General features: G+C 68.2%; 95 protein-coding genes (2 of these 95 only partly in view). 47 read left to right on the forward strand and 48 right to left on the reverse strand.

What is annotated here, in order from left to right:
• A protein-coding gene (locus ABNQ40_RS16830; RefSeq protein ID WP_391347332.1) for a tetratricopeptide repeat protein crosses the window boundary here: on the reverse strand, positions 1-1266 show its beginning. The gene continues 2286 nt to the left of window position 1, outside the view; only the first 1266 of its 3552 coding nucleotides appear in the window; the start codon lies at positions 1264-1266; its stop codon lies beyond the left edge, outside the window.
• Positions 1267-1386: 120 nt separating this feature from the next.
• On the opposite strand from ABNQ40_RS16830, the gene ABNQ40_RS16835 reads away from it, so the two are divergent.
• Complete coding sequence (locus tag ABNQ40_RS16835; protein WP_109050471.1) at positions 1387-2655, forward strand: tetratricopeptide repeat protein; 1269 nt, start codon at positions 1387-1389, stop codon at positions 2653-2655.
• Between the two features lie 35 nt (positions 2656-2690).
• On the opposite strand, the gene ABNQ40_RS16840 is transcribed toward ABNQ40_RS16835, so the two are convergent.
• Entirely contained in the window at positions 2691-3593 is a 903-nt protein-coding gene (locus tag ABNQ40_RS16840) for a tetratricopeptide repeat protein (RefSeq protein WP_109050470.1), read from the reverse strand.
• A gap of 211 nt (positions 3594-3804) precedes the next feature.
• Here ABNQ40_RS16840 and ABNQ40_RS16845 point away from each other — a divergent pair, with 211 nt between their 5' ends.
• Positions 3805-4389 (forward strand): hypothetical protein, encoded by a 585-nt coding sequence (locus ABNQ40_RS16845; RefSeq protein WP_158285597.1) that lies wholly within the window; start codon positions 3805-3807, stop codon positions 4387-4389.
• A gap of 45 nt (positions 4390-4434) precedes the next feature.
• Complete coding sequence (locus tag ABNQ40_RS16850; RefSeq protein WP_146255502.1) at positions 4435-4647, forward strand: hypothetical protein; 213 nt, start codon at positions 4435-4437, stop codon at positions 4645-4647.
• Positions 4648-4698: 51 nt separating this feature from the next.
• Here ABNQ40_RS16850 and ABNQ40_RS16855 read toward each other — a convergent pair whose 3' ends face one another.
• Positions 4699-5130: a flagellar basal body rod protein FlgC gene (locus ABNQ40_RS16855; protein ID WP_247879853.1), complete on the reverse strand. Its 432-nt coding sequence runs from the start codon at positions 5128-5130 to the stop codon at positions 4699-4701.
• 225 nt (positions 5131-5355) lie between these two features.
• Here ABNQ40_RS16855 and ABNQ40_RS16860 point away from each other — a divergent pair, with 225 nt between their 5' ends.
• Positions 5356-6171: a PP2C family serine/threonine-protein phosphatase gene (locus ABNQ40_RS16860; RefSeq protein WP_109050465.1), complete on the forward strand. Its 816-nt coding sequence runs from the start codon at positions 5356-5358 to the stop codon at positions 6169-6171.
• Between the two features lie 36 nt (positions 6172-6207).
• Here the strand turns inward: ABNQ40_RS16860 and ABNQ40_RS16865 are convergent, their stop codons facing one another.
• Positions 6208-7788: a DUF4384 domain-containing protein gene (locus ABNQ40_RS16865; RefSeq protein WP_109491012.1), complete on the reverse strand. Its 1581-nt coding sequence runs from the start codon at positions 7786-7788 to the stop codon at positions 6208-6210.
• Between the two features lie 275 nt (positions 7789-8063).
• On the opposite strand from ABNQ40_RS16865, the gene ABNQ40_RS16870 reads away from it, so the two are divergent.
• Together ABNQ40_RS16870 and ABNQ40_RS16875 are read left to right on the forward strand one after the other, a co-directional pair.
• Positions 8064-9725: an alpha-amylase family glycosyl hydrolase gene (locus tag ABNQ40_RS16870; RefSeq protein ID WP_109050464.1), complete on the forward strand. Its 1662-nt coding sequence runs from the start codon at positions 8064-8066 to the stop codon at positions 9723-9725.
• Between the two features lie 187 nt (positions 9726-9912).
• Entirely contained in the window at positions 9913-11013 is a 1101-nt protein-coding gene (locus ABNQ40_RS16875; protein WP_109050463.1) for a TRAP transporter substrate-binding protein, read from the forward strand.
• Positions 11014-11075: 62 nt separating this feature from the next.
• Here the strand turns inward: ABNQ40_RS16875 and ABNQ40_RS16880 are convergent, their stop codons facing one another.
• The 4 genes from ABNQ40_RS16880 to ABNQ40_RS16895 form a co-directional block, all read right to left on the reverse strand.
• The gene (locus tag ABNQ40_RS16880) at positions 11076-13124 is read right to left on the reverse strand and encodes a hypothetical protein (RefSeq protein WP_109050462.1); all 2049 of its coding nucleotides are present in this window, start codon (positions 13122-13124) and stop codon (positions 11076-11078) included.
• Positions 13121-14530 carry a flagellar hook-associated protein FlgK gene (gene flgK / locus ABNQ40_RS16885; protein WP_109050461.1) on the reverse strand — a complete coding sequence of 470 codons (1410 nt, stop codon included), beginning with the start codon at positions 14528-14530 and terminating at the stop codon, positions 13121-13123. Before flgK ends, ABNQ40_RS16880 begins: the two co-directional genes overlap by 4 nt.
• 144 nt (positions 14531-14674) lie before the next feature.
• The gene (locus ABNQ40_RS16890) at positions 14675-17287 is read right to left on the reverse strand and encodes a flagellar hook-basal body complex protein (RefSeq protein WP_109050460.1); all 2613 of its coding nucleotides are present in this window, start codon (positions 17285-17287) and stop codon (positions 14675-14677) included.
• Positions 17288-17497: 210 nt separating this feature from the next.
• The gene (locus ABNQ40_RS16895; RefSeq protein ID WP_109050459.1) at positions 17498-18979 is read right to left on the reverse strand and encodes a tetratricopeptide repeat protein; all 1482 of its coding nucleotides are present in this window, start codon (positions 18977-18979) and stop codon (positions 17498-17500) included.
• Between the two features lie 99 nt (positions 18980-19078).
• Here ABNQ40_RS16895 and ABNQ40_RS16900 point away from each other — a divergent pair, with 99 nt between their 5' ends.
• On the forward strand, positions 19079-19417 hold the full coding sequence (locus ABNQ40_RS16900) for a DUF1491 family protein (RefSeq protein ID WP_109050458.1): 339 nt from the start codon (positions 19079-19081) through the stop codon (positions 19415-19417).
• 21 nt (positions 19418-19438) lie between these two features.
• Here the strand turns inward: ABNQ40_RS16900 and ABNQ40_RS16905 are convergent, their stop codons facing one another.
• From ABNQ40_RS16905 to ABNQ40_RS16940, 8 genes are all read right to left on the reverse strand, one after another.
• Positions 19439-19687, reverse strand: coding sequence for a hypothetical protein (locus tag ABNQ40_RS16905; protein ID WP_199235354.1), 249 nt, complete (start codon positions 19685-19687; stop codon positions 19439-19441).
• Between the two features lie 184 nt (positions 19688-19871).
• On the reverse strand, positions 19872-21467 hold the full coding sequence (locus ABNQ40_RS16910) for a tyrosinase family protein (RefSeq protein ID WP_109050457.1): 1596 nt from the start codon (positions 21465-21467) through the stop codon (positions 19872-19874).
• A gap of 190 nt (positions 21468-21657) precedes the next feature.
• Positions 21658-24123: an ATP-binding protein gene (locus tag ABNQ40_RS16915; protein ID WP_109050456.1), complete on the reverse strand. Its 2466-nt coding sequence runs from the start codon at positions 24121-24123 to the stop codon at positions 21658-21660.
• Complete coding sequence (locus tag ABNQ40_RS16920) at positions 24123-25757, reverse strand: bifunctional UDP-sugar hydrolase/5'-nucleotidase (protein ID WP_109050455.1); 1635 nt, start codon at positions 25755-25757, stop codon at positions 24123-24125. The genes ABNQ40_RS16915 and ABNQ40_RS16920 overlap by 1 nt, the downstream gene beginning before the upstream one ends.
• Positions 25758-25838: 81 nt before the next feature.
• Entirely contained in the window at positions 25839-26696 is an 858-nt protein-coding gene (locus ABNQ40_RS16925; RefSeq protein WP_109050454.1) for a metallophosphoesterase, read from the reverse strand.
• Between the two features lie 13 nt (positions 26697-26709).
• Complete coding sequence (locus tag ABNQ40_RS16930; RefSeq protein WP_247879852.1) at positions 26710-27918, reverse strand: ATP-grasp domain-containing protein; 1209 nt, start codon at positions 27916-27918, stop codon at positions 26710-26712.
• Positions 27919-27946: 28 nt separating this feature from the next.
• Positions 27947-29173: a GNAT family N-acetyltransferase gene (locus ABNQ40_RS16935; protein ID WP_109050453.1), complete on the reverse strand. Its 1227-nt coding sequence runs from the start codon at positions 29171-29173 to the stop codon at positions 27947-27949.
• Between the two features lie 178 nt (positions 29174-29351).
• The gene (locus ABNQ40_RS16940) at positions 29352-30059 is read right to left on the reverse strand and encodes a glutathione binding-like protein (protein ID WP_109050452.1); all 708 of its coding nucleotides are present in this window, start codon (positions 30057-30059) and stop codon (positions 29352-29354) included.
• A gap of 272 nt (positions 30060-30331) precedes the next feature.
• Between ABNQ40_RS16940 and ABNQ40_RS16945 the strand changes: the two genes are divergently transcribed.
• From ABNQ40_RS16945 to ABNQ40_RS16985, 9 genes are all read left to right on the forward strand, one after another.
• On the forward strand, positions 30332-31483 hold the full coding sequence (locus tag ABNQ40_RS16945) for an acyl-CoA dehydrogenase family protein (RefSeq protein WP_109050451.1): 1152 nt from the start codon (positions 30332-30334) through the stop codon (positions 31481-31483).
• A complete protein-coding gene (locus ABNQ40_RS16950; RefSeq protein WP_109050450.1) occupies positions 31480-33048 on the forward strand; it encodes a class I adenylate-forming enzyme family protein in 1569 nt (522 codons plus the stop codon). The genes ABNQ40_RS16945 and ABNQ40_RS16950 overlap by 4 nt, the downstream gene beginning before the upstream one ends.
• Positions 33049-33113: 65 nt before the next feature.
• Entirely contained in the window at positions 33114-34292 is a 1179-nt protein-coding gene (locus ABNQ40_RS16955; RefSeq protein WP_109050449.1) for an ABC transporter substrate-binding protein, read from the forward strand.
• Between the two features lie 61 nt (positions 34293-34353).
• A complete protein-coding gene (locus ABNQ40_RS16960) occupies positions 34354-35232 on the forward strand; it encodes a branched-chain amino acid ABC transporter permease (RefSeq protein WP_109491009.1) in 879 nt (292 codons plus the stop codon).
• 11 nt (positions 35233-35243) lie between these two features.
• Complete coding sequence (locus ABNQ40_RS16965; RefSeq protein WP_109050448.1) at positions 35244-36200, forward strand: branched-chain amino acid ABC transporter permease; 957 nt, start codon at positions 35244-35246, stop codon at positions 36198-36200.
• Positions 36187-36912 (forward strand): ABC transporter ATP-binding protein, encoded by a 726-nt coding sequence (locus ABNQ40_RS16970; RefSeq protein WP_109050447.1) that lies wholly within the window; start codon positions 36187-36189, stop codon positions 36910-36912. The genes ABNQ40_RS16965 and ABNQ40_RS16970 overlap by 14 nt, the downstream gene beginning before the upstream one ends.
• Positions 36909-37631 carry an ABC transporter ATP-binding protein gene (locus ABNQ40_RS16975; RefSeq protein WP_109050446.1) on the forward strand — a complete coding sequence of 241 codons (723 nt, stop codon included), beginning with the start codon at positions 36909-36911 and terminating at the stop codon, positions 37629-37631. Before ABNQ40_RS16970 ends, ABNQ40_RS16975 begins: the two co-directional genes overlap by 4 nt.
• On the forward strand, positions 37631-38074 hold the full coding sequence (locus ABNQ40_RS16980) for a PaaI family thioesterase (protein WP_391347447.1): 444 nt from the start codon (positions 37631-37633) through the stop codon (positions 38072-38074). The genes ABNQ40_RS16975 and ABNQ40_RS16980 overlap by 1 nt, the downstream gene beginning before the upstream one ends.
• Complete coding sequence (locus ABNQ40_RS16985; protein ID WP_109050444.1) at positions 38071-38850, forward strand: oxepin-CoA hydrolase, alternative type; 780 nt, start codon at positions 38071-38073, stop codon at positions 38848-38850. The genes ABNQ40_RS16980 and ABNQ40_RS16985 overlap by 4 nt, the downstream gene beginning before the upstream one ends.
• A gap of 27 nt (positions 38851-38877) precedes the next feature.
• Here ABNQ40_RS16985 and ABNQ40_RS16990 read toward each other — a convergent pair whose 3' ends face one another.
• Entirely contained in the window at positions 38878-39096 is a 219-nt protein-coding gene (locus tag ABNQ40_RS16990) for a hypothetical protein (protein WP_109050443.1), read from the reverse strand.
• Positions 39097-39330: 234 nt separating this feature from the next.
• On the opposite strand from ABNQ40_RS16990, the gene ABNQ40_RS16995 reads away from it, so the two are divergent.
• Both ABNQ40_RS16995 and ABNQ40_RS17000 read left to right on the forward strand, forming a co-directional pair.
• Positions 39331-39771 carry a response regulator gene (locus ABNQ40_RS16995; RefSeq protein ID WP_244592578.1) on the forward strand — a complete coding sequence of 147 codons (441 nt, stop codon included), beginning with the start codon at positions 39331-39333 and terminating at the stop codon, positions 39769-39771.
• 191 nt (positions 39772-39962) lie between these two features.
• On the forward strand, positions 39963-40376 hold the full coding sequence (locus ABNQ40_RS17000) for a hypothetical protein (RefSeq protein ID WP_109050442.1): 414 nt from the start codon (positions 39963-39965) through the stop codon (positions 40374-40376).
• 69 nt (positions 40377-40445) lie between these two features.
• Here ABNQ40_RS17000 and treY read toward each other — a convergent pair whose 3' ends face one another.
• The 6 genes from treY to ABNQ40_RS17030 all read right to left on the reverse strand — a co-directional run bounded on the left by treY (position 40446) and on the right by ABNQ40_RS17030 (position 54510).
• Positions 40446-43226, reverse strand: a complete 2781-nt coding sequence (gene treY, locus ABNQ40_RS17005; RefSeq protein ID WP_109050441.1) for a malto-oligosyltrehalose synthase — start codon at positions 43224-43226, stop codon at positions 40446-40448.
• 52 nt (positions 43227-43278) lie between these two features.
• The gene (treZ, locus tag ABNQ40_RS17010; RefSeq protein WP_391347350.1) at positions 43279-48885 is read right to left on the reverse strand and encodes a malto-oligosyltrehalose trehalohydrolase; all 5607 of its coding nucleotides are present in this window, start codon (positions 48883-48885) and stop codon (positions 43279-43281) included.
• Between the two features lie 119 nt (positions 48886-49004).
• The gene (locus ABNQ40_RS17015) at positions 49005-49313 is read right to left on the reverse strand and encodes a hypothetical protein (RefSeq protein ID WP_098737678.1); all 309 of its coding nucleotides are present in this window, start codon (positions 49311-49313) and stop codon (positions 49005-49007) included.
• 241 nt (positions 49314-49554) lie between these two features.
• A complete protein-coding gene (locus ABNQ40_RS17020; RefSeq protein ID WP_109050439.1) occupies positions 49555-51240 on the reverse strand; it encodes a calcium-binding protein in 1686 nt (561 codons plus the stop codon).
• Positions 51241-51349: 109 nt separating this feature from the next.
• A complete protein-coding gene (locus tag ABNQ40_RS17025) occupies positions 51350-52720 on the reverse strand; it encodes a sigma-54 dependent transcriptional regulator (protein ID WP_109050438.1) in 1371 nt (456 codons plus the stop codon).
• Positions 52717-54510, reverse strand: coding sequence for an ATP-binding protein (locus ABNQ40_RS17030; RefSeq protein ID WP_247879850.1), 1794 nt, complete (start codon positions 54508-54510; stop codon positions 52717-52719). The genes ABNQ40_RS17025 and ABNQ40_RS17030 overlap by 4 nt, the downstream gene beginning before the upstream one ends.
• Positions 54511-54875: 365 nt before the next feature.
• Here ABNQ40_RS17030 and ABNQ40_RS17035 point away from each other — a divergent pair, with 365 nt between their 5' ends.
• From ABNQ40_RS17035 to pseG, 6 genes are all read left to right on the forward strand, one after another.
• A complete protein-coding gene (locus tag ABNQ40_RS17035; protein ID WP_391347450.1) occupies positions 54876-56156 on the forward strand; it encodes a dicarboxylate/amino acid:cation symporter in 1281 nt (426 codons plus the stop codon).
• 238 nt (positions 56157-56394) lie between these two features.
• A complete protein-coding gene (locus ABNQ40_RS17040; protein WP_109050436.1) occupies positions 56395-58707 on the forward strand; it encodes an NADP-dependent malic enzyme in 2313 nt (770 codons plus the stop codon).
• Between the two features lie 100 nt (positions 58708-58807).
• The gene (locus ABNQ40_RS17045; protein ID WP_109050435.1) at positions 58808-60823 is read left to right on the forward strand and encodes a tetratricopeptide repeat protein; all 2016 of its coding nucleotides are present in this window, start codon (positions 58808-58810) and stop codon (positions 60821-60823) included.
• Positions 60820-64839, forward strand: a complete 4020-nt coding sequence (locus ABNQ40_RS17050) for a tetratricopeptide repeat protein (RefSeq protein ID WP_109050434.1) — start codon at positions 60820-60822, stop codon at positions 64837-64839. The genes ABNQ40_RS17045 and ABNQ40_RS17050 overlap by 4 nt, the downstream gene beginning before the upstream one ends.
• A 172-nt stretch (positions 64840-65011) precedes the next feature.
• Positions 65012-65737 (forward strand): nucleotidyltransferase family protein, encoded by a 726-nt coding sequence (locus ABNQ40_RS17055; RefSeq protein ID WP_109050433.1) that lies wholly within the window; start codon positions 65012-65014, stop codon positions 65735-65737.
• 158 nt (positions 65738-65895) lie between these two features.
• On the forward strand, positions 65896-66978 hold the full coding sequence (gene pseG, locus ABNQ40_RS17060) for a UDP-2,4-diacetamido-2,4,6-trideoxy-beta-L-altropyranose hydrolase (RefSeq protein ID WP_109050432.1): 1083 nt from the start codon (positions 65896-65898) through the stop codon (positions 66976-66978).
• A gap of 23 nt (positions 66979-67001) precedes the next feature.
• On the opposite strand, the gene ABNQ40_RS17065 is transcribed toward pseG, so the two are convergent.
• On the reverse strand, positions 67002-67511 hold the full coding sequence (locus ABNQ40_RS17065) for an RT0821/Lpp0805 family surface protein (RefSeq protein WP_109050431.1): 510 nt from the start codon (positions 67509-67511) through the stop codon (positions 67002-67004).
• A 180-nt stretch (positions 67512-67691) separates the two neighbouring features.
• Here ABNQ40_RS17065 and ABNQ40_RS17070 point away from each other — a divergent pair, with 180 nt between their 5' ends.
• The 8 genes from ABNQ40_RS17070 to ABNQ40_RS17105 all read left to right on the forward strand — a co-directional run bounded on the left by ABNQ40_RS17070 (position 67692) and on the right by ABNQ40_RS17105 (position 74678).
• A complete protein-coding gene (locus ABNQ40_RS17070) occupies positions 67692-69308 on the forward strand; it encodes an acyl-CoA synthetase (protein WP_109050430.1) in 1617 nt (538 codons plus the stop codon).
• A 4-nt stretch (positions 69309-69312) separates the two neighbouring features.
• Complete coding sequence (locus tag ABNQ40_RS17075) at positions 69313-70050, forward strand: sulfite exporter TauE/SafE family protein (protein ID WP_109050429.1); 738 nt, start codon at positions 69313-69315, stop codon at positions 70048-70050.
• A 48-nt stretch (positions 70051-70098) separates the two neighbouring features.
• On the forward strand, positions 70099-70803 hold the full coding sequence (locus tag ABNQ40_RS17080) for an ABC transporter ATP-binding protein (RefSeq protein ID WP_109050428.1): 705 nt from the start codon (positions 70099-70101) through the stop codon (positions 70801-70803).
• Between the two features lie 111 nt (positions 70804-70914).
• On the forward strand, positions 70915-71922 hold the full coding sequence (locus tag ABNQ40_RS17085) for an ABC transporter substrate-binding protein (RefSeq protein ID WP_109050427.1): 1008 nt from the start codon (positions 70915-70917) through the stop codon (positions 71920-71922).
• Positions 71923-71952: 30 nt separating this feature from the next.
• A complete protein-coding gene (locus ABNQ40_RS17090) occupies positions 71953-72693 on the forward strand; it encodes an ABC transporter permease (protein ID WP_109491007.1) in 741 nt (246 codons plus the stop codon).
• 25 nt (positions 72694-72718) lie between these two features.
• A complete protein-coding gene (locus ABNQ40_RS17095; protein ID WP_199235558.1) occupies positions 72719-73405 on the forward strand; it encodes an ABC transporter ATP-binding protein in 687 nt (228 codons plus the stop codon).
• A gap of 182 nt (positions 73406-73587) precedes the next feature.
• Positions 73588-73962: a DUF2946 family protein gene (locus ABNQ40_RS17100; RefSeq protein ID WP_391347359.1), complete on the forward strand. Its 375-nt coding sequence runs from the start codon at positions 73588-73590 to the stop codon at positions 73960-73962.
• A 185-nt stretch (positions 73963-74147) separates the two neighbouring features.
• Positions 74148-74678: a copper chaperone PCu(A)C gene (locus ABNQ40_RS17105; RefSeq protein ID WP_109050425.1), complete on the forward strand. Its 531-nt coding sequence runs from the start codon at positions 74148-74150 to the stop codon at positions 74676-74678.
• 54 nt (positions 74679-74732) lie between these two features.
• Here the strand turns inward: ABNQ40_RS17105 and kdgT are convergent, their stop codons facing one another.
• The 5 genes from kdgT to ABNQ40_RS17130 all read right to left on the reverse strand — a co-directional run bounded on the left by kdgT (position 74733) and on the right by ABNQ40_RS17130 (position 80672).
• Positions 74733-75749, reverse strand: coding sequence for a 2-keto-3-deoxygluconate transporter (gene kdgT, locus ABNQ40_RS17110; protein WP_109491005.1), 1017 nt, complete (start codon positions 75747-75749; stop codon positions 74733-74735).
• 340 nt (positions 75750-76089) lie between these two features.
• The gene (locus tag ABNQ40_RS17115) at positions 76090-76458 is read right to left on the reverse strand and encodes a response regulator (protein WP_109050424.1); all 369 of its coding nucleotides are present in this window, start codon (positions 76456-76458) and stop codon (positions 76090-76092) included.
• Positions 76455-77975 carry a sensor histidine kinase gene (locus ABNQ40_RS17120; RefSeq protein WP_391347363.1) on the reverse strand — a complete coding sequence of 507 codons (1521 nt, stop codon included), beginning with the start codon at positions 77973-77975 and terminating at the stop codon, positions 76455-76457. The genes ABNQ40_RS17115 and ABNQ40_RS17120 overlap by 4 nt, the downstream gene beginning before the upstream one ends.
• The gene (locus tag ABNQ40_RS17125) at positions 77975-78448 is read right to left on the reverse strand and encodes a response regulator (protein WP_109048332.1); all 474 of its coding nucleotides are present in this window, start codon (positions 78446-78448) and stop codon (positions 77975-77977) included. Before ABNQ40_RS17125 ends, ABNQ40_RS17120 begins: the two co-directional genes overlap by 1 nt.
• 4 nt (positions 78449-78452) lie before the next feature.
• Positions 78453-80672 (reverse strand): ATP-binding protein, encoded by a 2220-nt coding sequence (locus tag ABNQ40_RS17130; RefSeq protein ID WP_391347453.1) that lies wholly within the window; start codon positions 80670-80672, stop codon positions 78453-78455.
• 412 nt (positions 80673-81084) lie between these two features.
• Here ABNQ40_RS17130 and ABNQ40_RS17135 point away from each other — a divergent pair, with 412 nt between their 5' ends.
• The 5 genes from ABNQ40_RS17135 to ABNQ40_RS17155 all read left to right on the forward strand — a co-directional run bounded on the left by ABNQ40_RS17135 (position 81085) and on the right by ABNQ40_RS17155 (position 86706).
• Complete coding sequence (locus ABNQ40_RS17135; RefSeq protein WP_109048330.1) at positions 81085-82059, forward strand: nitronate monooxygenase family protein; 975 nt, start codon at positions 81085-81087, stop codon at positions 82057-82059.
• Positions 82060-82516: 457 nt separating this feature from the next.
• Complete coding sequence (locus ABNQ40_RS17140) at positions 82517-83092, forward strand: sigma-70 family RNA polymerase sigma factor (protein ID WP_109048329.1); 576 nt, start codon at positions 82517-82519, stop codon at positions 83090-83092.
• The gene (locus ABNQ40_RS17145) at positions 83089-83517 is read left to right on the forward strand and encodes a hypothetical protein (protein WP_109048328.1); all 429 of its coding nucleotides are present in this window, start codon (positions 83089-83091) and stop codon (positions 83515-83517) included. The genes ABNQ40_RS17140 and ABNQ40_RS17145 overlap by 4 nt, the downstream gene beginning before the upstream one ends.
• On the forward strand, positions 83514-83957 hold the full coding sequence (locus ABNQ40_RS17150) for a periplasmic heavy metal sensor (protein WP_109048327.1): 444 nt from the start codon (positions 83514-83516) through the stop codon (positions 83955-83957). The genes ABNQ40_RS17145 and ABNQ40_RS17150 overlap by 4 nt, the downstream gene beginning before the upstream one ends.
• A gap of 397 nt (positions 83958-84354) precedes the next feature.
• Complete coding sequence (locus tag ABNQ40_RS17155) at positions 84355-86706, forward strand: Tex family protein (protein ID WP_109048326.1); 2352 nt, start codon at positions 84355-84357, stop codon at positions 86704-86706.
• Between the two features lie 2 nt (positions 86707-86708).
• On the opposite strand, the gene ABNQ40_RS17160 is transcribed toward ABNQ40_RS17155, so the two are convergent.
• From ABNQ40_RS17160 to ABNQ40_RS17185, 6 genes are all read right to left on the reverse strand, one after another.
• Positions 86709-87344 carry a LysE family translocator gene (locus tag ABNQ40_RS17160; RefSeq protein ID WP_109048325.1) on the reverse strand — a complete coding sequence of 212 codons (636 nt, stop codon included), beginning with the start codon at positions 87342-87344 and terminating at the stop codon, positions 86709-86711.
• 134 nt (positions 87345-87478) lie between these two features.
• Positions 87479-87739: a hypothetical protein gene (locus ABNQ40_RS17165; protein ID WP_109048324.1), complete on the reverse strand. Its 261-nt coding sequence runs from the start codon at positions 87737-87739 to the stop codon at positions 87479-87481.
• 33 nt (positions 87740-87772) lie between these two features.
• Positions 87773-88102, reverse strand: coding sequence for a hypothetical protein (locus tag ABNQ40_RS17170; RefSeq protein ID WP_109048323.1), 330 nt, complete (start codon positions 88100-88102; stop codon positions 87773-87775).
• Positions 88103-88113: 11 nt separating this feature from the next.
• Positions 88114-89001, reverse strand: a complete 888-nt coding sequence (locus ABNQ40_RS17175; protein WP_247879608.1) for a hypothetical protein — start codon at positions 88999-89001, stop codon at positions 88114-88116.
• On the reverse strand, positions 88989-89975 hold the full coding sequence (locus ABNQ40_RS17180; protein ID WP_109048322.1) for a YqaJ viral recombinase family protein: 987 nt from the start codon (positions 89973-89975) through the stop codon (positions 88989-88991). Before ABNQ40_RS17180 ends, ABNQ40_RS17175 begins: the two co-directional genes overlap by 13 nt.
• A gap of 318 nt (positions 89976-90293) precedes the next feature.
• The gene (locus ABNQ40_RS17185; protein ID WP_109048321.1) at positions 90294-90929 is read right to left on the reverse strand and encodes a hypothetical protein; all 636 of its coding nucleotides are present in this window, start codon (positions 90927-90929) and stop codon (positions 90294-90296) included.
• 163 nt (positions 90930-91092) lie between these two features.
• On the opposite strand from ABNQ40_RS17185, the gene ABNQ40_RS17190 reads away from it, so the two are divergent.
• Together ABNQ40_RS17190 and ABNQ40_RS17195 are read left to right on the forward strand one after the other, a co-directional pair.
• Positions 91093-91413 carry a heavy metal-binding domain-containing protein gene (locus ABNQ40_RS17190; RefSeq protein ID WP_109048320.1) on the forward strand — a complete coding sequence of 107 codons (321 nt, stop codon included), beginning with the start codon at positions 91093-91095 and terminating at the stop codon, positions 91411-91413.
• 99 nt (positions 91414-91512) lie between these two features.
• Positions 91513-92727, forward strand: coding sequence for a homoserine O-acetyltransferase (locus tag ABNQ40_RS17195; RefSeq protein WP_247879607.1), 1215 nt, complete (start codon positions 91513-91515; stop codon positions 92725-92727).
• Positions 92728-92757: 30 nt separating this feature from the next.
• On the opposite strand, the gene ABNQ40_RS17200 is transcribed toward ABNQ40_RS17195, so the two are convergent.
• The 3 genes from ABNQ40_RS17200 to ABNQ40_RS17210 all read right to left on the reverse strand — a co-directional run bounded on the left by ABNQ40_RS17200 (position 92758) and on the right by ABNQ40_RS17210 (position 96204).
• Positions 92758-93285, reverse strand: a complete 528-nt coding sequence (locus ABNQ40_RS17200; RefSeq protein WP_109048318.1) for a hypothetical protein — start codon at positions 93283-93285, stop codon at positions 92758-92760.
• A 93-nt stretch (positions 93286-93378) separates the two neighbouring features.
• On the reverse strand, positions 93379-94932 hold the full coding sequence (locus ABNQ40_RS17205; RefSeq protein WP_109048317.1) for a DHA2 family efflux MFS transporter permease subunit: 1554 nt from the start codon (positions 94930-94932) through the stop codon (positions 93379-93381).
• Positions 94933-95094: 162 nt separating this feature from the next.
• Positions 95095-96204 carry an HlyD family secretion protein gene (locus ABNQ40_RS17210; protein ID WP_109048316.1) on the reverse strand — a complete coding sequence of 370 codons (1110 nt, stop codon included), beginning with the start codon at positions 96202-96204 and terminating at the stop codon, positions 95095-95097.
• A gap of 237 nt (positions 96205-96441) precedes the next feature.
• Here ABNQ40_RS17210 and ABNQ40_RS17215 point away from each other — a divergent pair, with 237 nt between their 5' ends.
• From ABNQ40_RS17215 to ABNQ40_RS17230, 4 genes are all read left to right on the forward strand, one after another.
• Entirely contained in the window at positions 96442-97071 is a 630-nt protein-coding gene (locus ABNQ40_RS17215; RefSeq protein WP_247879606.1) for a TetR/AcrR family transcriptional regulator, read from the forward strand.
• A gap of 197 nt (positions 97072-97268) precedes the next feature.
• Positions 97269-98462, forward strand: coding sequence for a diguanylate cyclase (locus ABNQ40_RS17220; protein WP_109048314.1), 1194 nt, complete (start codon positions 97269-97271; stop codon positions 98460-98462).
• A gap of 200 nt (positions 98463-98662) precedes the next feature.
• Positions 98663-99829, forward strand: a complete 1167-nt coding sequence (rodA, locus tag ABNQ40_RS17225) for a rod shape-determining protein RodA (protein WP_109490756.1) — start codon at positions 98663-98665, stop codon at positions 99827-99829.
• Positions 99830-100013: 184 nt separating this feature from the next.
• The gene (locus tag ABNQ40_RS17230) at positions 100014-100817 is read left to right on the forward strand and encodes a family 16 glycosylhydrolase (protein WP_109048313.1); all 804 of its coding nucleotides are present in this window, start codon (positions 100014-100016) and stop codon (positions 100815-100817) included.
• Between the two features lie 11 nt (positions 100818-100828).
• Here ABNQ40_RS17230 and ABNQ40_RS17235 read toward each other — a convergent pair whose 3' ends face one another.
• From ABNQ40_RS17235 to ABNQ40_RS17250, 4 genes are all read right to left on the reverse strand, one after another.
• Complete coding sequence (locus ABNQ40_RS17235) at positions 100829-101557, reverse strand: ABC transporter ATP-binding protein (protein WP_109048312.1); 729 nt, start codon at positions 101555-101557, stop codon at positions 100829-100831.
• A gap of 1 nt (position 101558) precedes the next feature.
• A complete protein-coding gene (locus ABNQ40_RS17240) occupies positions 101559-102578 on the reverse strand; it encodes a branched-chain amino acid ABC transporter permease (protein WP_109048311.1) in 1020 nt (339 codons plus the stop codon).
• A complete protein-coding gene (locus ABNQ40_RS17245) occupies positions 102575-103444 on the reverse strand; it encodes a branched-chain amino acid ABC transporter permease (protein WP_109048310.1) in 870 nt (289 codons plus the stop codon). Before ABNQ40_RS17245 ends, ABNQ40_RS17240 begins: the two co-directional genes overlap by 4 nt.
• A 103-nt stretch (positions 103445-103547) precedes the next feature.
• A complete protein-coding gene (locus tag ABNQ40_RS17250; RefSeq protein WP_247879605.1) occupies positions 103548-104573 on the reverse strand; it encodes a L,D-transpeptidase in 1026 nt (341 codons plus the stop codon).
• A gap of 190 nt (positions 104574-104763) precedes the next feature.
• Here ABNQ40_RS17250 and ABNQ40_RS17255 point away from each other — a divergent pair, with 190 nt between their 5' ends.
• On the forward strand, positions 104764-106560 hold the full coding sequence (locus ABNQ40_RS17255) for a tetratricopeptide repeat protein (protein ID WP_391347377.1): 1797 nt from the start codon (positions 104764-104766) through the stop codon (positions 106558-106560).
• Between the two features lie 120 nt (positions 106561-106680).
• Here ABNQ40_RS17255 and ABNQ40_RS17260 read toward each other — a convergent pair whose 3' ends face one another.
• The 6 genes from ABNQ40_RS17260 to ABNQ40_RS17285 form a co-directional block, all read right to left on the reverse strand.
• Complete coding sequence (locus tag ABNQ40_RS17260) at positions 106681-107139, reverse strand: cache domain-containing protein (protein ID WP_391347380.1); 459 nt, start codon at positions 107137-107139, stop codon at positions 106681-106683.
• A 57-nt stretch (positions 107140-107196) separates the two neighbouring features.
• Complete coding sequence (gene pedF / locus ABNQ40_RS17265; protein ID WP_199235244.1) at positions 107197-107625, reverse strand: cytochrome c-550 PedF; 429 nt, start codon at positions 107623-107625, stop codon at positions 107197-107199.
• A gap of 206 nt (positions 107626-107831) precedes the next feature.
• Positions 107832-109589, reverse strand: a complete 1758-nt coding sequence (locus ABNQ40_RS17270; protein WP_109048306.1) for a methanol/ethanol family PQQ-dependent dehydrogenase — start codon at positions 109587-109589, stop codon at positions 107832-107834.
• Positions 109590-109827: 238 nt separating this feature from the next.
• Complete coding sequence (locus tag ABNQ40_RS17275) at positions 109828-110793, reverse strand: quinoprotein relay system zinc metallohydrolase 1 (protein WP_391347385.1); 966 nt, start codon at positions 110791-110793, stop codon at positions 109828-109830.
• A complete protein-coding gene (locus ABNQ40_RS17280) occupies positions 110790-111641 on the reverse strand; it encodes a quinoprotein dehydrogenase-associated SoxYZ-like carrier (RefSeq protein ID WP_391347387.1) in 852 nt (283 codons plus the stop codon). Before ABNQ40_RS17280 ends, ABNQ40_RS17275 begins: the two co-directional genes overlap by 4 nt.
• Before the next feature lie 45 nt (positions 111642-111686).
• Entirely contained in the window at positions 111687-112562 is an 876-nt protein-coding gene (locus tag ABNQ40_RS17285) for a transporter substrate-binding domain-containing protein (protein WP_109048303.1), read from the reverse strand.
• Positions 112563-112809: 247 nt separating this feature from the next.
• Here ABNQ40_RS17285 and ABNQ40_RS17290 point away from each other — a divergent pair, with 247 nt between their 5' ends.
• The 3 genes in view from ABNQ40_RS17290 to ABNQ40_RS17300 are tightly spaced (at most 35 nt apart) and all read left to right on the forward strand, a layout consistent with a single transcriptional unit that may run on beyond the window.
• Positions 112810-114030 carry an ABC transporter substrate-binding protein gene (locus ABNQ40_RS17290; protein WP_109048302.1) on the forward strand — a complete coding sequence of 407 codons (1221 nt, stop codon included), beginning with the start codon at positions 112810-112812 and terminating at the stop codon, positions 114028-114030.
• On the forward strand, positions 114027-115004 hold the full coding sequence (locus ABNQ40_RS17295; protein ID WP_391347390.1) for a YVTN family beta-propeller repeat protein: 978 nt from the start codon (positions 114027-114029) through the stop codon (positions 115002-115004). Before ABNQ40_RS17290 ends, ABNQ40_RS17295 begins: the two co-directional genes overlap by 4 nt.
• A 35-nt stretch (positions 115005-115039) precedes the next feature.
• Positions 115040-115343, forward strand: partial view of an ABC transporter ATP-binding protein gene (locus ABNQ40_RS17300; protein WP_391347393.1) — the beginning only. Its footprint extends 461 nt past the window's final position; 304 of the gene's 765 nt are visible here — the first part of the coding sequence; its start codon is at positions 115040-115042; its stop codon lies off the right edge, out of view.

Here is a 115343-nt window from a genome sequence, read left to right on the forward strand (position 1 = left end):
AGCGTCACCGGTGCAGCTTTCGGCCCGCACCGTGGCTTTCGGAAAGGAGCGGCGGAACAGCGGCACCAGACGCGGATCGCATTCGATGGTGACCGGTCCGCCCGCCCAGGCGATGACGTCCGGATAGCAGGAGGCGAACATCATCTCGTCGCCCACGCCCTGTTCGCGCCAGATCAGCAGCCGCTTGCCGCGCAGCACCTCTCCACCCCAGCGCGGAATGGGGAAGTGCCGGTTCGGCACCGCCTCCCCGGCGGCGAAGCGCCGCTCGTACCCGGCCCAGCCGCGTGCGATGTCGCCGTGAAGAAGCGCCAGCAGAGACAGGTTGTAGGTGGCGGTGGCAAGGTCGGGCTGCTGGGCCAGCGCCTCCTCGAAGCAGGCCGCCGCTTCCTCGTAGCGCCCCTGCGCCTGCAAGGCGTTGCCGAGATTATAGCGCGCCTCCACGAACTCCGGGTGCAGATCCAGCGCCTGCCGGTGGCAAAGCTCCGCCTGATCGGGACGGCCCAGCCGCTTCAGGACGCTGCCCAGATTGTTCAGCGCGGCGCTGTGGCGCGGGTTGCGCTTCAAAGCTTGGCGATAGGCGATCTCAGCACTCTCGAAAGCGCCCTTCTGTTGCAGGACGGCGCCAAGATTGTAAAAGGCGGTGGCATCGTCGGGGCGGTGCCGGGTCACCAGCCGGTGCTGTGCGATGGCCTCATCCAGCCGGCCGGCCATCGCCAGCGCGTCGCCAAGATTGTTGTGCGCCTCCACCATGCCCGGGGCCAGCCGCACCGCGCGGTCCAGCGCCGTCACCGCCCCGCCATAGCGGTGCAGCGCGGCATGGCCGTTGCCGAGATTGTACCAGGCCTTGGCATAATCCGGCTTCAGCGCCAGCGCCGCGGCGAAGGCCCGCTGCGCCTCGTCGTGACGGCCAAGGGCTGCCAGCGCATTGCCCAGATTGTGCCGCCGCTGCGCCCCTTGCGGGTCCAGGATGGTGGCGTTGCGGTGGGCCTGCACCGCCTCGTCCGGACGTCCGGCAGCGGACAGCGCGCTGCCCAGATTGTCCCAGTAATCGGCGACTCCCCTGGTCTGCGCCAGGGCCTTGCCGATCAGGGTCACCGCCTCTTCCGCATGGCCCGATTGCAGGGCCAGTACCCCCAGCAGATGCATCGCGTCGGCGTTGCGCGGGTCTTTGGTCAGCACGTCGCGATAGCCGCGCTCCGCCTCGGCGGCACGTCCGGCCTGATGGTGTGCCACTGCCTGCGCCAGCATGTTGGTGTGCTTCGCCACGTTCCGGCCCCGTCCCTGACTGCCCGCACCCTCAAAGGGAGTGCCATCATCGGTGGATCACGGTAAAGATGCCATTGATATCGGCGGGGAACCGACCTGCGGGAGAGGGGAGAACACGCGATGGCAGGGTCACGCTCGTCCTTGCGGGGCGGGTTGCGCAGGGGGCTGGCGGGAATCGCCGTTCCACCCGCGGTGAAGCTCAGCCGGCAGGCCGACGCGCTGGCCGCAGCCGGCGACGCGGCAGGGGCGGGGGCGCTCTATGCCCAGGCGCTGGCCGCCGACCCGACACTCGCGGGCACCCACAATAACCACGGCAACGCCCTGCGCGCTCTTGGCCGTCTGGACGAGGCCGCCGCCGCCTACCGGGCCGCCGTCTTCCATGGCCTGCATGAGGGGATGGCGCACTACAATCTCGGCTCCGTCCTGCGTCAGGCGGAGCGGCAGGATGAGGCGGAAGCCGCCTTCCGTCAGGCGCTCGCCCTTCGTCCCGACCATGCCGAGGCCTGGAACAACTGTGGCAACCTGCTGCGCGACCTCGGCCGCTTCGGCGGGGCGGCAGTCGATTACCGGCGGGCTTTGGCCCTTCGGCCGGACTGGGCCGATGCCCATGACAATCTCGGCGCCGTGCTCTATCTGCTGCACGAACAGGGCGGGGAGGAGGACGCGGCGGCGTTGGCCCGGCTGTGGCGGCGCGACCACCCGGACAACCCGCTGGCCCGCCACATCGGTGCCGCCATCGCCGGCGAGGAGGCCGACCCGCGCGCGCCCGACGACTATGTGCGCCAGACCTTCGACCTGTTCGCCGATGAGTTCGACCGCAAGCTGGCCGAGCTGGATTACCGTGCCCCGGCCCTTCTCGCCGGGCTGCTGTCCGATGATGTTGTCCCGGCCGGCGACCTCGACGTGCTGGATGCCGGCTGCGGCACCGGGCTGTGCGCCGAAGCGCTCAGGCCCTATGCCCGCCGGCTGGTCGGTGTCGATTTGTCGGACGGCATGCTGAACCGCGCCCGTGCCCGCGGCCTGTATGACGGGCTGCATGCGGCGGAGCTGGTCGGCTTCCTGGCCGCGCATCGGCTGGCCTTCGATCTGGTCATGGCGGCCGACGTGTTCTGCTATTTCGGCATCCTCGACGACGCTCTGGCCGCCGCTCGCGCCGCGCTGCGCCCCGGCGGCCGGCTGGCCTTCACGGTGGAGGTTCTGGACCCGGCCGACGGACGGCCCCACCGCGTCGCCACCCACGGCCGCTATGCCCATGCCGAAGCCTACGTCCGCACCACGGTGGCGAATGCCGGACTTGTGCTGCGGCGATGCGACCACGACCGGCTGCGCTTCGAAAGCGGCGAACCTGTGATGGGACTGGTGGTGCTGGCCGAGCGCCCTGCTGTTTAGAGCGGCGGTTTAGGCCGGCGGTTTACGAACGCCGCTCAGGACCGACGGCGCGGCCGGCGGAACGGAGCGGGCTTGGGGGCCGGCTTGACCGGCTGCTGGGGCGGCGCGGGCCGGACCAGTGCGTCGGCCTCCTCGGCATGGCCGAGCGAACGCAGCGCAAGAGCCAGCGTGTCGCGGGGCGCCGGATGGGCTGGGTCGATGCGGACGGCATGGCGGAGCGGGGCCAGCGCCGCGGCGGCATGGTTGGTCGCTGCCAGCGCGATGCCGAGATTGAGCGCCGCCGACAGGAAATCCGGCACCAGGGCCAGGGCGTTGCGGAAGGCGATCACCGAATCCGCGCGCAGCCCGGCGGCGAACAGGGCATTGCCCAGAAGGAAGGCGATGTCGGCATCGCGCTGGTCGAGTGCCGCGGCCCGGATCAGGTCGGCCAGCGCCGGCGTCACCTGCCCGGATTCCAGCCGCAGCCGGCCGCGCGCATGCAGCAGATCGACCAGCCTTTCCCGCGCGGGCTCCAGGGCCGGTTCGATCCGCAGGGCGCGCTCCAGCATCGTGGCGGTGGCGTCGATGGCGGCCGGATCGCCGCGGCTATGGCGGGCGAAGGCGCGGTCGGTCCAGGCCTCCGCAAAATCGGGGCGCAGGGCCAGCGCGCGGCGGTAGGAGTCCTCGGCCTCGTTTAGCTGGTCGAGCCCGCGCAGCAGATTGGCGCGGTTGGCGTGAATGTCGGCCGCCTCCGGCCGCAGGGCCAGCGCCTTGCCGATCAGCGTCAGGCCGAACTCTCCCCGGTCGATCTGTCCGGCAAGCACGCCCAGGTAATGCAGCGCGTCCGGCTGCTCCGGCTCGACATCGAGGATGCGGGTGTAGAGTTCCTGCGCCTCACCGAAACGGCCGGCGAGATGCAGGTCGAGCGCCAGCGTCAAGGCTTCGAGGATGGTGGCCATGGCTCAACGCTTTAGGACGACCGGTGCCGTCACCGCAAGCATGTGGACGGGAGTATCTTAGTTTTCGACATAAATATTTTGCGCATCGGAAATCCCCTTTCTCCATATGGGTTAGAATCCCCACTCCAAATAAGTGTAAAGAAACCCTTTACGCGCGGCCAGGGTTAAGGTAATTTAATGTTCAACATTCACCTATCCGGACAATCTGGTCATGAACGTGGCGGTAGCCACATCGACGGTCTCGCGGCCGTTCGCCTTCATGACGCCCCGCGGCAGCGATGCCGTTGACCCAGGGGCCGGCACCTGGACTCCGACCTCCAGCACCGTCCCGCAGGCGGAAGCCGATACGGCCGGTACAACCGAGCCGCTGGTCAACCGCTTCCCGACCGTCGCCTTCAGCTACGACACCGACGCCTCGCGGCTGGTGATGCTGTACCGCGACCCGGCCAACGGGAAGACCGTCTCGCAGATTCCGACCGAAGCCGCCCTGAAGCAGTACAAGGAAGCCCAGCAGAAGGAAAAGGACGCGGAACGCGCCTCCCTGCTGAAGCTGACGGTCGGCGAAAGCGGCCAGGGCGGCCAAACGGGAGGACAGGCGGGCGGCCGCTCTGCGGCCTATGGGCGCGGCGGGACCGATGGGACTACAACGGCCGGCACCGCCACCCCTTCCACCCCCCGGACCGCGGCTCCGGTCACGTCGACCGCTTCCGCCGCCGCGGCATTTGTGGCACACTCCGCTTCGGTCGCGACCACTTCCACCGGCACATCCGCCGGTCGGGTCAATGTCGTGATCTGAGGACGCCCTGTTCCAAGGGCGCGGTTTGCAGGGGGCAGGATGGGCATGGATGTCACGTCATCGACCGCCGGTGCGGCGATGTCCCTGATGCAGGCGCAGGGGCAAATGGCGTTCGGCGTCAAGGCTTTGAACCAGAATGCCGAACAGCAGCAGGCGACGGTGGAAACCCTGATGCAGTCGGGCAATGGCTCCAGTGGCGGCTCCGGCGGCGGCAACGTCACGCCGACGCGTGGGCAGACTCTGAACATCACCGTCTGACCCGGGGCCGGGCAGGTCCCGGCACATCCCGACAGCCGAGCTTTCCGTCGGTCAGACTTTGGAATCGAGCAGGGACGTCAACATCTCGTCCTGGGTCCGGACCACGGCGACATTGGCGCCATAGGCCCGGCTGGCCGCCATCTGGTTGATACGCTCGGTCGCCAGATCGACGTTCGGCGTCGCGACCATGCCGTCGCCGTTCGCCGCACTGTCATCGGGCGCATATTCCTGCAAATAGGCCGGCGTGATCGGCGTGAAGCTGGTGCGCGTGCCGGGATTGGCGTCGCTCTGCGCGACCGCGATGGGCTGGTAGGCCGCGCGCTTGCCGTCCGCGCCGCCGTCGGCGCCCGGAACGGCCCCGGTGGAGCGCACATTCGCGACGTTGGCGGCCGAGGCGTCGAGCCGCCGGGTCTGGGCGGTCAAACCGCTGAGCGCGATGCCGATACTGCCGACCATGGCGGTCCATCCCTTGTCCGACGGCATATCGGGGAACCTTAGCACATCGGATGCCCGACACCAGCGGAGCATCGCCGGCCTGTAACGCCCCCGATGCAATCGCCGCTGTATCTTTCGCGGGGCTTGCGCCATTATCGGGCAAACGGCCGCCGCTCCTTTCCCTTGCCGCCGGTATCCCGCCGATGCTTTCGGCCCTGATGGGACCGGTTCCAATCGAGCCGGCCCAGATGCGAGACGGGAGCCGCCGCCTGAATGCCGAACGCCGCTTTTGCCCTGACCGTCGCCGGGCTGACCGACGTCGGCCGTGCCCGTTCCCGCAACGAGGACGATTTCCAGGTCAGCATTGCCGGGGAATTCGCGGTTGTCTGCGATGGCATGGGCGGCCATGCCGGTGGCGACATCGCCAGCCGCAAGGCGGTCGAGGTGATCTCCGGCATCCTGCGGGACCATGCGCCGTCCAATCCGATCGCTCTGGCGAAGCGTGACGACGCCGACCGCACCCAGACCGACCCGGCGGCGACAGAGCCGGCGGTGCGCCATGCGCTGTCGGTTGCACGGTCTGCGGTGCAGCAGGCCAACCGGGCGATCTACGAGCTGAACCTGGCCCGCGGGTTCTCGTCGGGGCGCGGCATGGGCACCACCGTCGCCGGGCTGTGGCGGATTCCCGGAACCGCCTACATGGCGGTGTTCCATGCCGGCGACAGCCGGGTCTATCGCCTGCGCGACGGAGAGCTGCGCACCCTGACCCGCGACCACAGCCTCTATCAGATATGGCTGGACAATGGCGGGCGCGGAACCGCACCGCAACGGAACATCATCGTCCGCGCGCTCGGCACGGCGGAGGATGTGGAGCCGGACGTCAGCGTGCAGTCGCTGATGCCGGACGATGTCGTCATGCTCTGCTCCGACGGGCTGAACGGCATGCTGCCGGACGGCGTCATCGCCCGCATCCTGCGTCAGGAATCCGACCCCGCCCTTGCCGCCGCCGCGCTGGTGGATGCCGCCAATGCGGCCGGCGGAATGGACAACGTGACGGTGGTGGTCGGACGCTTCGCCGCGACCGTCTGACCGTCCCGGCGGGATCTGTCCATCGAGCCCTGCCGCTCACGGCCCGGTGGCGATGAAGCGTGCATCCGCCAGCGCCGCCGGGGCATCGTCCGGCAGCGCGGCCAGCGCATCGGTCAATGCGGCCAGATAGTCGGCTGCCGGCTCCTGCTCCGGCCGCGGGGTGGCGAAGAGAGGCTCCGCCGTGGCGATGGTCAGCAGCATTTCGGTTCCATAGGGCGGGCCGATGGTCCAGGACCGCCCGTTCCCCGGCTTCCCGTCCTCCCCCCTCTCGCCCAACCGGCGCGATGCGCCTGCGACAAGCGCGATGGCGCTGTCCGACGGGTTGGGGAGCAGATGCACGACGCTGCCGTCGATGGTGAAATAATCGACCTGCAACCAAACCGGACGGGCCGGCGCCCGGATCTCCAGCATCAGCGGATCGCCGGCATTCAGCGCCGGCCCCTCCAGCATGCTCACCGCCAACGGCTCGGCCAAGCCCCGGTTGGCGTCCAGCGCCGTGTCGACGCTGCCCAGAGGGTCGCAGAACCGCGCATCCGCGGTGGCGAGGTCGAAGCCATGGTCCCAGCCGGCGGCAAGGGTCTCGACCGTTTCGCGCACCGCCGTCTCAGCCCGCTCCCCGGCGACCGTCCCTGAAACCAGCAGCCTCCCCCCGGTCGTTTCCACGCCGACCAGTGCGCAGGGAATGGAGCGTAGCGCCGCCGCCACCGCCGCGACCGGCGGCTGCCGGGGGGTTGCCGGGGGAAGGGCCGGCGGCAGGAAGGGCGCCGGCGCAGGGGACGATGCAGGCGGCTCGGATGCCGGTTCGGGTAACGCGTCTTTGACCATCGCCACGGGTGGCGGCAGAGGCGGGGCAGACCGGTTCAGGACCGCTGCCGCAGCCAAGCCGCCCAGCACGGCAACGCCGCCGAGCAGCAGCGACCAGCGGCGGGCACGCGCCGGTGCCGCGCCGGCCGACGAAACGGACGATCCATTCAACGCGCTGACGGCCCGGAGCAGCGCACCTGCATCCGGAAACGCCCCAGCCCCATCGTCGCGCAACGTCGCCAGCAGGGCCGACACCCCCGGCCGCTGGTCGTGCCCGGCCAGAAGCCGTTCGGTCAGCCCCACGGCGGCGGCCAGATCGTCGCGCCGGTCCACCGCTGCCGCGGTCAAGGCCGCACGGCCGAACCCGGCGACCACCGCCGCCGGTCCGGCGCGCAGCACGGTGTCGGCACCGAGCGCGCCATGGATCACGCCGGCCCGATGGGCTGCGGCGAGCGCGTCCAGCATGCGGTCCAGCGTCGCGACGGTATCCTCCCACTCCAGCGGTCCGTCGGCCAGCCTCGTGGCGAGCGTCGGCCCATCGGCCGGTGCCGTGGCGACGAAGGCGGTGCCGGCAAGCTCGCCGGAGGCCAGGATTGCCGGAATGGCCGGGTGGGACAGCCGGGCCGCGGCGCCCGCCATCCGCCGGAACCGCTCCAGCCCGGCGGCATCGGCGCACAGGCGAGCCAGCGGCACGGTCCACAGCGCCACCGCCTGTCCGTTGGCATCCAGGGCGCGGTGCAGCCGGGCGTCGCCGTCCTGCCGGATCAGGTCGAGCAGACGGTAACGACCCAGCCGCTTTTCGCCTTTCGCCATGGCCATCTCAACCGCCGTCCCGTCCCGCCGCATTCCCGCTCCCCGGCCAGAGCCGCCATGACCGCGCCGCTGGTATAGCCGCAGCGCCTTGCAAGGGCCAAGTCCCAGGGCACCCACCCGAAAGTTTCTGTCCCGATGGCCGGTCCCGTCGAACGGCTTGGTCCTGTGACGACGAACGGCCGGTAACCTTTCGTTAGCCATGACGCAGGAAGCTGATACCGCGAGCCGCACCTCTGCGACCCGCATGTGCACCACCCGGCGCGGAGCCTGCTGCCTTGCCCCACACACTCTCCCTTTCCCAATCGTCCGGCCCGAACCTGTCCTGGCTGAACGGGGCGGCGCTCTACCAGATCTATCCGCTCAGCTTCCGCGACCATGGCGGCGACGGCTGGGGCGACCTCGACGGCGTGATCGAGGGGCTGGACCATGTGGCCTCGCTGGGTGTCGACGGGGTGTGGATCAGCCCCTTCTACCCGTCGCCGCGCACCGACTTCGGCTATGACGTCGCCGACCATCGGGCGGTAGATCCGCGCATGGGCAATCTCGCCGTCTTCGACCGGCTGATCGAACGCGCCCATGGGCTGGGTCTGAAGGTGCTGGTCGATCTGGTCTGCGGCCACACCTCCAACGCCCATCCCTGGTTCGTCGAGAGCCGCCGGTCCCGCGACAACGACAAGTCGGACTGGTATGTCTGGGCCGACGCCAAGCCCGACGGCACCGCGCCAAACAACTGGCTGTCGGTGTTCGGCGGCGCCGCCTGGAGCTGGGAGCCGCGGCGGCGGCAATATTACCTGCATCATTTCCTGTCCAGCCAGCCGGCGCTGAACCTGCACCACCCCGCGGCGATGGATGCGCTGTGCGAGACGGCCGAATTCTGGATGGAGCGCGGGGTCGACGGCTTCCGCATCGACGCCGTCGACTTCTTCGCCCATGATCCGCAGTTGCGCTCCAACCCCGCCGCCGTCTGGCGCGGGTCCGAACCGCCGCTGAAGCCCTTCGCCTTGCAGCAGCACATCTACGACATGATGCACCCGGCCATCGGCAGCATCCTGTCCCGCCTGCGCGAGACGGTGGAGCGCTATCCCGGCCGCGTCCTTCTGGGCGAGCTGTCCAGCCAGCCCGGTGCCGGCCAGCGCATCGCCGCCTACTGCACGCCGCAGGGACTGCACGCCGCCTACACCCTGTCGCTGGCCAAGCAGCCCTTCAGCGCCAAGGGGTTCGCCCAGGCCTTGAGCGCCGCCGGACGGCCGGAGTCGATCTGCTGGAGCCTGTCCAACCACGATGTGGAGCGGGCCGCCAGCCGCTGGCTGCCCGCCGGTGCCGATCCACAGGCCTTCAACGCCCTGCTGGCGATGCTGGCCGCGTCGCTGCCCGGCACCGTCTGCCTCTATCAGGGGGAGGAGCTGGCCCTGCCCAACGCGGCGCTGGAGCAGCACCATCTGCGCGATCCGTTCGGCATCACCTACTGGCCCGACTTCCAGGGACGCGACGGCAGCCGCACGCCGATGCCCTGGCGGGCCGGCGAGCCCCATGCCGGCTTCACCGTCGCCGACCCCTGGCTGCCGGTGCCCGACGCCCATCGCGACTTCGCCGTCGACCGGCAGGAACGGACCGCGGGCAGCCCGCTGGCGGTGTGGCGTGCCGCCCTCTCGCTGCGCCGCGACCTGGAGGCGCTGCGCAGCGGCAGTGTCACCGCGGTGGAGGAGCATGGCGACCTGCTGTCCTTCGAGCGCTGTACGGCAGACGACCGCCTGCTGGCCGTCTTCAATATGGCCGACCGGCCGGCGGAATTCGCCTTGCGCGGCCGTGGCGAACCGGAAGCCCTGCCCATTCCCCGCGCGCCGGGCGCCCTGCCGCCGGAGCTGACCGCCGACGGGCGGACGCTGGTGATGCCGCCGCTGTCGGTCTTCCTGGGACGCCTGCGCACCCCTGCCTGACCCGTCCCCGCATAAGCTCTTCGAGGGTGCCGGCTACACCCTCGAAAGGCAGGCATGCACATTTATGCGATGCGGGGCGCCGCATCGGATGCTTTGTTACACTCTCGCCTAAGTCGCTGAAATTCCCTGATTCATTGCGGGTCGTGGAAATTGTCGGCAATAGCAATAATCTTGCGGAGTAGCGGGAGTGGAAAGAAGAGCGTTTCTCACCAAGGCCGGCGTCGGTGCCGTATCGACCGTTGCCGCCTCGACCCTCGCGGCCCCGGCCATCGCGCAGAGCCAGCCGGCCATCCAGTGGCGTCTGGCGTCGAGCTTCCCGAAGAGCACCGACATCCTCGTCGGCACGTCCGAACTGATCGCCAAGCGCGTGTCCGAGGCGACCGACGGCAAGTTCCAGATCCGCGTGCATGCCGCCGGTGAGATCGTCCCCGGCCTTCAGGTGCTGGACGCCGTGCAGAACGGCACCGTCCAGTGCGGCCACACCTGCGGCTACTATTATGTCGGCAAGGATCCGACCTTCGCCTTCGACACCGCGATCCCCTTCGGCCCGAACGCCCGCCAGCAGAACGCCTGGTTCCAGTATGGCGGCGGCCAGGAGGTGATGCGTACCTTCTTCGCCAAGCACGGCATCGTCCAGTTCCCGGCCGGCAACACCGGCGCCCAGATGGGCGGCTGGTACCGCAAGGAAATCAAGTCGCTGGCCGACTTCAACGGACTGAAGATCCGCATCGCCGGCATCACCGGCCAGATCATGGCCAAGCTGGGGGCCGCCCCGACCCAGATCGCCGGCAGCGACATCTACCCGGCGCTGGAAAAGGGCACCATCGACGCGGTCGAGTTCGTCGGCCCCTATGACGACGAGAAGCTGGGCTTCGTCCAGGTCGCCAAATACTACTATTATCCGGGCTGGTGGGAAGGCGGGCCGCAGGTCTCGCTCTACATCAACCAGAAGGAATGGGAGGCGCTGCCCAAGTCCTATCAGGCGATCATGACCGCGGCCTGCGCCGAGGCGAACGGCGCGATGACCGCCCGCTACGACGCCGAGAACGCCAAGGCGCTGAAGCGTCTGGTCGCCAAGGGCGCCCTGCTGCGCCCCTATCCGCGCGACCTGATGGAAGCCGCCCACAAGATCGCCTTCGAGCTGTACGACGACATCGCGAAGACCAACCCGGACTTCAAGGCCGTCTACGACAGCTGGAAGCCCTTCCTGGAGGAGGTGCAGCTGTGGTTCCGCGTGGCCGAGCTGCCTTACGACAACTTCACCCAGTCGGCCGGCCGCTCCAAGTGATCGGCTGCGGGTTCTGACGGAAGGCAGGGGGGGGTGGCCGGTCCGGCCGCCCCCTTTCTTTTTCAGGCCAGATAATTCAGCAGCGACAGCTTCTGCGTCTGGCCTGCTACGGTGTAGGTCGCCTGCTGGACATTCATCGCGCTGCTCAGCCGGGCCGCGACCTCGGTCTGGTCGATGCCCTCGATCTTGGCGAGGCGGTCGGTCAGGGTGGCGACCGAGTCCGTGTGGGCGTCCTTGTTGGTCTCCAGCGTGGCGGCGTCGGAGGCGACCTTGGCGTGGACCGAGCGGATCTGGTCCGATGCCTGGGTCAGCATCTCGCGCGCCTGGGTGCTGTATTCGGTCCATTTGCCGGGGTTGGCCGCCGCCGTCCGCACCAGCTGCATCGCCTTCACCAGCGTCTGGAACGCCTGATCGTCGGCACTGACCCCATAGGTCAGGTTCAGGTTGTCGTCGATCGTCACCTGCGACTTGCGGTACGCGTCGGCATTCTTGCCCTTGGTCAGATATTCGGAATCGTAGAAGGGCAGGTCCGGCGGCTCGGCATTGGGCACGGCGGTCTGGCTGTCCTGCTCCGGCGGCAGCGTGCCGACCGAGATGGTGTTCTGCAGCGACCCGTTCGTGACCTTGGCGCTGGTCGAGAACAGCGACGATCGGCCGGGGTGGTTGGGATCGGCATTGGCCGTGCTGGTCAACGCGATGCCCGGACCGTTGCCCAGGGCATCGATGGTGACCGGCGGGGCAGGATTCAGATTGCCGAACTGCTGGCGCAGCTTGTCGGCCACCTGCCCGACATTGGTGACGCCGGCGGCATAGTCGGTGTCGCTGACCGTGTAGCTGACCTTGTAGGACTGGTAGGGCGGCAGGTCATGCGGCTCGGTCGGATTCTTCAGATAGTAGTTCTGGTTGTACGGATCGTTGGGATCGCCGACCGCGACCGTGAATTCGAAGGTGTCGCCGATGTCCACCGCCGCACCGTTCAGGGTGAAGCGGTCGATCTGCGGCAGGGTGGCCGTCGGCGCCTGGGTGGTCGACGGCGCGGTCGCGGTGTTCTCCACCGTGGCGGAGTTGACGACGCGGGCGGACAGGTCGAACTTCTGCCCCGGCTGCTGGCCGACCAGAGAGATGATGCCGTTGGAGGTCGACACCGTCATCGGCAGCGGCGGGGTGGCCGCGTTGATCTGGGTGGTCAGCGTCTGGGCGACGAAGGTCAGCGTCTTCGGGTCGGACGCCTGGATCTGATAGCCGAAGGTCTTGCCGGAGACGGTCACCTCGAAATAATCGTCGGTGTTCACCACCGCGCCGTTCAGCGTGATCTTGCTGGTCTGCGTCGTCGCCGTCAGGTCGGTGACCGGTTCCGTCCCGAAGCGCGAGCCGGCGAACAGGTAGCGGTCGCCGAAGCGCTGGTTCAGCAGCGCCTGGATGTCGCGCATCGCGCCCTCGGCGCGGTCCTTGACCTGGTCGGCCTGCGGGAAGCTGACGGAGAAGCTGCTGCTCGACGCCGCCTTCAGACTGTCGAAGGTCAGGTTCAGGATCGCGCCCTCGCCGGGGCCGCCGGAGATGTTGAAGTTGTAGCCCTTGCCGTCGTTGGGCGGGGTGGTGCCCAGGTTGATGGCGCGGGTGGTCTTGCCGCCCAGACCGTCGGTCACCGTGACGTCGAAGGTGCCGTTGGTGCCCTGCTGCGACGGGACCGCGGTGACCGTGTATTTGGCGCCGACCGTCAGCGTCGACTTGGACGCGTCGATCGACAGCTTCATCCCGTCGGGGTTGGTGTTGGTCGGGGTGGTGACGCTGGCCGGACCGGGCTGGAAGGGGAAGGTCGTGCTGGAGGTCCAGCTCGACACGATGGACTCCATCGAGGTCAGCACCTTGTCCGTCGCGGCGACGCGCGGTGCGGCGGTGTTGATGCTCTGGATGTAGTTGTTCTTCTTCGCCATCTCCGCCCTGAGGTCCAGAAGCTTCTGCACCTCCGGACCGTAGGCGTTCAGATCGACCGACTTCTTGCCCGTGGTCAGCTGTTCGGACAGCTTGTTGATGTCGTTCTGGCCTCCGGACAGGTTCCGGACAAGGCTCAGATATTTCGAGTAGCTGCTGACTCCCGTTATCGAGCTCATCGGACCACCGCCTCCAGCGCATCAAACATTGCATTGGCCACTTGCATGACCCGTGCCGAAGCCTGGTAGGAGGTCTGGAGCTGCTGGAGCTGGGCGATTTCCTCGTCGATGTTCACGCCGGTCTGCGACTGGTAGCGCTCGGTGAGGAGCTGCATGGACTCCTTGTTGGAATCGGCGGCGGTGCTGGCGGTCTTGGCCGCGGCCATCCAGGTGCCGGTGATGGCGCTGCCCATGGCGCTGTAGGTGGTGTCCTTCATCTGCAGGCCGTCGGCGCTGAAGCTGCGGCCGGCGGCATTGACCGCCTTGACGATGTCGTCGATGGCCGACTGCTTGATTTTGCTGGTGTTGTCCAGGAGCTTGGCGTTGATGTTGATGGTGAAACGGTCGGTTCCGGTGAAGAACTGGTTGGCCTGTTCGCCGGCAGCGGCCGTGCCACCGTTGTCGTAGGCGTCGGCGAAGCTGGTGGGCTCGCCCGGCTTGGTCGGACCGGTGAAGGCCTTGGTGAACTCGTCCAGCTGCGAGCGCAGCTTGCGGATGATCTCCGTCGTCGGGTCGCCGCTGGCCGGGGTCGGCGGCTCGGTGGTCGAGCCGTCCTTGCGCATCTGGATCAGCGATCCCAGCTTGCCGGTGGTCAGGTGGTTGTTGATCGAGGTGACTTGATTGCCGACCTGTAGGTTGATGTTGCCGCCGTCATAGGAAAGATTTGCCGGCTGCGCATCTACCAGTGCCAAGCCCGACGGGGTGAAGATCGCCAGCCGGCCGTCCGGCCGCTCCACCGTGCGGATTCCCATATAGGTGCTCAGTTCGCGGACCAGCCCGTCGCGCTTGTCGGCGACGGTGTTGGCGGCGGCCCCCTGGCCCTGCAGCGACACCATGTCGTTGTTGATCGAGTTGATCTGCTTCAGCAGGTCGTTGACCGTGTCGACCGACTTGGTGATGTCGGTCTTCATGTCGCGGTCGAGCTGCTCCACCCCCTCCGACACGCGGCGGATCTCGCGCGAGAAGCTTTCGGCCGCCTGGACCAGCTGGTACTGGGCGGTCTCGTCCTCCGGCGAGGTGGACAGCGTCTTGATCGCGGCCTGGAACTTGTCCGAATACTCGTTGAGCAGCGGCGTCCCGTTGGTGGTCCGCATCAGGTCGCCCAGCTGCTGCATGTAGGTGGTCGTCACCTGCGATCCGCCATCGCGCGAGGTCAGGTCCATGACCTGGGCCATCAGCGCCTTGTCGACCTCCCGCCGATAGGTCGTGCTGACCACCTGACCGCTGGCGTCCACCGATTGCTGGGCGGTGTGACGCGTGCGGTTCGGGTCGTTGGCCTGCGCGATGTTGTCCGAAACCAGCTTGACGCTGGTCTGGACCGTGCGCAGCCCGGCCGTGGCACTGTTCAAGGCTGCGAAGAGGGACATGGCGGGAGACCTTTCACGGATCGGGATGGTCGGGGCGGTGCCGGGACGGCTGCCGCCCCCCATTCAAACGATCAGGGAACCGGCGATCGGGAAGCTGGCGATCAGTAGAGAAGCGATCAGACAATCAGAAGGTCAGGGCCGCGCTTAGCGCTTCAGCCCCAGCACTTCCTGAAGCATTTCGTCCGAGGTGGTGACGATCTTCGCGTTGGCGGAATAGCTCCGCTGGGTAACGATCATCTTGGTGAATTCGTCGGCGATGTCGACGTTGGAGCTTTCGACGCTGTTCGCCACCACGGCACCGGCGCCGTTCGTCTCCGGATCGTTGAAGTTCGGCTTGCCGGCCTCTTCGCTCTCGATGAAGACGCCGCCGGATTCGCGCTGCAGGGCGTTGGGGTTGTTGAAGGTGATGATCGGCACCTTCGCCACCATCTTCGACCGTCCGTTGTCGTAATTGACCATGACGGTGCCGTTGTCGCCGAACACCACGTCCTTGAACTGCCCGCGTGGCGCGCCGTTCTGGACCAGCTGGGTGACGTTGATCTCCTCGCCGGCATATTGGGTCAGGCCGCCCGGCTTCTGGTACTTGCCGAGGTTCAGCGTGATCTGCTGTGGGCCGAAGCCGTAATCGACGGTGAAGGTGACGTTGGCGTCGGAACCGGCGGACTGGTTGGCGGCGCTGACCGCCGAGCCGGTGCCGACCAGGGCGGTGGAGATGTTGGTCAGCGTGCCGACCGTCTCCGGGGTCTTGCCGAAGGTCAGGCCGATATGGGCCGGCGTCTGGCCGGCGACCGCGCTCTGGTCCAGGGTGAACTGGGCGGCGGGGGCGTCGACGACCGTGCCGCTCGCACCGGCCAGCGTCAGCGTGTTGCCGCTGGCGGTCGCACCGGGGACGACCGACGCGAAATACTGCATGACCTTGGCCGGCGTGTCGTACAGGCCGTAATTGGCGTTGGTGATCGTCAGCGGATAGGTCGTGCCGCCGGAGTCCGTGATGTTGTAGGTGTCGCCGATGTCGATGGTGGATCCGTTCAGCGTCACCGTGCCGGTGCCGGTCATCGTGTTGGTGCCGGTCGGGCTGGCCGCGGTCTTGGAGGTGACGGTGATGACGCCGCCCTGGGCGGTGGCGGTCACCGGCAGCGAGGTGTTCGAGTTGATCTTGTTCGCCAGCGCCGCGGTGATGTCCTCCATCGTCATCTCTTCGCCGGTGGTGCTGTAGGTCACCGCCGTGCCGTTGATGCTGAGGGTGTACTGCGTGCCGATGTCGCCCGGCGTGCCGGTCAGGGTCACCGTGCGGCTCTGGCGCACGCCGGCCACGCTGGAGACCGACGGCAGCGAGCTCATCGTGTTCACCGCGGTGGAGGAGTTGGTCACCGTGGCGGTGGAAGTGACGTTGGTGTTCACCGCATTCGCCTGGATCGACAGGATGTTGCCGGCCGACGAGGCGGTGACGCTTGATCCCAGCGCCTGGTTGATCTTGCCGGCCAGCTGCGAGACGACGTCGCTCACCGACGAATAGCTCTGATAGGTCGCGGCGGTCACCGTATAGCTGATCGCCGTGCCGTTCACGTTGATGGTGAAGGAGTCGCCGACCTCGACCTGGGTCTGCGGGAACTGGAACTTGTCGATTTCACCAGAACTGGCGGTCGCCGCCGTCGAGGTCTGGTTGACGATGGTGTTGGTGGTGTTGGTGCCGGACACCACGTCCGTGTTCAGCTTGAACGGCGTGCCGGGGTTGCGGGCGGTCACGCGGATCGTCTGGCCCGACGAGGTGGCGAGCACCGAGGCCGCCGGCGAGGCGGAGTTGATCTGGTTGGCCAGCGCGCCGGCCAGACCCGAATAGGTCCGGATCGAGCCGATGTTGTCGGCGGTGACCTTCAGGCTGTAGTTGGTGCCGTCGACCTTCACCGAGTAGGTGTCGCCGATGCGCAGGTTGTCCTGGCCGTTGGTGTTGTTGCCGGCAATGGTGATGACGTTGACCTGTGCCACCGCCGTCTGGCCCGCGATGTTCTGGCCGAAGGTCACTGTGGCGGGGTTGCCGGTGAAGGTGCCGTCGACCGGCTTGGTGTTGGAGCCCGGCGCGTCCAGGACCATGCGCCAGCTGCTGTCCGCCTGCTGCCGCCATTTGAAGTTGACGGTGCGCGGGTTGCCCTGGCTGTCGAAGATCTGGATGCTGCTGTCGGGGACCTTTTCGCCTTCCTTGGGCGTCGCCGGCAGGTTGGCCGCCAGGTCGATGGTGTTGGTCGCCACCGGCTTGTCGATCAGGGAATTGACCTGGATCGGCGCCACCTGGTCCTTGTGCAGGACGCCCGTCACCGGATCGACCAGCCAGCCGTTCAGGGCATAGCCGGCGCTGTTGACCAGATAGCGGCTCTTGTCCAGTTCGAAGTCGCCGGCGCGGGTGTAGAAGGCGGCCGACGAATTGACCGTGCCGGTCTGCGTCTGCACCAGCGTGCTGGAGCCCTGGGTCGCCACCTTGGTGACGCTGAAGAAGCCCTGGCCCTGGATGGCGATGTTGGTCGGGCTCTGCACCTGGGTCAGGCTGCCCTGGATGTTGTTCATGAAGACCGGTTGCGCCGTGACCCCACCCGGCTCGTGCAGACGCTGGCTGGACTGCAGGACCATCGTCTCGAAGGCCGAATCGACACGCTTGTAGCCGATGGTCGAGCTGTTCGCGATGTTGTCCGAGATATGTCCGAGCGCCTTCGACTGGGCATTCAGGCCGAGAACGGCGGTTGTCATCGAACCGAAGATGCTCATGGCCGGGGGTCTCCGAAAGAAAGGGCAAAGGTCTTCTGCGCCCTATCTAGCAAGCGGAGTGCCAACTGCCGCTTCAGATTCAAGACATTGAAAACACTGAATTTTTTGAACAAGCTGTACGGCGTGGCCGGAAATTGCCGCCCGGTAGGAAAGTTTCGCCTAGTGCCGCCGGGGCGGAGGGGCAGAAAGCTCCCGCCGAAGTTGCCGCTTCTACCGGGCGGTCCGGACGGCGCGGGCGGCCTGCGCCTTCAGCACGGCGGCGGCGGTGCCAAGCGCCGTGGCCCAGTCGCCGGGGCGCGGCTGGCGGAACAGTCGCAGCGACGGGTACCAGGGGCTGTCGGCCCGGTCGAGCAGCCACCGCCAGTCCGGCACATGGGGAAGCATCAGCCAGCACGGCACGCCCATCGCCCCGGCAAGATGGGCGATGGCGGTGTCCACCGTCACCAGCAGGTCGAGGTTGGCGAGAATGGCGGCGGTGTCGGCGAAGTCGCGCACCCGCTCCATCCCGTTCGGCACCCTCACGCCGGGCAGGCGGTCCAGCCCGGTGGCGGCCTCGCCGGTTTGCAGGCTGACGAAGCGCACGCCCGGCACCATCAGCAGCGGCAGCAGGGCCGCCGCCGGGATCGAGCGGTTGCGGTCGTTGCGGTGCTGGGGGTTGCCGGCCCACACCAGCCCGACCCGGAGGGCAACATCCTCCTCCCCCGGTCCATCCAGCCCGTCCAGCCGGTCGCGCCAGCGGGCGACGTCGCCGGGATCCGGGGCGAGATAGGGCACGGCGGCCGGAATGTCCGACAGGCCGGTGCCGAAGGCATGCGGCAGGCTCATCAGCGGGCAATGGATGTCGTGCGGCGGCGGATCCTCGCCACGCGACAGCACCTGGATCGACGATCCCAGGCAGCGATTGAACAGCCGGTACAGCAGCATATGGCTTTCCAGGATCACCCGCCCGCCGCCCGCCGCGGCGATCTGCGCCACCAGCGGGGCATAACGGACGAACTGGATGGCATCGCCGAAGCCCTGGTCCATGTGCAGCAGGATGGTGGCGCCGCCCGGCGGCTGTCCGGCCCAGGGCGGGGTGGCGAAGCGCTGCCAGCGGTGCTCGAACCCCTCCCATCCCGCGTGCAGGTCGCCGCGCACCAGCCGCCCCACCGCGCGGGCGAGATGGGCATCGGCACGGGAGGGCTGGCGCGCCAGCACGGCGTCGAAGCAGCCCTCCGCCTCGTCGAAACGGCGCTGGTCGCGCAGGACGGTGCCGAGATTGAGTAAGGTCGCCGCATGGCCGGGCCGAAGCCGGGCCGCACGTTCCAGCCAGCGCCGCGCATCGGGGTAGCGCGCCAGCGCATGCAGGGAGGCGCCTTGCGCCTCGAGAGCGTCGCCGTCGGCCGGATCGAGCGCAAGGGCGCGCCGCAGCACCGGTTCCGCCCGCTCCGGCATCTCCGCCGCCCGCAGGGCCGCCCCCAGATGACTCCAGGGCGCCGGAGCGGCCGGACGGACGCGCACCGCACGGGCGATCCACCGCACGGAGGCGGCCGCGTCGCCGGTCTGCGCCCGCAGGACGCCGGACAGGTGCAGCGTGTCGGGTTGGGCCGGGTCCGCCGCCAGGATCCGTCGGTAGGCGTCGGCCGCCGCATCGGCATGGCCGGCCATGTGGTGGTTGACGGCAGCGTTGAGAGCGTCCAGGAGTGTAGCCATACCCTCTTCTGTACACCGGCCGGCCGGGCAGAGCGAGGATCGAAGAACAGCGAAAATCCCAGGTCAGCGAAAGCTGACGATCAGGAGCCCGTCACGGCAATGGACGACCGCCTTCCGACGCATCTCTGGGTCTCGGCCCATATCCGCACGGCCGATTCCCAGGGCGTGGCGATGACCGTGGTCCGCAAGGGCGACCCCAGCCGCGGCACCGTGATTCTGAAGATCAACCGGCTCGACCGGACCTTTTCCGTGCTGGTCCAGACGCGCGAGGCCGATGGCGAGCGGCTGTTCTGGGCGCGCGGCACCGGCGCCGACCCGGTGCCGGAGGCCGATGCCGACGCCTATATCGCCCGCCAGCTCCGCTACGACCCCGACGTCTGGGTGATCGAGGTGGAGGACCGCCAGGGCCGGCATTGGTTCGACGGGCCGGTGCGCTGACCGCCGCCCAGACCGCCGCCGTCAGGGCGGTGGGCCGATGACGGACAGCCGCAATTCTCCGACCTCCTCCGCCGTCGGCGGACGGGGAGGCGAGCCGGAGGCGGTGATGCGCAGGCGGAGCGTCAGGCGACCGTCCCGCAGGGCCCCGGCCGGCACCGGAATGGTGACCGTCCCGGCACCCTGACCGCGCTGGGGGCCGAAAGGGGCGGCGGTCCCGATGGGCTCGCCGTCCGCCGTTGTGACCTCCACCGTCTGCCCGCGGGTGAGCACGCCCAGGGTGACCGCCAGGATGGCGACCTCGCCCTGCCGCGGCGGATGCGGCAGGGCGAGCGTCGTTTCCCCATTCCCGTCCGGTCTCCCGGACTGACCGGCCGATGCCGCGCCCGCGGGCTGGCCCGTCAGGAGGACCAGCAGCGCGAGCAGGGCGACCGGCAGTCTGCCGGCCTGCCAAGCCTTACAGGGTGTGGAGCGAGACCCCCTTGACCGCCGGCGCGGCGGTGGTGGAACCGTTGGACGGGACAATGCGGACCTCCAGCGTTGCGGTTGCCGGCGCCGCCGCCTGCGCGGCCGGGCTCCGGGCCAGTGCCGCGGTGCGTGCGGGCTCGGGCAGCGGCAGGGTGAAGGTGGCATCGTCCGCCATGCCGTGCATGGCCGGGCCGAAGAAGCCGATGGTGCCGCCGTAATAGGGGCTGTCCGCCGCCACCTTCGTCACGCCGGCCGGCGCGTTGATCAGCAGGTCGAAATTCCGCGGGGCGCCGCTGCCGGCCGGGCGGGTCACCTTGACCGCCATCACCACCGGGCTGGACGGCGCTGCCGATAGCTGGACGGATCCCACGCCCTTGGCCACCGTGCCCTTGACCGGAGCCGATGGCTTGGCCGCCGCCACCTGTGCCGATTCCGCGTCGCCGAAGCCGTGCCGATACTCGTACTGGAACCGTTCGGTGCTGAGATAGTCACCGGCGCGGCCGTCGAGGACATAGCTGCCGTCGGCGCGGACGAAGAACAGGAAGGGCTCGCGGGACAGCTGCGACAGCTCCTCCTTGTCGGTCGGCAGGATCGGCAGGCCCAGCCGCTGCTGCTTGCGCGTCCACACGTCCCACAGGCGGTCCATGTTCGAATGGTGCAGGAAGAAGACGGGATCCACCGGCGACAGGAAGTTGGTCATGTTGCCGTAGGGGCCCGGATCCCACGGGCCGACGCCGCCGATGTAGTTGTGGACAAGGTTGTGCGGCTGGCCTTCCAGCACCGAGAACTGGGTGTCCTTGCCCGGCATGACGTTGTGCGACGCCGTCTTGGAGCTGGTGAAGCTGTGCGTCACGTCGGCATTGTAGTAGTCCACCGGCAGCAGGCCGGTCAGTACCGTGTGGGGCGAGCAGGCCTTGGCCGTCTTGTCGTCCAGCTTCGGGTTCTCGCGGGTCAGGTAGCGCGCACGGTCGGTCGCGGCGAAGGCCTGGTTGCCGGGATCGCACTTGCCGTGGCTGCACCCGGTGACGTCGTCCCACAGCTTGCCGAAGCTGCTGTAGCCGCGAAGGTCCAGCTGCTTGCGCTGAGCCTCGTTCAGCGTGTCCCAATAGGCCTTCATCGCCGGCTTGATGTAGGCGGTGAAGGTCTTCAAATCCTTGGTGTAGGGAAGGAAGGCTTCGCTGACCGGGGTCAGGGCGCCGTCGAACATCTCGTTGGGGATCTGCGGCAGAAGCGTCCAGTCCCAATAGGGAAAGGCGAAATTCGGATTGTCGCTGTACTTGCGCACCGTCTCTTCGAAATAGCCGATATAACCGCGGTGCCAGACATAGAACCACCAGTTGCCGTGCGGACAGTCCATGAAATGGACGAAGGCGTTGCGGAACCAGTTGTGCGGATGATCGGGAGGCAGGGCCACCATCTTCTGCACGGCCGTGGCGTAGCTGCGCAGCATCGCCTTGCCTTCGTCGCTGGTCGCGCTGTAGCGGATGTATTTCGCAGTCGCCGCCCGCGCCGGGCCGAACGGCAGCAGGGAGGCACCCGCAGCAGCCGTGGCCGTCGCAAGAAAATCGCGCCGATTGAAATTCATTTTGATCAAGCTCCCGCATAACGACAAAAACACTGGAAGTCTGTATAGGAAACCGACTGTTTGCACGTGAATTCAACCGGCACCGACGGGCGGGCCTGGATTGGGCGGATGGCGCCATACCTGCGGATGTCCGATCGTCCGCGGACAGGCGCAGGCCGGGATCGGGCGGATCGGAAAGCGGCGGTCGGTTCTAGGCGCCCGCGGTGACTCGGGGAAAGCGCAGGGTGAAACGGGTGCCTTCGCCGGGACGGCTGTCGACCCCGATGGTGCCGTGCAGGCGGCCGGTCACCAGATTGTAGACGATGTGCAGCCCCAGCCCGCTGCCGCCCGCCCCGCGCCGTGTGGTGAAGAAGGGGTCGAAGATCTTGGGCAGCACGTCCGGCGCGATGCCGTTGCCGTCGTCGGCGACCGACAGTTCCACCATGTCGGGACCGAGCAGCCGGGCGGCGATGGCGATCCGGCCGGGCTGTTCCGGATCCAGCGCATGGACCAGCGCATTCATGATCAGGTTGGTCAGGATCTGCGACAGCGCCCCCGGATAGCCGTCCAGCTCCAGGTCGGCAGGGCAGGCGACGTCGATGGCCAGGGCCGTCCGCGCCTTGTAGGTCGGGTGCAGGCTGCGCAGCAGCTCGTCGATGTAATCCCGCAGCAGGAAGGGGCGGCGTTCGTCGCTGGACTGGTCGACGGCGACCAGCTTGAAGCTCTGCACCAGATTGGCGGCACGGGTGCTGTTCGACAGGATCAGGCTGGCCATCTCCATCCCGTCGCTGAGGAAGCGCTGGAAGTCCGACTTCTTCAGCGCGTTCGCCGTGTGGCGGTCCGACAGCTCGCCGATCAGCGCCTGCAATTGCGAGGCGCCGGTGATGGTGATGCCGATGGGGGTGTTCACCTCATGCGCCACGCCGGCGACCAGCTGGCCAAGCGAGGCCATCTTCTCCGCCTGGATCAGGCTGGCCTGGGTGGCCTTCAGTTGGTCGAGCGCGCGTTCGGCGGCATCGCGCGACTGGCGCAGGGCATGCTCCGCCTCCACCTCGCGCGTCACGTCGACCACCACCGCCTGGATCGCCGGGCCGTCCATCCAGTCGACGCGCCGGCCGGTCAGCTCCACCCAAAGCCCGGCGCCGTCGGACCGGCAGGCACGAATGCGGCGGCGCGGCGTCGACTGCCCATTCTCCAGCAGCCGGTCGTACCCCTCGATCAGCGCCTGGCGTTCCGTCGCCGCCACCACCGACAGCAGGGACGGCAGGGCGACCACCTCCGTCACCGTCATGCCGAGCATGGCGGCGAAGCTGTCGTTGGCATAGAGCACATGGAAATCGCGATGGATGACGATGCCCTGGATCGAGCCTTCGACAAGATCGCGGAAGCGCCGTTCGTTGTCGGCGAGGGCCTGCTGGCGCCGGTCGATCTCCTCGATGAAATAGCGGATCGAGGCGCCGATGTCAGTGATCTCGTCGTCGCCATCGACCGGGACCGGAACCGGCAGGCCGGCCGGCGCCGCAATGCCGCAGTGGGGGGGCTGGCGGTTTCCCGACAGCCGGGCCAGCACCGCCCGGTTCATCGCCACCAGCCGCGTCGACAGGAAGCGGCGGAAGAAGAAATAGACGCAAACCGCCAGCAGAAGCGACGTTCCGGCCAACACCATCACCGTGCGGGTGCGTTCGGCGATCAGCGCCGCCAGCGCATCGGTGCGTTCGGCCGACTGGTCGCGGATGGAATCGTACAGAGTGCGGGTGGAGCGTTCGACCGTCTCGACCAGCACCTGGGCCTGTCCGGTCAGCGCCTGGGCGCGATTGCGCGCCTGCAACCTGTCGATGGCGCTTTCGAACAGCCCGCCCGGCGCCACCAGCAGGGAGAACAGCTCCTCCTGCACGGTGGACATCATCTGCCCGGTGGGGTCCGGGGCGCCGCCCGACAGGCGGGCCAGTTCGGCCAGCGTGCGTTCGGCGGACCGCGCCTCGCCCTTCAGGCGGCTGAGATGATCGAGCTGCGTCGCTCCCGCCGCCCGCGCCATCAGCGCCCCGATGCGGGCCGCCCAGGCCCCCGTGTCCGGCATGCTCTCGATCGCCGCCGCCAGCCGGCTCAGCGCGCGGGCGGCTTCGGCCTGACGGTCGCCATAGTCGATCTGGCGCGTGACCTCGGCGTTCAGGTCGGCGACCGTGGCGGCCAGGATCAGCAGGGTGGAGCGGGTCTGCTCCAGCAGGCGGACATTGCCGTCGCGCTCGCCCGCGCCGGGATCGCCCTCCTTCATCAGGCCGCGCATGCGGGCAACCAGAAGCTGCATCGAATCCAGTTCCGTCACCAGCCCGTCATAGATGGACCGGCGCTGCGGCGTCGAGGCGGCGGCGGCGAGCTGCGGCAGCTGCGCCACCAGCTTCTGCAACGACCCGTGCAGTTCGGCGCTGGTGATGACCTCCGGCAGGGTGTTGGTGGACAGCGCCGCCACCTCCGCCCGGAACAGGCGGAAGGAGGACATCGACACGCCGCCGATCAGCAGCACCAGCAGCGCCATCACCGACAGGCCCAGCGTGATGCGGAGGGCGATGCCGAAACGCCGCCTGCGTTTCGGCGGCGGCGTCTGCGGCATGCGCCGCGCGGTGTTGTCTATGACCACCGCATCGGATGCCGGCAGGGCGGTGGAAGACAGCCCGTCCATCACCGCCTCACCGTCATGCGGCCGTCGAGCCGGGGAACGAACTCGCCGCTGCGGGCGATCTGGTCGATCATCTGGGTGGAGACGAACTCGGTGTTGCGGTCCTCCACCAGCCGCGGCGCGCCGGCCAGGATGCCGTAGCCGTCGCCCCCCGCCGCCAGGAAGCTGCTGGTCGCCAGACGGTAGCGGCCGGACAAAGCGACCGGCTTGCCGCCGACCGACAGGCTGCGCAGCCGCTGGCCGGGCGGGCGGCCGAGGTCGATCTCGGCCTGGGCATTGGACAAATGGGGAAAGCGGCCCTGCAACTGCTCCACCGCCGACACGCCGCTCTCCACCACATCCCAGAGCTGCTGTCCGGAGACGTCCAGCACCACCCCGACATCGTGGAAGGGCAGTTCGGTGTAGATGTCGCGCCGGGTCAGCAGGGTGCCGGCCGGATACTGGCGGTCGCCGCGGATGCCGCCGCCGTTGAACAGCGCCACGTCGCTGTCCAGCGCCTCGCGCAGCGTGTCGACCACCGCATTGGCGAAGGCGTTCTCGCCCGTCCGCAGCGACTCCTTGCGGGTGTCGAGCGGTGCGCTGAGACGTCCCACCTCCATCCGCAGCATGGTGTCGAGCCGCGCCGCATAGGCCCTGGCCTGGATCAGCACCGCCGGGTCGGGCGCAACCGTCGCCGTGTCGATCAGGCGCGGCGCCGGGGTCCAGGTCACCACCGGCTGACCGTCCGGTCCGGCGGTCCGCTGCATCGTCAGGTCGAGCGCCAGCACCCAGGCGGCCTGCGGCCCGACCGTGGCGGACAGGAACCGGCCGTCGTACTCGACGGCGAAGGGGCGGCTGCGGTCCTGGTAGAGCACGATGTCGGCCGGCCGGGCGGCCAGCACGCTGCGGTGGGTGTCGCCGGCATAGCCGGTCATCGCCACCACCAGATCGACGCCGTCGGCCCGCAAGGCGGCGGCCTTGGCGGCCAGCGCCCGCACCGGGTCGCGGAACTCGGTGCGCTGGGTGCGGGTGGTCTCCCGCGTCAGCACCGGCGTCGCCGCCATCACGCCGATGCGCAAGGGGCCGGCGGTCAGCACCACCGCCTCCTCCAGACCGTCCGGCGTGCGGCCGGTGGAGCGGTCGACCGCGTTGGTGGTGACGATGGGGAAGCCGGCCTCGAAGGCGCGGGCGCTCAGCCGGTCGTCGCCATGATGGTATTCGCGGTTCAGCGCGGCCATCGCGTCGATGGTCATGCCGTTCAGCAGGTCGATGATGTGGGCGCCCTGATCGTAGAAGGCGAGCACCGACGGCGCCAGCGTCTGTCCGCCATGCAGGACCAGCAGGTTGGGATGGGCGGCCCGCTCCTGCCGGATCGTGCCGGCCAGCCGCGCCATGCCGCCGCGCCCGGCGGTCTCGTCCAGGTCGGTGGTGCCCTGGGTATAGAGGATGGTCAGCCGCACCGGCCCGCTGTCCGCCACGGTCGCCTTGGGGGAGGCGTCAGTCTCCTGCGCATGGGCCGGCAGGGTCGCGGCCGGCAGGATCGCGGCGAGGCCGATGGCAAGGCCCAGCGCCAGCGATGCGGTCAGGGGCGGCGATGTCCTGCCGGGCCGGGTCCGCACCCCGCCGGCAGCGCCGATTGAAATACCGATAATGTCCATAGCCCGGCGTCACCATTGCCCCCGCGCCGGATTATGCTCATTTTCCAGTCTTTGTTGAAGCAAAGCCGCGTTACGGGATTGTCATATTGATGACGCACGGCGGGGAAGAGCATGTTTCAACCACTCGTAGACACCAAGAAGTCTCAGTATTTCGATCAACTTCATCCGAACCGGTGCCGGAACTGCGGCAAAACGTGGTGCCAACCCCGCCCGACGGGTCTTCGCCAAGGCAGCGCGGCGGGCATAGGCGACGCGATGCAGGGTGACGCGGCGCGCGGTGGTGTCGTAACAGGCGAAGCAGGCGCGGGCGTCGGCCCCGCGCGGCTCCCCCACCGTGCCGGGGTTCAGCAGGTAGAGCCCATCCGCCCGCAACTCCGCACCCAACACCGCCCGGTCGTTGAGCCCGCCGTCCAGCGCCACCGCATGCACCGCACCGTCGCGCCATTCCCACAGCCCGGCCCGATGGGTGTGGCCGAAGGCGCAGATCCGCGCGCCCGACGGATGCGCCGCGAGCGCCCGCAGGCTCAAGGCCCGCTTTCCGTCATCGTCGAGCCGGACCAGCTCCTTGCCAACCTCCGGATGCAGGGCACCATGGACGCCGACCAGCGTGCCGTCCACATCGGCGGTCAGGGGCAGGCCGGTCAGGAAGGCACGGCTGTCCTCGTCCAGCCTTGCCCCGGTCCAGGCGACGGCGCGCGCCGCCGGGCCACTGAACCCGTCGGTGCCGATCAGGCCCGCCACCGCCCGGTCATGGTTGCCGGCGATGCAGACGGCGCCGGCCTGCCGCAGCAGGGCGATGCAGGCGGCGAAGTCGGTGTTGTAGCCGACGATGTCGCCGAGGCAGAGGATGCGCTCCGCCCCCTCCGCCCGAATGGCGTCGAGCGTCGCCTGCAACGCCTCCAGATTGGCGTGGATGTCGGAGATCAGGGCGATCTTCATGGGTTATCGGGGGTCAGGGCTTCACAAGGCGGCCGGACCGGATGCCGCCGGGCATGCGCGCGAGCAGCCGGTCCAGCTTCGGCCGCAGGAAGGGCATCGGGTCGTCCGGCGTGATCGCCTTCGCCTCGCAGCGCGCCACCCAGGCCAGCCAGTGCGCCGCCGGCACGCCGCTTTCCCGCGCCGCCAGCCGGTCCTTACTGATGTGGCACCAGCAGGCGCCGGGGCGCGCCTTGGCTTGGGATTGGGCTTGGGCCGGGGCAGGGCGGGGCCGGCCGGTCAGGTCCGCCTGCACCATCGCCGGCAAATTCACCCCGGCCACCGCCCCCAGATGGTGCCACAGGTTGAAGCGCGGGTTGATCTCCAGCAGGTGCAGCCGTCCGTCCGGGGCGCGCTTGAAGTCGAACTTGGCGACGCCGCGCAGGCCGATCTTCGCCGCGATCTCCCGACCGAGCGCCGCCACATCGGCGCCCTCGCCGTCGATGTCGGTGATGGTCAGCGCCGTGCTGTGGCCGTAATCGACAGGGTAGGTGCGGATCTTGCGCCCGGTGAATTCCCCGGCCACAGCACCGCCGGCGTCGATATAGACATGGTGGCTTTCGATCCGCGTTTCCGGCCCGGGGATCAACTCCTGCGCCAGCAGCTCGATGCCGACCGGAATCAGACGCGGCCACAGGGCGCGAAGCTCATCATGCCCGTCCAGCCGGATCGCCTTGCCCAGCCCCTCGATCTCGTCCCAGGGCGGACGGCGGGTCAGCGGCTTGACGATCAAGGGATAGCGCAGGTCCAACTCCGGCGCCTCGCTGCCGGGCAGGGGACGCAGCCGGCGGGTGCGCGGCACCGGCAGACCCAGCCGTTCCGCCATCGCCTGGAAGCGGCCCTTGTCCACCAGCGTCTCCACCAGTTCGGCGTCGGCCAGCGGAAGGCGGAAGACCGAAGCCAGCCGGTCGCGGTTGCGCGACACCATCAGCAGCTGGGCGTCCTCCTCCATATACAGCACCGGCTTTTGCGACTGGGCGGCGCCGAAGCGCAGTAGACGGTCGACCAGCGTCCCGTCGTTGCCGCCTTGCCAGGGGATCAGCTGCGCGGTGAAGCGGGAATGGGCGGTCGCCCCGTCCGGCGGCCCGACCACGGCACAGCGGATACCGGCAAGCCCCAGCGGGCGCACCAGATCCATGTCGCCCAACACGCAGGCCAGCGGCCCGGCCTTCATCCCGGTCTTCATCGCCAATTCCCCCGTTCGGATCCCGCACTCAAATGCCTTTGGCCGGCGCGATCCATCCGCGCAGCGACCGCTTGACCGCATCGGCCATCACCCCGCGCGCCCGTCGGACATGCGCCTCCATCCGCCGGCTGAACCGGTCGGGGCCGAGCGTCAGCCAGTTCATCGGCTGTTCGGCGTTGGAGAGCAGCGGCTTGTGCCCGGCCGGGGTCGACATGAAGTCGTAGCAATCCTCGCCGCGGACCAGCGCCTCCTCGATGGCCAGCACATGGCTCAGCAGCCCCGGCTTCAGCCGGTTGTCGGCCTCGAAGGCGAAGCCGCCCTGATAGTTCAGCACGCGGTTGCGGTGGACGAAGTTGTAGAGATAGCCGACCGCCTGCCCGCCGGCGCTAACCCGGCTCAGCCGCACGGCGCCCTGCGGCATCCCCTCGGCGATCAGCCGTCGATGGAAGGGGCGGAAGGCGGCATTGGCGAAGGCCCCGGCCTGCCCGCGCGCCTGCCAGCCGGCCTGATGCAGCACCTCCAGCCCGGCGAAATACTCCAGCGCCTCGTCCACCGTCGTGGCGACGCGGTGTTCCAGCGCACCGCGAGCCCGGTAAAGCCGCTCGCTGCGGTTCACCGCGGCCCGCGTGTTGCGGCCGAGCCCGCCGCGGAAATCGCCTCCCGCCGCGCGCACCGTGGCGAAATCCACCCACTGTGCGGAATCGGCGACGCGCAGTTGCAGCGTGTGCCCGGTCCGCGCCGCCACCCGCCGGGCCGCCCGCTCCGCCGCCAGGGTCAGGCCGCCCAGCACCAGCTCGTCGTTGGCACCCAGCCGCCCGCCCAACCAATGCAGCATGGCGTCCGTCACCTCGTCGGCGACGCGGCGGTCGGCGAGGATGCCGTTATACTCCATGAACAGCCGGTCATAGCTGCGGTCGCCGGTCTCGTGCAGCATCCAGCAGCGGCTGGGCAGCAGCCCGAACCGACGCCGCAGGCGCGGGCAGAGCAGGGCCAGCCCGACCGTCTCATCCTCCTGGCGGGCGACCAGCAGCTGCGGCTCGATCCCATCCGGCATCTGCGCCAGCCAGGTCCCGATCCAGGTCCAGGACAGGAAGAAGGAAGAGTCGGAGCGGCCTTCCAGCTCCGTCCATGCCCGTGCCAACTCCGGCATCGACGGCAAGGGGCGCAGGGCGACCTGTATGTCAGTTGCGGTTGCGGAACCGGTCGCCCTCTGCCGGAGGGTGCCGTCGGAGTCGGTGCGTGGCCAGATGCTCATCGGCGCGGCGTCTCCGGTAGATATTCTCTACCGAAAACAACACGCTGGTCAGACGAACGGTCCCGTCTACGCCGGGGACACCCGAAAGTCTGCGCGGCGCAAACGGGTGCCGCGAAGGGGCTGAGTGGCTATACGAAGTTGCCGGCCCGGCGCGTGAAGCCGGGCCGGCAGTCGCAGGTCAGCGCTTCACCGTGTCGGCGGACTGGCCGAACAGGATCTTCTTGCTGTCCTCATTCACCGTGGGCGTGCGGTTGGGGTTGATCTCCTGCCCCTTTTCATAGGCGCGCACCACCGCCGGCCGTTCCTTGATCGCGGTGAACCAACGCTTCAGGTTGGGGAAGTTGTCCAGATCCTGCTGCTGGCGTTCGTGCGGGACGATCCATGGGTAGCTCGCCATATCGGCGATGGACAGATCCGCCCCGCCGAGGAACTCATTGTCGGCAAGGCGCTTGTCCATCACGCCATAGAGACGGCCGGTCTCCTTGACATAGCGCTCCATGGCGTAGGGGATGCGCTCCGGCGCGTATTGGACGAAATGGTGGTTCTGGCCGGCCATCGGGCCGAGGCCGCCGACCTGCCAGAACAGCCATTCGAGGACCGTCTTGCGGCCGCGCACGTCGCCGGGCAGGAACTTGCCGGTCTTCTCGGCGAGGTAGACGAGGATGGCGCCGGATTCGAACACGCTGATCGGCTCGCCGCCGTCGGCCGGGGCGGTATCGATGATCGCCGGCATGCGGTTGTTGGGCGAGAAGGCCAGAAAGTCCGGCTTGAACTGGTCGCCGGTGGAGATGTTCACCGGCTTGAAGCTGTAATCCAGCCCGGCTTCCTCCAGAAAGATCGTGATCTTGTGGCCGTTCGGCGTCGGCCAGAAATAGAGGTCGATCATCCCAAACCCTCCTGCGATTTATCGGCCTGACGGTCCAGGCCGTGATTTCGGGAAAAAGGTTAACCGCTTCGATCCGGCTGGCAAGCCCGCGCAGACGCGCGGCAGACCTCCGATCCGCCACCCATATTCCGTTTATCGAAATTCAATTTCATTTTGTTGACAGGCATTTTCGCATCTGTCAGCGTGGCCAACGAACAGACGAGGCGGCGCCCCCTCGATCCCCCCGACGCTTGGTTTCCCCTGAAATCATTCTCCCCGGACGGAGAGCACGCATGGCCTTGGACAAGGACGTTTTGGATCAACTGCTGGACACGCTGGGGCGCTTCGTCCGCGAGAAGCTGGTCCCGCTGGAGCACAAGGTGGCGGAGGACGACGCCATCCCGGCCGAGGTGATCGGCGCGATGCGCGAAATGGGCCTGTTCGGCCTGTCGATCCCGGAGGAGTATGGCGGGCTCGGCCTGTCGATGACCGACGAGGTGCAGGTCGCCTTCCAGCTGGGCCAGACCTCCCCGGCCTTCCGCTCGCTGATCGGCACCAACAACGGCATCGGCTCCCAGGGCATTGTCATCGACGGCACGGCGGAGCAGAAGCAGCGCTATCTGCCGCGTCTGGCCGCCGGCGAGATCGTCGGCGCCTTCGCCCTGACCGAGCCGGAGTCCGGCTCCGACGCCGGCTCGCTCCGCACCACCGCCCGGCGCGACGGCGACCATTTCATCCTGAACGGCACCAAGCGCTATATCACCAATGCGCCGCAGGCCGGTCTCTTCACCGTCTTCGCCCGCACCGACCTGGACAGCCGCGACGCCCGCGGCGTGTCGGCCTTCCTGGTGGAAGCCGGGACGCCCGGCCTGTCGCTCGGCCCCATCGACAAAAAGATGGGCCAGAAGGGCGCCCACACCTGCGACGTGATCTTCGAGGACTGCCGCGTTCCGGCCGCCGCCATCCTGGGCGGCAAGGAGGGGCAGGGTTTCAAGACCGCCATGAAGGTGCTGGATCGCGGCCGTCTGCACATCGGCGCCGTCTGCGTCGGTCTGGCGGAGCGGCTGATCCGCGACAGCCTGTCCTACGCCATGGAGCGCAAGCAGTTCGGCCAGCCTCTCGCCGAGTTCCAGCTGATCCAGGCGATGCTGGCCGACAGCCGGGCCGAGGCCTATGCCGCCCGCTGCATGGTGCTGGAAACCGCGCGACGCCGCGATGCCGGGCAGAACGTCAACACCGACGCCGCCTGCTGCAAGATGTTCTCGACCGAAATGGTCGGCCGCGTCGCCGACCGCGCGGTGCAGATCCATGGCGGGGCCGGCTACATCGCCGATTACGGGATCGAGCGCTTCTACCGCGATGTCCGCCTGTTCCGCATCTATGAGGGCACCACCCAGATCCAGCAGCTCGTCATCGCCCGCAACATGATCCGGGAGGCGGCATGACCGCCGGGCGGCCGGTTCCCGATTTCGCTGAAATGGTGGCGGCGCTGCCGCCACGCTTCAGCAACGCCGCGCTTGCCTGGGCGGAACGGACTCCGGACGCCCCCGCCCTGTTCGACGGGACGCAGGACTGGAGCTATCGCCGCTTGGCCCAGGCGGTCGGCAGCGCCGCCGCGCAGTTGAAGCGGCTGGGGGTGGTCGGCGGCGACCGGGTGATGATCGTTTGCGAGAACGGCCTCGCCGCCGTCACCCTGATCCTGGCCGCCAGCGAGCGCGACGCCTGGCCGGTCATCGTCAACGCCCGCCTGTCGGATCGCGAGATCGACACCATCCGCGACCACTGCCAGCCGCGCCGCGTCTTTTATACCGATACGGTATCCCATGAGGCTGCCGCCCACGCCGCCCGCCATGGCGCGGAGCCGCTCGGCGACCCGGATCTGCCGCCGATGGCCGTCGGTCCGCTGCTGGACGCCGATCCGGAGCCGGTCCATGCCGGCAACATGCGGCAGGTCGGCGCGCTGATCTACACCTCGGGCACCACCGGCAAGCCCAAGGGCGTGATGCTTTCGCACCGCGGCCTGCTGTTCGTCGCCTCGGTGTCGGGCTGGATGCGCGGGCTCGGCCCCGGCGACCGCACCTATGGCGTGCTGCCGGTCAGCCATGTCTTCGGGCTGGCCTCGACCTGTCTCGGCACCCTCTATGCCGGCGGCTGCCTGCACACGGTCCCCCGCTTCGCCCCCGCAGCCGTGTGGCAGGCCCTGGAACAGGACGGGGTGACCGTGTTCCAGGGTGTTCCAGCCATGTACGCCAAGCTGGTGGAGCACGCCACCGTCACCGGCCGCAAGCCCGCCGCGCCGGCCCTGCGCTACCTGTCGTCGGGCGGCTCGGTGCTGGACCTCGACCTCAAGCTGGCGGTGGAGCGGGTGTTCGGCCTGCCGCTGCACAATGGCTACGGCCTGACCGAATGCTCGCCGACGGTGACGCAGACCCGATTGGACGCGCCGCGCGGCGACACCTCCATCGGCCCGGCCCTGCCGCTGGTGGAGATGCGCTTCGTCGACCATGTCACCGGCCTGGACGCGGCCGGCGGCGAACCGGGAGAGCTGTGGGTCCGCGCGCCCAACGTCATGCTCGGCTATTACCGCGAACCGGCGCTGACCGCCCAGGCCGTCACTGACGACGGCTGGCTGAAGACCGGCGACGTCGCCCGGCTGGAGCCGGACGGCTGCGTCGCCGTGGTCGGCCGCATCCGCGAGATCGTCATCCGCTCCGGCTTCAACGTCTATCCGGAGGAGGTGGAGGGGGTGCTGACCAGCCACCCGGCGGTGACGCTGGCCGCGGTGGTCGGCTATGCCGTCGCCGGCAACGAGGAGGTGGTGGCCTTCGTCCAGTTCGTCTCCGGCCGCAGCGCGACGGAGGATGAGTTGAAGGCCTGGGCCGCCGAACGGCTGGCCCCCTACAAGCGCCCGTCGCGCATCGTCGCCATGGACGCCCTGCCGGCCAGCCCGACCGGCAAGCTGCTGAAAAGCGGCCTCCGCGCGCTCGCCGCCGAGGTGATGGCCGCCTGACGCAGAGACCGGAACACCGAAAAACAAAGCCTCAAAAAGCAATGCCCATGGGAGGGACCAAAAGCATGACCCGGACGCTCGCCAATCTCGTAACCGTCTCGGCCCTCGCTCTGTCGGCGGCGCTCGGCGCCGGGGCGGCGCAGGCCAAGGACTTCCTGCTGGGTTCCGAACTGCCGCTCACCGGCAGCCTCGCCCGCGTCGGCCAGGGCATGCATGAGGGCATCTCCGTCGCCGTCGAGATGGCGAACAGGAGCTATGCCGGCAAGCATAGCTTCAAGGTCCAGACCATCGACGACGAGACCTCGCCCGCCAAAGGTGTGGCGGCGGTGGAGAAGCTGGCCGGCGACGGGGTGGTGGCGATCACCGGCGGCTACGGCTCCAACATCATCGGCCCGGCGTCGGAAGCGGCGCAGAAGGCCGGGCTGGTCTACATCACCTCGGGCGGGGTGTCGCCGGAGCTGACCCAGCGCGGCTATCCCACCTTCTTCCGCATCAACAACACCGACGGCTATGCGCTCGCCATGATCGGCATGTTGCAGGAGATGGGCGCGAAGAAGGTTTCCATCGTCTATCTGAACAAGGATGCCACCAGCAGCCTCGCCAAACAGGTCAACAGTGCGCTGACCGCCAAGGGCGTCACGGTCGGCATGCACGAATTCGACGGCTCAACCAGCGACTTCAAGCCGCTGATGAACAAGGTGAAACTCCAGGACCGTCCCGACGTCATCGCCATGGTCGGCTACGAGAACGATTATGTCGGCATCCTGCGGGCATCCAAGGTGCTGAAACCGCAGGTCAAGGCGGTGGTCGGCGTCTGGTCGCTCGCCACCGCGCAGATGGCCAAGGAATTCCCCGACCTGATGGAGTCTGTCTACGGCACCTCCATGCTGCCCTACCCGGTGGAATTCACCCAGCCGGAAGCGGTCGAGTTCGCCGCCACCTACAAAAAGCTGTTCAACAAGGATCCCGACTATCTCGGGCAGTTCGGCTACGTCCAGACCCGCCTGCTGATCGACGCCGTCGTTCGCGCCGACGAGGCGGGGACGCTCGCCAAGGGCGGCTTGGCCGACGAGTTGCGCAAGACCGACGCCAACACCCTGATTGGCCGCGTCACCTTCGACAAAAACGGCGACAACCTGAACTTCACCCACCGCATGGGCCAGCACCAGGGCGGCAAGGTGGTCCTGGTCTGGCCCCAGGACGCCGCCAACGGAAAGATGAACTTCCCGGCGGTGCCTTGGTGAGCGAGCCCCCCTTTCCCCGCCGGGGAGAGGGGAAATGGCCACCTCCAACAGGGTGCAACCCATGTTCGAACTGACGCTCCAGGCACTGTTCTCGGGCCTGCTCGCCGGCGGCTATTACGCGACCGTGGCGGTCGGGCTGGCGCTGGTGTTCGGGACCATGCGGGTCATCAACCTCGCCCATGGCGAGCTGGTGCTGCTGGCCGCCTATGTTGCCTATGCGGCGGAAACCACTTATGGCGTCAACCCGGTGATGGCGATCCCGGTGGCGCTGGTGATCGTCGGGTCGGCGTCGGCCATCGTCTATGCGCTGCTCAGCCGCATCCGGCAGGACCGCGAGATCAACTCGCTGATCCTCACCTTCGGGCTCGGGATCATCCTGACCAACGCCATCCTGTCGATCTGGAAGGCCGACATCCACTCGACATCCGATCCCTGGTTCCAGGATTCCCTGGTCGTCGCCGACACCCTATTCGCGATGAATGCGGAGGTCGCGTCCTTCGTCGGCGGGCTGGTGCTGATGGCCGGCGTCTGGTGGTGGCTGAACCATTCCTGGCAGGGGCGCGCGGTGCGGGCGCTGTCGTCGAACCGGGCGGCGGCGACGCTGATGGGGGTCAATCCGCGCAGGATCGAGATCCTGTCCTTCCTGATTGCCGCGCTTCTCGCCACCTTCGCCGGCTTCGCCATCTACACCGGCAAGACCGTCTTCCCGGCGCTCGGTCATGTGCTGACGGTCAAGGCCTTCATCATCACCGTGCTGGCCGGCATGGGGTCGATCCCCGGCGTGCTGATCGGCGCCGTCATGATCGGCGTCATCGAATCGCTGACGGTCACCTACCTGTCGGCCTCGCTTCAGGAATTGGCGGGCATGATCCTGTTCCTGGTCGTGCTGTTCGTCTCGCCTTCGGGCCTGTTCGGCGGGGGGAGGGCACTGGCGCGATGAGGAATTCCCCGATGAACCGTCTTCTTCTGATCGCCGCACTCGCCATCGCCTATGTCGGCGTGCCTTTGCTGTTCGGCGGCAACGCCTATGTGCTGGGGCTGATCGTCGCGGCGCTGACCATCGCCGGGGTGGCGGTGGCCTGGGCGCTGCTCGGCAACCTCGGCGGCATGGTCAGCTTCGGCCACGCCGCCTTCTTCGGGGTGGGGTCCTACACCTCCGCCGTGCTGGCGATGAAGCTGGGGGTGCCGGTCTTCGCATCCATGCTGCTGGGCGGGGTGGGGGCGGCTGTGTCCTCCATCGCCATGCTGCCAGCGCTTCGGCTGCGCGGTCCCTATTTCGCGCTCGCCATCCTCGCCTATGCCCACATCTTCCAGATTCTGACGACCGAGATGACGCCGGTCACCGGCGGGGCCGGCGGGCTGCTGTCGATCCCGCGCTTTCCGAAAGTCCTGGGCTTCGATTTCGGCGAGAAGCTGGGCGGCTACCTGATCGTCCTGACCATCGTCGTACTGGCGGCCCTCGCCTATGACGCCATCCGGCGCAGCACCTGGGGCCTCGCCCTGAAGGCGATGCACGACACCGAGGTGGCGACCCGCGTGGTCGGCGTGCCCAGCACGCATCTGAAGGCGGCGATGCTGGTGCTGTCGGCCTTCATCACCGGGGTGGTCGGCGCCTTCAACGCCCATTTCATCAGCTTCCTCGACCCCGACTACGCCTTCTCCAGCGGCTGGACCGTGCTGCCCATCGCCGCGGCGATCTTCGGCGGCTACCGCACGGTTTGGGGGCCGGTGGTGGGGGCACTGGCGATCTATCTGGTCGACCAGCTGCTGTTCAAGCCGATCCTGCCGCACGGCCACCAGATGATCCTGGGCGTGCTGCTCTGCGCCATGATCCTGTTCAGCCCCGGCGGCCTGATGCCGACCTTGCGCCGCCGCCCGGTGAAGGAGAGCCGCCATGCTCACGCTTGAAGGTGTCCAGGTCAATTTCGGCGGCGTCCAGGCGCTGAAAAGCGCCAGCTTCTCCGTCGCGGAAGGGGAGAGCATCGGTCTGGTCGGCCCCAACGGCGCCGGCAAGACCACGCTGTTCAACGTCATCTCCGGCGTGGTGCGCCCCACCGCCGGGCGGCTCGACTTTCGCGGCACCTCGCTCTTGAAGCTGCCGGAATGGAAGCGGGCACGGCTCGGCATCGGCCGCAGCTTCCAGATCCCGCGCCCCTTCGGCCACTGCACGGTGCGGGAGAATCTGCTGGTCGCCCAGCGCTTCGGCGCCGGCAAGAAGGACTTGAGGCGGATCGACGAAATCCTCGACATCCTGAACCTGCGCGACAAGGCCGACCGCGACGCCACCAGCGAATTGGCCCTGACCGAGCATAAGGCGCTGGAGGTCGGCAAGGCATTGGCGACCGAGCCCAGCCTCCTCCTGCTGGACGAGGTGCTGGCCGGACTGGAAACCAGCAGCAAGCGCGCCTTCATGGAACGGCTGGCGGCGGTGCGCGACCGCTACCGCCTCGCCATGGTCATCATCGAGCATGACATCGCCACCATCGCGGCGCTCTGCCCGCGGGTGCTGGTGCTGAATTTCGGCCAGATCATCGCCGACGGCTCCCCCGGCGCGGTGTTCCGCGACCCGGAGGTGATCCGCAGCTACACCGGCGAGACCACCCTTGCGGAGGCATCATGACCAACGCGCTCGACATCCTGACGCTGCGCGCCGGCTATGGCGCGATCAACGTGCTGTGGGACGTCTCGCTGTCGGTTGAGGCCGGCAAGACGACGGTGATCGTCGGCCCGAACGGTGCCGGCAAGACCACGCTGCTGCGCGCCATCATGGGGCTGGTGCCCGCCACCTCCGGCGACATCCGCGTCGACGGGCAGAGCCGCAAGGCGGCGAAGACCTGGGACCGGGTGGCCGACGGGCTGGTGATGATCCCCGAGGGCCGGATGATCTTCCCCGACATGACGGTTGAGGACAATCTGATGATGGGCGCCTTCCCGCGCGGCTGCCGCAAGGACTGGAAGCGCAACAGGGCGATGGTCATGGACATGTTCCCCCGGCTGGCGGAACGGCGCGGGCAGATCGCCGGCACCCTGTCGGGCGGCGAGGCGCAGATGCTCGCCATCGGCCGCGGCCTGATGGAGCAGCCGCGCGTCTGCCTGATCGACGAGCCGTCGCTCGGCCTCGCCCCCGTGGTGGTCGACGAGATCTTCCGCATCCTGGCGCGGCTGCGGGCGGAGGGGCTGACCATCCTGCTGGTGGAGCAGAACACCAGCCGCGCCCTGAAGATCGCAGACCATGTCTATCTGATGCAGTCGGGCAAGGTCGTGCTGTCCGAACGCGGCGACCGGGTGGACCTGGAGCGTCTTCACGCGCTTTACTTCGCGCACGAAACAGCCGCGTGATGGAACAGGGTATGGACGATCTGCTGAACGGGGAGCCGGAGTCGGGCTTCCAGCGCCTGCTGGGCTACGCCTTGAGTCGCTGGGAGGAAGGCGAGGCGGAGCTGGCGATGGCCATCGACGACCGCCACCTGAACCGGGCCGGCGTGGTGCATGGCGGGGTTCTGGTGACGCTTTTGGACACGGTTTCCGGATTCTCGGCAACATACTGTCCCTTCCCCGGCCGGGTGCGGCGGGTGATGACGCTGTCGCTGTCGACGAGCTTCCTGGGTCAGGCACGCACCGGTACGCTGATCGCCACCGGCCGGCTGCGCGGCGGCGGGCGCAAGATCATCGGCGTGGCGGCGGAGATCCGCCACGCCGATACCGGCGCCCTGATCGCCACGTCGGAAGGCATGTTCAAATACCGGCCGGGCAGCGAGAACCGGGAGGGAACCGAGCTATGAGCGGACAATTGACCGTCGCGCGCCAGGGCCGCGTGATGGTGCTGACGATGGACGACGCGGCCACCAAGAACGCGCTGGGGCCGGAGATGATGGCCGCCGCACGCGACGCGCTGGTCCAGGCGGCCGAGGATCCGGGGGTGGGCGCCATCGTCCTGACCGGGGCCAACGGCACCTTCTGTTCCGGCGGCAACTTGGGCCGGCTGCTCGGCAACGCCAAGGCCGATCCGGAGGTGACCCGCGCCAGCCTGGAGCGCTTCCATGGCTGGACCCGCGCCATGCGGGCCTGCCCCAAGCCGGTGATCGCCGCCGTCGAGGGGGCCGCCGCCGGGGCCGGCTTCTCGGTGGCGCTCGGCTGCGACCTGATCGTCGCGGCGGAGGATGCCGTGTTCACGCTCGCCTACGTGAAGGTCGGTCTCAACCCCGACGGCGGGGCGACGGCCTTCCTCGCCCGTGCCGCGACGCCGCAGCTGGCGGCCGAGATCATGTTCGAAGGCGGCAAAATCGGCGCGGCGCGGCTGGCCCAGCTCGCCATCGTCAACCGGGTGGTATCGCCCGGTGCCACGCTGACCGAGGCGCTCGTCTGGGCGGAGCGGCTGGCGGGCGGGCCGACGCTCGCCATTGGCCGGGCCAAGCGGCTGATCGAGAGCGGCTTCGGCGCGCCCGACGACCAGCTCGACCGCGAGGCCGCCTTCTTCGTCGAAGCCCTGCACGGGGCGGAGGCGGCGGAGGGCATCACCGCCTTCTTCGAGAAGCGCGCCCCCAACTATCCCCGCTAAACCAGAAGGTTGCGCCTGAGCTTATCGTCAGGCCAGCAGCGACAGGGTAGGATCGGGCGGGGTGGGTGCGGCGTTTTCCAGGGCGCGGACGATGTCCGACGGCGCCCCGGTCAGCCGCAGGGGCTCCGCCCGGCCGGCGAAATACAGATCGGTGCCACCGTCGCCCCCGCTGCGCAGATAGGCGACGGCGATGGGGTTCACCAAAACGGTTTCCCCGGACGTATCGGTCAGTTCGACGAATGCCATTGCGTGTATCCTCTCTCGCGTCCGGGTAAAACGCTCTGCGATGGTGTATGTTTCCAACCCGGACGTTCAGTAGGGCGCCATGACCGAAAGGGAGTACCCCTTCGACCTCTTGAACGGAGCGGAACCGCGACAAACATGGGCGGTTCAGTTGATCGAAGCCGAACAGGCTTCGGAAACCGGACGGAACGGGCTATAAGCCCGCACCGTCATTCAAGGGAGCATGCCGTCTTGAAGGTGCTTGTCGTCGAGGACGATCCGCTGATCGGTCCGGCCGTGAAGGCCGTTCTGGAGAATGCGGGCTATACCGTGGTTGGACCGCTGCGCGACGCCGCCAAGGCTACGCGGGTCGGTGCCCGCGAATGTCCCGAACTGGCGCTGGTCGACGTCAATCTCGCCGGTGGAGAGAATGGCTTGGTCCTGGCCCGTCGCCTGTGGGAAGAAAATGGCATTCCGTCGCTGCTCATGACCGGCTTCGATCACCACGCCGCCGAAGCCCGCGCCTTCGCCATGGGCCTGCTGCGCAAGCCGGTGATGCCGGACGCGCTGGTCCAGGCCGTCGGCGCCGCCGGGGAAATCCTGGGCGGCCTGCGCCCGTCCTCCACGCCGGCCGCGCTGGAGATCTTCCACGGCTCCGCCGCCATGGCCGCCGGCCTGCCGAAGGCGCGCACGGCCTGACCGTTCACCGTCCTTTAGACGCCTGAAAACGCCCGCCCTTCGGCGGGCGTTTTCGTTTCCGCATGACGCGCGATCATTCCGGATTGCGGCTGTTGATGGGGTGGCAAGCGGGGACGAACCGGACCCCACCGACAAGTTTTCGGCCTGCCGCCGCACCGGCGTTGACGGGCCGCCCAGCGAAAGGAATCCCCATGAAGAGCCTGATGATCGGCGCCGCCACCGCTCTGGCCCTGATGGCCGCTCCGGCCTTCGCCGCCGGCAGCGGTTCAATCTCCGGCAGCCCGGCGGCCAACAGCGCCGGCTCAAGCACCAACTCCAACCAGACCAACCCACCCTGCACGTCGAACAACCAGCTTGGCTGCGGCAGCATGGGCGGCGTGGACAGCAAGAGCGGCGCCACCAGCGGTTCTTCGATGGGCAGCGGATCGATGACCGGTTCCGGCTCTTCCAGCTCGACCAACGGCACCGGCGGCAACAGCCTGGGCAACAGCGGCTCGATGGGCACCGGTTCCGACGGCCCGGTCGGCACCCAGCAGCCGTCAGGCTCGATGGGCGGTTCGATGGGTGGCGGTTCGTCCACCGGCACGGGCAGCACCGTCCGCTGATCCAGGCGTTCCGGACATGAAGAAGGGCGCGCGGTCACCCGCGCGCCTTTTCCCGTTCCAGGTTGGCCGTCAGCCCTCGGCGGACAGCAGGGCCACCGGCAGGTCGGCGAACAGCGTCGCCGCCATCACCGCGTCGCCGCTTTCAACCTCTGCCCCCGTCAGGCGATTACGCCAGCCGGTGCCGCGCGGCAGCGGGATGGCGGTGTTGCCCCAATCGGGCTTTTCGCCCAGTTGCCCGACCAGCCGCGGCACCGCCACCACCACGGTTGCGTCACCGGTGCGGCGGGCATAGGCCACCACATGGTCGGCACGCTCGCCGGTCGCCTCCAGCGGCAGATACTCCCCGGCGCTGAAGACCTCCGGCATCTCGCCACGAACCGCGAGGGCCTGACGGGTCACCGCCAGCTTCACGGCACCGTCGGTCCAGCGTTCCAGCAGGCCGGCAACCGTGCCACGTTCCACGATACCCTCGACCTCCTCCAACAGCTCGCGGCGGGCGTCATAGTCCACCGGCAGCCGGTTGTCCGGATCGACGAGGCTGAGATTCCACAGCTCGCAGCCCTGATAGATGTCGGGCACGCCGGGGCTGGTCAGCTTCAGCAGAGCCTGGGAGAGGCCGTTGACCATGCCGGTGCGCGCCAGCGACGCCTGGAAGGGCAGGAAAGCTTCCAGGAAGGCATTCCGGCGGGTCACGTCCAGCGCATCGTGGATGAAGCTGACGACCGCGCCTTCATAGGCCTCGTTGGGCGCCGCCCAGGTCGAATGTACCTTGGCCTCGCGCATCGACTTGGTCATGGCGCCGACGATGCGCTCGGCGAAGGCCGTCATCGCCGGCTGTTCGATCCGGTCGACCGACGCTCCGGTCAGTTCCGCCGGCCAAGCGCCGAGCAGCAACTGATAGAACAGATACTCGTCGTTACGATCGGGCGGGGCGGTGCCCTCCACATCGCCGCGGCGGGCGCGGAGAAGCCGGCTCCAGGTCTGGACCTGACGCTCCCACTCCTCCGGCATCTCCGACAGGGCGTAAAGGCGGGCACGGGTGTCCTCGCCGCGCTTGGTGTCGTGGGTCGTGCTGGCCAGCATGTTGCCCGGCCAGTTGCGGGCCCGGTCCTGGTTGGCGCGGTGGAAGGCGGAGACGCTGACGCCGAAATGGTCGGGATGGCCGCCGACCTCGTTCAGCGCCACCAGCCGGTTGTAGCGGTAGAAGGCGGTGTCCTCCAGCCCCTTGGCCATCACCGGCCCGCTGTACTGCTGGAAGCGCATGGCGAAGCGGGTGACCTGCCGGTGGCTGTAGCCGCTCTTGGGAGCCGCCACCAGATCGGTGGTCAGCAGGCGTTGCAGGAAATCATAGACCGAACCGTCCGGCCCCTGCTCGACCCGCCGCGCCTGGGAGATCGCCCAGTCGATGTCGCGGCGGTCCAGATCGCTCGGCACGCCGCCGTCGACATAGGTGCGATAGACGGGGAAGCGGGCGATGGTCTCCTTCAGCGCCTGATGCAGGATGTTGGCGGTGAAGTCGGCCGTGGCCGGGTTGGAGCGGGCGATGCGCGCCGCCTTGCGCGACAACACGTTCAGCTCGCTTGCCATTTCGCTTTCCATGATGCGGATCTTGCACTGCCGCACCACCTCTTCGAAATTGTCGCGCCGTCCGATGAAGTCGCCATAGAGACGGGTGAAGGCCTCCTCCGCCTTGGGATCGACGAACAGGCCGCCCATCAGGTTGGCGTATTCGTAGCCGGTGGTGCCGTCTATCGGCCAATCCTCGCGCAGCCGCTCATGCCGGGCCAGGATCTTCTCGACCACCAGATAGAAGGGCTTGGAGGACGCGGCGACCAGCCGCTCGCAATAGCCCTTGGGGTCGATCAGCCCGTCGATATGGTCGATGCGGATGCCGTCGAGCGTGCCGTCCGCCACCATCCCCAGAACCATGCGGTGGGCGACGTCGAACAGTTCCGGCTCGTCCATGCGCAGGCCGGCCAGTTCGTTGATGTTGAAGAAACGCCGGTAATTGATGTCGTCGGCCGCGACCTTGAAATAGGCGACGCGCCAGTTCTGGCGGCCGATCAGCTCGTGCAGGTGGCCCCAGCTGTCGATCTCTCCCTGATAGCCCCGGAAGACGGACAGCCGCTGGGCAATCGCATCGGCCACGTCCGGCCGTGTCGCCACCAGCGTCGCCAATTCCGCCTTCTGAACGCCGGCCCGCGCGATCTGATGGGGACGGGCGTAGGCAAGATGGGCGAATGCATCGCCGATGCGCTCCAGATCAGGGTGATCGGTGCCCAGGATGGTGCCGTAATCCTGCGGCCGCACCGGCAGCTTGTGGCTGTCATAGGCCCAGACGGCGAAGCTTCCGGTTTCCGGATCGAAGCGCAGATCCAGCCCGCCCGACACCAGCACAGCGCCATACTGGTCGCCCAGGAAGGGCACCAGAAGCTTGCCCTGGAGATAGCGGTAGTCGGATTCCCATTCGATGTCGAAATACCCGGCATACGGGCTTTCCGCCCCCCACTCCAACACGTTCAACCACCATTCGTTGTCGGAGCCGCCGACCCCCATGTGGTTGGGAACGAAGTCCAGGATCTGGCCCAGCCCGTTGCGCTTCAGCGCCTCCACCAGATCGCGGAAGTCGTTCTGGTCGCCGACCTCCGGGTTCAGCTCGTTGTGGTTGACGATGTCGTATCCGTGGGTGCTGCCCGGCCGCGCCTTCATGTAGGGAGAGGCATAGAGATGGCTGACGCCCAGTCGGGCGATATAGTCGGCGATGGCAGCGGTGCGGTCGAAACCGAACTCGCCATTCAGTTGGACCCGGTACGTCGCACGAGGGATGGGCTTGCCGGCGGCGGGGGCCATGGGTGTGTGCTCCTCGGAATGGGAAAGGGCGGAGTGGAAAGGGACGACGGGGTCAGGTGCGGACGGGGGCGGAGGACGGACGCGCCGCCGCCAGGATGTCGGCGACCGCCGCCGGTTCCGGCGCGTCGGCCAGATCCTCCAGCGTCATCGACAGCTTGCGGCGCCAGTTGGGGTACTGGTCGGTGGTGCCGGGCAGGTTGACCTGATCGCGCTCGCGCGTCAGGTCGTCCAGCTGCGCCACCGCCAGTGCCGAGTTGGTGCGGGCAAGGAAGGCGTGCACCGCGTGGTCCAGCGCCTCGTCATAGGGGCTGTCAGGCGTGAGGCCGGCGGGCAGGGCGATCCCGGCGGCACGCAGGGCATCGACCAGGGCGCCACGGTCGGCCGACCGGCGGGTTTGCTGCTTCTCCTCCTCGTCGTCGGCCGGATAGAGGCCCTTCTCGGCCTTCAGCGTGATGTCGTCGCCTTCCCACCAGCCGCGCAGCGTGGCGAGGTCGTGGCTGCCGACGGTGGCGAGCGCCAGTTCCGGATACTCCTTCGGCCCCTTGAAGGCGCCGTCCTCGGTCCATTCGAAAAAGACGACGCGGTAGCTCAGCACCCCGGCCTCGGTCATCCGCTCGCGGAAACCCTCCGGTACGGTGCCCAGATCCTCGCCGACGACGAGGCAGCGGTGACGCTGGCTTTCCAGCGCCAGGATGCCCAGCAGATCCTCCATCGGATAGGCGACATAGGCGCCTTCGCCCGGCGGATGGCCGTCCGGGATCCAGTAGACATGCTGGAGCGCCATCGCATGGTCGATGCGCAGCGCCCCGGCATGGCGCATGTTGGCGCGGACCAGATCGATGAAGGGCTGATATCCCGCCGCACGCAGCGCCTGGGGATGGAAGGGCGGCAGCCCCCAATCCTGGCCGGCCGGGTTGAACAGGTCGGGCGGGGCGCCGACATGGGCGGCGTCGACCACCACCTCAGGCGTCATCCAGGTCTCCGCCCCGCTGGCATCGGCGCCGACCGCAAGATCGCGGTAGAAGCCAATGGCCATGCCGAGTTCGGCGGCCCGCTCCGCCGCCAGACGCAGTTGGTCGTCCGCCAGCCATTGCAGCCAAGCGAAATAAGCGACGCGGTCGGAATTCTCCGTGGCGAAGCGCTCAACCGCCTGCGCCGTGGCGTCGTGGTAGTCCGCCGGCCACCGGTGCCAGTCCGCCTTGCCCTCGGCGGCGAAGCGTTCGCGCAAGGCCTGGAAGGTGGCGAAGCGCTCCAACCCGATGCCCCCCTCGCTCCGGAAGGCGTCGAAGGCGGCACGACGGTCCGGCTTGGCCGATGCCCGGAAACTGGCAAAGAGCTTTTCCAGGATCGGCAGCTTCAGCCCGGACACCGCCGTGTAATCGACGTTGGCGGAGGCGCGGGCCGCGTCCAGCGCCTGCCGGAACTCCGGCGAGGCGACGTCCTTCCGCAGGTCGGCATCGTCGAGGAATTCCGCGACCGCGGTGACGTCGATGTAGAGCGGGTTCAGGAACAGCCGGCTGGCCGGGGAATAGGGGCTGGCATGTTCGGGATTGTCGAGGAACATGGCGTGCAGCGGGTTCAACCCGATCACCGCCGCTCCACGCGCCGCCGCGATGTCGGCCAGCGTCCGCAGGTCGCCGAAATCGCCGATGCCCCAGTCATGCTCGCTGCGCAGGGTGTAGAGCTGCGCCGACAGGCCCCACAGCTTTTCCCCCACCAGCATCGGCGTCGGCAGATGGCAGCGGGCGGGCGCCAGGATCAGGCGGGTTTCCGCCGCGCCGTGCTCCGTCTCCACCCGCAGCGTGTGGTAGCCGGCCTGGGCCAGCGGACCCAGCGGCAGGCGGCGTTCGGCATAGGTCACGTCGCCGGCGGTGATGCAGCGGCAGCGCGGCAGGCTGCCGAAACCGACGACGCCGCTCTGCGTCTCCCCGCTTTCCAGCGTCAGGGTATAGCGCAGGGTGCGGGTGCCGTGGGGCAGGGTGACCGGCACGGTGACCGCCTCGCCCGCCCGGCGGACCACCGCCGGGGGCAGGGCGCGGCCATACTCCTCCTCGTCCAGCCGGTCGAGATGGGCAAGTGCGGCGGCCTCGTCCCCCGCTTCCACACCCATGGCCGACAACAGGGCGCGGACGGTGTCCTCGCTGGCCGTCACCGTTTCCCCGGCTGCATTGTCGAAGGAGCGCTCCACCCCGATGCGGTCGGCCAGCCGGTCGAGTGCGGAGGCTTCCTCCAGCCACAGCACCACCGACCAGGGACCGAGCGTGTCGCCGGTCAGCCCGGCGCCTTCCGTCCACAACACGCGGCCCGTAACCTCGGGGAAGTCGGCGGCCGGGCTGTCGGCCAGATTGGCGAAGGCATGCAGGCGGCTGCCGTCGCCCAGCTTCCAGCAGACAGTCAGGCCGGTCTTGCCGGCGACGCCGTGGCTCGACGCACCGCCTGGAACGCCGTCCAGCCGCGGGACGATCTCCGCCCGCCGCAGGGCCAGCGCCCGGCGATACCAGTCGAGCCAGTCGGCATGCTCCGGTGCCTCGCGGGCCTCCCAGTCCAGCTTGGCCGACTCAGCGGTCTCCGGCGCGGTGGGGTCGGGAATGCGGGCGCGGGCGTCGGGGTCCTGGAATTCGGGGAACTTGGCGAACTCCTCCGCCCGGCCCTTGCGCACCGCCTCGGCCAGTTCGTCGCCGAAGTCGCAGAAGAAGGGGAAGGGCTTGGCCGATGCCCATTCCTCGCCCATGAACAGCATGGGGATGCCGGGCCCCAGCAGATAGAGGATGGTGGCGGCGCGAACGGCTTCAGGCTTGGCGATGTGGGAGATGCGCTCGCCGAAGGCGCGGTTGCCGATCTGGTCATGGTTCTGGATGAAGGTGACGAAGGCGGTCGGCGGCAGGTGGGCAGACGGCTCCCCGCGCAGCTCGCCGTCGCGGTAGGCCGACGGCTCGCCCTGGAAGGCGAAGCCCTCCGCCAGGGTACGGCCCCATTTGGCCGGATCGTGGGCGTAATCGGCGTAGTAGCCGCCATCCTCGCCGGTCGCGGCACTGTGCAGGCAGTGGTGCAGGTCGTCGTTCCACTGGGCGGAGTGCCAGCGCGGATCGCCCTCGCGGTGGCGGGTCAGGAAGCGCGCCTGATTGGCATCGTTCTCCAGCACGAGATGGACATGGCGCTGGTTCTGGAAATGGCTGTGCACCCGCTCCGCCAGCTCCTCCAGGACATGACGGTCGCTGTCGTCGATGATGGCATGGACGGCGTCCAGCCGCAGCCCGTCGAGGTGGAACTCCTCCAGCCAATAGAGCGCGTTGTGGACGAAGAAGTCGCGCACCGGCCCGCTGCGCTCGCCATCGACGTTGATCGCCGCCCCCCAGGGGGTCTTGTGCCGCTCGGTGAAGAAGCTGTTGGCGAAGGCGTGGAGGTAATTCCCCTCCGGCCCGAAATGGTTGTAGACGACGTCGAGGAAGACCATCAGCCCGCGGGCATGGGCCTCCTGCACCAGAACCTTCAGATCCTCCGGCCGGCCATAGGCGCTGTCGGGGGCGAAGGGCAGCACACCGTCATAGCCCCAGTTGCGCGTTCCGGGGAAGTCGGCGACCGGCATCAGTTCGATGGCGGTGACGCCCAGTTCGACCAGATCGTCCAGCCGCTCGATGGCCGACAGGAAGGTGCCGCCGGGCGTGAAGGTGCCGACATGCAGCTCGTACAGCACCGTCTCGTGCCAGGGCCGGCCGGTCCAGGCGGCATCGGTCCAGACATGCACGCCGGGGTCGATCACCTCCGACGAACCATGCACGTCGTCCGGCTGGAAGCGGGAAGCCGGATCCGGCACCGCCAGCCCGTCCGGCAGGACGAAGCGGTAGCGGCTGCCGGCCTGCGCCCGCGCGGTGGTCAGGCTGAACCAGCCGTCACCCTGACCCTCCATCGCCACCGGCTGGCCACCGTCGTCGAGCGACAGCAGGATGGACGCCACCGAAGGCGCCCAGATCGAGAAACGGACGGAGCCGTCGGCCTGCACCTCCGCCCCGAAGGGCATGGAGTGGCTGCGGCGGCGCTCGTCCACCGGGGCGATGCGGTCACGGTCGCGGCTGGCGATCTCCGGACCGGCATCGGCGCGGATGATGGCGGTGACGCCGGCCAGCGGGATCGCCACCCAGCCCGGCCGGTTGGCAAGCTCGTAGCCGACCTCATACAGCGCCTTCTCCAGCAGGAACAGCTTCAGCAGCGCCGGGGCCGCCTGGGCATCGCGCGGGAAGCCGGGGCAATCGCCGATGGCGGTGCGGTAGCCGTCGAGGAAGGCAGCCGATGCCGCCCCTTCCCACCAGGAGAGCCACGCCGTGCGGGCGTCGCGCGACGGGCCGTCGAGACCGGCCGGCATCGCGTCGCGCGCCATGGCGGCGGCATAGGCGATGGAGCGCAGCATCCCGGCGACATCGCGCAGGATGCAATGCTTGGCCCGCCGTTCGGCCAGCGGGCGCATCGGCTCGCCTTCGAAATCGACGATCTGCACGTCACCGCGCGACACCAGCACCTGCCCCAGGTGATAGTCGCCGTGCAGCCGCATGGCGCTGAGATCGGCGGTCGCCGGGATCAGCGCGTCGATCTGCGCCATCACCGCCGCCTCGCTGGCGGCAAGCGTGTTGGCCTGTGCCGAAATCGCCGGGTCCAGCGCCGGCCCCGCAGAACGCAGCCGTTCCAGCACGCGCTTGGCCAGGGTGCGCACGCCGCCCGCCCACTCCGTCAGCCGCTCCGCCGTCGCCGGTTCCGGCGTGAAGGCGTCGCCGCCGCCGGGGGTGGCGAGCGCCCGGTGCAGCTTCGCCGTCCGCTGCCCCAGCAGGCGCAGGAAGGCAACGCTGTCGGCATCGCCGGCCTTGGACGCGTCGGTGTCTTCGAAGCGGGCGACGCGGTCGTTCAGGTAGCCGGTGACATGCCCCCAGGCGTCCTTCGCCTCCGGCACCAGCTCCTGCATGACGCACAGCGTGGTGGAGCCGGAGCTGTTGGACCGCTCCACCCAGCCCAGCAGGGCCGGCGTGTTTGGGAACTGCGCCACCTCGGTCAGGAAGCGGCTGACCTCCAGTTCGGGATGGATGCCCGGTTCCAGCTTGCGCAGGCCCTTCAGGATGGCGGTGTCGCCGATGCGGATGGAGGTGTTGGACTGCTCCGCCGTCATCCGGTGCAGCGGGGCGTCGGCGCGCAGCCGGTCGGACAGCGCCTCGCAGGCGCGGGTGTGGCCGGCGGTCAGGCCGGCGGACAGCGCCGTTTCCCCCGGCACCGTGTCGCGCTTCAGGATGGCGCCCAGCAGCGCGCGGACCACGCCGTCATCGGCATAGCCGTCGCGCAGCCGGCCGGGACTCTGCAAATCCTTGGAACCGGCAATCGCCGATTCATCCTCGCGGGTGCCGCGGTCGAGGATCAGGGGAAGCTGGTAGAGCTGAGGGTCACGCCCCGGCGGTTCGACCCGCAGCAGGCAGAGCTGAGCCTGCGCCCCGCCGGCCAGAGGCAGCGGCAGGGCATCGACGATGCGCACGACCGGCCGTCCGGCGTCCTTCGCCGCATACCAGCGGCGGGTCAGCAGATGGTCCGGCAGCAGATCGTCCTGGAGGCGGGACAGTATCTCGCTTTCCAGCGGGTTCGCCAGCACGGTCGGCTGGGCATGTGACTGCGGCGCAGTGGGCACGAGGGCTCCTCCCCTGTTGAGCGCTGGGTGGCACGTCGCTCAAACAGCACGGAGGGAAGGAGTTCCCGCACCCGCGAAGCCGTTTCCACGAACGACCGCGCCTTCTCCCAAAAGAGTGGTCAGACGGTACGCGGGTGGTGCGGCAGATGGGCGATGCGGCCGATCCGCTCGGCCACTTGAAGGGCCTCGACCACATCGTCCAGACGGCCGTCGCGCATCAGGTTGTGCGCGTGGGTGTTCAGTGCGGCGACGACGGCCCGTTCATCGGACACCCCGCGGGCCGGCTGACCGTCCGGGTCGAGCACGGTGGCACCCAGCGCCGCCATGGCCTCCGCAGTCAGGTTCACGGCCTCCGACAGGGCCTCTTCGTCGTCATCCGCGGCGGTCAGGATCGGTTCCAGAAGCTCCGCAAGGAGACGGGGGGTCATGGTGCTAATCCTCGGTGACATTCTCAGGCCGTCCCCTTCGACGTCGGTGCTGCACGGTCTATCGGTACAACAGCCGGACCGAAGGAAAGGTCCGTGCGGCCGCGCCACCCGCGGCGCCGGCCAGACGGGTGGAGACGGCACATGGGAACCGGCAGAACCACTGGCAAGCTTGGGCGTTCGTCAATTGCCCCGATGGGAGAGTTGCAGGACGGGACGGCCAGTCCTTCGGCCGGCCGTTTCGTCAGGTCGGGGAAACCGAGAACCAGTCGGCCGAGACCTGCCACTGCTTCACATTGTCGAGCGAGAGCGTGAAGCCGTTGCCGGTAACGCCCGGTGCCGAAAGGCCGAGTTCACCGTTGGTGAAGCTGGCCACCACGCCCATTCCGTCCGCGCGGTCCGTGAAGCGCGCCATGATGTCGGAAAGGCTGAGCGTGGTGTGGTGGAAGCTCAGCACATCGACGCCCGGCTGGAAGTCCGTGACCGTCGTTACCGACGTGCCCGACCACAGGACATAGGAATTGCCGCCGGGGCCCGGATAGGAGGTCCAGGCCTTCGGATCCTGCCAGAGACGGTTCGGCGGAGAGCCTAGATCGACGAGAAAGGTGTCGGCACCGCCGCCGCCGGTCAGGCGATCGTTGCCGGTCCAGGCCACCAACGTGTCGTCGCCGTCACCGCCGCTCAGCGTGTCGTTGCCCGACGCCACCCATGTGTAGAATCGCGCGTCATTGTATCCGACCGCCAGCAGATAATCGTCGCCAGCGCCCCCCTCCACGACCGCACCGCCGCTGCCGCCGGACCCGCCGTTCAGCGTGTCGTTGCCGGATCCGCCCAGAAGTTGAATTTGGGTGTTGGTACTGCCGGCGGAAATCCAGTCGTCAGCAGCGCTTCCCGCGATGGTCGGAACCGACGGATCGGCGATCGGATTGATGAACACCCGCATCCGTTCGACGTTGGCCGGCATGGAATAGGTATAATAGCCGCTGATGCCGTCCTCGATCAGGACAAGTTCGTCGGTGCCCGCATCGGTTGCTTCGGTCACCAGCACGCCGGCGGAATGGACGTAGTAGGTGTCGTCGCCGCTTCCGCCATTCAGGGTATCGTTCTGCGCACCGTACAGCGTGTCGTCGCCGGTTTCGCCGAACAGCCGGTCGCTGTAGTCGCTGTAGCCAGTGTGGCCGCCGACCATCGTGCTGGTGGAAATGCTGTATCCGTCGATCCCGTCGAGTATGTCGTTGCCGGATCCGCCATTCAGAATCCTGACATGGCCGGGCGCTCCGTCGAAAGCGATCCAATGGTCGTCGCCATTCAGCGCCGCCATGTCGTTCGGCATGCGGCCTTCGCGCCTGCCGAAGGCGTCGTAATGGGTGCGGGCGGTCATCCAGCCGGCATTCACCGCATCGCGGACATCCGGATAAGCCTGGAGATACCACGTCTCGTCAAAAGCGCCCGATGGGGCAGGGGGAAGCGGTGGGGTGGGCTTCGCATAGAAGGCCACCCCCTCGTAGCGATAGCTCGACAGGCTTGCCATCACCCCGTCCCGCTCGCTTTCGGAGGCGGTGAAGAAATGACCGCCGGTCGCCGTGTCGAGGAAGCGGTAAACGGGCTGGGAGAATTGATAGTCCGGGGTCGCGGAGACGAGGAAGGCCTGCAGGTCCTCCAGACGGTAATGGTCCGCCATGTTCTGGAGGATGTAGTCCCGTTCGGTGACGCTGGCGGTGTAGAAATGCTCCCCGGTATCCAGCCTGACGAAGCGGGCCACCGACACCGGGTTGCTGGCGCCGCCACCCTGCAGGAAGGCGACGCCTTCATAGCTCATGTCGGCCATTCCGGCGATGATGCCGTCCCGCTCGGCCGTGCCCGCCGTGTAGAAATGCTCTCCCGTCCTGCGATTGAAGAAACGGAAGGCTTTTGAATTCACCCCGTCCATCGCCGCATCCGCGATTGCCGCCGATCAACCTCCGGCAGGGTGGCGCAATAACCCTTCGGGAACAATGACCATTCCGTTCGCCGAACCGGGTGCAAAATGTCGCATGCCCTCAGTCGAGGAAATCGTCGCGGCTCAGCCCATAGCGCTTGAGCTTGTCGTAGAAGGTCTTGCGCGGGATGTTCAGCGCCTCGATGGCGGCCTTCACGCTGCCGCGGTGGCGGGCGAGTTCGGCCTGGATCAACCCCTTCTCGTACAGATCGACCTGCTCGGCCAGCGACAGGGTGGAGGGAGCCGAGACCGGAGCCGGCGCCACATCCTCCAGCCCCAGCACGAAGCGGTCGGCCGCATTGCGCAGCTCGCGGACATTGCCCGGCCAGTCCTGCCCCATCAGGCGCTGCATCTGGTCGCGGCTCGGCACCCGTGGCTCGCGGTTGTAGCGGGCGGCGGCCTGGGCGACGAAGTGCTGGAACAGCAGCGGGATGTCGTCGCGCCGCTCGCGCAGCGGCGGGATGGTCAGCACCACCACATTCAGCCGGTAATAGAGGTCGGCCCGGAACTTCCCGGCATCCGCCGCCTGCCGCAGGTCGGACTTGGTGGCGGCCACCACCCGCAGATCGACCGGCACCTGCTCGTTCGATCCCAGCGGTTCGACCACCCGTTCCTGGATCACCCGCAGCAGCTTGACCTGCAGGGCCAGCGGCATGCTCTCGATCTCGTCCAGGAACAGGGTACCGCCGCCGGCATGCTCGATCCGGCCGACACGGCGCTTGGCGGCACCGGTGAAGGCGCCGGCCTCATGCCCGAACAGCTCGCTTTCGAAGATCGATTCCGGCATGGCGCCGCAGTTCAGCGCGACGAAGGGGTTCTTGCGCCGGCCGCTGGCCGCGTGCAGCGCGCGAGCGACCATTTCCTTGCCGGTACCGGTCTCGCCGAACACCAGAACGTCGGCATCGGTGTCGGCGACCGCGGCGATGGTGGTGCGCAGCCGCTCGATGCCCGGCGTGCGGCCGACGATGGTCTCCGCCGGGTCGACACCCCCGGCGATCTGCGCCCGCAGCCGGCGGTTCTCCATCACCAGCCGGCGCTTCTCCACCGCCCGCCGCGCCACCTCGGTCAGCCGGTCGGACGGGAAGGGCTTCTCCAGGAAATCGTAGGCGCCGTTGCGCATCGCCTCCACCGCCATCGGCACGTCGCCGTGGCCGGTGATCAGGATGACCGGCAGGTCGGGATCGATCTCCTGAACCCGTGCCAGCAGGGCCAGCCCATCCATCTGCGGCATGCGCACATCGGTGACGAGGCAGCCCGGCCAGTCGCGGCCGATATGGCGCAAGGCCCGCTCCGCTCCGTCGCAGGCCATCACTTCGAACCCCGCCAGCTCCAGCGCCTGCTGCCCGGCCAACCGCACCGCGCGCTCGTCATCGACGAAGATCACGTTGCCGGCGGCCTCTGGGCCGGCGACCTCGGGAATGGACCGGCTCATTGATTCTGCTCCTTGGCGGACGGCTCCGTGGTGGTGAGACGCAGGGTGAAGACGGCGCCATGGCCGGGCTTCCCGTTGCGGTTGGCGGCGGTCAGGCTGCCGCCGAAATCCTCGACGATGCCATGGCTGATCGACAGGCCGAGCCCCAGCCCCTCGCCGGCTTCCTTGGTGGTGAAGAAGGGGACGAACAGGCGGGGCAGGTCGGCCTCGGCGATGCCGCTGCCGGTATCGGCGACGCTCAGCAGGGCTTCGCCTTCGGCCGCGACCAGCCCGATGCGCAGGCGGCGCACCGGACAGCCACGCATGGCGTCGGCGGCGTTGCCGATCAGATTGACCAGCACCTGCTGGAGCCGCACATCCTCCGCCACCACCCGGACCGGCTGGTCGGGCAGATCGGCCTCGACGACGATGTCCTCGCGCCGCAGCCTGGCCTCCAGCAGGGCCAGCGCCTGGGTCACCGCGCCCTGCACCGACACCGGCCCCAGCGTGCCGGAGGCGCGGCGGGCGAAGCCCTTCAGCTGGCGGGTGATGGCGGCCATGCGGTCGGTCAGCTCGGCGATCTCCGCCAGATTGTCGCGCACCGAGTCCAGCCGCCCGCGTTCCAGCAGCACTACCGCGTTGTCGGCGAAGCTGCGCATGGCGGCCAGCGGCTGGTTGATCTCATGGGCGATGCCGGCCGACATCTGGCCCAGCGCCGCCAGCTTGGCCGCCTGGGTCAGTTCGTTCTCCGCCGCGCGCAGGTCGGCGGTGGCGGCGGCGACCCGGCGCTCCAACTCCGCCCGAGATTCCTCCTGAAGGGCGATCCTCTCCACCAGGGCCACCCGGCGCAGCGCCACGGCATAGGCGGCGAGCGCCGCCATCGCCACCGCCGCCGCCGCGAGAAGCCCGGCGACCCAGGCATGGGCGGTCACCGGATCCAGGCTGGTCAGGCTGTGCAGGGTCCAGTCGCCGCCGGGCATGGCGACAGAGGTCAGCAGATAGCGCTTCTGCCCGTCCTTCTCCTCCAGGGCGATGCGGTCGGACGCGCCGCCGAAGGCCCAGGGCAGCACGTCCAGCCCTTCGCTGGTGCCCTCCGGGATGATCGGCAGGCTGATCGGCAGGCGGCGGGGCAGGGCATGATAGCGCCAGGACGGCACGTTGGTGATGAACACCACCCCGTCGCGGTCGGTCACCAGCAGCCTCTCCTGTCCCGGCGTCCAGGCCGATTCCAGCCGGTCGAAGCCCAGCTTCAGCACCACCGCCCCCACTGTGCGGTTTTCCGCCACCACCCGGTTCGCGGTGTAGAAGCCCGGCACCAGCGACGTTGTGCCCAGCGCGAAATGGTGTCCTTCGCCCTGGTCCATCGCCATGCGGAAATATGGCCGGTAGGAGAAATTCTCGCCCACGAAGCTGGCCGGACTGTTCCAGTTGCTGGCCGCCACCGTCGTTCCCTTGGCGTCCATCACATAGAGCGCCAGCGCATCCAGCGCGCGGGCGATGTCCTGCAGCTTGCGGTTCAGCCGGTCGACGGCATCCGCCGTCGGGTTGGCCAGCAGGGCGCGCACCTCCGCATCCTGCGCCAGGGCGAGCGGTACGGCGGCATGCCGCTCCAGCTCCGCCCGCAGGTTGGCGTTGTAGAGCGCCAGCTGCGCCCGGGCGCTCTCCCGCAGATCCTCCTGCGCCAGCGACGAGGCCCAGCCAGCCGCAAGCCCGGCCGCCACCGGCACGCCCAGCAGCAGAGCGGCCAGCAGCAGCCGGCGCGGCCGTTCCAGCGCCCGTGCCACCAGCTGCGCCGCCGGCGAGAGCGTCACGGCCGGGGCGGGAGGGGTGGTTGAATCTGTCGCCTGTTCGCCCGGTTGGATAAGCAACGCCGCCCCTGGTCATGCTGCGCCGCAACAATGATGCCGCAGCGCTGTGAAGTGTGTGGATTTTCGCACATCGCCGGACCCTGTGTCGTGCGGATTCTCGCCCTCTCCATTTCACCAAATGCTTGATGTTGCTGGATTCAGCAATTGGCCCACCGCTTGCTTTCATAGGCAATCAGTTGGGGGCCGCCCGCCCAGCCGGCGCCGAATGCCGGACGAAAGAACGGGCACCCCGCCAGGAACGCCGTTCTGAGGAACGCCACGAGGAGAGCAGCATGAGCGCAGACGCGACCGCCGTCCGGCATGGCACGGTGAAGAAGCCCTTCTACACCAACCTGACCTTCCAGGTTCTGACCGCCATCAGCATCGGCATCCTGCTGGGGCACTTCTACCCGTCCATCGCGGTGGAGATGAAGCCGCTGGGCGACCTGTTCATCAAGATGGTCAAGATGGTCATCGGCCCGATCGTCTTCCTGACGGTGGTGACCGGCATCTCCTCCATCGGCAACCTGAAGAAGGTCGGCAAGGTCGGCGGCAAGGCCCTGCTGTATTTCGAGGTGGTGACCACCTTCGCCCTCGGCATCGGCCTGATCGTCGTCAACCTCGTCCGCCCCGGCGCCGGCATGAACATCGTCCCCGGCCAGCTGAAGGCCGACGCGGTGCAGAAATACGCCACCTCCGCCAAGGAGCACGGCTTCATCGACTTCGTCGTCGGCATCGTGCCGGACAACGTCGTCGGCGCCTTCGTCCAGGGCGACATGCTGCAGATCCTGTTCTTCGCCGTGGTGTTCGGCGTCGCGCTGTCCGCCATGGGCCAGAAGGGCAAGCTGGTCGAGGACATCTTCGACAAGATCAGCCACGCCCTGTTCGGCGTGATCGGCATCCTGATGCGCGTCGCCCCGGTCGGTGCCTTCGGCGCCATGTCCTTCACCATCGGCAAGTACGGCATCTCGTCGCTGACCGCTCTCGGCCAGCTGATGGCCTCGGTCTACCTCACCATGGCGATCTTCATCTTCGTCGTGCTGGGCGGCATCGCCAAGGCCTATGGCTTCAGCATCTGGAACTTCGTCCGCTACATCCGTCAGGAACTGCTGATCGTTCTCGGCACCTCGTCTTCCGAATCCGTGCTGCCGCGGATGATGGAGAAGATGCAGAAGTTCGGCTGCTCCAAGCATGTCGTCGGCCTCGTCATCCCGACCGGCTATTCCTTCAACCTGGACGGCACCTCGATCTACCTGTCGATGGCCGCGATCTTCATCGCCCAGGCCTTCAACGTCGACCTGACGATCTGGCAGCAGCTCTACATCCTGGTCATCCTGATGCTGACCTCCAAGGGCGCGGCAGCGGTCACCGGCGGCGGCTTCGTGACGCTGGCCGCCACCCTGTCGGCCACCGGCGTCCTGCCGATCGAAGGTCTGGCGCTGCTGCTGGGTGTCGACCGCTTCATGTCGGAAGCCCGTGCGCTGACCAACCTGATCGGCAACGGTGTGGCCACCGTCGTCGTCGCCAAGATGGAAGGCGAGTTCGACGAGAGCAAGGCAGTCGCCGAATACCAGCAGCACTTCAAGGAGCCGGCTCTGGCCCGCCTCTGAGCACCTGCACAAGACGCGCGGCAAGCATGCGCGGGCCGGTTTTGGAAATTCCAAAGATGATCCATCCGGCCCGGCAAAGGTTCCTGTAAGATCAGGGGGACGCTTCGATTTGGTTCGAATCGTCCCCTTCTGTATTCCGGGTGGTTGGCGCATCAGTCCGAATGGGCTATAACCGCCATCCAGGTGAAGTGAACCCAAAGAATTAACTGAAATCTCGTTAACCGGAGGAAGAGACCCGATGTCCGGCGATTTTGAGGCGATGGCGCTTGAGTATCACCGCAACCCGCGGCCCGGTAAGCTGGCAGTCGTCGCGACCAAGCCCATGGCCAACCAGCGCGATCTTGCACTGGCCTATTCGCCGGGCGTGGCCCATGCCTGCACCGCGATTGCCGAGGATCCGTCGAAGGCGGCGGAGCTGACAGCGCGCGCCAATCTGGTCGCCGTCGTCACCAACGGCACCGCCGTGCTGGGGCTGGGCAACATCGGGCCGATGGCCGCCAAGCCGGTGATGGAAGGCAAGGCCGTCCTCTTCAAGAAGTTCGCCGGCATCGACTGCTTCGACATCGAGCTGAACGAGCTGGATGTCGATGGTCTGGTCGACACCATCGTCCGGCTGGAGCCGACCTTCGGCGCCATCAACCTGGAAGACATCGCCGCCCCGGCCTGCTTCGAGATCGAGCGCCGGTGCCGCGAGCGCATGAAGATCCCGGTGTTCCACGACGACCAGCACGGCACCGCCATCGTGGTGGGTGCAGCCGTGCTGAACGGCTTAGCTCTGGTCGGCAAGGACATCTCGAAGGTCAAGGTCGTCTCCACCGGCGGCGGTGCCGCCGGCATCGCCTGCCTGGACCTGATGCTGTCGCTGGGCGTTCGGCGCGAGAATGTCTGGCTGGTCGACCGCATCGGCGTGGTCCACAAGGGCCGCAACGAGGAGATGAACGAGTACAAGGACGCCTACGCGCACAATACCGAGGCGCGCACGCTGTCCGACGTCATCGACGGCGCCGACATCTTCCTCGGCCTGTCGGGTGCGAAGGTGCTGAAGCCGGAGCTGCTGGCCCGCATGGCCGACAAGCCGCTGATCCTGGCGCTCGCCAATCCGGAGCCGGAGATCATGCCGGATCTGGCCCGCGAAGCCCGTCCGGACGCCATCATCGCCACCGGCCGCTCCGACTTCCCCAATCAGGTCAACAACGTCCTGTGCTTCCCCTTCATCTTCCGCGGTGCGCTGGACGTCGGCGCCACCACGGTGAACGAAGAGATGAAGATCGCGGCGACACATGCCATGGCCAACCTCGCCCGCGCCGAACCGTCGGACGTGGTGGCGGCGGCCTATGTCGGTGAATCGCTGCGCTTCGGCCCCGACTACATCCTGCCCAAGCCCTTCGACCCGCGCCTGATCGTCGAAGTGTCCTCGGCCGTTGCCAAGGCCGCGATGGACTCGGGCGTCGCCACCCGGCCGATCGCCGACTTCCGCGCCTATCAGGACCAGCTGAACCAGTACGTCATCCGCTCCGGCCTGTTCATGAAGCCGGTCATCACCAAGGCCAAGACCGCGCCCAAGCGCGTCGTCTATGCCGAGGGCGAGGATCCGCGCGTGATCCGCTGCGCCCAGGTGGTGGTCGACGACGGCATCGCGCACCCGGTGCTGATCGGCCGCCGCGAGGTGATCGAGCGGGTGATCGGCGAGATGGGCCTGCGCCTGAAGATCGGCCAGGACGTGGAGGTCATCGAGATCATCCGCGACCCGCGCTATCACAACTTCACCGAACATTACCGCAAGCTGATGGGCCGCCGCGGCGTCTCGCCCAGCCATGCCGCCAACGTTGTCCGCACCCAGCCGACCGTCTTCGGCGCCCTGATGGTCCGCCGCGGCGAGGCCGACGCGCTGGTCTGCGGCACCACCGGCCGCTTCAACGAGCATTGGGCGCACATCTGCGGCCTGATCGGCCTGCGCGACGGCGTGAAGGTCGCCGCGACGATGAACGCGCTGATTTCGCAGAAGGGCGTCCACTTCATCACCGACACCTACGTCAACCCCGACCCGACCGCCGAGCAGGTGGCCGAGATCGCCCGGCTGGCGGCGGACGAGGTGAAGCGCTTCGGCATCGAGCCGAAGGTGGCCCTGCTGTCCCACTCCAACTTCGGCAGCGCCGACACGCCCTCGGCCCGCAAGATGCGCGCGGCGGTGGAGCTGGCGTCCGAGCAGATGCCGGATGTCGAGATCGACGGCGAGATGCATGCCGACGCCGCCCTGGCGCCGGCCATCCGCAAGGAGGTGCTGCCTGACAGCCGGCTGAAGGGGGAGGCGAACCTGCTGGTCATGCCGACCCTGGACGCCGCCAACATCGCCTTCAACATGATGAAGATCCTGGGCGAGGCGCAGAATGTCGGCCCGATCCTGCTGGGCGTCCAGCGGCCGGTCCACATCGTCACCCCGTCGGTCACCACCCGCGGTCTGGTCAACATGACCGCTGTCGCGGTGGTCGATGCCCAGCTCGCCGATCCGGTCAACGCCGCTCCGACCCCGCCGGTCGGCGTGGGGGCGTAAATCAAGGGAGGGCAGGGGGCGCGGTGATTGCCGCGCCCCCATTCCACCACATCGGAATCGTGCTATCCCTTACCCGTAGCCAACAGGAACGGCACGGGGCATGAGTAACCAGCGCAATTCCGGGCAGCGCAATTCCGGCAACACCGCTGCGAACGCCGCGGCTCTGGTCGGGCAGGCCGTGCCGCTGCACCAGTCCGGCCGTTTGGCCGAGGCGGAAGCGCTCTACCGTCAGGCGCTCGCCGCCCAACCGCGCCAGCCGGACGCCCTGCACCTGCTGGGCATGATCGCCTGCCAGACCGGCCGCTTCACCGACGCCGCCGACCTGATCGGGCAGGCGGTGGCGGCCAGACGCGATGTCCCCGATTACCACGCCAACCTCGCCTACGCCCTCCAGGCGCTCGGCCGCCCGGCCGAGGCGGAACGCGCCGCCCGCAACGCCCTGCGCCTGCGCCGCCCGTTCCCGGAAGCCGCCAACACGCTGGGCAACGCGCTCAATGCCCAGGGCAAGGCGACGGAAGCCGCCGACGCCTACCGTGCCGCCCTGCGCGCCCGTCCCGATTACGCGGAGGCGGAGGGCAACCTCGGCAGCGTGCTGCGCAGCCTCGGCCACTCGGCGGAGGCGGAACCGCTGCTGCGCCACGCACTGGCAGCCAACCCGTCCCTGCTGGAGGTGCACGCCGCCCTCGGCCTCGCCCTGCTCGACCTGGGGCGGAGCGAGGAAGGGGAAACGGCGTTGCATGCCGTGCTGGCCCGCCGGCCGGATCACGCGCCGGCCGCACTCGCCCTGGCCGGATCGCTGCAACGCCGCGGTGCCGATGCGCTGCCGGCCCACCGCCGCCATCTGATGCTGGAGCCGGCGGATGCCGAGGGTTGGAACGCCCATGGCCTTGCCCTTCAGGTTGCCGACCGGATCGCCCCGGCCGGCGATGCCTTCGCCCGCGCCCTGCGGCTCGCCCCGACGATGGCGGAGGCGATGACCAATCTCGGCACCGTCCGTCGCCTGCAAGGACGGATCGTGGAGTCCGCCGACCTGCAACGCCGGGCGCTGGATCTGCGGCCGGGCTATGCCGCCGCCCACACCAATCTGGCGCTCGCCCTTCAGGATCTCGGCGACGAAGCCGCTGCCGAGCGGGAGTTCACCCTTGCTCTCGATGCCGATCCGGCGCAGGCGCTTGCCCGCTTCAACCGATCCCTCCTGCGGCTGCGGCAGGGCCGGCTGGCGGAAGGATGGGAAGACTACGCCGTCCGCTTCGAGTCCGGCCGCCTGAAACCGAAGCACCCTCTCAACATCCCGGAATGGGACGGTGGCGACCTCGTGGGACGCCGCCTGCTGCTGTGGGCTGAACAGGGGCTGGGCGACGAACTGATGTTCGGCGCGCTGCTGCCGGAGGCCTTGGCCCGTCTTCCCGGCGCCATCGTCGAATGCGAGCCGCGGCTGGTCCCGCTGTTTCAGCGCTCCTTCCCCGGCACCACCGTGCGGGGGCCGACGCGGCGGCCGTCCGATGCCGACTGCCATCTCGGCTTTGGCTCCTTGCCACGCCTGCTCTGGCGGACCGCCCCCATGCCGCCGCCCCCCGCCGGCTGGCTGAAGCCCGACCCGATGCGGGTCGCGGCGTGGCGGTCGCGTCTTGAGGCACTCGGGCCCGGCCTGAAAATCGGCATCGCCTGGACCAGCCAGCGCCTCACCACCGAACGTCGCCAGTCCTATACGGAGTTGGAGGATTGGGCGCCCCTGCTGCGGCTGCCCGGCCTGCATGCCGTCAGCCTGCAATATGACGGGCGGGAAGCGGAGATCGCGGCCATCGAGCAGCGCCTGGGTGTGTGCGTCCACCGCTGGCCGGACCTCGATCAGATCGCCGATCTGGAGGGTACCGCCGCCCTGATGGCGAACCTCGACCTTGTGATCACCGTGGCCTCGTCCGCCGGGGAGATGGCGGCGGCTCTCGGCACTCCGGTTTGGCGTCTGGGCCGCCGCGACTGGACCCAGCTCGGCACCGCGGTTCGCCCATGGTTTCCCTCCATGCGCTGCATTCAACCCGATGCCGGCGATAGCGTCAAAGACGCAATACAAAAGGCGGTTCAGTTGCTTGTCAAATTTTCCGCAGGTGATGTGTGAACACTGCCGACTGGTTTGCCGAGGCGCTGCGCCATCATCAGAATGGAGCGCTGGACGCTGCGGAGCCTCTGTATCGACGGGTGCTGCAAGCCGAGCCGCTCCACGCCGACGCCCTCCATCTGCTCGGCGTCCTCAACCACCAGCGCAACAACAACCTTCAGGCCGTTGAGCTGATTGCCAAAGCCGTCGATCTGGCCCCCGGAGTGGCGGACTATCACGCCAATTTCGGGATCGTTCTGCAACGTCTGGACAGGCTCGCAGAAGCCGAAGCAGCGCAGCGCCGGGCGTTGGAGCGCGATTTCAGCCATGTCGGCGCCCATTTCAATCTCGGCCTGGTGCTGGCGGCGCAAGGCCGCTTGGCGGAGGCGGCGGACCGCTATGCGGAGGCCGCCCGGCTGTCGCCCGAACTGGCCGACGCGCACCTCAATCTCGGTGCCGCCCTGCAAGGGCTCGGGAGAGCGGACGACGCGTTGGCGTCCCACACCCGAGCCGCGGATCTGCTGCCGGGCGATCCCCGTCCCTGGACCAACCGGGCCGTCAGCCTGCGCCAGCTCGGCCGGCTGGACGAGGCTGTCGAGGCCTTGCGGATGGCCTCGGCATTGGGCGGAGGGGCCAGCGATGCCTCGGCCTTGTCCGCTCTGGCGGCCGCCCTCCACGCCGCCGGGCGGATGGAGGACGCGGCGGAGCGCTACGCCGATGCCCTGCGGCTCAACCCACGCGATCCATTCTGTCTCAATGGTTTGGGGCTGTGTCTTAAATCTCTCGGTCAGCTGGAGGACGCCGCGACCTGCTTCGACGCGGCCACGGCCATTCAGCCCGACCATGCCGACGCACTGGACAATCTTGGCAGCGTCCGCACCGCCCAAGGCCGCCCAGCCGAGGCGGAGGCCCTGCACCGGCAGGCAGTCCACCACCGGCCCGATTTCGCCGGCGCCTGGAACAATCTGGGCAATGCCCACCACGCCGCCGGCCGCACCGCCGACGCCTGGAGGGCGTGGCACGTGGCAGTGGCGCTCGCCCCTGCATTGGCGGAGCCCCACACGAACATTGGCAACGCCCTGCGCAGCGCCGAGCGTTTCGCCGAGGCCGAGCGGTCGCAGCGCCGCGCCATCCGTCTTGCTCCGCTGGAGGCGCCGGCCCGCAACAATCTGGGCCATCTGCGCCAGGGCCGGCACGACTACGCCGGTGCCGCCGACTGCTACCGCAGCGCCCTGGCGCTCGACCCTGCTTATGGCGAGGCCTGGAGCAATCTCGGGCTGGCCCGCCAGCGGCTGAGCGACAGCGGGGAGGCGGAGCGCTGCTACGACCGGGCGCTGACTCTCCGGCCGGACCTGTCGCTGTCCCACTTCAACAAGGGCCTGCTGCGGCTGGAGGCTGGCGATCTCGACCGCGGCTGGCCCGGCTATGGCTGGCGTTTCGGATCGGGTCAGGTCGGACAGGGGCGCCAGCCTCGTGCCCCGGCTTGGCGTGGCGAGGATCTGACCGGCCGCCGCCTGATGGTCTGGGGGGAGCAAGGGGTGGGCGACACCATCCTGTTCTCCGCCCTCTGCCCGGAGCTGGCCGGACGGGCCGTCTCCACCATTCTGGAAATCGACCGCCGTCTGGTGCCGCTGTTCGCCCGGTCCTTCCCCACCCTGAGGGTGCGGGCGGAGGCGATGGACGGGCAGGGGCGGGAGGCGATGGCGATCCCGGACTATGACCGCCACGTGCCGATGGGATCCTTGCCCCGCGTCCTCCGCCGCCGGCTGGCTGATTTCCCGGCGCGGCCATCCTGGCTGGTCCCCGATGCCGGGCTGGTGGAGCGGTGGCGCGAGCGGCTGGCGGCCCTCGGTCCGGGACTGCGCATCGGCATCGGCTGGCGCAGCCAGATGATGACCTCCGAACGCAGCGCCGCCTATCTGCCGCTGGACGGCTGGGCGCCGCTGTTCGCGCTGCCCGGCATCCACTGGGTGCCGTTGCAATATGGCGAGGTGGAGGAGGAGGTCCGGCAGGCCGAGAGGCGCTTCGGCATCCGCCTGCACCGTTGGGACGACCTCGACCGCAAGGACGATTTCGACGGCGTAGCCGCCCTGATCGCCGGTCTGGACCTCGTCATCTCGCCCGCCATGTCGATCGGCGAACTGGCAGGCGCGCTGGGCACCCCGGTCTGGCGCTTCGGCACCCGCGACTGGACGCAGTTGGGAGCCGGCGTGCGCCCCTGGTATCCGTCGATGCGGCTGTTCCAGCCCCGCCCCGGCGAGCCGCTGTCGGCGACGATGGCCGACATGGCGCGTGCGCTGCGCTCCCTCTCCCCCCAACGGATGCCCTCTCCCCCCCAGGCAGAGGGCTTGGAGAGAGGAATTGTCCCGGATGGCGAGAGGCTGGCGGCACAGGCGGTCGCTCTGCACCGGCAAGGCCGGTTTGCAAAGGCCGAAACGCTGCACCGGCAGGCCGTCGCCATGGCTCCGACCCAGCCGGCCGCCTGGACCAACGGCGGCCTGACCCTGCTCCGGCTCGGCCGGATCAAGGCCGCCATCCACTGGCACCGGCTTGCGGTGGCGCTGAACCCGGCCTTTGCCGAAGCGCTGGGCAATCTCGGCGTGGCGCTCCAGGCCGATGCCGCCGCGCCCGAGGCCGCCACGCTGCACCGCCGCACCGTCCGGCTGCGCCCGATGCAGGCGGAAAGCTGGGGCAACCTCGCCGCAGCGCTGCTCGCCGCCCGCCGCTTCGCCGAGGCGGCAAACGCCTGCACCCGTGGAGCGGCCCTGGCACCGGCCCTTGCCGGGGTGCTGACCACGGCCGGCGCGGCTGCGAAGGGACTGGGGCGCTTCGCCCAGGCTGCCCGCCAGTCCCGCCGGTCGCTGCGCCTCGTCCCGGCATCGGCCAAGGGCTGGTCGAACCTGGGCATGGCATTGGCCGGGCTCGGGCGCTGGGACGACGCGCTGCACGCCCACCGCCACGCGATGGCGCTCGCCCCCGACCTGCCGGATGTGCTGGTCAACCATGGCCACACGCTGCTGATGCGGGGAGAGCGCCGGCTCGCCGCCCTGTTTGCCGACCGCACGCTGAGGCTGGCCCCCGGCCGGGCCGAGGCGCGGATGAACCGGGCCCTGCTGCGGCTGGCCGACGGCGATCTCGACAGCGGCTGGGCCGACTACGCCCACCGCTTCGCCACCGGCGACGCCGTGTCCCGCCGCCTCGACATCCCCGAATGGCAGGGCGAGCCGCTGGCCGGCCGCCGCATCCTGGTGTGGGGAGAGCAGGGGCTGGGCGACGAGATCCTTTTCGGCACGGCGCTGCCCGATCTGCTCGGTCGGGCCGGGACGGTCATCGTCGAATGCGACCCGCGCCTTGCCGGGCTTTTCGCCCGCGCCCTGCCGGCGGCAGAGGTCCGGGCACCCACCGCGGATCCGCGGGATGCCGATTGCCACGCGCCGCTGGGCAGCGTCGCGGCACGGCTGCGGCCGGATTTGCGGCGGTTCCGCGCGGACAATCCGCTGTTCACCGCCGATCCCGTGCTGGCGGCGGGCTGGCGCGAGAGGCTGGCGGCGCTCGGCCCCGGCTTGCGGGTCGGCATCTGCTGGCGCAGCAGCCGGATGACGGCGGACCGGGCCGGCGCCTACAGCCGGATCGCACAATTGTCACCGGTCTTCGGCATCCCCGGCATCGCCTTCGTCAGCCTGCAATATGACGGTCACGACGCGGAGCGGGAGGAGGCCCTGCACCGCTTCGGCACCGCCCTGCATCACTGGCCCGATCTGGACCAGCGCAACGATCTGGATGGGGTGGCGGCACTCATGTCCGGCCTGGATCTGGTCATATCCGCGCCGACCGCGGTGGGGGAACTGGCCGCGGCACTCGGCGTGCCGGTCTGGCGGATCGCCGGAGCCGGGGACTGGTCGGCCCTGGGAACGGCGGTGCGGCCCTGGTTCCCGACGATGGCGCTGATCGGCCGGTCCGGCGACCATGACGCCGCTCTTGCTACAGTCGCGCAGCGCCTGCGCCGACTGGCTGATGACCGCTCCCGGTCGGGGTGACCATCGGAGAGTGGATGATTCGGCGCAATTCCGCATTGCGATTCCCGAGCGCGCCCATTATCGACTATGGCCGCCGGGTCCCGCGCAGGGTGGATGACCCGGCGCCCGCTCCGTCGTAAGCTGCTTCGGCAAGCCGAATGACGACAGCGGGACTTCAGCGAAAGGACGGTCGGTGCGGTCTGAGGACGCTCTTGCCAACATAGACGTCGCGGTGCTCGCCGGCGGGCTCGGCACGCGCATCCGGGGCGTTTTGGGTGACACGCCGAAGGTCCTGGCCCCGATTGCGGGCCGCGCCTTCCTCGGTCACCTGCTCGATTATCTGTCCACCTACGGGTCGCGCCGCGTGGTGCTGTGCCTGGGCCATCTGGCCGACCGGGTGACGGCCTGGCTCGCCCGCGGGGATTCGGCCGGCACCATCGACGTCGTCTGCCAGATCGAACCGCGCCCGCTCGGCACCGCAGGCGCGCTCGGCTATGTCCGCAAGGAGTTGCGGAGCAGCACCATCCTGGTGGTGAACGGCGACACCTTCCTCGACGCCGACCTGCGGGCCTTCATCGCCTCGCACCGGCTGTCGGGGGCGGAGGCGTCGGTGCTCTGCGTGACGGTGGAGGACGCGTCCCGCTTCGTACGGGTGGAGATCGGTCCCGACAGCCGCGTCCGCCGCTTCCTGGACAAGGCGCCGGGAGCGGGCACCATCAATGCCGGGGTCTATCTGTTCTCCGCCGCCTTCCTCGACCGCTTCGTCGCGGCGGGTGCGGTGTCGCTGGAACGCGACGTGCTGGAAAAGCTGCCGGCCGGCACGCTGAACGCCCATGTCGCCAAGGCCCGCTTCCTCGACATCGGCACGCCGGAAAGCCTCGCCACCGCCGCCAGCGTCATTGCCGGCCGGGAGTCCTGAGGGGGGACTCCCGACGCGCCGTCCCGAGGACCGCAATTTACCCCCGCACGCCCCCGGTCTGTCGCTGGACAGGCGCAAAGTGCCGGGCCAAGATGCTGGCCACCCCGATCCCGCGTGCCGTGGTAGGACAGCCACGCCGTCTCTTACGGACCCGCGCCATGGCCGTCATCCTCATCCGTGCCGACGCCTCGCCGACCATCGGCACCGGCCATGTCATGCGCTGTCTCGCCGTGGCGGAGGCGCTGCGCGACCAGGGGCACGAGGCGCTGTTCGCCGCCGTGGAATCCACGCCCGCCATCGACCGCCGTCTGACCTCCGACGGCTTCCGCCATGTCTCCATCGCCGGCCCGGTGGGAGAGGCGGCGGATCTGGCCGCCACCCGCTCGCTGCTGCGGCGGGAACATGGCAGAGCGGTGATGCTCGACGGCTACCGCTTCGGCGAGGCCTACCGCGCCGGGCTTCAGGCAGCGGGCGCACGGGTACTGGCCTGGGACGATCTGGGCGACGGCACGCCGCTGCATGCCGACCTCGTCGTCAATGCGGCACCGCAGGCCGACGCCCTTCCCTATGACGCTATGGCGCCCGGCGCCGTCCTGCTGCTCGGCCCCGGCTATGCCCCGCTGCGGCGGGAGGTGCGACTGGCGGCACAGGCGCAACGGCTCGGCATCGCCGAACGCCCGGTGCTGCTGGTGACCTTCGGCGGTTCCGACCCGCTGGGATTGACCGGCCCGGTCCTCGAAGCGTTGGCGAAGCGGCGGCCCGACGGCTGCCGGATCGTCGCCGTCGTCGGCGGCAGCAACCCGCGCGCGGCGGAGGTCGCAAAGCTTGCCGGCGATGGGCTTGCCGTGGAGATCGACTGCCCGCGCATGGGCGCGCTGATGGCGGAAAGCGGGCTGGCGGTGTCGGCCGGCGGCGGCACCATGGGCGAACTGGCGGCCCTGGCGGTGCCGACCCTGCTGGTGGTCACCGCCGACAATCAGGCGATGGCGAGCAGCGATGCCGCGGAGTTCGGCTGGAGCAGTGCCGTGGACGCCCGTGGACGCCCCCCGGCCGAGGCAGCTGGGATCATCGCCGAGCGAGCGCTCGCTCTCTGGACCGATGCGGGGCAGCGGCAGCGGATGCAGGATGCAGCCGCTTCACTGCCGCTGGATGGCGAGGGAGCGGTGCGCATCGCCTGCGCCCTAACCGGCCCCGCCCCCAAATCGGGCAGCGCCGCCCGGCGTCGGACGGCGCTCGCCTGAGGTTTTACTGCCGGTTGCTTGCGTCAGCTGACCACCCGCCAAGTGCCGTCCGCCTGCTGACAGGCGGTGCCGAAGCCCTGCTGGGTGCGGCCCTGGACGACGATGGTCGTCTGGTATTCACGGCAGAGCTGGCCCTGCGGCCCGGTCCCCTCGCGCACGGGGGTGTAGGTGCCGTAATTACCGGTCTCGGGGTTGTTCCAGCGCACGGTGCTGCCGGTCGGCGCGCTGTAGGCGTTGACCGCGGCCTGCTGGGCATAATTCTGGTCGGCACGGTCGAGCGAGGCGCCGGCCGCATTGCCCAGCGCCGCACCCAGCAGCGTGCCGACGCCCACCGCCACCAGCTTGCCGCTGCCGCCGCCGAAGCGCGAGCCTGCCAGACCGCCGACCACGCCGCCCAGCACGGTGCCGGCCGTCTGCTTGTTGGCGCTGACGCCGCCATAGGAATCGCCGTAGCCGGGCTGGGCGCAGCCGGCAAGCGGGGCCGCGAGCAGGCTGGCGGACAGCGCGGCGGCGAGGAAGGGGCTGGCTTTCATGGTGGCTCTCGTCCTGTTGGGTCCTGTTGGGATCGGCACGAAACCGTCCGTTCCTGACGCCATCAACATGGCTGACCCGCATCTTATTCCCGATGCGTGACGCGGTGCCTCGGTTGCTCCTATGATCGACCCAACGGTTCCACAAAGGAATCGACGACAAGCCCTTGGGAGGGAACGAACATGCTGCCCAATGCGGACAGCTGGGAAGGGGTGTCCCGCGCCTTCGCCTGGCGCGTGCCCGACCGCTACAACATCGGCGTCGACGTCTGCGACCGCTGGGCGGAGGCGGAGCCGGACCGCATCGCCCTGATCAACAAGCGGCGCGACGGCGGGGTCGAGGAATACCGCTTCTCCGACATCCGCGCCCTGTCCAACCGCTTCGCCAACGCATTGGCGGCGCAGGGCGTGGCGCGCGGCGACCGGGTCGGCATCCTGCTGCCCCAGGCGCCGGAAACCGCCATCAGCCACGTCGCGGTCTACAAGCTGGGCGGCATCGCCGTCCCGCTGTTCTCGCTGTTCGGAGTGGAGGCGCTGGAATACCGGCTGGCCAATTGCGGCGCCCGCGCCGTGGTCACCGATGCCGTGGGCGCCGCCAAGATCGCCCAGATCCGCGACCGCCTGCCGGACCTGCGCGCCGTCTACCGCATCGACGGGTCGGGGCCGGGCTGCCTCGACTGGCACGGGCTGTGCGATGCGGCGTCCGACAGCTTCACCCCGGCCGACACCGGTCCGGACGATCCGGCGCTGATCATCTACACCTCCGGCACCACCGGCCAGCCGAAGGGCGCGCTGCATGCGCACCGGGTGCTGCTGGGCCATCTGCCGGGCGTGGAGATGTCGCACGACCTGTTCCCGCAGCCGGACGACCGCATCTGGACACCGGCCGACTGGGCGTGGATCGGCGGACTGCTCGACGTGCTGCTGCCGGCCTGGCACCATGGCGTGACGGTGGTGTCCCACCGCTTCGAGAAGTTCGACGCCGAGGCCGCCTTCGCCCTGCTGGCCGAATTCAAGGTGCGCAACGCCTTCCTGCCGCCGACCGCGCTGAAGATGATGCGGGCGGTTAAGAATCCGCGGGCGCGCCATGCCATCGACATGAGATCGGTCGCCAGCGGCGGCGAGACCCTGGGCGCCGGGCTGCTCGACTGGGGGCGCGAGACCTTCGGCGTGACGATCAACGAGTTCTATGGCCAGACCGAGTGCAACATGATTGTCTCCTCGGCCGCCACGCTGATGGCGCCGAAGCCCGGCATCATGGGCCGCCCGGTCCCCGGCCATGACGTGGCGGTGATCGACGGCGAGGGCAACCGCCTGGCGCCGGGGCAACTCGGCCTGATCGCGGTGCACCGCCCGGATCCGGTGATGTTCCTCGGCTATTGGAACAACCCCGACGCCACCGCGGCCAAATTCATCGGAAATTGGCTGGTCACCGGCGACCAGGGCGAGTTGGACGAGGACGGCTACATCCGCTTCGTCGGACGGGACGACGACGTCATCACCTCGGCCGGCTACCGCATCGGCCCCGGCGAGATCGAGGATTGCCTGATCGGCCACCCCGCCGTCCGCATGGCGGCCGTTGTCGGCGTGCCCGATCCGCTGCGCACGGAGATCGTCAAGGCCTTCGTCGTCCTGCAGGAGGGCGTGACGCCGGACGATGCGCTGGTCACCTCCATCCAGGAGCATGTGAAGACCCGGCTGGCCGCCCACGAATATCCGCGCGCCATCGAATTCATGGAAAGCCTTCCCATGACCACCACCGGCAAGATCATTCGCCGGGAGTTGAGGAACCGCTCATAATATCATGATCGAATTGATTTTATTGGCTGCGGCATTTTTCGCCGGGGCGATGAATGCCGTTGCCGGCGGGGGCAGTTTCCTGACCCTGCCGGCCCTGATCTATGCCGGGGTGCCGCCGGTCGCCGCCAACGCCACTGGTACGGTCGCCCTGCTGCCCGGCTATGCCAGCGGGGTCTATGGCTATCGCCAGGACCTGACGCCGGTCGGCACGCTCAGCCTTCCGCTGCTGTCGGCGGTCAGTCTGGTCGGCGGTCTGGCCGGGGCCGGGTTGCTGCTGGTGACGCCGGATTCGGTGTTCCGCGGCATCGTGCCGTGGCTGCTGCTGCTGGCGACCGGCTTGTTCGCCTTCGGCACCATGCTGGCGCAGCGGCTGCGCAGCCTGGGACTGCACGGCAACGGGGCGATGCTGGGCACTTTGTTCGCCGTCTCGGTCTATGGCGGCTATTTCAACGGCGGGCTCGGCATCCTCCTGCTGGCGCAGCTGAGCCTGTTCGGCATGACCGACCTGAACGCCATGAACGGGCTGAAGAACCTGTTCTCGGCGGTGCTGACCGCCATCGCCGTGGTGGCGTACGCCGCCGGCGGCGCGGTCGAGTGGCCGAAGGCGCTGCTGATGACGGTGGCGGCGGTCGCCGGCGGCTATGTCGGTGCCCGTCTCGGCCGCCGGATTCCGAAACCCGTGCTGCGCGCCGGCATCATCGCCGTCGGGCTGGTGATGAGCGCGGTATTCTTCCTGAAATGATCGCGCTATAGAGGGCGCAACTTCGCGCCTGTCCGGACCCCCGCCGCCATGCTGACCGTATCCGATCTCGACCTGTACTATGGTGACGCCCAGGCGCTCGACGGCGTGACGCTGCAGGTGCCGGCAGGGCAGACCACCGCCATCGTCGGCGCCAACGGGGCGGGCAAGACCTCGCTGATCCGGGCCATCGCCGGAATCCTGAAGCCGGCGCGCGGCAGCATCCGCTTCAAGGACCGCGAGATCGCCGGCCTGCCCAGCCATGTCGTCTGCGACCTCGGCGTCGGTCAGGTGGCGGAGGGGCGGCAGATCTTCCCGACGCTGAGCGTGCGCGAGAATCTGGAGATGGGCGCCGTCATCCCGCGCGCCCGCGCCGGCGCGCGCCAGACCTACGACCGCGTGCTGGACCTGTTCCCGCGCCTGCGCGAAAGGCTGGATCAGGCGGCCGGCACCCTGTCCGGCGGCGAGCAGCAGATGCTGGCCATCGGCCGCTGCCTGATGGGCAAGCCGGAGCTGATCATGTTCGACGAGCCCTCGCTCGGCCTGTCGCCCGCCCTGGTGCAGGAGCTGTTCCGCATCATCCGCTCGCTGGCCGCCGAGGGCATGACGATCATTCTGGTCGAACAGAATGTCGCGGCCTCCCTGCGCATCGCCCAGTCCGCTTACGTGCTGGAGAATGGCCGCGTCGTCCTGTCGGGAACGGGCGAGGCACTGCTGGCCGACCCGGCGGTGAAGCAGGCCTATCTGGGGCTGTGACGCCACCGGCCCTCCAGCCGGCGATACCTCCCTTATCCTCCTATCGTTGAATATACGAACCATCTACAGTCCTCGTAAGCTGGCAGTCCAAAGAATGAGCGGACGGGGACCATGGCGGCAGGCTGTAGCAGACGGACGACCTTGCTGGCGGCCGGCGCGCTTCTGGCGTCGGCACTGGTCCGGACCGCCGCGGCCTCCGATTCCGCCGCCAGCCCTCCGGCCGTCCGCGCCGGGGTGCTGAAATTCGGCACGGTCAGCTGGGAACTCGACACCGTCCGCGCCAACGGCTTCGACAGGCAGGCCGGGATCGACCTGCAACTGGTCGAACTGGCCGGCAACCCCGCCACCCAGGTGGCGCTCCAGGCCGGCGCGGTGGAGATCATCGTTTCCGACTGGCTGTGGGTGTCGCGGATGCGCAGCAAGGGGGAGGCGCTGTGCTTCATCCCCTATTCGACCGCCGTCGGCGCGCTGGTGGTTCCCGCCGGCTCCGCGATTGCCGGGGTCGGCGATCTGCGGGGCAAGCGCATCGGCGTCGCCGGCAGTCCGCTCGACAAGAGCTGGCTTCTGCTGAAGGCGGTGGCGGCCGACCGGCACGGGCTGTCGCTCGACCGCGATGCGCAGCCCTTCTTCGCCGCCCCGCCCCTGCTGAACAGCAAGATCGCCGACGGCGACCTCGATGCCGTGCTGACCTATTGGCCCTTCGCCGCCCGGCTGGAAGCGAAGGGCATGCGGGTGTCGATGACCGTGGCCGACATGCTGGAAGCGTTGGGCCAGCCGGCGACGGTGCCGTCCATCGGCTATGTCTTCCGCGAGGAGTGGGCGCGCGCCAACCCGGCCGCCCTTGCCGGCTTCCAGGCCGCCACCGCTCAGGCGAAGACCCTGCTGGCGCAGTCCGACGCCGCCTGGGAGCGGCTCGCCCCGCTGATGCAGGCGGAGGACGACGCCACCTTCCGCACGCTGCGCGACCGCTACCGCGATGGCATCCCGCGCCGCTGGACGGAGGAGGAGCGGGCAGGGGCGGCGAAACTCTACGCGCTGATGGCGAGGCTGGGCGGGCGGGAACTGGTCGGCGACGCACCCGCCATCGCGCCGGGCACCTTCTGGACCGGCGGGGCGTAGCCGGTGCGCCGCGCCCTGATGCCTGCCCTGATGCCAGTGGTATCGATCCTGCTGCTGCTGGCGCTGTGGCAGGCCGCGGCCATGATCGTCGGCGGACGCCTGCTGCCAGGACCGCCGGTGGTGGCCGAAGCCCTGCTGCGCGAGGCGGAGAGCGGGGCGCTGTTCCATCACATGGGCGTCACCCTGCTGCGCGTGCTGGCGGCCTTCGCGCTCGCCATGTCCATCGGCGTCGGCATCGGCCTGCCGATGGGGCGCTCGCCCGTCATCGACCGGCTGTTCGGCCCCTGGCTGGTCTTCTTCCTGAACCTGCCGGCGTTGGTGGTCATCGTGCTGGCCTATGTCTGGTTCGGCCTGACCGAGGCGGCGGCCATCGGCGCCGTCGCCATCAACAAGATTCCCAACACCGTGGTGCTGGTGCGGGCCGGCGCCCGCGCCATCGACGAGGGGCTGGTCGACATGGCCCGCGTCTACCGCCTGTCGCCCGCGGACCGGCTTCGCCATGTGCTGCTGCCGCAACTCACCCCCACCATCGCCGCGGCTGCGCGGTCCGGCCTGGCGCTGATCTGGAAGATCGTGCTGGTGGTCGAACTGCTGGGCCGCAGCGACGGTGTCGGATTCCAGATCAACCTCCTTTTCCAGACGTTCGATGTCGCAGGAATCCTGGCTTACACTATCGCGTTCGTGGCCGTGGTCCAGCTTCTGGAATACGGCGTCCTCCAGCCGGCCGAGCGGCATTGCCAGCGTTGGCGGCGGATGCCCGCTGACGCTTGAGATCCGCACCAAGCGCTTCGGCGCGGTGGAGGCGGTGCGCGGCCTGACCCTGTCGGCCGCGGCGGGAGAGGTCGTGGCGCTCGTCGGTCCCAGCGGCTGCGGCAAGACGACGGCGCTCGGCATCGTCGCCGGGCTGGACCGCGCCTTCGACGGCAGGGTGGAGATCGGACCGCGGCCGGATGGCGAGCCGGCCCGCATCGGCTATGTCTTCCAGGAGCCGCGCCTGCTGCCCTGGCGCACGGTGCGGCAGAATCTGGCGCTGGTTTTGCTGCGGGCGCAGCGGCGCGGGCCGGCGGTCGACGCCATGCTGGAGCTGCTGGAGCTGTCGCCCTTCGCCGACCGCTTTCCGACCCAGCTGTCGCTGGGCATGGCGCGGCGGGTGGCGCTCGCCCGCGCCTTCGTGGTGGAGCCGGACCTGCTGCTGATGGACGAGCCGTTCGTCTCGCTGGACGAACCGACGGCGCTGCGGCTGCGCGGGCTGCTGTCGGAATTGCTGGACCGGCGGCCGACCACCGTCCTGCTGGTCACCCACAATCTGCGCGAGGCGTTGGCTCTGGCCGACCGGATTCTCCTGCTGGCGCCGTCGCCCGGCCGGGTGGTGGCGGAGGTGCCGGTGGCCGTTCCCCGCTCCGCCCGTGACGACGCCACCATCGAGGCGCTGCGCCGCGACCTGCTGTCCCGGCCGGAGCCGGCCTTCCGCCTGCTGGCCTGAGACAACAAGCCGGCCCTGCGCGGCCTGTGGGGCCATTTGCCGCTCGTCCGTTCATGAACGCTGCGCTATCGTGGCCGCATCCTTGCCGGGAACGCCCGGCGTTTGCAGAAGGGTGTCGAAGCCGGATGGCTTTCGGTCGGATGACAGTGCGGCGGGTGCGGCGGCTCGGCCTTGTGGCCGGGATGGCTGCCCTTTTGCTGCAAGTCATCGCCTGGGGTTGGATGCCCCTGACGAGCGGCGGGATCGCCCAGGCCGGGGAGACCGTGTCCCTGACGATCTGCTTTTCCGGCGGCCTGACCACCATACAGGCCGTTGCGGCCGATTTCGCGATCCCCCATGACGGCGATCATGGGAAGTCGCCGGACCCGGCATCGTCCGGAACCGGCCATTGCCCGCTCTGCCCGCTGGTGACCGGGCTGGCCTTGCCGCCGCCGCTGCTGGCGGTCGGCCCCGCCCTTGCCATGGACCGCGACACCCGCCTGCTGCCGGCCGAGCATGTCGCCGCCGGCTGGTTCCTGTCGACCCTTCAGGCGCGGGCTCCCCCACCGCTCGCCTGATTTTCCTCCGGCTTCGAATCATCGCCGCTGCCGGCCGCGACGCCCGATCCCTGTGCGGATTGCCGCGTCCCGACCGCCGCAGCACAGCGTGCCCGGTGCACGCCCCCTACCCACGAGCCCTGCGGCGTCATCCGCCGTGGCGGCCATCCCCTGTTCTTCACATCCGCATTCCAGGAGAAGAGTTCATGAAGCGCATTCTCGGCATCGCCGCAGCCATCGCCCTGTTCGGTGCCGGCACCGCCCTGGCCCACGGCTTCAAGGCCGGTGCAATCGAGATCGGCCATCCCTGGGCCCGCGCCACCGCGCCGTCCGCGCCGAATGGCGGCGCCTATCTGTCGCTGACCAACACCGGAACGACGGAAGACCGTCTGGTCGGCGCTTCCACCCCCGCGGCGGAGAAGGCCGAACTGCACACCCATCTGAACGAGAACGGCGTGATGAAGATGCGTGAAGTCGCCGGCGGCATCCCGGTCCCGGCGGGCGAGGCGGTGAAGCTGGCGCCGGGCGGGCTGCACATCATGCTGCTCGGCCTCAAGCAGCCGCTGGTGAAGGGCGCCCACATCCCGATGACCCTGCGCTTCGAGAAGGCCGGCACCGTCGAGGTCGAGATCGCGATCGAGGCGGCCGGGCAGGCCGCGGCGCCGGCCGAAGGCCACAGCATGGGGGCTGCCGGCGCCGGCCACACCCACAACGCCGCACCGGCCCAGAAGCAGTAATGGAAAAGGCCGCCGGCAGGGAAACCCGCCGGCGGCCTTTTACAATCCACGCCCTTATTCGGCCGGAGCGATCCCCACCGGCTGGGCCAGCTTGGCCGCCTCGGCCGCCCGATAGCGGGGCGACAGCACGCCGAACCGGCGCGCCCACCAGGCGGTCAGCGGCGGCGTCAGCAGGGCGGTGACGACCACGCTGGTGGCGATCAGCGCTGTGGCGGACGGGGCGACCGGCGCGAAGGTCGGCTCGATGGAAGCGATGATCGGCGGCACCGTCACCGCGGCCCCGGCGGTGGAAGCGGCGCCGATGCCGGCCGTGCCGTTGCCCTTCGCCAGCAGAATATCGGCCAGCACCAGCATGAAGCCGGTGACGGCGATGACGCCCAGACCCAGCACGATGCCCAGCAGGCCGGTGTTGAGGATGGTCGAGAAGTTCAGGTTGTTGCCCAGCGCAAAGGCGAAGAAGGGAACCATCACAGAGACGCCCTGGGTGAAGAAGGCCCGCAGGTCCTTGTCGAGGTTGCCCAGCGCGAAGCCGATCAGGAAGGGCAGCAGGGCGCCGACCATCGTCTGCCAGGGGAAGGCGGCCAGACCGGCGATGCCCAGCGTGACCATGGTCATGAAGGGGCCGGATTCCAGGCACATCAGGCAGAAGGCGCCGGCTTCCTCCTTGGTGCCGTACTGCTGCATCAGCGCCATGTACATGCCGCCGTTGGTGTCGTTCATCACCGCGATGATCGCCAGCACCGACAGGCCGGAGAAGAAGCCCGAGGTGATGCCCTCCGCCGGGATGAACCAGGAGGCGATGACGCCCGCCATCGCCGCCGTGAGGATCTTGACTGAAACCAGCACCCCGCTCTTGCGCAGGACCAGCGGGGTGGCCTTCAGGCTGATGCTGGCGCCGATGCAGAAGAACCACACCGACAGGATCGGCAACGTGCCGGTGATCAGGCCGTTGGTGAAGGACCCGAAGAATTTCCCCGTATTGGGAGCCAGCGTGTTCAGGCAGGCGCCAAGAAACAGGGGGACGATCATCATCCCGCCGGGGATGCGGTCGATCCGGGATTTGATGTTCATGGAAGACACTCCTGCGAATTTCATCCCGTCGCCGCCGCGCCCCTTCGCCATCGGGCATGTTTCAGCGGCCGTCAATCTCGTTGAAGCAGCAGCCGAAGCGCCGCTTTGTGCATACTAGTATACAAGTTAGCCGGTCATTGTCAAAGCGGCTGATTGTCAGCCGCGACAGGTTGTCGCGCCGGGCGGGAAGCGGAGGAGCGGGACGGGGAGGCCGACGAGGCAGCAGGCAGCATGCCGGAAGCATCGCGCAGGGCTGCGCCTGGCCCGGGGTCGGTCCAATGTCGATGCGGGTGCGGGCCGGTCCCGACGGTGCCGGTGGCGGAACCGGCGGGACAGACGGTCAGCGCGGCCGGTGGCGGGCGAGGGCGTCGGTGATGTCGATGTCGCGGAACGGCTTGCCGATCACCGGCCGGGTGCGGTGGGCATCGGGCAGGCCCTCGGCCCCATGGCCGGTGGTGAAGATGAAGGGGATGCCGGCGCCGGCCAGCCGGTCGGCCACCGCGTCCACCCGCTCGCCACGCAGATTGACGTCGAGCAGCGCGATGTCGAATCCACCCGCTTCGATCATTTCCAACGCCGCGGACACCGAACCCGCCGGGCCGAGACAGGCGACGCCCTGGTCGATCAGGGCGTCCTCCAGGCTCATGGCGATCAGCGGTTCGTCTTCGACGATCAGGACGGTCAGGTTCGACAGATTAGCGTCGGTCACTGTGGGCTCACTCGCGACGACAGAGGAATGACAAGCCGGCATCGCACGCCGGCGGTTTCGAAAGCAAGGGCGACATCGCCCTCCAACTCATGCGCCAGACCGCGCTCGATCAGGCGGGAACCGAAGCCGCGGCGGGTCGGCGGCGCCACCGGCGGCCCGCCGCTCTCGCGCCAGCGCAGCACCAGCGCGCCGGCACCGTCACGGATGGATCGGCCGCCGGTTTGGCCGGAACCAGTCTGACCGTAGGATTCGCTCACGCCATCGCGCACCGGCGTCTGCCCCGGCTTGACGATTTCCCAATCCAGATCGACACGGCCGTTTTCCGCCGACAGCGCACCGTATTTCGCGGCGTTGGTGGCAAGCTCGTGAAAGGCGAGGTGCAGAGACACCGCCACGCCGGTCGTCAGATTGACCGGCGGCCCGCCGACCTTGACGCGGCCGGCATGGACATGGGGCTCCAGCGTCAGCGCGGCGATCTCGGTCAGCGAGGCGCCCTGCCAATGACGGCGGGTCAGCAGGTCATGGGCCTGGGCCAGAGCGCGCAGACGGGACTGGAAGGCATCGGGGAAAGCTTCCACCGACGGGGCGGCGCGCAGGGTCTGCTTGGCGATGGACTGCACCATCGCCAACGTGTTCTTGACCCGGTGGTTCAGTTCCTCCAGCAGCAGGAGCTGCCGCTCCTCGGCCTTCTTGCGGTCGGTAATGTTCAGCGAAACGCCGGCCATCCCGGTCGGCGTGCCGTCCTTGTCATAGACGGCACGGCCGCGCACCTGCACCCAATGGACACTGCCGTCGGGCCAGATCGTGCGGTATTCCATGTCAAGCGGCGAGCCGCTGCTCACCGCCTGCCGGACCATCGCCTTCTGATGCTCGCGGTCGTCGGGATGGACATGCTCCAACAGCCGTTCGTAGGTCGGGATCTCCGCCGGATCGGCCAGACCGAGGTTGGCGGCGCAGATCGACGAGACGCGCAGCCGGTTGGTCCCCAGCGTCAGTTCCCACGAACCGAGCCGGCCAGCCTCTAGCGCGAAGCGCAGCCGAGCCTCGCTCTCAGCCAGCGCGGCGCGCTTGTCGGCCAGTTCGTTGCGGTCGCGCGCCTCGATCAGGGCGCGGCGGACCACCACCTGCAGCCGCTCCATCCGCAGTTTGACGACATAATCGGTGGCGCCCTTCTTCAGCGCCTCGATGGCGTTCTCCTCGCCCAGCATGCCGGACACGAAGATGAAGGGCACACGCGGCAGCCGCTCGCGCGCGATGGCCAGCGCCGACATGCCGTCGAAATCCGGCAGGTCGAAGTCGGACAGGATTAGGTCGAAGGGCCCGCCGTCGGTGACGGCCTCGATGAAGGCCTGCCGCGTCTCAACGCGATGGACGTCGAACGCATGGTCGTCGATCATCCGAAGATGTTCGCGCACCAGATCGGCGTCCATGCCGCTGTCCTCCAGCAGGAGGACGCGGCAGGGAGCCGGCGGGTCCTGACCCGCGGTATTGCCGGCGGCGTCGATCACCTGACCCATCAGGTACCGCGCGGCCGGCGGGGAAGACAGCCGGGAGGCGGCTCGTTCAGGATCGCCCAGAAGCTGCCGATGTCGCGGATCGCGTCGAAGAACTCCTTGAAGCCGACCGGCTTGACCACGAAGGCGTTGACCCCCAGGCGGTAGCTGCGGACGAGATCCTGCTCTTCCTTGGAGGAGGTCAGCATGACCACGGGGATGGCGCGGGTGTTCTCGTTCGCCTTGATGCGCTGCAGCACCTCGATCCCGTCCACCTTCGGCAGTTTGATGTCGAGGATGATGACGGCCGGATATTTCGGGTCGGTCGGCTTCGACACCGCCTGCCCGTCGTCATGGAACAGGTAGGACAGCGCCTCCGCCCCATCGCGGGCGACGACAATGTCGTTGGCGAGCTGCGCCTCGGCGAATGCCTCCAGCGTCAGCTCCAGGTCCTTCGGGTTGTCTTCGACCAGCAGGATCGGTTTCAGCGTGGCCATGGGGCTACCTCGATTCGGCGGTGGCGGACCGCGGCAAGGAGAAATGGAAGGTGGCACCGTGATCCAGCCTGCCTTCCGCCCAGACCCGCCCGCCGTGGCGCTCCACGATGCGCCGGACATTGGCAAGCCCGATGCCGATGCCTTCGAACTCTTCCTCGCGGTGCAGGCGCTGGAATACGCCGAAGAGCTTACCGCCATAGGCCATGTCGAATCCACGGCCATTGTCGCGGACGAAGAACTCGTGCGCGTCGGCGGTGGAGCGGCACCCGACCTCGATCTCCGGATCGTTGCGGTCGCGGGTGTATTTGATGGCGTTGGCCAGCAGATTCTGCACCACCAGCCGCAGCATGGTCGGGTCGCCGGTCACGCCGGGCAGCGGGTGCACGGTCCAGCGCAGGTTGCGGCCTTGCAAATCCGGCTCCAGCAGGTGGCGCACCTCCTCCACCAGCTGGCCGACATCGACCTCCACCCGCGCCAGCGTGGCGCGGCCCAATTGCGAGAAATGCAGCAGCCCGTCGACCAGCCGCCCGGCCGAACTCGCCGCCTCGATGATGCTGTCCAGATAATGACGCTCCCGCTCGCTCAGCTTGTCGCTCGCGCGGGACCGCAGCAGTTCGGCATAGCTGGTGACGTGCCGGAACGGGGCCCGCAGGTCGTGCGAGACCGAATAGGAGAAGGCGGCAAGCTCGCCGTTGCTGCGGCGCAGCTCCTCGTTCAGCGCGGCCATTTCCTCGGCCTTGCGCAGAACGATGCTGACGATGGCGTTGCGGAAATCGCCGGCCGCCTCGATTTCGCCATGGCGCCAGGGCAGGGACTGGCCGCGCACCGTCTCCTTCCACGCTTCGAAGGAGCTGCGGGGCGACAGCCCGCCGCTGGAGTCCAGCGGCTTCTTGGGATCGCCGGCCCAGTCGATCGACTGCACGATCTCCGGTCGGAACCATAGAAGATAGCTTGGGTGCAACTGCGAGATGGAGATCGCCAGCAGGCCGCTGGCGGTCCGCTCCATCCCGGCGGCGGCCGGCATCTCGGTGGGAAGCTGGTGGCTGACGAACAGATCCTTGATGCCCTGTCCGGCCAGTTCCGCGGCGATGCCCTGGACCACCTCCTGCGGCGGGGTGCGGCCGATCAGCCGGCAGTCGCCGTCGAACAGAATCGCGGCGCCATCGGCGTTGACCAGCCCGAGCAGATCCTCGCGGTCGTCGCTCAGCCCGTCGATGAAGCTCTCCGCCGCCGCCATATGGGCGAGCAGGCGGGCCTGCGTGCTCTTGGAGCGGATGCGGTGGTCGGCGTCCAGCGCCCGTTCCAGCGCAATCATCTGGCTGGACAGCACCTGTCCCAGCAGGTCGCAGGCGGTGCGCACCGCGAAGGAGACCTGCCGCGGTTCCGCATGGTGGCAGGAAATCAGGCCCCACAGCCTGTCGCCATCCATCACGGAGATCGACATGGAAGCCGGCGTGCCCATGTTGCGCATATATTCGAGATGCACCGGCGAGACGCTGCGCAGCACGGAAAAGCTGAGGTCCAGCGGCGGCGCATCCCGTCTGCCGGACAGGATCGGGACCGGGTGGTAGCGGGCGTCGGCGATCAGCCGCAGGCGGTTCAGCGCATAGAGCCGCCGGGCCTGCTGCGGGATGTCGGAGGCCGGAAAGCGCAGGCCGCGGTAGGAGGGCAGGCGGCCGTTCCCGTCCTCCGCGATGACGGTGCCGTTCCATTGCTCATCGAAGCGGTAGACCAGCACGCGGTCGAACCCGGTCAGCGACCGCACCTCCGCGGCCGTGCTGGCCAGCAGGGCGTCGAAATCATGGGCAGCCTGCATGCGCCGGATGCCTTCGCGCATCTGCGGGTACAGCGCCTCCAGCGTGCCGGCACCGGTGGCGGGCAGTTCCTCCAGTTCCAGGATCACCAGGGCACCCGAGCGGTGGGCGATGGCCTGATGGTCGGCGACGCTGCGCAGCTTGAGGATTTCAAGCTGCACCGGCTCCGTCGGAGCGTTGCGCAGTCCACGGATCAGCGACGTTGTCGACGCGCAGTCGATCAGCCGGTCGATGGGCAAACCGAAGGCTTCGGCGGGCGGGCGGTTCAGCACCGCTCCGGCCTCGGTGCTCGCAGAGACCAGACGCAGGCTGTCAGCCTCCACCGCCAGCAGATGGCCATGCGGCTGGATGCTGCCGGGAAGATGAATCGGTTCGCGCGCGCAGGCGTCGAGGTCGAGCGTGCCCGCCATGGTCTGGGGCCACGGTTCCGGTCCGGTTGCAGGCGTCACAATCGTCCTTTGCTCGTCTCGGTCACAGTTCGACGGTCCGTTATTGAGCCGGCCCCGTCTTCACATCGGGCCCCGCTGACGATGCCCGCCGGCTTTCGCCGGTATTCAGCATAATCAGCGGCTTAAAAACCCTGTTTTCGCCGCGCGCACCGCATCGAGGTGAACGAAGCGACAGGATATCCTGTCAGACCCTATACTTCATTATCCTAGGATACGTTGTATGATCGCTCTTGGATTTTCCGGAGCTCAGCTCTTTTATCATACGCCGAACATCATATTCCAAATTGGTGTCTGGGGTCGCTTATAAGGAAGTATGCCGCAGCGGTTCCATGACTGTCTGCGACAAATGGTCGGATATGGGGAAGGGGACGCCATGAAAACCGAGGTAACGCGCCTGCTCGGCATCGATTACCCTATTGTGCAGGGCGGGATGCAGTGGGTTGGGCTGGCGGAACTGGCGGCGGCCGTATCGAATGCCGGCGGCCTGGGCATCCTGACCGCACTGACCCAGCCGACGCCGGAGGATCTGGCGCGTGAGATAGGGCGGTGCCGCGCGATGACGGACCGGCCATTCGGCGTCAACCTGACCATGCTGCCCGCGGTTAAGCCGCCGCCCTATGAACGCTATCTCGACGTCATCATCGACAGCGGCATCACCATCGTCGAGACGGCCGGCAACAGCCCGCGTGCCTTCGTCGAGCGCATGAAGACCCATGGCATCCGCATCCTGCACAAATGCACCAGCGTCCGCCATGCGCTGAGCGCCGAACGGGCCGGGGTGGACATCATCAGCATCGACGGGTTCGAATGCGCCGGCCATCCGGGGGAGGACGACATCCCGGGCCTGATCCTGATCCCGGCGGCGGTGCGGGCCTTGCGGATTCCGGTAATCGCGTCGGGCGGGATCGCCGACGGGCGCGGCATGGCCGCAGCCCTGGCCCTGGGCGCCCAGGGCGTCAACATGGGCACCCGCTTCCTCTGCACGCGCGAGGCGCCGGTGCATGACGGCATCAAGCAGGCGCTGGTCGCCGCCGGGGAACGCGACACCAACCTGATCCTGCGCAGCATGCGCAACACCGCCCGCGTCTTCAGGAATGCGGTATCCGATGAGGTTGTGGCGCTGGAGAAGCGCCCCGGCGGTGCCCAGTTCGAAGAAGTTCGGCCCCTTGTCGCCGGCCAGCGCGGCCGGGCGGCCATGCAGTCCGGCGATGTTCAGGACGGGATCGTGTCCGCCGGCATGGCGATCGGCCTGATCGACGACATCCCGAGTTGCGACGATCTGATCCGCCGGATGGTCGCCGACTGCCGCACCCATCTGCGCCGCGCACTGGCTCTGGCGGAGGAATAGACGGGCGGGGCAGGGCAGGTCTGCGCAGGAGGTTCTTTTGCGCTGGGCAGCCTCAGAAGATCAGCTTCAGGATGCCGGTGACGACCAGCAGGCCGATGATGAAGATGATCAGGATGGCCCAGCCGAGAATCTTGAGCATGATGCGGTCCTTCAATGGCCTCGTTGGCAGCGCCGCCGGTGTTCGATGACGCCACGGTCATGCTTGGAACAACCCGCAAGGCCGTACCGGGGTTCCCGTCAGGCGGGCAGCGATGCCGGCCGCGCACCGTGCCGGGAGAGCGCCCTCCGGTCAGCGCGCACAAGAGACGCATAAGCATTCTTATGGAAATTAACTGCTGGAGCAGGGCCGCTTCTCAGGGAAATCCACTATGGGGAAAATTGCCTGCCGCCGCGCAGGACTTCCGGTCCCGGCCGCGTATAAAAGCCTGACAGCAACCGGGAGCGGGCGGAAGACGGCGTGAAGCCTACCGAGGAGACGGTGACGGACGAGGCGTTGATGGCGGACGCCGCGGCCGGTGACCGGAAAGCGTTTGGAACGCTCACGCGCCGGCATCTGCGCCGCAGCATCGCCTTGGCCCAACGGGTTGTCGGGAACGCCGCCGACGCCGAAGAGGTCGCGCAGGACGCCTTCCTGCAGATCTGGGCCAACGCCGACCGCTGGCGCGGCGACGGAACCCGCTTCACGACCTGGCTGTACAGGATCGTGGTGAACCGTGCCATCGACTACAAGCGGCGCCGCAGCTTCGCCCCCCTGGATGCCGCCGACGAGATCGCCGACCCGGCCTGGAGCGCCGAAACGGTGATCGACGGCATCCGGATCGGCGCCGCCGTGGATGCCGCGATCGCCGCTCTTCCGGAGCGGCAGCGGGCGGCGCTCAGCCTCTGCTACCATGAGGAGATGACGTGCGCTGAAGCATCGGAAATACTGCAGGTGTCTGTTTCGGCTATGGAAAGTCTGCTGGTCCGGGCGCGCCGCGTCGTGCGGGCCCGGCTTCAACCCCTGATCCGTCAGAAGGACGGTGCACGGTCATGACGCTCAAAGAGTTCAAACGCTACGCCGAGGCCTATGGCGCCGATCTGGACAGCTGGCCGCGTTCGGCCCGGGTCGATGCCCTGGCCCTTCTGGACGACAGTGCCGAAGCCCGCGACCTGCTGGCCGATGCCGCCGTCACCGACGCGCTGCTCGATGCCGCCTCGACCCCGCTGGTCTCATCCCGGCGCGAGGCCGAGGTCTTCGACCGCATCGCCGACTGTCTGGCGCAGCGGATCGTGCCCGAATTCGTGCCGTGGTTCCTGTCGCGGCCGCCCTTCCGCCCTGCCCCGCTGGCCGGGTTCCTGGCCGGCATGGCGCTGGTCGGCTTCCTCAGCTACAGCCAGGGCCTGATTTCCTTCGAAAAGACGAGCACTCCCAGCCTGTCCGGCGTGATGATCGTCAGCTATCTGGGAGACACGCGATGACGCCGTCGATCCGGCGCCGCTGGCCCTGGTTCCTGCTGGTCGGGTCCCTTGCGCTCAATATGCTTGCCGGCGGCTTCGTCGTCGCCCACAGCTTCCGCCCACCCCCGCCGCCCGGCGGGCCGGACCAGTTGCTGGAACGCTTCGTCGACGACGTGTCGCGGCGCCTGTCGCCGGCCGATGCCACGGTCCTGCGCAAGGCGCTGGACGACGCCCGCCCGCTGTTCGTCCGCATGCATGTCAGCCGGGAGGAGTTCACTCCCCGTCTGCGCACCGCCCTGATGGCCCAGCCTTTCGATGCGGCCGTCGTCAAGGCCATGTTCGACAGCGTCCATGCCAATGACGCCGCCTTGCGGAGCGAGATCGAGGCGCGCGTCGTCGATACCCTTTCCCGTCTCTCCCCCGAAGGCCGCCTGCGTTTGGCTGAAAGCCGCCTTCCCTGATCCTTTCGGTTTCGACCGGCGGCAGACACATCCGGGGTCAGGCCGGGGCGGCATGTTCGTCCCGGCCTTTTTTCCTTTGTCCGGAAACGGACCGGGCGACCGAAAAAGAAAAGGCGGCCAGACGGTATCGCCGCCAGGCCGCCCTTAAGTTGGTTCGGGAGGAAACGCAACCAAGTTGCACGCAAAGATATAGACCGATATGGTTAACGGCCGATGAATGGAGGGGAGAAATCGCCCCCTACCACTTATTTGCGAAGATCGTTGCAGTATGGTCCCGCTGACGGTTGACCTGCCCTGCCCTGTCTCTCTGACGAAAGGCCGGGGTGGCGTCACCCGGCCCCGACGCGCTATGACAGACGCCCGTTGTTTCGTCACCAGTCCGCAGGATCCCTGCCTCATGCTGTCCATCAGCCAGCGCATCGCCGACGAACTGTCGGTCCGCGAGTCCCAGGTCGCTTCCGCCATCGCCATGCTCGACGAGGGATCGACCGTCCCCTTCATCGCGCGCTACCGCAAGGAGGCGACCGGCGGGCTGGACGACACCCAGCTCCGCACTCTGGAGGAGCGGTTGGGATACCTGCGCGAGCTGGAGGACCGCCGCGCCAGCATCCTGTCCACCATCCAGGAACAGGGCAAGCTGACGCCGGAGCTGGAGCGCCAGATCAAACAGGCCGACACCAAGACCCGGCTTGAGGACCTCTACCTCCCCTACAAGCAGAAGCGCCGCACCAAGGCCCAGATCGCCCGTGAGGCCGGGCTGGAGCCGCTGGCCGACGCGCTGCTGACCGATCCGAAGAAGCAGCCGGATTCGGAGGCTGCCGCCTTCGTCAGCGCCGACAAGGGTGTCGCCGACGTAAAGGCGGCGCTGGACGGCGCCCGCCATATTCTGGTCGAACGCTTCGGCGAGGATGCCGAGCTGGTCGGCCGCCTGCGCACGGCCATGGCCGACAAGGGCGTCGTCACCTCCAAGGTGATCGAGGAGAAGAAGGCGGAGGGCGCCAAATTCTCCGACTATTTCGACTTCTCGGAGAACTGGTCGAAGCTGCCGTCGCACCGGGCGCTGGCGCTGTTCCGCGGCCGGGCGCAGGGCGTGCTCGACATCCGCCTGGACTTGGCCGTCGAGGACGGCCAGCCCCACCCGGCGGAGGGCACCATCGCCGTCCACACCGGCATCCGCGACCAGGGCCGCCCGGCCGACAAATGGCTGTCCGACGTGGTGCGCTGGACCTGGAAGCTGAAGATCGGCCCGCACATCGAGACCGATCTGATGGGATCCTTGCGCGAGCGCGCCGAGGATGAGGCGATCCGCGTCTTCGCCCGCAACCTGCACGACCTGCTGCTGGCCGCCCCCGCCGGTCAGCGCGTCACCATCGGGCTCGACCCCGGTATCCGCACCGGCGTGAAGGTGGCGGTGGTCGATGCCACCGGCAAGCTGGTGGAAACGACCACCATCTATCCGCACCCGCCGCGCAACGACTGGGACGGCTCGCTGGCGGTGCTGGCGGCACTGGCGGCCCGGCACAAGGCGGAACTGATCTCCATCGGCAACGGCACCGCGTCGCGCGAGACCGACAAGCTGGCCGCCGACCTGATGAAGCGCCACCCCGAACTGTCCCTGACCAAGCTTGTGGTCAGCGAGGCCGGCGCCTCGGTGTACTCCGCCTCGGAAACCGCGGCGCACGAGTTCCCCACCCTGGACGTCAGCCTGCGCGGTGCGGTGTCCATCGCCCGCCGCCTCCAGGACCCGCTGGCCGAGCTGGTGAAGATCGAGCCGAAGTCCATCGGCGTCGGCCAGTACCAGCATGACGTGGCCGGCGGCAAGCTGGCCCGGTCGCTGGACGCGGTTGTCGAGGATTGCGTGAACGCCGTCGGCGTCGATCTGAACACCGCCTCGATTCCGCTGCTGACCCGCGTGTCGGGTCTGAACGAGACCATCGCCCGCAACATCGTGGAGCATCGCGACCGCAACGGCGCCTTCCGTTCGCGCAAGCAGTTGTTGGACGTGGCCCGGCTGGGGCCGAAGACCTTCGAGCAGGCCGCCGGCTTCCTGCGAATCCGCGACGGCGAGAATCCGCTCGACGGTTCCGCCGTCCATCCGGAAGCCTATCCGGTGGTCCAGCGCATCGTGAAGACGACCGGCCGCGATCTCGGCAGCGTCATCGGCGACGCCCGCTTCCTGCGCGGCCTGAATGCCGAGGAGTTCACCGACGAGCGCTTCGGCGTCCCCACCGTCGAGGACATCATCAAGGAGCTGGAGAAGCCCGGCCGCGACCCCCGTCCGGAGTTCAAGACCGCCACCTTCAAGGAAGGCGTCGAGGAGCTGAAGCACCTCCAGCCCGGCATGATGCTGGAGGGCGTCGTCACCAACGTCACCGCCTTCGGCGCCTTCGTCGACATCGGCGTCCACCAGGACGGGCTGGTGCACATCTCCCAGCTCGCCAACAGCTTCGTGAAGGACCCTCACACGGTGGTGAAGGCCGGCGACGTGGTGAAGGTGAAGGTTCTGGAGGTCGACATTCCCCGCAAGCGCATCGCCCTGACCATGCGCATGGGCGAGGAAGCGCCGCGTCCGGCCCGCCGGGAGGAGCGCCGCGATGAGCGGGGACCGGCGCGTCAGCCGCAGCAGCAGGATCGCCGCCCGGCGGCACCTGCGGCCAAGGCTGCGCCGAAGCCGGCCAAGGCGCCGGAGCCGGTCAACAGCGCCTTCGCCGAGGCGTTCGCCCGGGCGCAGTCGGGCAAGAAGAAGTAAGGTCAGGGAGGGGGCAGAGCGTCCGCCATCAGGCGGATGCCCAGTCCGCCGATGGCGGCGGCGGCGACCCGGTCGACCCAACGCTTGGACCGCAGGTAGGCGGCGCGCGGCCGGCCGGCGGAAAACGCTGCGGCGACGATGGCGTACCAGCCGGCCTCGATCAGGAAAATCGCCGGCGGCAGCAGGACGAACAGCCAGACCGGCGGTTCGGCAGGCATCAGCGCGGCAAAGATGCTGCCATAGACCAGCGCCGTCTTCGGGTTGCTCAGTTGCGTCAACAGCCCGAACAGCAGCGGTCGCATCAGCCCGGCGGGGGCGGTCCGCCCCTCTTCCGCCATCACTAGCGGCTCTGCGGCCCCGCGCCAGATGCGGATGGCGAGGTACAGCAGATAGGCCCCGCCCACGAGCTTCAGCACTGCATAGAGCCAGCCGACCTGCGACAGCAACGCATGCAGACCAAGCAGCGCCAGGGACGCGAAGAACACGCCGCCAATTCCCATGCCGAGCGCGGTGGCCAGACCGGCCCGGCGGGACACGGCGATGGAAGTGCGCGCGACCAGCACGAAGCTCGGCCCCGGACTGGCGGCGCCGACCGCTATGGCCCCGGCGATGCTGACGAAGGCAAGTGCGGGATCCATGATCGCTCCCCTTCCGCTCGAATATGGCGACGATAGCACAATCGCGGCAGCCCGCGAGGAGCGGACAAAAAAATCCCCTCGTCCGCGGGGGGAACGAGGGGATGAAGGCCGATGGATTGGCCGTTACGGGGATGTCATTCGGCTGCCATCAGCATCGGGGCCTCGTCGCGCACCCGGTTCACCGCCACATAGCGGTCGAGCGCGTCCAGGCATTCGCTGAGGGTTCCGGAACCGACCGCACGGCAGTCCTCGAAGGCGTGCGGTTCGGGGCGGAACCAATGGGTGATGTAGCATTCCTCGCGCCCGTCCAGGCTGAGGGTGAGGGCGAAGCGGCCCTCACGCCCAAGGTGGGCTTGAGCGGCGCGCAGACGCGCCTGGACCTCTTCTATCGTCATGGGATGATATCCTTCCCTTGATGCCGCCTGCGGTCAGGCGGCGTGAGCGAACTTGCCGTCTTCCGATTCCGAGTCTTCCAACCGTCGAGCCCAATCGATGTCACGCGCCAGCGATTCGACAAGGACATGGGCCGCACCCGCGGTTTCCGACGGCGTGTCGGACCGCAGCAGTCCCGAGAGCCGCATCGCCAGCGTTTCGGCCTCTGCCTCCACCCAACGGGCGTAGTGGCGGCGGCGCTGGTCACGATTCCAGTACCAGCGCGGCAGCTGCGCGTTGGCACGTTCGAACTCGCCTTCCCAGGCGCTCATGCGGAAAAGACCGCTGGGCGACCGGTCGCCGGTGCTGTGAGTCGTCTGGATCATGGGGCGTTCCGTCAGGCGGCTTCCCGCCCGTCCTCTTCCTCGCGCTTCAGAATCTCGGCCTTCTTCTGGGCGAACAGGCCGGTGATGCGGTGCTGGGCGGCGCGGTCCACGGCGCCGATCTCGCGCAGTCGGGTGCCGACGCCCGACCGCCAGACCTCTTCCAGGTCATCGAGGTCCAGGCAGGCCCCCAGCCGGCGCTTCACCTCCGCCTCGAACGCTTCGACGGCGGCGGGTTGCAGGTCCGGGTTGGACTTGGCGGCATAGAAGGCCTCCGATTCCTCCCGGTACTTGCTGTCGTCGAACTGGCCCATATAGACGTCGGCGGCCAGACCGATCTGCAGCAGGCATTTGCCGACCGCATCGGTCATCGACATCTTGAAGCACTCGTCGTCCGGCATCTCCATGCCGTTGCGGCGGCGGACCATCTCCGTCCCGCCCCACTGCGGGCCGGTGAAGCACTTCTCCTTCGTCTCCGGGTCGATATACCAGACGCGGGCGCAGATGAAGATCATCCGTTCCGCGATGGTCCAGTCGACCTGCTCGTAGCCCCAGCCCTTGCCGATCGGGCCGAACACCTCCGTCATCATCTGGAAGCGCCATGTCGGGTCGATCTGCGTGCCGCGGAAGCCGCCGGCACGGGTGAAGGGCTTTGTCGCCTTCGGGTCGGTGCGCTTCAGCCGGTTCCATAGGAACATGGTGTCGATGCGCTGCGGTTCTTCCGCCCGGCTGCTGGCGCCGGCGGATCCCTTGGACCCTTGCGAGCCGCGGCTGCCGCCGGACTTCGCCTCGACCGGGGCGGTCTCCGTCACGTTGGATTCAGTCACACTGGATTCGGTAACGCTCGACTCAGGCGTCTCGGTATCGGCAACGAGGTGGTCGGTCTTGCTCATGCGTCCCATGACTTGGGTCCTTCTTGTCCAAACGTTTCGGCTCTCCCCTCACCCCAGCCGGCGGTCAGCGCTGCTTCCAGGCTGAATTCCACCCCGTTCGGGTCAGCGGAGGGCACCCAGGATTGCGCGTCCGCCAGGGCCCGGCGCGGCGGTGCGCCATAGCGCAGGCTGAGCCGGCCCTCGCGGTCGCGCGCGAGATAGAGGCCACCGGACCGGCCATCAGACTTGCCGTCGGCCTTATCGATGGAAACGAACGCGATGCGGGCATCGTCCGGCATCAGCGACTTGAGCGCGGCCTCGGCCTCCTTCACCTCCAGCGCCGCCGCCCGGTTGGCGACCAGCCGGTCGGCCAGCGCGCGGAAACGGTTGTGCCGCCCCATGTCGAAGACGCGGCCGTTCTCATAGGACGGGCCGTCCATCGGCAGCGGGTCCGACGGCTCGACGTCGTTGACGACGTGCCACCAGAAGGCTTCCAGCGTCTCGACCAGCCGCTCGACGTCGTCCGGCCGACGGTCCACCGTCACCAGACTGTGGCCGGTGGGGCGCAGGATCGACAGCAGCGCGCGGTCCAGACCGACCACCTCCAGCTGGTGCTGGACCTGCCAGTGATAGCGGCGGGCAAGATCGGCATCGCTCTGGAAGCCGCTGTTGAACTTCGCCTCCACGATGGTGTCGAGAGCGCCATCGGCCACACTGCCGGTCAGGAAGTCGGGATGGGCGACCATCCAGTCATGCTCGGCATGGCGGTAGGTATCGGGTGCCGCAACGCAGGCGCGGCCGGTGGCATGGGCGACGAAGCGCGGGTGCAGGTGTTCGGTCGCGATTCCAATCTGTACGGCGGCGACGAAATCCAGATTCTCAGGCTCGACCCGGCCGGTCTTCTCGCGCCACAGCGATAGCCAGTCGCCGGCCATCACGCGCGTCGCATCCGACGACCCAATCCGCCCTGCCCGCAAATCCCGCTGTGCCTGAGTGATCGCCATGCTGTTCCGCTTTTCCCGGTTCCAGGCCCTTTCGGGCCATCTTCCCGGCTTCGAAGCGTGGCCTATGCTGCGACTTCGCAGCATGTGTTTTGGACCGCCTCACCGGACCCTGAATATGGGATGCGAACATGCAGCTTTCAAGAACAAAACGTGAACCTATGGCTTGGCCGTAGACCAGATCAAAGAGCTGAAAACATGCTATATTTGGTGTGTTCTGACGAGAGTCGTCACAAGTCAAAACGGACGGAGTAGAGGTGACCGTTTTTGCGAGTCGCGGCGGATGGGAACGGCCACCGCGACTCTGTGCGCCACGGGCTTTTACATGCGAAGCGCTCGCACCACGTGGACGGCGACTCCGGCCACATGGGCACGGTCGAAGGCGGTGGGGTGGCAATCGGGATCGGTCGAAACCGGCATCAGATGGGGTGGAAAGAAGCGGTATCCGCAGATGGTGCCCTCGCCCACCGTCACCACCACATCGCCCGCCTGCGGCGTCAGCACGTCCAGCGGCTCCAGCACCACGCAGTCGCGGGGCAGCACGCCGGCGGCGTCCAGGCTCTTGGACAGGATACGCAGCGCGAAGGCCCGGCGGGAGGTGTGTCCGTCCATGGCGACCGACGCGGCTCCCTCCTTCAGCGCCCCGGCCAGGAACGCCTCCCCTGCCCGGCGGCCGAGGTCGAGGAAGATGTGCGCCTGTTCCAGCGTCAGCACCGGCACGCGCGTGACCGGGGCATAGGCATGGTCGTCGAGGAAACGCGGCTCCGACCCGGCGACGCGGGCCAGACGGGCCAGCGTGTCGGCGCTGGGCACGCTGCCCATCGCCGGATCGCGCAGGAAGCGGGTCAGGTTGGTGGCGGTGACGCCGGCCAACCGCGCCCAGCCGCCGGCGCTCCAGTCCTTCGCCTCCATGACGCCGGTCATCCAGCGCAGGATGGCTCGCCGCGTGTCGTCCATCGCTCTCCCCTCGGCAGTCCCCCACCCTGTCCTACACGGTCGCGACCGGATGGGGGAAGGCGCGATGGACTCAAGGCCGCTGCGATTTCGCAGTGCCGCCTTGGACTCCGCCGTGGCGGCCCCATCTCTGCGGCATCGAAGCCGACTGCAAGGAGTTGCGACCATGATCGTCACCAGCACCGATTCCATCGAAGACCGCCAGATCGCCGAGTATCTCGGCATCGTCGCCGGCGAGGCGATCATGGGCGTCAACGTGTTCCGCGACCTGTTCTCCTCCGTGCGCGACATCGTCGGCGGCCGGGCCGGCGGCTATCAGGCGGCTCTGCGCGAGGCACGCGAGGCGGCCTTCGCCGACCTGCAGGACTCGGCCCGCACGCTGGGCGCCGATGCCGTGGTCGGGGTGGACGTCGATTACGAGGTGCTGGGCAAGGAGAACGGCATGCTGATGGTGTCGGTCAACGGCACCGCCGTCCGCCTCCGCTAAAGGCAGCCCCTGACCGTAAGCGTCAGCGAAGGCGTCTGGACAGGCCCGACCTTATGCGTAGACTCCCCCTCCAGCAAAACAATCCGAGGGGGGATGCACATGCGTGGGGTTGTCCGCGGTTCCATCCGGTCAGGCTGCATCGGCGGCCTCGCCATGGCGGCGTGCCTGTTCGGCGCCCTGCCCGCTCTGGCGCTCGACGCCATCGTCGAGAAGAAGGTCTTCGAGATGCCGTCCTACACCACCACCGGTGGCGGGACGATCAAGAATGTCCGCATCGGCTGGGAAAGCTACGGCAAGCTGAACGACGCCAAGGACAACGTCATCCTCATCACCCATTTCTTCAGCGGCAATAGCCATGCCGCCGGGAAATACAAGGCTGATGATGCCGCTCCCGGCTATTGGGACAGCATCATCGGTCCCGGCAAGCCGCTGGACACCGACAAATATTTCATCATCGCCTCCGACACGCTGGTGAACCTGTCGCCCAAGGATCCCAACGTCGTCACCACCGGCCCGACCAGCATCAATCCGGATACCGGCAAGCCCTATGGCATGAGCTTCCCCATCGTCACCATCCAGGACTTCGTCAATGTCCAGAAGGCGCTGGTCGACAGCCTGGGCATCAAGACCCTGCAAGCGGTGATGGGCGGCTCGATGGGGTCGCTCCAGGCCTTCGAATGGGGGGCCGACCATCCGGAGATGGTCAAGCGCGTCATCGCCGCCATCGGCGGACCGGAGGCCGACCCCTTCCTGATCGGCTGGCTGAACCTGTGGGCGGCACCGATCAGACTCGACCCCAACTGGAACAACGGCGACTATTACGGAAAGGCGGAGCCGAAGGCCGGCCTGACCGAAGCGCTGAAGCTGGTCACCCTGCACGCCCGCCATTGGAAATGGGCCGACGCCGCCTTCGGCCGCAAATGGGCGGAGGACGGCAAGGACCCGAAGGCCGCGATGGGCAACCAGTACGCCATCGAAGCCTGGCTGGAAAAGGCGGCTTCCGGCCGTGCCGCCGTCAGCGACGCCAACCACTTCCTCTATCTGGTGAAGGCCAACCAGACCTTCGTCACCGGCAACGGCGCCTCGCTGGAGGACGGTCTGGCGAAGATCAAGGCTCCGGTCCTGCTGATCCCATCGGCCGACGACCTCGTCTTCCCGCCGGACCGCAACATGCGTCCGCTGAAGGACCGGTTGGAGAAGCAGGGGAATGCGGTGGAGTACACCGAGTCAATCACCTCGACGCTCGGCCATCTCGACGGCGTGGTGAACATCGGCAAGGCGGGCGACACGATCGCGCAGTTCCTGGCGAAGTGAGGTGGCGGGGGCTTTGGACGCCGGAGCCCCCTACTCCCCGCTGACTGGCGCTCCGCGGAAGTTCAGCAGGCTCGGCGCCTTGTCGATGATCTCTTCCAGGATCAGAGACGCCGTCTCCAGGTCACGGTCCAGTTCCGGGCCGAGCTTGCCGACATAATTGGGCCGCTTCAGCTTTTCCGCGGCATCGTGCAGGCTGCGCAGCTCGGCGACGAAGATCTCGCGGGCACCCATCGGCAGGATCGGGTTGGCCGACAGCACGAAGAAGAAGCGCATGCTGGCCCGCACCAGAAGGGCCAGCATCACCATGTCCAGCTTCTCGAACTGGTCGCGCAGATCGTCGGAACGCGCATCGACCAGATTGCGCAGGCGCTGCTCGATCAGGATGACCAGCGCCTGGAACTCGCCCACCTTGTCGCGGAAATCGCGGTAGGCGCCGAAGCTGTGCTTGCTGGCCTCATGCTCGGCCAACTGGGCCAGCTTCGATGCCTCACGGCACTGGCGCTCCAGCGCGCCCAGCAGTTCCTTGACCTCGGTTCGGGTGTATTGGCGCTTGCTCATGGGACTCGGCCGGGTTTGTGCAGGTATTCGGACTGGCGGTCTGACGTTCCGTCAAGCTATAGCACAACCCATAGGCGGCAACCTATCCCATGCTCAATGGTCCGCCTTCACCGGACCGCCCGGACGGCGCACCAGCGGCATGAACAGCAGCGCGCCGAAGAACACCGCCGACATCAGCAGCATGGCGTCGTTGAAGGTCAGGATCAGCGCCTCGCGCTGGACCAGCCCGACCAGCCTGGACATCGCGGCGGCGGTCGGATCGGCCACCAGCCCGTCGAAGCGCTGGCTGAGATTGTCGACCATCTGCTGCACCTCCGGACGGGCCAGGTTCACATTGTCGCCGAGCCGGTTCAGGTGCAGCGCGTTGCGGTCGGTCAGCACCGTGTTGATCGCGGCCAACCCGATGGCGCCGCCCAGGTTGCGCATCAGGTTGTAGAGGCCAGACGCGTTCTTCAGCTTGTCCGGCGACAGGGTGCCCAGCGCCACGCTGTTGATCGGGATGAAGCACAGCATCAGCGACATGCCGCGCACCGCCTGCGGCAGGAACAGCTCCCAGAAGCCGGTGTCGGCGGTGAAATGGCTGTTCAGCCAGACGCCGGTGCCGAACAGGATCAGCCCCAGCGCCAGCATGGCGCGCAGGTCCATCCGCTTCGACAGTGCGCCGGCGATGGGTGCCGACATGAACTGGAAGATGCCGGTCACGAACATGATCTCGCCGATCTGCAAACTGTTGAAGCCGCGCACGCGGGCCAGGAACAGCGGCTGCAGATAGACCGACCCGTAGAGACCGATGCCGAGGATGAAGCTGTAGAGCGAGCCGATGGCGAAGTTGCGATCGGCGAAGGCGCGCAGTTCCACGATGGGATTGCGGTAGGACAGCACCCGCCAGAAGAAGCCGGCGGCGGAGACGGCGGCCACCACCGCCAGCGCGAAGATCGCCTCGTCGTCGAACCAGTCGTTGCGCGGCCCCTCCTCCACCACATACTCCAGGCTGCCCAGGAAAGCGGCCATCAGCCCCAGCCCGAGGAAGTCGAAGCCCTTGCGCAGTTCCGGATTCGGCCGGTCGACATCGACCAGGAACCAGACCAGCGAGGTCACCAGGATGCCGGGGATGACGTTGGCCAGGAACAGCCAGTGCCAGGACAGGTGCTGGGTCAGATAGCCGCCCAGCGTCGGGCCGATGGTCGGCGCCATGGTGGCGACCAGCCCCATCATCACCGACACGCCCGCCCGCTTTTCCGGCGGGAAGATCATGAAGCTGGTGGCGAACACCGTCGGAATCATCGCGCCGCCGATGAAGCCCTGCAAAGCCCGCCAGACGATCATCGATTCGATGCCGCCGGCAAAGGCGCAGGCGACGCTGGTCAGGGTGAAGCCGGCCGCCGCCAGGGTGAACAGCACGCGGGTCGACATGATGCGCGACAGGATGCCCGACAGCGGGATCATCACGACCTCCGCGATCAGGTAGGAGGTCTGCACCCACGAAATCTCGTCGGCGCTGGCGGCGAGGCCGGCCTGGATTTCCGACAGCGAACTGGAGACGATCTGGATGTCCAGGATCGCCATGAACATGCCGACGACCATCGCGAAGAAGCCGGCGATGTCGCGGGGGGTGAGGGGGCGCATGCCCTGGGCCGGTGTCGCCATGGAACCGCTGCCTTCCGTCCGGCCGAACGACTGCCGCCCCGGGGGTGGCCCCAGGGCTGACTTCGGCCGATATTCTGCCTGGATCTATTGACGTGACTGACGGACAGGGACGCCGCCCCGAAGGGGGAGGAGGAGCGGCGTCCCCGCCGGAGCTGTGGCCGCTTATCTGGCGGCCACCGCCTGCTTGTCGGTCAGCGCGCCGAAGACGCCGCCGCTGGCCAGATGCGGCTGGCTGTCGGCACCGCGGGTGTCGACCTCCGCCTCCACGGACAGGCCGGGACGCAGCAGGCCGGCCAGCGCGTTGTCGCGCGGCAGGGCGATGCGGACGGGAACGCGCTGCACGATCTTGGTGAAGTTGCCGGTCGCATTCTCCGGCGGCAGCAGCGAGAACTTGGACCCCGAAGCCGGGGCGAAGCTTTCCACCGTGCCGATCAGATTGCGATCCGGGAAGGCGTCGACGGAGATGCTGACATGCTGGCCGGGGCGCATGCGCGACAGCTGTGTCTCCTTGAAGTTGGCGACCACATAGACGTCGGGCAGCGGCACCAGCGACAGCATCTGCACGCCCGGCCGGGCATACTGGCCGACCTGGACGCCGCGGTTGCCGATCACGCCGTCGACCGGCGCACGGATCACGGTGTTGTCCAGATCGTTGCGCGCCGTCTGCAGGGTGGCCTGCGACTGGGCCAGATGGGCTTCCGTCTCGGTCCGGGTGGCGCGCAGGACGTTGACCTGCTCGTTCTCCGAGGCCAGCGCCGCCCGCGCCTTCGCCACCTGCGCCACCGCCTTGCGCAGGTCGGCGTCGGCGGTTTCCAGCTTCTGGCGACTGGTCCAGCTGTCGCTGGCCAGCGAGCGGTTGCGCTCATAGTCCTGCTGGGCGCGACGCTGTTCGGCCTCGGCGCTCGCCAACGTGGCGGCGGCCTGATCGATCACCGTGCGCTGAAGCTCCAGCTTGCTGTCCAGCGTGCCGAGCGCCGCCTTCTGCGCGGTCACCGCGGCTTCGGACTCCGCCACCTTGGCGCGGAAATCCTGGTCGTCGAGGATCGCCAGCACGTCGCCCGTCCGCACCAGCTGATTTTCGGCGACCTTCACATCGCGGACATAGGCGGAGATCTTCGGGCTGACGACGGTGATGTCGCTCTGCACATAGGCATTGTCGGTCGATTCCATGAACCGGCCTTCCGTCCACCAATGTTGGCCGGCGACGGCGCCACCTGCCAGCACGGCCAGCGCAACGCCCGACAGCACGATCTTCCGCACGCCATTCGCCATTGTCTCTATCCCCAATCCACCGCGATCCGGTCAGGATTCCGCCGATGCGCTCTTGCCGGCGCCGTCACGGAAAAGAAACTGAACCGTTCAGTTTAGTCTTGCCGGAAGATGGCGGACGGCCTATCTGTTGTCAAGACCGAACTGAACGGTTTAGTTTTTGTCAACGGGTGTCAGGGGGCTTGTCGGGCGATGCGGAACGCGGTAGGGGCCAAGCACATGGACTCAGGCGAGGCGCGCATGACCACGTTGGTTGCCCCCACTCCCGAAGCAGGATCGAAGCCGGCCCAGATCATGGACGCGGCCGGCACCCTGTTCCTGGAACATGGCTACAGTGCCGTCAGCATGGACGCGGTCGCCAAGAAGGCGAACGTGTCCAAGGCGACGCTGTACGCCCATTTCGGCAGCAAGGAGGAACTGTTCCGGGCGATGGTCGCCTCCGAATGCGCGTACTCCGTCCTGGCCGGCGTGTGGGACGAGGCGATGCACCTTCCGGCAGCGGACGGTCTTCGCCTGATCGGCCGAACCTTCGTCCGCTTCATCGCCTCGGCCAAGGCGCTGGGCCTTTACCGCATGGTGCTGGGCGAAGTGCTGCGGCAGCCGCAGTTGGCCCAGGCCTTCTATGACAGCGGCCCTGCAGAGACCTTCCAGCGCGGGCGCCAGCTCATGGCCCACATGACGGAAAGGGGCGACTTGGCGATCACCGACTGCGATCTCGCGACCCACCAGTTTTTCGGGCTGCTGAAGGCCAACATGCACATGAAGCTTCTGCTGTGCCTGAGCGAACGGCCGAGCGACGAGGAGTTGGAGCGGTTCGTCGATGCCGCCGTGGACCTTTTCGTCAAAGGCTATGCGCCCGAGGCACGCTGAGGGGCGGGGCGCCTGAAATACGCTCAATAAGAGTTGAGCCGCAGCGCCTACAAACCCTCAGTTGGTACCAGCGACAATCTAGATCCAATAGTCATAAATCCAGCCGCAAATCTCGCTCCCTTCGGCTTGTCACCGGCCAAGGCTTCGTATAGCGTGCCCATGACATACCGGCGTAACGGTGCGTGGCGGGTTTGCGGATGGATTTCGAGACGACCTTCATCGCGCAGGTCATCACCGTAATAGGCTTTGCCGTCGGGCTGTCCATTGCCGTTGCCTCCGGCCGCTATCCGCACCATATCCGCAACTCCCTGCGCGCCTATGCCTATGGCAAGTTCCTGGTAGGGACGGGCTTCCTGGTCGCCGGTACGCGAGGCGGCCTGGCGCCGGACCTGCTCGTGCCGCTCGCCAACGGGTTGGGCATCGCCGGGTTGGCGATGAACTACACCAGTGTCCGCCATTTGCAGAATCGGCCAGCACCGCCGCTGCTGCCCGTGGCCGTCGGGCTGGCGGTGGGGCTGGTCGGTGCCCTGCTGCTGCTGTCCGGCGGTGGCCTCTCTTCGATCCGTATCCTGGTCAGTTTCACGACGGCGGCCGTGCTGCTGGTGATCGCCTTCGAAGTGCTGGTGCGTTACGAGGGGCGCGGCATTCCCCACTATGTCACCGGGATTCTCTGCGCCTCCCTGGCCATGGCCTATCTGGTCCGCATGGGCGCCGGTGTGACACAGGGCGAGGCACCGACCGCCTACATGCTCGACGACCGGGTGGAGCGTCTCACCTTCCTGCTGACGCTGCTGGGAACGGTGGTCGGGGCGATCAACTATGTCCTGATGGCCAGCGACGAGTTCAACCGCGAACTGGCGAAGCTCGCCCACACCGACGGGCTGACCGGCAGCCTGAACCGCCGCCGCCTGTTCGAGCTGGGCGAGGTCGAGTTCCGCCGCGCCCGCCGCCACGGTCGCGACCTGACGGTGCTGGTGCTCGACATCGACCGCTTCAAGGCGGTCAACGACCGGGCCGGCCATCCATTCGGCGACCGGGTCATCCAGGCGGTGGCCGATTGCTGTGCCGCGCAGATCCGGCACGAGGATTCGGTGGGCAGGATCGGCGGGGAGGAATTCGCCATCCTGCTGCCGGAAACGGGTGCCGAGGCCGGCCGGCTGCTGGCCGAGCGGCTGCGCAGCGCCATCGAGCGGCAGCTGGCCCAGCTTGGCGCCGAAGGCGGTGTGACGGTGACCTGCAGCATCGGCGGCGTCAGCCTGACGCGGGAACACAGCGAGTTTTCCGACCTGATGGCCCAATCGGACAGCGCGCTCTACGATGCGAAACATGCCGGGCGCAATCAGGTGCGTTTCTACCCCGCGGTGGCGCTGACCCCTGCGTTGCACGCCTGACAGCCAGGAAAAGGACGCGCGGGACCGGTTAGAAAAAGCGGCCCTGCGGGCAATGACGCACGGCCGCCTTTACCCGCGGGGCCGCTTGCCGCATTATCCGCGCCGGTCCCCGCCGGCCGGCTTACTCCGGTCGATAGTCCGGGGCCGGCTTGCCGGGTCCGATCCGGCTCCGTCCCTTCCGGCAACATCGGCGCAAGGTCGTGGTTCTTTCCCATCTCGGCTCCGGCGGCCTGGAGCCGCAGCGGTCGCAGCTGACGCTCGGCACAAAATTCAGGCTCATCAACTGGGGGCTGGTCCTGCTGATCTGCACGATCACCGGGGTCGGCGTCGGGCTTCTCTATTCCGCCGCCGGCGGCCATTGGAAGCCGTGGGCGCAGCCGCAGCTGGTCCGCGCCATTCCCGGCCTCGTCCTGATGCTGGGGATCGCGCTGGTCGACATCCGCCACCTGATGAAGTCGGCCTACGTCATCTTCTTCATGGTGCTCTGCCTGCTGATCGCGGTGGAACTGATGGGCCGCATCGGCATGGGCGCCCAGCGCTGGATCGACCTCGGCTTCTTCCAGCTCCAGCCGTCGGAGCTGATGAAACCGGCGCTGACGCTGGCGCTCGCCCGCTATTTCCACGGGGTGACGCTGGACCAGATCGGGCGGCCGCTGCTGCTGATCCCGCCGCTGCTGCTGGTCTTCACGCCCGTCGCCTTCGTCCTGATGCAGCCCAACCTCGGCACCTCGCTGCTGCTGATCATGGGCAGCGGTGCCATCTTCTTCGCCGCCGGGGTCCGGGTGTGGAAGTTCCTGCTGGTGATCGGCGGCGGCCTCAGCGCCATCCCCATCGCCTGGGAGTTCCTGCACGATTACCAGAAGCAGCGCGTCTACACCTTCCTCGATCCGGAGACCGATCCCCTCGGCGCCGGCTACAACATCCTGCAATCGAAGATCGCGCTGGGCTCCGGCGGCCTGTTCGGCAAGGGCTTCATGTCCGGCTCGCAGAGCCAGCTGATGTTCCTGCCGGAAAAGCACACCGACTTCATCTTCGTCGTCCTGGCGGAGGAGTTCGGCATGGTCGGCGCCGCCACGCTGCTGGCGCTCTACATCCTGCTGTTCATCTATGGCTGGGTGATCGCGCTGAACAGCCGCAGCCAGTTCGGCCGGCTGGTCGCGGTCGGCATGACGGCTCAGTTTTTCCTCTATGTCTTCGTCAACGTGGCGATGGTGATGGGCCTGATCCCCGTCGTCGGCATCCCGCTGCCGCTGGTGTCCTATGGCGGATCGGCGATGATGACGCTGATGATCGGCGTCGGCCTGCTGCTGAGCATGTCGGTCCACCGCGACGTGCGCATCCCCAAGAGCGGCGTCACCGACGTTTGACGTCCCGCGTCTGACACCCGACGTCCGACATCCCCCATTCGGTTCGGTTATCGGCTGAGGTACGCCGGGCAAGTGCCTGTCGCACCCCGGCCGCGCCGTTGCCGCTTCGCCCCACCCTCGCGATATCGGGGTGCAGGCCGACCGATCTTGCGGATAGGCCCGGTATCAGCGGGAGGAAATAGCCATGCGGAGAGATGCCTTAGGACAAAGCGGACGGACGACGGCGATCGGGGCGGGCCTTGCCGCCCTTCTGCTCGGCAGCGCACCGGCGCTGGCGGAGTCGCTGTTCAGCCATATCGGCGGCAGCTTCAGCGAGAATGCCGGGTCCTTCGAGACCTCACGCTGGCAGCGGTCGGACGGCTGGAAGGCCGGCGGGCACATGAACTGCACCTGGAGCCGCGCCAACGTCACCGCCGGGAAAGGCCACCTCGCCCTGTCGGTCAGCGACCGGATTTCCGGCAGCGAGCGCATGTCCGGCAGCGACCGCTACTCCTGCGGCGAATATTCGACGCACCGCTTTTACGGCTACGGCGCCTACACGGTGTCGCTGAAGGCGGTGAAGGCCGATGGGGTGATGACATCGGTCTCCCACTACACCGGCCCGCCCTTCGGCGATCCGTGGGACGAGATCACCATGGGGATCGCCGGCAAGGACACCACCAAGCTGGAGATCAGCTATGTGGTCAACGGCGCCGGACACCGCAACACGGTGGTCGATCTCGGCTTCGACGCCGCCAAGGGCGTCCACAGCTACGGCTTCGACTGGAAGCCCACCGGCATCGTCTGGACCGTCGACGGCAAGCCGGTCCATCAGGTGTCGGGCAAGCCGGAGGAGCTGCCGCGCATGCCGGGCCGGCTGATGCTGCGCTTCTGGAGCGCGTCCGGCGACACCGAATGGCTGCGCCGCTTCACCTATCCCGGCCATCCCCTGGCCGCCGAGGTCGCCTCCGTCACCTACCGAGAGGACCCGGCGAACCTCAGCAACTGAGAACCGCCCGGTCAGTCCAGCGCTTCGGCGCCCAGGTAGGATTCGACGACGCGGGGGTCGGCGACGACCTCCGCCGGGGCGCCGTCGGCGATCTTCTCGCCATGGTCCAGCACCACCACGCGGTCGGACAGCGCCATCACCGCGCGCATGACATGCTCGATCATCAGGATGGTCAGGCCTTCGCGCCGGTTCAGGTCGCGCAGGACCTCGACCATCCGGTCGACCTCGGTCGGGCGAAGCCCCGCCAGCACCTCGTCCAGCAGCAGCAGGGTCGGACGGGTGGCCAGCGCGCGGGCGACCTCCAGCCGCTTGCGGTCGGGCAGGGTCAGGCTGCGCGCCGGGCGGTTGGCCTGATCGGCCAGTTCCAGACGCTCCAGCACGGCGCGGGCCTGCCGCCTCGCGGTCTCCACCGACCGTTCGCGGGCCAGCGCGCCGACCACGACATTCTCCTCGACCGTCAGCTGACCGAAGGGCTTGACGATCTGGAAGGTGCGGCCGATTCCGGCGACGCAGACCTGGTTGGGCTTCAGGCCGGTCAGGTTGCGGCCCTTCAGCGTCACCCGACCCTCGTCCGGCGGAAAGACGCCGGCGATCAGGTTGAAGGTGGTGGTCTTGCCGGCGCCGTTCGGGCCGATCAGCGCCAGGATGCGCCCCTCCGGCACGGTGAAGCTGACCTCCGACACCGCCTTCAGCCCGCGGAACCGCTTGGACAGGCGCTCGACCTCAAGCAAGGCGGTCATCTCAGGCGCCCTCCCCCGGCTGGCGGACGAGACGCAGGCGGCGGGCCAGCCAGGGCCACACGCCCTCCGGCCGGAATACCACGATCACCACCAGCGCCGCGCCGTAGAACAGTTGCTTCAGGCCGGGCAAGTCCAGCCCGCCGGCCTCGATCAGGAAGGTCAGCGCCTCGCCCAGCGGCGTCAGGATGAAGGCGCCGAGGATCGGGCCGACCAGCGTGCCGATGCCACCGACGATGGCCGGCAGGATGATCTCGATGGACCGGCCCATCGAGAAGACCTGCTCCGGGAACAGGTTGTTGAAATAGAAGGCCTGGAACACGCCGCCCAGCGCGGTCAGGGCGGACGACACCGCCACCGCCGTCATGCGGGCGCGGAACAGGTCGACACCCGACGCCTCCGCCGCGTCCGGTTCCTCGCGCACCGCCAGCCATTGATAGCCGAGCCGGCTGTGCAGCAGGGCGCGCGACAGGAACAGCGCGCCGACGACCAGCGCCAGCGCCACGTAATAGAAAAGCACCGGCGAGCCGCGCAGGTTCAGCGGATCGCTCGCCCCCGCCTCCACCGGCAGGAAGAAGCCGCCGGAGCCGCCGACCCAGGTGATGTGGTCGAAGCCGATGCGCGCCACCTCGGCGAAGGCGATGGTCAGCAGGGCGAAATGCACGCCCTTCACCCCGAAGCGGAAGCCCAGGAAGCCGATGACGCAGCCTGCCACCACCGCGACCAGCATCGCCAGGACCATGCCGGCCCAGGGGCCGATGCCGAAATGGACGAACAGCGCGGCACTGACATAGGCGCCGAGGCCGACATACAGCGCATGGCCCAGCGACAGCAGGCCGGAAAAGCCCATCATCACGTTCCAGGCCTGACCGACATAGGCGAACCACAGCACGGTGGTCAGCACCGACACCAGATAACGGTCGGCGACGAAGGGCGCCACCGCCAGTCCCAGCGCCGCCAGGACCAGCAGCGCCATCCCGCGCCCGGTAATTCCGGAAAACATCACGCCCGAAAGCCCGCTCATGACCGTTTCCCCAACAGCCCTTGCGGGCGCAGCAGCAGAACCACGATCAGCACCCCGTAGCTGAACAGGGATTTCATGGACGGCGTCAGCAGGAAGCCGGCCAGCGCCTCCGACATGCCGATCAGCACGCCGCCCAGCAGCGCGCCGGGCAGGCTGCCCAGCCCGCCGACGATGACGATGATGAAGCTGAGCAGCGTGTATTCCGGCGCCAGCTGCGGCCGGGCATCGACCAGAAGCGTCATCAGCGCACCCGCCACCCCGACCACCGCGGCACCGATGCCGAAGGTCAGGGCATAGAGCCCGTCGATGTTCAGCCCGACCACGCGGGCGCCCAGCGGGTTGTCGGCACAGGCGCGGATCGCCTTGCCGGTGCGGCTGAATCGGAAGAAGGCGAACAGCGCCGCCGCCACCACGATGGCCGCCGCCCCGGCACGCAGCCGCACGGCATCCAGCAGCATCGACCCGATCTCCACCGTGTCGAAGCTGTAGGGCACCTGGACGTTGCGGGCGTCCGGGCCGAACAGCATCAGCATGGCGTTGACCAGGATGGTGGCGATGCCCAGCAGCAGGATGAACTGCATGTGCTCCGGCCGCTCGACGAACTTGTTGACCAGCCCGCGCTGCAACAGCCAGCCGCAGACGAACAGCAGCGCCGCCATGAGCGGAGCCGACAGCAGCGGGTCGAGACCCAGCCAGCCGCCCAGCAGCACCGCGCCGTACATGCCCGCCACCATCATCTCGCCATGGGCGAAGTTGACGACGCGCACCACGCCGAAGATGACCGAAAGCCCCAGCGCCGCCAGCCCGTAGACCAGGCCGGTCAGCAGGCCGGAGGCCGCGATGTTCAAATAATAGTCGATCGGCATGGGCGGCGGATTGTCCGAACGGTTGGGTTCTGCGGGTTAGCAGTCCAAGGGGGATGCAGGCAAGCCAGAACGACCGCTGGCAACGCGATTCGTCCCGATCCCGCTATGGCCGGCCGGCGATCCGGGTGCCGCCGCGCAGGCTCGCGATACGCTCCGTCACCTCATTCAACCGGCGGTCGAGTGCCGTCGCCAGACAGGACTGCGCCGCCGCGGCCACTGCCGGGTCCCCCTCGGTCCCGCTGCGAATCCAGCAAAGTGCCGCGATCCGCTCGTGGAAGCGCCGCTCGTCCTGAATCAGTTCATAGGCCGCGCCGGCGCGAGCCGCCGGATCGGCGATGCCGGACAGAAAGCGATCCTGCGTTCCGCGGGCACGGCCGTCGAGAAATGCGAGCGCCGGGACGTCGCAGATCATCCGCCGCAGCGGCGCCGTCACGATGGCACAGCGCGGATCGGCGACCGGCGCTGGCGGCGGCTCCGGTGGCGGCTCCGGTGGCTTGGCGATGGCGACCTCGGGCACCGGAGCGGCTAAGGACGGCGGTGGGGGCGGCGGTGCGGTCTTGACCGCGACCGCAACCGTCCCGGCCGGCCGGGAAGCCGGCAGCGACGGCTTTCCCCCGCCCAGCGACTCCCGCACCACCCGCACCGGCATGCCGATCTCCGCCGCCGCGAAGACGGTCTCGATGTCCGCGGGCAGCATGCGGAAACACCCGCCGCTGGCTCGTGTGCCGATCGAGTCCGGGTCGTTGGTGCCGTGGATGGCGATGGCCGGCCAGCCGAGATCGAGCGCGAACCGGCCCAGCGGGTTGTCCGGTCCGGGCGGAACCGCCCGCGGCAGGGCGGGGTTGTCGCGCCGCTGGTTGGCGGTCGGCCGCCATGTCGGGTCGCGGCGCTTGCGCTGGATGCTGCTGTCGCCGACGGGAATCGGCACGCCGGGACGGCCGATGGCGACTGGAAAGCTGCGGGTTCCGCCGTCGGGATCCGTCAGGTAGAGGCGGCGGTCGGCAAGGCTGATGGCAATCGACCGGCCGCCCAGCTTCGGATCGACCGGTCCTGGATCGGCCGCCCCCGGATCGGCCGCCTGGGCCGCATCCGCGCCGGCGATCCCGGCAAGGGCGAGGAGAGCCCACAAAAGACACCGTGCCAGGATGGCGGTGGCGGCTGTTGTCGGTCGGAGGATGACGCCGCGGTCGCGGTCTCCCCGAAAGGTCGTAAATCCATGCATGCGGAAAGTTGATCGCGTGTCCCCTAAAACAGGGTAAACAGCATGGGACGACGGTCGCCGGGGAACGGGGCCGCCCCGGACAGCAAGGACGTGCATCATGGACCAGATCGAGCAGACGTTGGCCGTCGCAACGGAACACCACCGCGCCGGCCGCACCGCGGAGGCCGAACGGCTGTATCGCGACGTGCTGGACGCGTCGCCCGGCCATCCGGACGCCCTGCATCTGCTGGGCGTGATCGCGCTGCAATCCGGCCGGGCGGACGAGGCGGTGGACCGCATCGCCCAGGCCGTGGCCGGCGACGACGGTTCCCCGCTGTTCCATGCCAATCTGGGTCACGCCCTGCACGCGTCCGGCCGCCACCGCGAGGCGGCGATGAGCTTCGCCCGCGCCCTGACCCTGCTGACCAACGAGGGAGAGGGCTGGGGCAATGTCGGGGCGCTCGCCAACCTGATCCGCCGCTATGACGACGACATCCGTGCCGCCGCCGCCGCCGAGGTCGATGCCCGCTACACCATGGGCGACGTGATGCGGCGCCAGTCGCTGCTTTTCCTGCTGACCGGCGACGTGGCCCATTACCGCGCCCTGGTGAACACGGCACTGGAAGACCCGCTGCGCTTCTCCATCCCGTCGATGCATTACGCCTATTGGGGCATCGCCATGCGGTTGTTCCAGGGCGACACGCGCAAGGGCGATGTCAGCGCCTTCACCACCGGCGAATTCCGCCGGTTCTACCGCCTGCTGGTGGATGAGACGGCGCGCCGCTACGGCCTCGACACCCGACTGCGCCGGGTGGCGCCGCGCACTGCGGTGAGGCGGGTGGCGCTGATCACCAACCAGATGCTCGGCGAGGGGCACCAGCCGACCACCGACGCCTTCGATTATGCCCGCCGGCTCCAGGACCACCATGGCTGCCAGGTGCTGATCGTCAACCCCAACGCCATGGCGGTGGAAGGCGAGAACGGCTTCGTTCCCGAATACAGCTACAACGTCACCGCGGAATATGACGGTGAACAGACCCTGACCGCCTTCGGCGCCGAGGTCCGCATGCTGTCCTTCCCGCAGCCGCGTTTCGACGAGGAGAAGCTGACCGCCATCGTCGATGCGGTGCAGCGCTTCGATCCCGATGTGATCGTTGCCTTCGGCGGCTCCAACACGGTGGCCGATCTGTTCGCCCGCAGCCGGCCGGTGGTGTTCCTGCCGACCTCCAGCGGCCTGCCGCCCTCGCTCGCCACGCTTCTGCTGGGCTATGCCCCGGAGGACAGCGCCGCCGGCTGGCCGGAGGAGGCGCGGGCGCGCTTCCGTCCCTTCTCCTTCGGCTGGACCCTGCCGGATGCCGGTCCGGCACGCAGCCGCGCCGATTTCGGCCTGCCGGCCGACGGGCCGCTCTATGTCGTCGTCGGCAACCGCCTGGATCAGGAGGTTGGGCCGGAGTTCCTCGAAACGCTCGACCGCCTGCTCGACCGCGTGCCCGACGCGCATGTCGCCTTCGCCGGCGCAGTGACCGACCTGCCGGGCCGGATCGCCGCCGCCCGCAACGCGGCGCGGATGCATGCGCTGGGAGATGTCGACGCTATTCGCGGGCTGTATGGCGTGGCGACCGCCTATCTGAACCCGCCGCGCCAGGGCGGCGGCGGCAGCGCGGCCTTCGCGCTGGCGGACGGGTTGCCGGTGGTGAGCTATACCCAGGGCGATGTCGCCGGCATCGTCGGCGCCGCCTCGACCGTTGCCGACGAGGCCGCCTTCCTGGACCGTGCCGCGACGCTTGGACAGGATGCCGCCGCACGGGCGCAGGCTGCCGAGGCGGCACGCACCCGCTTCGCCGAGACGGCGGACCGCGCGCGGTCGGTGGAGAAGCTGCTGGACTATGCGCGCGAGGCGCAGGAGCTGTACTGAAACCCCGCCCCTCCCCTGCCCCAGACAGACGTCCGCCCGGCCCCTGTACGAAGCAGACCTTCGTACAGGGGCCGGGCGGAACCGTTTCAGACGCTATCCGACGGCGGCAGTCTCAGGCCGTCACTGATCGTACGTCCCGGCGCCGACGATGTAACGGCCATCGCGGGTGACGTAGGAATGCTTGTGCTCGACCTTGTTGGTCTGGCGGTTCAGCCAGACATAGTCGATGACGGCGTTCGGCTTGTCCTTGGTCTCCCCGATCATCGCCTGGACGATGGGCTTGCCTTCCGCGTCCTTCAGATCGGCGGCGTTGGAGCCGGCCAGCTTCGGGTTGGCGCCGGAGGCGACATAGCGGCCGTCGGTGTCGAAGACGAACACATACAGCTCACCGCGGCGGAAGCTGCCCTTGGGGTCTTGGAAGGCCTTGGTCGCCTCGTCCGGCCCCTTGGCCTTCAGATAGGCGACGGCCTCGGCGACCAGCGACTTGGCCTGCTCGGGCGTGGCGTGATCGGCGGCGAAGGCCGGTGCGGTCAGCAGGGCCGCCGCGACGGAGACCAGGGATGCGGTTCTGCGAATCATGGATGACCACCTTGGAAGAAAGGAAGGGAGGGAAGGAGCCAACGATCCGGCAGGGGGTCACTCCTCGTGCACGGTTTCCAGCCAGGAGCGGATCGACCACAGCGCCTCCTGCCCCAGTGCTTCGCCGAATTGCGGCATGTAGGTGACGCCGTTGCGGATCGAGCCGTTGGTGACGCGCTCCTTGAACCACTCGTCGCCGGCATCCCCCTTCTCCAGATAGCGCAGGTCGGGGGCGATGCCGCCGGACACCGCGCCCAGCCCATGGCAGCGCGCGCAGTTCTGGTTGAAGGCGGACGAACCGATCTCGATGGCGCGCGGGTTGCCGCGGTAGGGATTGCTGTCCCGCCACTTCTCACCCAGCTTCTCCAGCCCGGTGGTATCCACCGGCTGCGGGACGACATCGCCATGGGCGAAAACCAGACCGGGAAGAGCGACGGCGCCGATCAGACCAATTGCGGCTGCGAGCCGAACAATCCGTGCATTCATGAGAAAGACGTTCCCTCTGTTTCTGGCCGCCCTGCGGCCTTTGCTTCGCATGAGCGGACGTTACCAGCAGTGGGACCCACGAATAATTGGACTATGGTAGGACACAATCAAATCTGTGCGAAGAATGACTTTCCATGCCGTAGACACGGGAATGGGCGGACCGGATCGCTCCGGCCCGCCTTCCTCCCGCTTGTCCGCGCTGACGGTCAGGCCTTCGGCAGCTTGAAGACCCAGAGCGAACCGCCCTGGTTGATGTCCTTCACCAGCTTGGCGACGTCGCCGCCCCACAGCGGCACCGCACCGCCCCAGCCGGAGACGACGGCGACATACTGCTCGCCATCCATCTTCCAGGTGACCGGGCTGCCGACCACGCCGGAGCCGGTCTGGAACTTCCAGACCTCCTGGCCGGACTTGGCGTCGAAGGCCTTCAGATAGCCTTCCGGCGTGCCGGTGAAGACGAGGTTGCCGGCGGTGGTCAGGACGCCGCCCCACAGCGGGGCCGGGTTCTTGTACTCCCAGACGATCTTGCCGGTCTTCGGATCGACAGCGCGCAGCGCACCGATGTAATCGTCGTACAGCGGCTTGATGGTGAAGCCGGCGCCGAGATAGGCCGCACCCTTCTTGTAGGTGATCGGCTCGTTCCAGATGTCCATGCCCCACTCGTTGGCCGGGACATAGAACAGCTCGGTCTGCGGGTTGTAGGCCATCGGCATCCAGTTCTTGGCGCCCAGGAAGGCCGGGGCCGCGAACACCGACTTGCCCTTTGCGTCATGCGCATCGGCGGTCGCCGGGGCGCCCGGACGGTTGTCATCGTTGTACATCGGACGGCCGGTCTCGATGTCGATGCCCTTGGCCCAGGTGATCTTGGTGACGAAGGGCGAGGCGTTGATCAGCTTACCGTTGGTGCGGTCGATGACGTAGAAGAAGCCGTTGCGGTCAGCCTTGCCACCGGCCTTGATGACCTTGCCGTCCTTCTTCAGGTCGAAGGACACGAACTCGTTCACGCCGTCGAAGTCCCAGCCGTCATGCGGCGTGGTCTGGTAGTGCCACTTGATCTCGCCGTTGTCCGGATTGATGGCCAGCGTGGAGGAGGTGTAGAGATTGTCGCCCGGACGCAGGTGCGAGTTCCACGGCGCGGGGTTGCCGGTGCCGAAGAACAGCGTCTTGGTTTCCGGATCGTAGGTGCCGCCCAGCCAGGTGGCGCCGCCGCCGGTCTTGTACATGTCGCCGGGCCAGCTGGCGTTGGTCTTGCCGGTGACGGTCGAGTCCTTGCCGTTCAGCGTGCCCATGTTGCCTTCGATGGTCGGGCGCTGCCAGACCAGTTCGCCGGTTTCGGCATCGCGGGCTTCGACCATACCGATGACGCCGAACTCGCCGCCGGAATTGCCGGTGATGATCTTGCCGTCGATGATCAGCGGGGCGGCGGTGTTGGAATAGCCTTCCTTGTATTCCTGCAGCTTCTTGTTCCACACCACCTTGCCGGTCTCGCGGTTCAGCGCGACGAGGCGGGCGTCCAGCGTGGCGAAGTAGATCTTGTCTTTGTAGATCGCCGCACCGCGGTTGACCACGTCGCAGCAGGGCATGATGCCGTCGGGCAGGCGGTGATTGTATTCCCACTTCTTGTGGCCGGTGCGGGCATCGACCGCATAGAGGCGGGAATAGGACCCGGTGACGTAGATGGTGCCGTCATAGATGATGGGCTGGGCTTCCTGCCCGCGCTGCTTCTCGCCGCCGAAGGAGAAGGACCAGACCGGGACCAGCTTCTTGACGGTGTCGGCAGTCAGGTCGGTCAGCGGGCTGAAGCGCTGGGCCTGCGGCCCCATGCCATAGGTCAGGACCGCTTCGGTGTTGGTGGCGCTCTTCAGCAGATCGTCGCTGGACGGGCCCTCGGCGGCGAGGACGCCGGTGGCGCTGAACGCGGTCAGCGAGGCTGCCAGGGCGAGACTTGTAACCAGGCGCTTCATGTGCGGTTGCCTCCCAAAACTGATGATGACGGCACCGCCCGGGCAAGACCCGCCCGTTGCCGCCGGACGGGCGGGTCCGGCGGTGGCGAACGGAATCAGGGCGGCTTTTTCAAGCTTTTGGCGGCCGGAGGGGCCGCATCGCTCTACGATATTCGGCAGTGTAGACGGATGATCGGTCGGGTAAATTGTCGGATAGTAGCAGGCGTAAGCGTCAGTTCTCCTCCGGATCCTTAGCCCGTCAATTGACCCGCGGCAGACTTGCCTGCTCGATCTTCGGCCAGAGATGGGCGACGGAGCGGCGATACTCTTCCCGCAGCACGTCAAGCACTTGGAAGCGCTCCGGAATCGGCAGCTCCAACGCTTCGGCCATATCGAGGCCGGATGAGACGGCTTCGCGCAACGTGCCGTCGAGCCAAGTCAGCCAGTCGCGGGTCTGGGCGACACAGGCCTTGTCAGGACGGATGTGGCCGTGGTTGGGCACCAGCAGCCGGATGTCCAGCGCGTCGACCGCGTCCAGCTCCTTCAGCCAGTCGGCGACGGTGGCATGCGGCGTGGTCGGGGTGCGGTCGCAGAACACCACGCCGCCGGAGAACAGCACGCCCGTCGATTCGTCCAGGATCATCAGGTCGGCGGCGGTGTGGCCGCTCAGCGGGATCAGCCGCAGGCGGTGGTCGCCGAACTTGACGGTCGAGCCATAGACCGGCTCGGTCGGCAGCGTCACCTCGGTCCCGCGCATCCAATCGCCGACCAGCCGGTACATGTTCTCGGCAATGCCGTTGCCCTCCTCCTGGATGCCGGCGATGGTGCCGGGAAGCGCCGCGACGGGAACATCGGCGAAGGCCTGGTTTCCCAGCCAGTAATCCGGATGCAGGTTGCTGACGAAGACCTTGCGGATCGGCTTCTCGGTGACCTTGCGGATGGCCGCGCGCATCTCCTCGCCATAGCGGCGGGACGGGCCGGTCTGGATGACGATCACCCCGTCCGCCGTGACGATGAATCCCGAATTCAGGATGTTGCCGCCGTTGGCGCGGGTGAAATGCTTGGTGGAGCCTTCGAAGACGTACGTGTCGGAGGCGATCCTCGTCGGCTTCAGATCGTAGGTCGGCGTCCCGGCGGCCTGTGCCGCACCGGCCATCGCACCGGCGGCCAGCGATGTGGTGAGGACAGCGCTCAGCACCAGCCGGCGCAACAGCGGCATGCTCATTGGCCGACACTCCACGGCTGCCCGACCGGTTTCAGGGACATCGCCGGTTTGGCATCGGGCGGCGGCATCGGGATGGTCGCCCTGATCTCGCCACCCTGGTTATCCCGGCCACGCAGAATCAGTGCCGTGGCCTCCGGCGGCGGGCGGACATCCAGCGAGTAGACCGGATTCTCCGACACCGGCTCCAGGCTGTCGATCCGCGCCAGCGTCGGCGAACCGCCGGGGGTCTGCGCATCCACCTGCAGGGTTTCGACAAAATAGGCCGGGATGCCGTCGACCAGCCCGGTGTCGTTGGGATGGCGGATGCGCAGCCGCAGCCGCGCCACCCCGTCCTCGCCCGCCGGCCACAGCCGGGCCTGCACCTCGCCGACATGGTCGGCCCAGTCCTTCTGGGCATAGGATGCCGGCGGCGCGCTGCACCCGCCGCCCGCCGCGTCGACCAGCACGCCGGAGACATGCCAGACCCCGTCGGCGGTCCGCGCGGCGCCGCGCACTGCGGTGGCCTGCTGGATCTTGATGCGGGTGGCGATGTAGGGCGCCGCATTGCCGGGATGGTAGCGCATCACCAGCGGGAAGGGGTTCAGGTCGGCAATCGCCACCATCTCCACCACCCGCTCCAGCGCCGTGGCATCGACGGAAAGCGGCACCGCGCGGGTATCCTCCGCCGCCGGAGCGGTCACCTTGACCGCAGCATCGAACACCACCGGAGCGCCGGCGAAATACTGGTCGCGCAGTATGTCCCACATCACGGACTTCAGCGGATCGGACGGGGAGCTTGCGGCAAAGGCCGGAGCCGCGGCGACGAGAATCGCACCGGCAAGTCCCATATGGCGCAGCGCGTGTTTCATCCACCCCTCCCGACCCATACGGCAAACCATCCGCTTGTCCCCGGTTCACTCCACCAGCGGCGGCGGCGTGTGGGTGACGCCATAGGCGGCGAAAATCTTCGCCATCGTTCCGTCCTCGGTCAGCGCCGTCACCGCATCGCCGATGCTGTAGGCGAGGTCGCGGGAGTTTTCCTTGGTCGCCATGCCGATGTTCCAGCTGGAGGTCATCATGCCCGGCAGGGTCACGGTGGTGACCGGGAACTGCTCCATCCTGGTCCCGAGCGCCGCCTGCACCTGGCTCAGCGGCGCCAGCACCGCCGCCGCCTCGCCAGCGGTCAGCTTTTCGATGGCGGCCTCCGGCGTCGGGCAATGGATGATGCGGCTGCGCAGCCGGCCACCCTGCAAACCCAGCAGGAAAAAGTCGGGAACACTGTCGATCTCGACCGCAATCGGCTCGTCCGGCAGGGTTGCCAGCACGGCGGAGCGCACGCGCTGCGGATCGCGGGCGAGCGCGAAGACCTCCTGATGATAAGGGCCGAACAGGACGGCTTCCGGGTTCATCAGGCCGAAGCGCTTATCATAGGGAATGTGCATCATGATGTCGGCCAGCTCGCCGCCGAACAGGCTGCCGCGCCACACCGCCACGCGCAGATCGTCCGACACCGTCTCTCCGGGAATCTGCTCGTAAATGTCGGCCTTGACACCCAGCTTCCCCGCAATCGCCCGCGCCAGATCGACGTCTATGCCGACCAGGGTGCCGTCGCGCTGAAAGGAAAAGGGCGGAAACTCGCGATAGACCGCAACGCGCAGCCGCCCGCGCTCCATCACCTCGTCCAGCGGCCGGGCGGCAGCGGGCGCGGCGCCAAGCGTGGACGCAGCCCCGGCGGACGCACAGCTTGCGGTCAGTCCGGACAGGAAACGGCGGCGTGTCACAATCGCCATGGCAGGTCCCGGCAGTGGTGGGTTCATCGGGGATAAGGGCTGGCAGGATAGCCATCGCTCCGCAGCGCCAATAATTGGACTTTCGTACAAGATGCCCTCCGGCCCGCCCGGATCTCCCTGGTTCGGTGAAGCCCGGTCGGTCGGCGCTGCCCACCCCGTCCCCTGTCCATGCTTCCATAGTCGCATTCCGGAGTTGTGCGTCGCCCGATAGGCTGCACACCAAACTGTTGGCATTCCGACGGATACGATGACAAAGCTCCGCCTGCCCCGTCTTCTCCGCAGCATGTCGCTGGCGGCACTCGGCGCCCTGCTGCTGGCCGGGGCGCCCGGTGTCGGCGCAGCCGCCGACGCCGTGGGCGAGATCCGCATCGGCTTCCTGTCGCAGACGCCCGAGCCGCCTCCCTCCGTCGCCAACCCGGACGAGCCGGCGGCCGACGACGGTCTGGCCGGGGCATCGCTCGCCATCGCCGACAACAACACGACCGGCAAGTTCCTGAAGCAGTCCTTCGTGCTCGACAACGTGGAGGTTGCACCGGACGGCGATGCCGCCGCGGCCCTGCGCGAACTGGCCGGGCGCGGCGACCGCTTCGTCGTCGTCGACGCGCCGGGTTCCACGGTGGAGGCCCTGTCGAAGCTGCCGGAGGCACGCACCCTGCTGCTGCTGAACGCCACCGCGCCCGACGACGCCCTGCGCGGCAGCGCCTGCGCCGCCAACCTTGTCCATGTCGCGCCCAGCCGGGCGATGCTGGCCGACGCGCTCGGGCAATATCTGGTGAAGAAGCGCTGGCCGCGCTGGTTCCTGGTCACCGGCCGCCGGCCGGAGGACAAGCTCTATGCCGATGCCGTCCGCCGCGCTGCCAAGCGCTTCGGCGCCCAGATCGTCGCGGAGAAGGAGTGGACGGCCGAAAGCGACGTCAACCGCACCGCCGAATCCGAGATCCCGGTCTTCACCCAGGCCAAGGCCTATGACGTGCTGGTCGTCGCCGACGAGGTCGGGGAGTTCGGCGACTATCTGTCCTACCGCACCGCCGATCCGCGTCCGGTCGCCGGCACCCAGGGGCTGGTTCCCACTGTGTGGCATCGCACGCACGAGCAATGGGGGGCGGCACAGCTGCAATCGCGCTTCAAGGCGGCGGCGAAGCGCCCGATGACGGCGCGCGACCACAATGACTGGACCGCCATCCGGGTCGTCGGCGAGGCCGCCGCCCGTGCCCGCACCACCGATCCCGACCGCCTGATCGCCTTCATCCAGTCGCCCGACTTCACCATGTCCGCCTTCCGCGGCGCACCGCTCAGCCTGCGGCCCTGGGACGGCCAGCTGCGCCAGCCGGTCCTGCTGGCCGCCGACCGCTCGCTGGTGTCGGTGTCGCCGCAGGAGGGCTTCCTGCACCCGCGGACCGAGCTGGACAGCCTGGGCTACGACCAACCGGAAACGCTCTGCAAGACGCGAGGAAAGACCACGCCATGACCGCCGCCCGCTTCACCGGCATTTCCTTGGCCGCATTGATCGCCGCCACCCTGGCGTCCGCCGCCTCGGCCCAGACCATCTATGTGTCGAACGAGAAGGACAACACGCTGTCGGTGATCGACGGCAAGACCATGGCGGTCACCGACACCATCAAGGTCGGCAAGCGCCCGCGCGGCATCACCCTGTCCAGGGATGGCACCCAGCTGTTCATCTGCGCCAGCGACGATCACACGGTGCAGGTCTTCGACCTTGCCAGCAAGACGGTGGTCCACAATTTGCCGTCGGGCGAGGATCCCGAACAGTTCGCCCTCAGCCCCGACGGCAAGAGCCTGATCATCGCCAACGAGGACAGCAACATCGTCACCGTGGTCGACGTGCCGACCCGCAAGGTCGCGTTCCAGGTCGATGTCGGGGTGGAACCGGAGGGGATGGACGTCAGCCCGGACGGCCGTTGGGGCGTCAACACCTCCGAGACGACCAGCATGGTCCACTGGATCGACATGGAAAAGCGCACAGTGGTCGACAATACGCTGGTTGGCCCCCGCCCGCGCTACGCCCAGTTCACCAAGGATGGCTCGCAGCTGTGGGTGTCGTCGGAGATCGGCGGCACGGTCAGCGTCATCGACACCGCCACCCGTCAGGTGAAGAAAGTCGTCGATTTCCACATCAAGGGCATCGCCAAGGACCGCATCCAGCCGGTGGGCGTCAAGCTGACCGACGACGGCCGCTATGCCTTCGTGGCGCTCGGCCCGGCCAACCATGTCGCGGTGGTGGATGCCAGTACCTTCGAGGTGAAGGATTACCTGCTGGTCGGCCGCCGCGTCTGGCATCTGGCGCTGACGCCGGACCAGAAGATGCTCTACACCACCAACGGCGTCAGCGGCGACGTATCGGTGATTGATGTCGACAGCCTGAAGGTGACCAAGACGGTCAAGGTCGGCCGTTACCCCTGGGGCGTGGCGGTCAAGGGCTGACAGAGGGAAAGGTCAGATAGAAAGGGGAAGGCGGAATGACGGTGCCGGCATTGGAGGTCGAGGGGCTGCGCCACGGCTATGGCGGAAACCGCCTTGCGCTGGAGGATGTCGGTTTCCGCGTTATGCCCGGCGCCTTCACCTGCCTGCTCGGGCCGAATGGCGCGGGGAAGAGCACGCTGTTCGCGCTCGCCACCGGGCTGTTGCGGCCGGCCGAAGGGCGGGTGCGCATCCACGGCCACGACATCGTCCAGGCGCCGGGCAAGGCGCTGGCGGAGCTGGGCGTGGTGTTCCAGCAGCCCACCCTCGACCTCGACCTGACGGTGCTGCAGAATTTGCGCT

Origin of the sequence: Azospirillum sp. A23, from assembly GCF_042938965.1 — a bacterium.
Classification (GTDB): Bacteria; Pseudomonadota; Alphaproteobacteria; order Azospirillales; family Azospirillaceae; genus Azospirillum; species Azospirillum melinis.

Coding starts and splice junctions, on each gene's coding strand:
- ABNQ40_RS16835 (WP_109050471.1), top strand. CDS start 1,387: ATGGCAGGGTCACGCTCGTCCTTGCGGGGCGGGTTGCGCAGGGGGCTG.
- ABNQ40_RS16840 (WP_109050470.1), bottom strand. CDS start 3,593: ATGGCCACCATCCTCGAAGCCTTGACGCTGGCGCTCGACCTGCATCTC.
- ABNQ40_RS16845 (WP_158285597.1), top strand. CDS start 3,805: ATGAACGTGGCGGTAGCCACATCGACGGTCTCGCGGCCGTTCGCCTTC.
- ABNQ40_RS16850 (WP_146255502.1), top strand. CDS start 4,435: ATGGATGTCACGTCATCGACCGCCGGTGCGGCGATGTCCCTGATGCAG.
- ABNQ40_RS16855 (WP_247879853.1), bottom strand. CDS start 5,130: ATGCCGTCGGACAAGGGATGGACCGCCATGGTCGGCAGTATCGGCATC.
- ABNQ40_RS16860 (WP_109050465.1), top strand. CDS start 5,356: ATGCCGAACGCCGCTTTTGCCCTGACCGTCGCCGGGCTGACCGACGTC.
- ABNQ40_RS16865 (WP_109491012.1), bottom strand. CDS start 7,788: ATGGCGAAAGGCGAAAAGCGGCTGGGTCGTTACCGTCTGCTCGACCTG.
- ABNQ40_RS16880 (WP_109050462.1), bottom strand. CDS start 13,124: ATGAGCTCGATAACGGGAGTCAGCAGCTACTCGAAATATCTGAGCCTT.
- flgK (WP_109050461.1), bottom strand. CDS start 14,530: ATGTCCCTCTTCGCAGCCTTGAACAGTGCCACGGCCGGGCTGCGCACG.
- ABNQ40_RS16890 (WP_109050460.1), bottom strand. CDS start 17,287: ATGAGCATCTTCGGTTCGATGACAACCGCCGTTCTCGGCCTGAATGCC.
- ABNQ40_RS16895 (WP_109050459.1), bottom strand. CDS start 18,979: ATGGCTACACTCCTGGACGCTCTCAACGCTGCCGTCAACCACCACATG.
- ABNQ40_RS16900 (WP_109050458.1), top strand. CDS start 19,079: ATGGACGACCGCCTTCCGACGCATCTCTGGGTCTCGGCCCATATCCGC.
- ABNQ40_RS16910 (WP_109050457.1), bottom strand. CDS start 21,467: ATGAATTTCAATCGGCGCGATTTTCTTGCGACGGCCACGGCTGCTGCG.
- ABNQ40_RS16915 (WP_109050456.1), bottom strand. CDS start 24,123: ATGGACGGGCTGTCTTCCACCGCCCTGCCGGCATCCGATGCGGTGGTC.
- ABNQ40_RS16920 (WP_109050455.1), bottom strand. CDS start 25,757: ATGGACATTATCGGTATTTCAATCGGCGCTGCCGGCGGGGTGCGGACC.
- ABNQ40_RS16925 (WP_109050454.1), bottom strand. CDS start 26,696: ATGAAGATCGCCCTGATCTCCGACATCCACGCCAATCTGGAGGCGTTG.
- ABNQ40_RS16930 (WP_247879852.1), bottom strand. CDS start 27,918: ATGAAGACCGGGATGAAGGCCGGGCCGCTGGCCTGCGTGTTGGGCGAC.
- ABNQ40_RS16935 (WP_109050453.1), bottom strand. CDS start 29,173: ATGAGCATCTGGCCACGCACCGACTCCGACGGCACCCTCCGGCAGAGG.
- ABNQ40_RS16940 (WP_109050452.1), bottom strand. CDS start 30,059: ATGATCGACCTCTATTTCTGGCCGACGCCGAACGGCCACAAGATCACG.
- ABNQ40_RS16945 (WP_109050451.1), top strand. CDS start 30,332: ATGGCCTTGGACAAGGACGTTTTGGATCAACTGCTGGACACGCTGGGG.
- ABNQ40_RS16950 (WP_109050450.1), top strand. CDS start 31,480: ATGACCGCCGGGCGGCCGGTTCCCGATTTCGCTGAAATGGTGGCGGCG.
- ABNQ40_RS16955 (WP_109050449.1), top strand. CDS start 33,114: ATGACCCGGACGCTCGCCAATCTCGTAACCGTCTCGGCCCTCGCTCTG.
- ABNQ40_RS16960 (WP_109491009.1), top strand. CDS start 34,354: ATGTTCGAACTGACGCTCCAGGCACTGTTCTCGGGCCTGCTCGCCGGC.
- ABNQ40_RS16965 (WP_109050448.1), top strand. CDS start 35,244: ATGAACCGTCTTCTTCTGATCGCCGCACTCGCCATCGCCTATGTCGGC.
- ABNQ40_RS16970 (WP_109050447.1), top strand. CDS start 36,187: ATGCTCACGCTTGAAGGTGTCCAGGTCAATTTCGGCGGCGTCCAGGCG.
- ABNQ40_RS16975 (WP_109050446.1), top strand. CDS start 36,909: ATGACCAACGCGCTCGACATCCTGACGCTGCGCGCCGGCTATGGCGCG.
- ABNQ40_RS16980 (WP_391347447.1), top strand. CDS start 37,631: ATGGAACAGGGTATGGACGATCTGCTGAACGGGGAGCCGGAGTCGGGC.
- ABNQ40_RS16985 (WP_109050444.1), top strand. CDS start 38,071: ATGAGCGGACAATTGACCGTCGCGCGCCAGGGCCGCGTGATGGTGCTG.
- ABNQ40_RS16990 (WP_109050443.1), bottom strand. CDS start 39,096: ATGGCATTCGTCGAACTGACCGATACGTCCGGGGAAACCGTTTTGGTG.
- ABNQ40_RS17000 (WP_109050442.1), top strand. CDS start 39,963: ATGAAGAGCCTGATGATCGGCGCCGCCACCGCTCTGGCCCTGATGGCC.
- treY (WP_109050441.1), bottom strand. CDS start 43,226: ATGGCCCCCGCCGCCGGCAAGCCCATCCCTCGTGCGACGTACCGGGTC.
- ABNQ40_RS17015 (WP_098737678.1), bottom strand. CDS start 49,313: ATGACCCCCCGTCTCCTTGCGGAGCTTCTGGAACCGATCCTGACCGCC.
- ABNQ40_RS17020 (WP_109050439.1), bottom strand. CDS start 51,240: ATGGACGGGGTGAATTCAAAAGCCTTCCGTTTCTTCAATCGCAGGACG.
- ABNQ40_RS17025 (WP_109050438.1), bottom strand. CDS start 52,720: ATGAGCCGGTCCATTCCCGAGGTCGCCGGCCCAGAGGCCGCCGGCAAC.
- ABNQ40_RS17040 (WP_109050436.1), top strand. CDS start 56,395: ATGTCCGGCGATTTTGAGGCGATGGCGCTTGAGTATCACCGCAACCCG.
- ABNQ40_RS17045 (WP_109050435.1), top strand. CDS start 58,808: ATGAGTAACCAGCGCAATTCCGGGCAGCGCAATTCCGGCAACACCGCT.
- pseG (WP_109050432.1), top strand. CDS start 65,896: ATGGCCGTCATCCTCATCCGTGCCGACGCCTCGCCGACCATCGGCACC.
- ABNQ40_RS17065 (WP_109050431.1), bottom strand. CDS start 67,511: ATGAAAGCCAGCCCCTTCCTCGCCGCCGCGCTGTCCGCCAGCCTGCTC.
- ABNQ40_RS17070 (WP_109050430.1), top strand. CDS start 67,692: ATGCTGCCCAATGCGGACAGCTGGGAAGGGGTGTCCCGCGCCTTCGCC.
- ABNQ40_RS17075 (WP_109050429.1), top strand. CDS start 69,313: ATGATCGAATTGATTTTATTGGCTGCGGCATTTTTCGCCGGGGCGATG.
- ABNQ40_RS17080 (WP_109050428.1), top strand. CDS start 70,099: ATGCTGACCGTATCCGATCTCGACCTGTACTATGGTGACGCCCAGGCG.
- ABNQ40_RS17085 (WP_109050427.1), top strand. CDS start 70,915: ATGGCGGCAGGCTGTAGCAGACGGACGACCTTGCTGGCGGCCGGCGCG.
- ABNQ40_RS17090 (WP_109491007.1), top strand. CDS start 71,953: ATGCCAGTGGTATCGATCCTGCTGCTGCTGGCGCTGTGGCAGGCCGCG.
- ABNQ40_RS17100 (WP_391347359.1), top strand. CDS start 73,588: ATGGCTGCCCTTTTGCTGCAAGTCATCGCCTGGGGTTGGATGCCCCTG.
- ABNQ40_RS17105 (WP_109050425.1), top strand. CDS start 74,148: ATGAAGCGCATTCTCGGCATCGCCGCAGCCATCGCCCTGTTCGGTGCC.
- kdgT (WP_109491005.1), bottom strand. CDS start 75,749: ATGAACATCAAATCCCGGATCGACCGCATCCCCGGCGGGATGATGATC.
- ABNQ40_RS17120 (WP_391347363.1), bottom strand. CDS start 77,975: ATGGGTCAGGTGATCGACGCCGCCGGCAATACCGCGGGTCAGGACCCG.
- ABNQ40_RS17125 (WP_109048332.1), bottom strand. CDS start 78,448: ATGGCCACGCTGAAACCGATCCTGCTGGTCGAAGACAACCCGAAGGAC.
- ABNQ40_RS17130 (WP_391347453.1), bottom strand. CDS start 80,672: ATGGCGGGCACGCTCGACCTCGACGCCTGCGCGCGCGAACCGATTCAT.
- ABNQ40_RS17135 (WP_109048330.1), top strand. CDS start 81,085: ATGAAAACCGAGGTAACGCGCCTGCTCGGCATCGATTACCCTATTGTG.
- ABNQ40_RS17145 (WP_109048328.1), top strand. CDS start 83,089: ATGACGCTCAAAGAGTTCAAACGCTACGCCGAGGCCTATGGCGCCGAT.
- ABNQ40_RS17150 (WP_109048327.1), top strand. CDS start 83,514: ATGACGCCGTCGATCCGGCGCCGCTGGCCCTGGTTCCTGCTGGTCGGG.
- ABNQ40_RS17155 (WP_109048326.1), top strand. CDS start 84,355: ATGCTGTCCATCAGCCAGCGCATCGCCGACGAACTGTCGGTCCGCGAG.
- ABNQ40_RS17160 (WP_109048325.1), bottom strand. CDS start 87,344: ATGGATCCCGCACTTGCCTTCGTCAGCATCGCCGGGGCCATAGCGGTC.
- ABNQ40_RS17165 (WP_109048324.1), bottom strand. CDS start 87,739: ATGACGATAGAAGAGGTCCAGGCGCGTCTGCGCGCCGCTCAAGCCCAC.
- ABNQ40_RS17170 (WP_109048323.1), bottom strand. CDS start 88,102: ATGATCCAGACGACTCACAGCACCGGCGACCGGTCGCCCAGCGGTCTT.
- ABNQ40_RS17175 (WP_247879608.1), bottom strand. CDS start 89,001: ATGGGACGCATGAGCAAGACCGACCACCTCGTTGCCGATACCGAGACG.
- ABNQ40_RS17180 (WP_109048322.1), bottom strand. CDS start 89,975: ATGGCGATCACTCAGGCACAGCGGGATTTGCGGGCAGGGCGGATTGGG.
- ABNQ40_RS17185 (WP_109048321.1), bottom strand. CDS start 90,929: ATGGACGACACGCGGCGAGCCATCCTGCGCTGGATGACCGGCGTCATG.
- ABNQ40_RS17190 (WP_109048320.1), top strand. CDS start 91,093: ATGATCGTCACCAGCACCGATTCCATCGAAGACCGCCAGATCGCCGAG.
- ABNQ40_RS17195 (WP_247879607.1), top strand. CDS start 91,513: ATGCGTGGGGTTGTCCGCGGTTCCATCCGGTCAGGCTGCATCGGCGGC.
- ABNQ40_RS17200 (WP_109048318.1), bottom strand. CDS start 93,285: ATGAGCAAGCGCCAATACACCCGAACCGAGGTCAAGGAACTGCTGGGC.
- ABNQ40_RS17205 (WP_109048317.1), bottom strand. CDS start 94,932: ATGGCGACACCGGCCCAGGGCATGCGCCCCCTCACCCCCCGCGACATC.
- ABNQ40_RS17210 (WP_109048316.1), bottom strand. CDS start 96,204: ATGGCGAATGGCGTGCGGAAGATCGTGCTGTCGGGCGTTGCGCTGGCC.
- ABNQ40_RS17215 (WP_247879606.1), top strand. CDS start 96,442: ATGACCACGTTGGTTGCCCCCACTCCCGAAGCAGGATCGAAGCCGGCC.
- ABNQ40_RS17220 (WP_109048314.1), top strand. CDS start 97,269: ATGGATTTCGAGACGACCTTCATCGCGCAGGTCATCACCGTAATAGGC.
- ABNQ40_RS17230 (WP_109048313.1), top strand. CDS start 100,014: ATGCGGAGAGATGCCTTAGGACAAAGCGGACGGACGACGGCGATCGGG.
- ABNQ40_RS17235 (WP_109048312.1), bottom strand. CDS start 101,557: ATGACCGCCTTGCTTGAGGTCGAGCGCCTGTCCAAGCGGTTCCGCGGG.
- ABNQ40_RS17240 (WP_109048311.1), bottom strand. CDS start 102,578: ATGAGCGGGCTTTCGGGCGTGATGTTTTCCGGAATTACCGGGCGCGGG.
- ABNQ40_RS17245 (WP_109048310.1), bottom strand. CDS start 103,444: ATGCCGATCGACTATTATTTGAACATCGCGGCCTCCGGCCTGCTGACC.
- ABNQ40_RS17255 (WP_391347377.1), top strand. CDS start 104,764: ATGGACCAGATCGAGCAGACGTTGGCCGTCGCAACGGAACACCACCGC.
- ABNQ40_RS17260 (WP_391347380.1), bottom strand. CDS start 107,139: ATGATTCGCAGAACCGCATCCCTGGTCTCCGTCGCGGCGGCCCTGCTG.
- pedF (WP_199235244.1), bottom strand. CDS start 107,625: ATGAATGCACGGATTGTTCGGCTCGCAGCCGCAATTGGTCTGATCGGC.
- ABNQ40_RS17270 (WP_109048306.1), bottom strand. CDS start 109,589: ATGAAGCGCCTGGTTACAAGTCTCGCCCTGGCAGCCTCGCTGACCGCG.
- ABNQ40_RS17275 (WP_391347385.1), bottom strand. CDS start 110,793: ATGAGCATGCCGCTGTTGCGCCGGCTGGTGCTGAGCGCTGTCCTCACC.
- ABNQ40_RS17280 (WP_391347387.1), bottom strand. CDS start 111,641: ATGAAACACGCGCTGCGCCATATGGGACTTGCCGGTGCGATTCTCGTC.
- ABNQ40_RS17285 (WP_109048303.1), bottom strand. CDS start 112,562: ATGGCGATTGTGACACGCCGCCGTTTCCTGTCCGGACTGACCGCAAGC.
- ABNQ40_RS17290 (WP_109048302.1), top strand. CDS start 112,810: ATGACAAAGCTCCGCCTGCCCCGTCTTCTCCGCAGCATGTCGCTGGCG.
- ABNQ40_RS17295 (WP_391347390.1), top strand. CDS start 114,027: ATGACCGCCGCCCGCTTCACCGGCATTTCCTTGGCCGCATTGATCGCC.